114 protein-coding genes (1 of these 114 running past the window's edge) are annotated in these 112,619 nt (G+C 65.9%); 25 read left to right on the top strand and 89 right to left on the bottom strand.

What is annotated here, in order from left to right; all coding sequences use genetic code 11:
* The 19 genes from rpsE to E3T22_RS07810 all read right to left on the bottom strand — a co-directional run.
* Positions 1 to 173, bottom strand: partial view of a 30S ribosomal protein S5 gene (rpsE, locus tag E3T22_RS07900; protein WP_088457170.1) — the 5' portion only. Its footprint begins 541 nt before the window's first position; only the first 173 of its 714 coding nucleotides appear in the window; the start codon lies at positions 171 to 173; its stop codon lies off the left edge, out of view.
* A complete protein-coding gene (gene rplR, locus E3T22_RS07895) occupies positions 170 to 541 on the bottom strand; it encodes a 50S ribosomal protein L18 (protein ID WP_088457171.1) in 372 nt (123 codons plus the stop codon). Before rplR ends, rpsE begins: the two co-directional genes overlap by 4 nt.
* A gap of 2 nt (positions 542 to 543) precedes the next feature.
* Positions 544 to 1,080, bottom strand: a complete 537-nt coding sequence (rplF, locus tag E3T22_RS07890) for a 50S ribosomal protein L6 (RefSeq protein WP_088457172.1) — start codon at positions 1,078 to 1,080, stop codon at positions 544 to 546.
* A gap of 6 nt (positions 1,081 to 1,086) precedes the next feature.
* Positions 1,087 to 1,485 (bottom strand): 30S ribosomal protein S8, encoded by a 399-nt coding sequence (gene rpsH / locus E3T22_RS07885; RefSeq protein WP_066597609.1) that lies wholly within the window; start codon positions 1,483 to 1,485, stop codon positions 1,087 to 1,089.
* 104 nt (positions 1,486 to 1,589) lie between these two features.
* Positions 1,590 to 2,180 (bottom strand): 50S ribosomal protein L5, encoded by a 591-nt coding sequence (gene rplE / locus E3T22_RS07880; protein WP_088457173.1) that lies wholly within the window; start codon positions 2,178 to 2,180, stop codon positions 1,590 to 1,592.
* Positions 2,180 to 2,539 carry a 50S ribosomal protein L24 gene (gene rplX, locus E3T22_RS07875; protein ID WP_088457174.1) on the bottom strand — a complete coding sequence of 120 codons (360 nt, stop codon included), beginning with the start codon at positions 2,537 to 2,539 and terminating at the stop codon, positions 2,180 to 2,182. Before rplX ends, rplE begins: the two co-directional genes overlap by 1 nt.
* A 3-nt stretch (positions 2,540 to 2,542) precedes the next feature.
* Positions 2,543 to 2,911 carry a 50S ribosomal protein L14 gene (gene rplN / locus E3T22_RS07870; RefSeq protein WP_066597616.1) on the bottom strand — a complete coding sequence of 123 codons (369 nt, stop codon included), beginning with the start codon at positions 2,909 to 2,911 and terminating at the stop codon, positions 2,543 to 2,545.
* 33 nt (positions 2,912 to 2,944) lie between these two features.
* Positions 2,945 to 3,238: a 30S ribosomal protein S17 gene (gene rpsQ / locus E3T22_RS07865; protein ID WP_088457175.1), complete on the bottom strand. Its 294-nt coding sequence runs from the start codon at positions 3,236 to 3,238 to the stop codon at positions 2,945 to 2,947.
* 2 nt (positions 3,239 to 3,240) lie between these two features.
* Complete coding sequence (rpmC, locus tag E3T22_RS19540) at positions 3,241 to 3,579, bottom strand: 50S ribosomal protein L29 (protein WP_066597620.1); 339 nt, start codon at positions 3,577 to 3,579, stop codon at positions 3,241 to 3,243.
* Positions 3,579 to 3,998 carry a 50S ribosomal protein L16 gene (gene rplP, locus E3T22_RS07855; RefSeq protein WP_066597622.1) on the bottom strand — a complete coding sequence of 140 codons (420 nt, stop codon included), beginning with the start codon at positions 3,996 to 3,998 and terminating at the stop codon, positions 3,579 to 3,581. Before rplP ends, rpmC begins: the two co-directional genes overlap by 1 nt.
* A complete protein-coding gene (gene rpsC / locus E3T22_RS07850; protein WP_066597624.1) occupies positions 3,998 to 4,762 on the bottom strand; it encodes a 30S ribosomal protein S3 in 765 nt (254 codons plus the stop codon). The genes rplP and rpsC overlap by 1 nt, the downstream gene beginning before the upstream one ends.
* On the bottom strand, positions 4,762 to 5,127 hold the full coding sequence (gene rplV, locus E3T22_RS07845) for a 50S ribosomal protein L22 (protein WP_066597626.1): 366 nt from the start codon (positions 5,125 to 5,127) through the stop codon (positions 4,762 to 4,764). Before rplV ends, rpsC begins: the two co-directional genes overlap by 1 nt.
* A 23-nt stretch (positions 5,128 to 5,150) precedes the next feature.
* Positions 5,151 to 5,432, bottom strand: a complete 282-nt coding sequence (gene rpsS / locus E3T22_RS07840; protein WP_066597628.1) for a 30S ribosomal protein S19 — start codon at positions 5,430 to 5,432, stop codon at positions 5,151 to 5,153.
* Between the two features lie 9 nt (positions 5,433 to 5,441).
* A complete protein-coding gene (gene rplB / locus E3T22_RS07835; protein ID WP_066597631.1) occupies positions 5,442 to 6,281 on the bottom strand; it encodes a 50S ribosomal protein L2 in 840 nt (279 codons plus the stop codon).
* 25 nt (positions 6,282 to 6,306) lie between these two features.
* Positions 6,307 to 6,609, bottom strand: coding sequence for a 50S ribosomal protein L23 (gene rplW / locus E3T22_RS07830; RefSeq protein ID WP_088457176.1), 303 nt, complete (start codon positions 6,607 to 6,609; stop codon positions 6,307 to 6,309).
* Positions 6,609 to 7,259 carry a 50S ribosomal protein L4 gene (gene rplD, locus E3T22_RS07825; protein WP_088457177.1) on the bottom strand — a complete coding sequence of 217 codons (651 nt, stop codon included), beginning with the start codon at positions 7,257 to 7,259 and terminating at the stop codon, positions 6,609 to 6,611. The genes rplW and rplD overlap by 1 nt, the downstream gene beginning before the upstream one ends.
* Positions 7,260 to 7,263: 4 nt before the next feature.
* On the bottom strand, positions 7,264 to 7,923 hold the full coding sequence (rplC, locus tag E3T22_RS07820; protein WP_088457178.1) for a 50S ribosomal protein L3: 660 nt from the start codon (positions 7,921 to 7,923) through the stop codon (positions 7,264 to 7,266).
* 8 nt (positions 7,924 to 7,931) lie between these two features.
* Complete coding sequence (gene rpsJ, locus E3T22_RS07815) at positions 7,932 to 8,240, bottom strand: 30S ribosomal protein S10 (protein ID WP_035834607.1); 309 nt, start codon at positions 8,238 to 8,240, stop codon at positions 7,932 to 7,934.
* A 516-nt stretch (positions 8,241 to 8,756) separates the two neighbouring features.
* The gene (locus E3T22_RS07810; RefSeq protein ID WP_134481033.1) at positions 8,757 to 10,223 is read right to left on the bottom strand and encodes a sugar transferase; all 1,467 of its coding nucleotides are present in this window, start codon (positions 10,221 to 10,223) and stop codon (positions 8,757 to 8,759) included.
* A 285-nt stretch (positions 10,224 to 10,508) separates the two neighbouring features.
* Here E3T22_RS07810 and E3T22_RS07805 point away from each other — a divergent pair, with 285 nt between their 5' ends.
* On the top strand, positions 10,509 to 12,257 hold the full coding sequence (locus E3T22_RS07805) for a DUF4012 domain-containing protein (protein ID WP_134481032.1): 1,749 nt from the start codon (positions 10,509 to 10,511) through the stop codon (positions 12,255 to 12,257).
* 49 nt (positions 12,258 to 12,306) lie between these two features.
* On the opposite strand, the gene E3T22_RS07800 is transcribed toward E3T22_RS07805, so the two are convergent.
* Positions 12,307 to 12,798 carry a VanZ family protein gene (locus E3T22_RS07800; RefSeq protein ID WP_134481031.1) on the bottom strand — a complete coding sequence of 164 codons (492 nt, stop codon included), beginning with the start codon at positions 12,796 to 12,798 and terminating at the stop codon, positions 12,307 to 12,309.
* A 167-nt stretch (positions 12,799 to 12,965) separates the two neighbouring features.
* Here E3T22_RS07800 and E3T22_RS07795 point away from each other — a divergent pair, with 167 nt between their 5' ends.
* Positions 12,966 to 14,096, top strand: coding sequence for a hypothetical protein (locus tag E3T22_RS07795; protein ID WP_134481030.1), 1,131 nt, complete (start codon positions 12,966 to 12,968; stop codon positions 14,094 to 14,096).
* Positions 14,093 to 15,358, top strand: coding sequence for a hypothetical protein (locus tag E3T22_RS07790; protein WP_134481029.1), 1,266 nt, complete (start codon positions 14,093 to 14,095; stop codon positions 15,356 to 15,358). The genes E3T22_RS07795 and E3T22_RS07790 overlap by 4 nt, the downstream gene beginning before the upstream one ends.
* Here the strand turns inward: E3T22_RS07790 and E3T22_RS07785 are convergent.
* The 42 genes from E3T22_RS07785 to rpoB form a co-directional block, all read right to left on the bottom strand.
* Positions 15,326 to 16,345, bottom strand: a complete 1,020-nt coding sequence (locus E3T22_RS07785; RefSeq protein WP_134481028.1) for a glycosyltransferase family 2 protein — start codon at positions 16,343 to 16,345, stop codon at positions 15,326 to 15,328. The two genes, E3T22_RS07790 and E3T22_RS07785, sit on opposite strands and share 33 nt — an antisense overlap.
* On the bottom strand, positions 16,342 to 17,679 hold the full coding sequence (locus E3T22_RS07780; RefSeq protein WP_134481027.1) for a hypothetical protein: 1,338 nt from the start codon (positions 17,677 to 17,679) through the stop codon (positions 16,342 to 16,344). Before E3T22_RS07780 ends, E3T22_RS07785 begins: the two co-directional genes overlap by 4 nt.
* Positions 17,676 to 18,593, bottom strand: coding sequence for a glycosyltransferase (locus E3T22_RS07775; RefSeq protein WP_166789287.1), 918 nt, complete (start codon positions 18,591 to 18,593; stop codon positions 17,676 to 17,678). The genes E3T22_RS07780 and E3T22_RS07775 overlap by 4 nt, the downstream gene beginning before the upstream one ends.
* Positions 18,590 to 19,579, bottom strand: coding sequence for a glycosyltransferase (locus E3T22_RS07770; protein ID WP_255453138.1), 990 nt, complete (start codon positions 19,577 to 19,579; stop codon positions 18,590 to 18,592). Before E3T22_RS07770 ends, E3T22_RS07775 begins: the two co-directional genes overlap by 4 nt.
* Positions 19,576 to 20,391 carry a glycosyltransferase gene (locus E3T22_RS07765; protein WP_134481024.1) on the bottom strand — a complete coding sequence of 272 codons (816 nt, stop codon included), beginning with the start codon at positions 20,389 to 20,391 and terminating at the stop codon, positions 19,576 to 19,578. Before E3T22_RS07765 ends, E3T22_RS07770 begins: the two co-directional genes overlap by 4 nt.
* Before the next feature lie 212 nt (positions 20,392 to 20,603).
* A complete protein-coding gene (locus tag E3T22_RS07760; protein WP_166789285.1) occupies positions 20,604 to 22,574 on the bottom strand; it encodes a glycosyl hydrolase in 1,971 nt (656 codons plus the stop codon).
* Positions 22,575 to 23,126: 552 nt separating this feature from the next.
* Positions 23,127 to 23,327: an Rv0909 family putative TA system antitoxin gene (locus tag E3T22_RS07755; RefSeq protein WP_134481022.1), complete on the bottom strand. Its 201-nt coding sequence runs from the start codon at positions 23,325 to 23,327 to the stop codon at positions 23,127 to 23,129.
* 284 nt (positions 23,328 to 23,611) lie between these two features.
* Entirely contained in the window at positions 23,612 to 24,805 is a 1,194-nt protein-coding gene (tuf, locus tag E3T22_RS07750) for an elongation factor Tu (RefSeq protein ID WP_088457194.1), read from the bottom strand.
* A gap of 126 nt (positions 24,806 to 24,931) precedes the next feature.
* Positions 24,932 to 27,046 (bottom strand): elongation factor G, encoded by a 2,115-nt coding sequence (fusA, locus tag E3T22_RS07745; RefSeq protein ID WP_088457195.1) that lies wholly within the window; start codon positions 27,044 to 27,046, stop codon positions 24,932 to 24,934.
* Between the two features lie 102 nt (positions 27,047 to 27,148).
* Positions 27,149 to 27,619 carry a 30S ribosomal protein S7 gene (gene rpsG, locus E3T22_RS07740; protein WP_066597688.1) on the bottom strand — a complete coding sequence of 157 codons (471 nt, stop codon included), beginning with the start codon at positions 27,617 to 27,619 and terminating at the stop codon, positions 27,149 to 27,151.
* Positions 27,619 to 27,993: a 30S ribosomal protein S12 gene (gene rpsL, locus E3T22_RS07735; protein WP_055811472.1), complete on the bottom strand. Its 375-nt coding sequence runs from the start codon at positions 27,991 to 27,993 to the stop codon at positions 27,619 to 27,621. Before rpsL ends, rpsG begins: the two co-directional genes overlap by 1 nt.
* 336 nt (positions 27,994 to 28,329) lie before the next feature.
* A complete protein-coding gene (locus tag E3T22_RS07725; protein WP_134408180.1) occupies positions 28,330 to 28,971 on the bottom strand; it encodes a spermidine/putrescine ABC transporter substrate-binding protein in 642 nt (213 codons plus the stop codon).
* Between the two features lie 82 nt (positions 28,972 to 29,053).
* Entirely contained in the window at positions 29,054 to 29,695 is a 642-nt protein-coding gene (locus E3T22_RS07720; RefSeq protein ID WP_241983634.1) for a YitT family protein, read from the bottom strand.
* A 60-nt stretch (positions 29,696 to 29,755) separates the two neighbouring features.
* Entirely contained in the window at positions 29,756 to 30,253 is a 498-nt protein-coding gene (locus E3T22_RS07715; protein WP_134481021.1) for a hypothetical protein, read from the bottom strand.
* Between the two features lie 32 nt (positions 30,254 to 30,285).
* On the bottom strand, positions 30,286 to 32,007 hold the full coding sequence (locus E3T22_RS07710) for a hypothetical protein (protein ID WP_134481020.1): 1,722 nt from the start codon (positions 32,005 to 32,007) through the stop codon (positions 30,286 to 30,288).
* The gene (locus E3T22_RS19475; RefSeq protein WP_134408177.1) at positions 32,000 to 32,953 is read right to left on the bottom strand and encodes a hypothetical protein; all 954 of its coding nucleotides are present in this window, start codon (positions 32,951 to 32,953) and stop codon (positions 32,000 to 32,002) included. Before E3T22_RS19475 ends, E3T22_RS07710 begins: the two co-directional genes overlap by 8 nt.
* Positions 32,954 to 32,955: 2 nt before the next feature.
* Entirely contained in the window at positions 32,956 to 33,444 is a 489-nt protein-coding gene (locus E3T22_RS07700; RefSeq protein WP_134481019.1) for a hypothetical protein, read from the bottom strand.
* Between the two features lie 111 nt (positions 33,445 to 33,555).
* On the bottom strand, positions 33,556 to 33,852 hold the full coding sequence (locus E3T22_RS07695) for a WXG100 family type VII secretion target (protein WP_088457201.1): 297 nt from the start codon (positions 33,850 to 33,852) through the stop codon (positions 33,556 to 33,558).
* Positions 33,853 to 34,101: 249 nt separating this feature from the next.
* Positions 34,102 to 34,968 carry a hypothetical protein gene (locus tag E3T22_RS07690; protein ID WP_134408175.1) on the bottom strand — a complete coding sequence of 289 codons (867 nt, stop codon included), beginning with the start codon at positions 34,966 to 34,968 and terminating at the stop codon, positions 34,102 to 34,104.
* Entirely contained in the window at positions 34,965 to 35,555 is a 591-nt protein-coding gene (locus E3T22_RS07685; protein WP_134408174.1) for a hypothetical protein, read from the bottom strand. Before E3T22_RS07685 ends, E3T22_RS07690 begins: the two co-directional genes overlap by 4 nt.
* Positions 35,552 to 36,190: a hypothetical protein gene (locus E3T22_RS07680; RefSeq protein ID WP_088457204.1), complete on the bottom strand. Its 639-nt coding sequence runs from the start codon at positions 36,188 to 36,190 to the stop codon at positions 35,552 to 35,554. The genes E3T22_RS07685 and E3T22_RS07680 overlap by 4 nt, the downstream gene beginning before the upstream one ends.
* Positions 36,191 to 36,194: 4 nt before the next feature.
* Positions 36,195 to 37,526 (bottom strand): hypothetical protein, encoded by a 1,332-nt coding sequence (locus tag E3T22_RS07675; protein ID WP_088457205.1) that lies wholly within the window; start codon positions 37,524 to 37,526, stop codon positions 36,195 to 36,197.
* Positions 37,527 to 37,593: 67 nt separating this feature from the next.
* The gene (locus E3T22_RS07670; RefSeq protein WP_088457206.1) at positions 37,594 to 37,908 is read right to left on the bottom strand and encodes a hypothetical protein; all 315 of its coding nucleotides are present in this window, start codon (positions 37,906 to 37,908) and stop codon (positions 37,594 to 37,596) included.
* Positions 37,909 to 38,102: 194 nt separating this feature from the next.
* Positions 38,103 to 42,578: an FtsK/SpoIIIE domain-containing protein gene (locus tag E3T22_RS07665; protein WP_134408173.1), complete on the bottom strand. Its 4,476-nt coding sequence runs from the start codon at positions 42,576 to 42,578 to the stop codon at positions 38,103 to 38,105.
* A 42-nt stretch (positions 42,579 to 42,620) separates the two neighbouring features.
* Complete coding sequence (locus tag E3T22_RS07660; RefSeq protein WP_088457208.1) at positions 42,621 to 43,109, bottom strand: hypothetical protein; 489 nt, start codon at positions 43,107 to 43,109, stop codon at positions 42,621 to 42,623.
* A 27-nt stretch (positions 43,110 to 43,136) separates the two neighbouring features.
* A complete protein-coding gene (locus tag E3T22_RS07655) occupies positions 43,137 to 44,132 on the bottom strand; it encodes a hypothetical protein (protein WP_088457209.1) in 996 nt (331 codons plus the stop codon).
* A gap of 94 nt (positions 44,133 to 44,226) precedes the next feature.
* Complete coding sequence (locus tag E3T22_RS07650) at positions 44,227 to 44,988, bottom strand: hypothetical protein (RefSeq protein WP_134481018.1); 762 nt, start codon at positions 44,986 to 44,988, stop codon at positions 44,227 to 44,229.
* Between the two features lie 2 nt (positions 44,989 to 44,990).
* Complete coding sequence (locus tag E3T22_RS07645; RefSeq protein ID WP_134481017.1) at positions 44,991 to 45,659, bottom strand: hypothetical protein; 669 nt, start codon at positions 45,657 to 45,659, stop codon at positions 44,991 to 44,993.
* Complete coding sequence (pilM, locus tag E3T22_RS07640) at positions 45,656 to 46,708, bottom strand: type IV pilus assembly protein PilM (protein ID WP_134481016.1); 1,053 nt, start codon at positions 46,706 to 46,708, stop codon at positions 45,656 to 45,658. The genes E3T22_RS07645 and pilM overlap by 4 nt, the downstream gene beginning before the upstream one ends.
* 57 nt (positions 46,709 to 46,765) lie before the next feature.
* On the bottom strand, positions 46,766 to 47,608 hold the full coding sequence (locus E3T22_RS07635; RefSeq protein WP_134481015.1) for an A24 family peptidase: 843 nt from the start codon (positions 47,606 to 47,608) through the stop codon (positions 46,766 to 46,768).
* Positions 47,601 to 49,160 carry a hypothetical protein gene (locus tag E3T22_RS07630; protein WP_134481014.1) on the bottom strand — a complete coding sequence of 520 codons (1,560 nt, stop codon included), beginning with the start codon at positions 49,158 to 49,160 and terminating at the stop codon, positions 47,601 to 47,603. Before E3T22_RS07630 ends, E3T22_RS07635 begins: the two co-directional genes overlap by 8 nt.
* Before the next feature lie 71 nt (positions 49,161 to 49,231).
* Entirely contained in the window at positions 49,232 to 49,822 is a 591-nt protein-coding gene (locus E3T22_RS07625; RefSeq protein WP_166789284.1) for a type II secretion system protein J, read from the bottom strand.
* Positions 49,822 to 50,256, bottom strand: coding sequence for a prepilin-type N-terminal cleavage/methylation domain-containing protein (locus E3T22_RS07620; RefSeq protein WP_134481012.1), 435 nt, complete (start codon positions 50,254 to 50,256; stop codon positions 49,822 to 49,824). The genes E3T22_RS07625 and E3T22_RS07620 overlap by 1 nt, the downstream gene beginning before the upstream one ends.
* Positions 50,257 to 50,327: 71 nt before the next feature.
* The gene (locus E3T22_RS19535; protein ID WP_198414962.1) at positions 50,328 to 50,768 is read right to left on the bottom strand and encodes a type II secretion system protein; all 441 of its coding nucleotides are present in this window, start codon (positions 50,766 to 50,768) and stop codon (positions 50,328 to 50,330) included.
* 166 nt (positions 50,769 to 50,934) lie between these two features.
* Entirely contained in the window at positions 50,935 to 52,164 is a 1,230-nt protein-coding gene (locus E3T22_RS07610) for a type II secretion system F family protein (protein WP_134481011.1), read from the bottom strand.
* On the bottom strand, positions 52,164 to 53,684 hold the full coding sequence (locus E3T22_RS07605; protein ID WP_134481010.1) for a type IV pilus twitching motility protein PilT: 1,521 nt from the start codon (positions 53,682 to 53,684) through the stop codon (positions 52,164 to 52,166). The genes E3T22_RS07610 and E3T22_RS07605 overlap by 1 nt, the downstream gene beginning before the upstream one ends.
* A gap of 41 nt (positions 53,685 to 53,725) precedes the next feature.
* Positions 53,726 to 55,393 carry a GspE/PulE family protein gene (locus tag E3T22_RS07600; RefSeq protein ID WP_134481009.1) on the bottom strand — a complete coding sequence of 556 codons (1,668 nt, stop codon included), beginning with the start codon at positions 55,391 to 55,393 and terminating at the stop codon, positions 53,726 to 53,728.
* A gap of 159 nt (positions 55,394 to 55,552) precedes the next feature.
* On the bottom strand, positions 55,553 to 56,233 hold the full coding sequence (locus E3T22_RS07595; RefSeq protein ID WP_134481008.1) for a hypothetical protein: 681 nt from the start codon (positions 56,231 to 56,233) through the stop codon (positions 55,553 to 55,555).
* Positions 56,234 to 56,307: 74 nt separating this feature from the next.
* Positions 56,308 to 57,006 carry a hypothetical protein gene (locus tag E3T22_RS07590; protein WP_134408159.1) on the bottom strand — a complete coding sequence of 233 codons (699 nt, stop codon included), beginning with the start codon at positions 57,004 to 57,006 and terminating at the stop codon, positions 56,308 to 56,310.
* Positions 57,007 to 57,203: 197 nt separating this feature from the next.
* Positions 57,204 to 60,092: an EAL domain-containing protein gene (locus E3T22_RS07585; RefSeq protein ID WP_166789283.1), complete on the bottom strand. Its 2,889-nt coding sequence runs from the start codon at positions 60,090 to 60,092 to the stop codon at positions 57,204 to 57,206.
* Between the two features lie 392 nt (positions 60,093 to 60,484).
* Positions 60,485 to 64,381, bottom strand: coding sequence for a DNA-directed RNA polymerase subunit beta' (locus tag E3T22_RS07580; RefSeq protein ID WP_088457226.1), 3,897 nt, complete (start codon positions 64,379 to 64,381; stop codon positions 60,485 to 60,487).
* A gap of 44 nt (positions 64,382 to 64,425) precedes the next feature.
* Entirely contained in the window at positions 64,426 to 67,917 is a 3,492-nt protein-coding gene (gene rpoB / locus E3T22_RS07575) for a DNA-directed RNA polymerase subunit beta (protein ID WP_103429995.1), read from the bottom strand.
* 714 nt (positions 67,918 to 68,631) lie between these two features.
* Here rpoB and E3T22_RS07570 point away from each other — a divergent pair.
* The gene (locus E3T22_RS07570; RefSeq protein ID WP_088457228.1) at positions 68,632 to 69,501 is read left to right on the top strand and encodes a spermidine synthase; all 870 of its coding nucleotides are present in this window, start codon (positions 68,632 to 68,634) and stop codon (positions 69,499 to 69,501) included.
* A gap of 38 nt (positions 69,502 to 69,539) precedes the next feature.
* On the opposite strand, the gene E3T22_RS07565 is transcribed toward E3T22_RS07570, so the two are convergent.
* From E3T22_RS07565 to E3T22_RS19360, 3 genes are all read right to left on the bottom strand, one after another.
* A complete protein-coding gene (locus E3T22_RS07565) occupies positions 69,540 to 70,451 on the bottom strand; it encodes a metallophosphoesterase (protein WP_166789282.1) in 912 nt (303 codons plus the stop codon).
* Between the two features lie 100 nt (positions 70,452 to 70,551).
* Positions 70,552 to 72,333, bottom strand: a complete 1,782-nt coding sequence (locus tag E3T22_RS07560; RefSeq protein ID WP_166789281.1) for a CotH kinase family protein — start codon at positions 72,331 to 72,333, stop codon at positions 70,552 to 70,554.
* Between the two features lie 167 nt (positions 72,334 to 72,500).
* Complete coding sequence (locus tag E3T22_RS19360) at positions 72,501 to 72,674, bottom strand: hypothetical protein (protein ID WP_166791182.1); 174 nt, start codon at positions 72,672 to 72,674, stop codon at positions 72,501 to 72,503.
* A 45-nt stretch (positions 72,675 to 72,719) separates the two neighbouring features.
* Between E3T22_RS19360 and E3T22_RS07555 the strand changes: the two genes are divergently transcribed.
* Complete coding sequence (locus E3T22_RS07555) at positions 72,720 to 73,112, top strand: hypothetical protein (RefSeq protein WP_241983633.1); 393 nt, start codon at positions 72,720 to 72,722, stop codon at positions 73,110 to 73,112.
* A gap of 84 nt (positions 73,113 to 73,196) precedes the next feature.
* Here E3T22_RS07555 and E3T22_RS19355 read toward each other — a convergent pair whose 3' ends face one another.
* Positions 73,197 to 73,457, bottom strand: coding sequence for a hypothetical protein (locus E3T22_RS19355; protein ID WP_241983632.1), 261 nt, complete (start codon positions 73,455 to 73,457; stop codon positions 73,197 to 73,199).
* Between E3T22_RS19355 and E3T22_RS07550 the strand changes: the two genes are divergently transcribed.
* A complete protein-coding gene (locus tag E3T22_RS07550; RefSeq protein ID WP_241983631.1) occupies positions 73,420 to 74,352 on the top strand; it encodes a sorbosone dehydrogenase family protein in 933 nt (310 codons plus the stop codon). The two genes, E3T22_RS19355 and E3T22_RS07550, sit on opposite strands and share 38 nt — an antisense overlap.
* The gene (locus E3T22_RS07545; RefSeq protein ID WP_088457232.1) at positions 74,352 to 74,843 is read left to right on the top strand and encodes a SprT-like domain-containing protein; all 492 of its coding nucleotides are present in this window, start codon (positions 74,352 to 74,354) and stop codon (positions 74,841 to 74,843) included. Before E3T22_RS07550 ends, E3T22_RS07545 begins: the two co-directional genes overlap by 1 nt.
* A 93-nt stretch (positions 74,844 to 74,936) precedes the next feature.
* Here the strand turns inward: E3T22_RS07545 and E3T22_RS07540 are convergent, their stop codons facing one another.
* Entirely contained in the window at positions 74,937 to 76,514 is a 1,578-nt protein-coding gene (locus tag E3T22_RS07540) for a glycoside hydrolase family 68 protein (protein WP_134481047.1), read from the bottom strand.
* A gap of 389 nt (positions 76,515 to 76,903) precedes the next feature.
* On the opposite strand from E3T22_RS07540, the gene E3T22_RS07535 reads away from it, so the two are divergent.
* Positions 76,904 to 77,761 (top strand): choice-of-anchor L domain-containing protein, encoded by an 858-nt coding sequence (locus E3T22_RS07535; RefSeq protein WP_134481003.1) that lies wholly within the window; start codon positions 76,904 to 76,906, stop codon positions 77,759 to 77,761.
* Positions 77,762 to 77,765: 4 nt separating this feature from the next.
* Positions 77,766 to 79,451 (top strand): glycoside hydrolase family 32 protein, encoded by a 1,686-nt coding sequence (locus E3T22_RS07530; protein WP_134481002.1) that lies wholly within the window; start codon positions 77,766 to 77,768, stop codon positions 79,449 to 79,451.
* Positions 79,452 to 79,457: 6 nt separating this feature from the next.
* On the opposite strand, the gene E3T22_RS07525 is transcribed toward E3T22_RS07530, so the two are convergent.
* From E3T22_RS07525 to E3T22_RS07515, 3 genes are all read right to left on the bottom strand, one after another.
* On the bottom strand, positions 79,458 to 80,012 hold the full coding sequence (locus tag E3T22_RS07525; protein WP_088457235.1) for a 2-phosphosulfolactate phosphatase: 555 nt from the start codon (positions 80,010 to 80,012) through the stop codon (positions 79,458 to 79,460).
* Positions 80,013 to 80,114: 102 nt separating this feature from the next.
* Positions 80,115 to 81,380: a hypothetical protein gene (locus tag E3T22_RS07520; protein WP_134481001.1), complete on the bottom strand. Its 1,266-nt coding sequence runs from the start codon at positions 81,378 to 81,380 to the stop codon at positions 80,115 to 80,117.
* A gap of 225 nt (positions 81,381 to 81,605) precedes the next feature.
* Positions 81,606 to 82,052 carry an EVE domain-containing protein gene (locus E3T22_RS07515; RefSeq protein ID WP_241979989.1) on the bottom strand — a complete coding sequence of 149 codons (447 nt, stop codon included), beginning with the start codon at positions 82,050 to 82,052 and terminating at the stop codon, positions 81,606 to 81,608.
* Between the two features lie 43 nt (positions 82,053 to 82,095).
* Between E3T22_RS07515 and E3T22_RS07510 the strand changes: the two genes are divergently transcribed.
* The 5 genes from E3T22_RS07510 to E3T22_RS07490 all read left to right on the top strand — a co-directional run bounded on the left by E3T22_RS07510 (position 82,096) and on the right by E3T22_RS07490 (position 86,955).
* Positions 82,096 to 82,647: a hypothetical protein gene (locus E3T22_RS07510; protein WP_134481000.1), complete on the top strand. Its 552-nt coding sequence runs from the start codon at positions 82,096 to 82,098 to the stop codon at positions 82,645 to 82,647.
* 4 nt (positions 82,648 to 82,651) lie between these two features.
* Positions 82,652 to 83,287: a DUF1684 domain-containing protein gene (locus E3T22_RS07505; RefSeq protein WP_088457238.1), complete on the top strand. Its 636-nt coding sequence runs from the start codon at positions 82,652 to 82,654 to the stop codon at positions 83,285 to 83,287.
* 311 nt (positions 83,288 to 83,598) lie between these two features.
* Positions 83,599 to 85,143, top strand: a complete 1,545-nt coding sequence (locus E3T22_RS07500) for a DEAD/DEAH box helicase (protein ID WP_134408150.1) — start codon at positions 83,599 to 83,601, stop codon at positions 85,141 to 85,143.
* A 253-nt stretch (positions 85,144 to 85,396) separates the two neighbouring features.
* The gene (locus E3T22_RS07495; protein WP_088457240.1) at positions 85,397 to 85,888 is read left to right on the top strand and encodes a GNAT family N-acetyltransferase; all 492 of its coding nucleotides are present in this window, start codon (positions 85,397 to 85,399) and stop codon (positions 85,886 to 85,888) included.
* A gap of 98 nt (positions 85,889 to 85,986) precedes the next feature.
* Positions 85,987 to 86,955: a nucleoside hydrolase gene (locus tag E3T22_RS07490; protein ID WP_134480999.1), complete on the top strand. Its 969-nt coding sequence runs from the start codon at positions 85,987 to 85,989 to the stop codon at positions 86,953 to 86,955.
* Between the two features lie 60 nt (positions 86,956 to 87,015).
* Here E3T22_RS07490 and E3T22_RS07485 read toward each other — a convergent pair whose 3' ends face one another.
* Complete coding sequence (locus tag E3T22_RS07485) at positions 87,016 to 87,603, bottom strand: NUDIX hydrolase family protein (RefSeq protein ID WP_134480998.1); 588 nt, start codon at positions 87,601 to 87,603, stop codon at positions 87,016 to 87,018.
* A gap of 202 nt (positions 87,604 to 87,805) precedes the next feature.
* Here E3T22_RS07485 and E3T22_RS07480 point away from each other — a divergent pair, with 202 nt between their 5' ends.
* Positions 87,806 to 88,483 carry an alpha/beta hydrolase gene (locus E3T22_RS07480; protein ID WP_134480997.1) on the top strand — a complete coding sequence of 226 codons (678 nt, stop codon included), beginning with the start codon at positions 87,806 to 87,808 and terminating at the stop codon, positions 88,481 to 88,483.
* Between the two features lie 107 nt (positions 88,484 to 88,590).
* Here E3T22_RS07480 and E3T22_RS07475 read toward each other — a convergent pair whose 3' ends face one another.
* Positions 88,591 to 89,031 carry a DUF5997 family protein gene (locus tag E3T22_RS07475; protein WP_088457244.1) on the bottom strand — a complete coding sequence of 147 codons (441 nt, stop codon included), beginning with the start codon at positions 89,029 to 89,031 and terminating at the stop codon, positions 88,591 to 88,593.
* Between the two features lie 131 nt (positions 89,032 to 89,162).
* Here E3T22_RS07475 and E3T22_RS07470 point away from each other — a divergent pair, with 131 nt between their 5' ends.
* Positions 89,163 to 89,960, top strand: coding sequence for a LysR family substrate-binding domain-containing protein (locus tag E3T22_RS07470; protein WP_103430495.1), 798 nt, complete (start codon positions 89,163 to 89,165; stop codon positions 89,958 to 89,960).
* A gap of 123 nt (positions 89,961 to 90,083) precedes the next feature.
* Here the strand turns inward: E3T22_RS07470 and E3T22_RS07465 are convergent, their stop codons facing one another.
* Genes E3T22_RS07465 through E3T22_RS07450 form a run of 4 tightly spaced genes read right to left on the bottom strand, consistent with a single transcriptional unit; the run spans position 90,084 to position 92,980 of the window.
* Entirely contained in the window at positions 90,084 to 90,719 is a 636-nt protein-coding gene (locus E3T22_RS07465; protein WP_134480996.1) for a GyrI-like domain-containing protein, read from the bottom strand.
* A 5-nt stretch (positions 90,720 to 90,724) separates the two neighbouring features.
* Complete coding sequence (locus E3T22_RS07460; RefSeq protein WP_088457246.1) at positions 90,725 to 91,111, bottom strand: VOC family protein; 387 nt, start codon at positions 91,109 to 91,111, stop codon at positions 90,725 to 90,727.
* 34 nt (positions 91,112 to 91,145) lie between these two features.
* Positions 91,146 to 91,988, bottom strand: coding sequence for an ABC transporter permease (locus E3T22_RS07455; protein ID WP_088457247.1), 843 nt, complete (start codon positions 91,986 to 91,988; stop codon positions 91,146 to 91,148).
* Entirely contained in the window at positions 91,985 to 92,980 is a 996-nt protein-coding gene (locus E3T22_RS07450; protein ID WP_088457248.1) for an ATP-binding cassette domain-containing protein, read from the bottom strand. Before E3T22_RS07450 ends, E3T22_RS07455 begins: the two co-directional genes overlap by 4 nt.
* An 84-nt stretch (positions 92,981 to 93,064) precedes the next feature.
* On the opposite strand from E3T22_RS07450, the gene E3T22_RS07445 reads away from it, so the two are divergent.
* A complete protein-coding gene (locus E3T22_RS07445) occupies positions 93,065 to 93,706 on the top strand; it encodes a TetR/AcrR family transcriptional regulator (RefSeq protein WP_088457249.1) in 642 nt (213 codons plus the stop codon).
* A 5-nt stretch (positions 93,707 to 93,711) separates the two neighbouring features.
* On the opposite strand, the gene E3T22_RS07440 is transcribed toward E3T22_RS07445, so the two are convergent.
* From E3T22_RS07440 to E3T22_RS07430, 3 genes are all read right to left on the bottom strand, one after another.
* On the bottom strand, positions 93,712 to 94,668 hold the full coding sequence (locus tag E3T22_RS07440) for a hypothetical protein (RefSeq protein WP_088457250.1): 957 nt from the start codon (positions 94,666 to 94,668) through the stop codon (positions 93,712 to 93,714).
* 67 nt (positions 94,669 to 94,735) lie between these two features.
* The gene (locus tag E3T22_RS07435) at positions 94,736 to 95,743 is read right to left on the bottom strand and encodes a hypothetical protein (protein ID WP_134480995.1); all 1,008 of its coding nucleotides are present in this window, start codon (positions 95,741 to 95,743) and stop codon (positions 94,736 to 94,738) included.
* A gap of 50 nt (positions 95,744 to 95,793) precedes the next feature.
* Complete coding sequence (locus tag E3T22_RS07430; RefSeq protein ID WP_134480994.1) at positions 95,794 to 96,882, bottom strand: hypothetical protein; 1,089 nt, start codon at positions 96,880 to 96,882, stop codon at positions 95,794 to 95,796.
* A 180-nt stretch (positions 96,883 to 97,062) separates the two neighbouring features.
* Here E3T22_RS07430 and E3T22_RS07425 point away from each other — a divergent pair, with 180 nt between their 5' ends.
* From E3T22_RS07425 to E3T22_RS07410, 4 genes are all read left to right on the top strand, one after another.
* Positions 97,063 to 97,734, top strand: coding sequence for a potassium channel family protein (locus tag E3T22_RS07425; RefSeq protein WP_088457253.1), 672 nt, complete (start codon positions 97,063 to 97,065; stop codon positions 97,732 to 97,734).
* Positions 97,735 to 97,963: 229 nt separating this feature from the next.
* Entirely contained in the window at positions 97,964 to 98,464 is a 501-nt protein-coding gene (locus E3T22_RS07420; protein ID WP_066597804.1) for a CarD family transcriptional regulator, read from the top strand.
* 40 nt (positions 98,465 to 98,504) lie between these two features.
* Positions 98,505 to 99,332 (top strand): endo alpha-1,4 polygalactosaminidase, encoded by an 828-nt coding sequence (locus tag E3T22_RS07415; RefSeq protein ID WP_134480993.1) that lies wholly within the window; start codon positions 98,505 to 98,507, stop codon positions 99,330 to 99,332.
* A 110-nt stretch (positions 99,333 to 99,442) separates the two neighbouring features.
* The gene (locus E3T22_RS07410) at positions 99,443 to 99,844 is read left to right on the top strand and encodes an SPW repeat protein (protein WP_088457255.1); all 402 of its coding nucleotides are present in this window, start codon (positions 99,443 to 99,445) and stop codon (positions 99,842 to 99,844) included.
* Between the two features lie 246 nt (positions 99,845 to 100,090).
* Here E3T22_RS07410 and E3T22_RS07405 read toward each other — a convergent pair whose 3' ends face one another.
* From E3T22_RS07405 to E3T22_RS07395, 3 genes are all read right to left on the bottom strand, one after another.
* Entirely contained in the window at positions 100,091 to 100,879 is a 789-nt protein-coding gene (locus tag E3T22_RS07405; RefSeq protein WP_134480992.1) for a membrane protein insertase YidC, read from the bottom strand.
* A gap of 92 nt (positions 100,880 to 100,971) precedes the next feature.
* The gene (locus E3T22_RS07400; RefSeq protein WP_103478879.1) at positions 100,972 to 101,319 is read right to left on the bottom strand and encodes a DUF6412 domain-containing protein; all 348 of its coding nucleotides are present in this window, start codon (positions 101,317 to 101,319) and stop codon (positions 100,972 to 100,974) included.
* A 74-nt stretch (positions 101,320 to 101,393) separates the two neighbouring features.
* The gene (locus E3T22_RS07395) at positions 101,394 to 101,783 is read right to left on the bottom strand and encodes a DUF6855 family protein (RefSeq protein WP_103478963.1); all 390 of its coding nucleotides are present in this window, start codon (positions 101,781 to 101,783) and stop codon (positions 101,394 to 101,396) included.
* Between the two features lie 139 nt (positions 101,784 to 101,922).
* Here E3T22_RS07395 and ppk2 point away from each other — a divergent pair, with 139 nt between their 5' ends.
* Positions 101,923 to 102,780 (top strand): polyphosphate kinase 2, encoded by an 858-nt coding sequence (ppk2, locus tag E3T22_RS07390; protein WP_241983630.1) that lies wholly within the window; start codon positions 101,923 to 101,925, stop codon positions 102,778 to 102,780.
* Positions 102,781 to 102,787: 7 nt separating this feature from the next.
* On the opposite strand, the gene E3T22_RS07385 is transcribed toward ppk2, so the two are convergent.
* Both E3T22_RS07385 and E3T22_RS07380 read right to left on the bottom strand, forming a co-directional pair.
* Entirely contained in the window at positions 102,788 to 103,015 is a 228-nt protein-coding gene (locus E3T22_RS07385) for a three-helix bundle dimerization domain-containing protein (protein WP_088457260.1), read from the bottom strand.
* Positions 103,016 to 103,111: 96 nt separating this feature from the next.
* Complete coding sequence (locus E3T22_RS07380; protein ID WP_088457261.1) at positions 103,112 to 103,675, bottom strand: TetR/AcrR family transcriptional regulator; 564 nt, start codon at positions 103,673 to 103,675, stop codon at positions 103,112 to 103,114.
* A gap of 92 nt (positions 103,676 to 103,767) precedes the next feature.
* Here E3T22_RS07380 and E3T22_RS07375 point away from each other — a divergent pair, with 92 nt between their 5' ends.
* Positions 103,768 to 104,604, top strand: a complete 837-nt coding sequence (locus E3T22_RS07375; protein ID WP_088457262.1) for an alpha/beta fold hydrolase — start codon at positions 103,768 to 103,770, stop codon at positions 104,602 to 104,604.
* A gap of 104 nt (positions 104,605 to 104,708) precedes the next feature.
* Here the strand turns inward: E3T22_RS07375 and E3T22_RS07370 are convergent, their stop codons facing one another.
* The 4 genes from E3T22_RS07370 to E3T22_RS07355 all read right to left on the bottom strand — a co-directional run bounded on the left by E3T22_RS07370 (position 104,709) and on the right by E3T22_RS07355 (position 110,145).
* The gene (locus tag E3T22_RS07370; RefSeq protein WP_134480991.1) at positions 104,709 to 106,163 is read right to left on the bottom strand and encodes an NAD(P)/FAD-dependent oxidoreductase; all 1,455 of its coding nucleotides are present in this window, start codon (positions 106,161 to 106,163) and stop codon (positions 104,709 to 104,711) included.
* Positions 106,164 to 106,234: 71 nt separating this feature from the next.
* Entirely contained in the window at positions 106,235 to 107,407 is a 1,173-nt protein-coding gene (locus tag E3T22_RS07365; protein ID WP_241979986.1) for an AI-2E family transporter, read from the bottom strand.
* 157 nt (positions 107,408 to 107,564) lie between these two features.
* Positions 107,565 to 109,319 carry a pyruvate dehydrogenase gene (locus tag E3T22_RS07360; RefSeq protein ID WP_134480990.1) on the bottom strand — a complete coding sequence of 585 codons (1,755 nt, stop codon included), beginning with the start codon at positions 109,317 to 109,319 and terminating at the stop codon, positions 107,565 to 107,567.
* Positions 109,320 to 109,443: 124 nt separating this feature from the next.
* Positions 109,444 to 110,145, bottom strand: coding sequence for a hypothetical protein (locus E3T22_RS07355; protein ID WP_134480989.1), 702 nt, complete (start codon positions 110,143 to 110,145; stop codon positions 109,444 to 109,446).
* Positions 110,146 to 110,228: 83 nt separating this feature from the next.
* Here E3T22_RS07355 and E3T22_RS07350 point away from each other — a divergent pair, with 83 nt between their 5' ends.
* Entirely contained in the window at positions 110,229 to 110,984 is a 756-nt protein-coding gene (locus E3T22_RS07350) for a phosphotransferase (RefSeq protein ID WP_134480988.1), read from the top strand.
* A gap of 49 nt (positions 110,985 to 111,033) precedes the next feature.
* Here E3T22_RS07350 and E3T22_RS07345 read toward each other — a convergent pair whose 3' ends face one another.
* Positions 111,034 to 112,089, bottom strand: a complete 1,056-nt coding sequence (locus E3T22_RS07345) for a substrate-binding domain-containing protein (protein ID WP_341866756.1) — start codon at positions 112,087 to 112,089, stop codon at positions 111,034 to 111,036.
* A gap of 240 nt (positions 112,090 to 112,329) precedes the next feature.
* On the opposite strand from E3T22_RS07345, the gene E3T22_RS07340 reads away from it, so the two are divergent.
* A partial coding sequence (locus E3T22_RS07340; protein ID WP_174776859.1) for a class II aldolase/adducin family protein occupies positions 112,330 to 112,619 on the top strand: 290 nt, incomplete at its 3' end.

The following is a 112,619-nucleotide window of genomic DNA, read 5'->3' as shown; positions in this document are numbered from 1 at the left end:
TTCTCGGCGTCACGGCTTCCGCGCTCACGGTTCGGGCTGCGCTCACGGCCACCACGGCGAGCCTCACGAGGCTCGTTCTGCGGCGGCGTGGTCGAAGCTGCGGTTTCCACCGGAACTTCAGTGACGACGTCAGCTTCCTTCGCTGCTGCGGTGCTACTGGATTCAGTGCTCACAGGTCCAACCCTCCCTTTCGGGCTCCTTCGGCGATGGCTGCGACGCGTCCTGCGTACTTGCTGCCACCACGGTCAAATACGACGGCTTCGATACCGGCGGCTTTGGCGCGCTCGGCGACGAGCTCGCCGACCTTGTGCGCCTTGGCGGTCTTGTCACCATCGAAGGTGCGCAGACCGGTTTCGAGAGTCGACGCCGACGCGAGGGTGAAACCCTTGCTGTCGTCAACGACCTGCACGAATACGTGGCGAGCCGAGCGGGTGACGACGAGACGCGGACGAAGCGCGGTCCCCTCGATCTTCTTGCGAAGACGTGCGTGCCTGCGTCCGCGGGCAGCCGACTTGCTTTTTCCTCTAGTTCCGAGACCCATGGTTACTTACCACTCTTTCCGGCCTTGCGGCGAACAATCTCGCCGGCGTAACGCACACCCTTACCCTTGTAGGGCTCAGGCTTGCGAATCTTACGGATGTTTGCGGCAACCTCACCGACGGCCTGCTTGTCGATACCGCTGACCGTGAGCTTGTTAACGCCCTCGACGGTCAGGGAGATACCAACGGGCGGCTCAATGAGGACCGGGTGCGAGAAGCCAAGGGCGAACTCAACGGAGGTGCCCTTCTGCGCAACGCGGTAACCGGTACCGACGATCTCGAGTCCCTTGGTGTAACCCACGGTGACGCCGATGATCTGGTTGGCGATCAGGGTACGGGTCAGTCCGTGCAGCGAACGCGAAGCGCGCTCGTCGTCGGGACGCGTGACCAGAACCTGGCCATCGGTGACCTGAACCTCGATGGGGTTGGCGACGGTGAGCGCGAGCTCACCCTTCGGACCCTTGACGCTAACGGCCTGGCCGTTAGCTTCGACCGTGACACCCGCGGGGATCTCGATCGGAAGTCTTCCAATACGTGACATTGTCGGCTACCACACGTAGGCGAGAACTTCTCCGCCTACGCCCTTCTTCTCAGCCTGGCGGTCGGTGAGCAGACCGCTGGAGGTGGACAGGATGGCAACGCCGAGGCCGCCGAGAACCGTGGGGATCTCAGTCGACTTTGCGTACACGCGCAGGCCGGGCTTGGAAACCCGCTTGATGCCGACGATGGAACGCTCGCGGTTGGGGCCGAACTTGAGGTTCAGCGTGAGGGTCTTTCCGACCTCTGCATCCTTGACGTCCCAGGCAGAGATGTAACCCTGTGCCTTGAGGATGTCTGCGATGTGCGCCTTGAGCTTGCTGTGCGGCATCGACACTGTGTCGTGGTACGCCGAGTTAGCGTTGCGCAGTCTGGTCAGCATATCTGCGACCGGATCTGTCATTGTCATTTGTGGTGCCTTTCTCGCCTGGTTTCGTGCACCCGTTACACGGATGACGACCTGTGGTGGTGGAGGGGGCCGAACGGTTGTCCGGCCCCCGGGGTAAAGCTAGTTTAGGAGTTCTCGGCCGTCTTGAACGGGAAGCCGAGCGCCTTGAGCAGCGCGCGACCCTCGTCGTTGTTCTTGGCGGTCGTCACAACAGTGATGTCCATACCGCGAACACGGTCGATCCGGTCCTGGTCGATCTCGTGGAACATGACCTGCTCCGTGAGACCGAACGTGTAGTTGCCGGCGCCGTCGAACTGCTTGTCCGAGAGGCCGCGGAAGTCGCGGATACGGGGCAGGGCGAGGCTGAGCAGCCGGTCGAGGAACTCCCACATGCGGTCGCCACGAAGTGTGACGTGCGTGCCAATGGGCTGTCCTTCACGCAGTTTGAACTGCGCGATGGACTTGCGTGCCTTGGTGACCTGCGGCTTCTGGCCGGTGATCTTGGTGAGGTCGGCGACGGCGCCATCCATGATCTTGCCGTCGCGTGCTGCCTCGCCGACACCCATGTTGACGATGATCTTCGTCAGGTTGGGTACCTGGTGGACGTTGGTGAAACCCAGGTCCTTGGCGAGCTGCAGGGAGATCTCTTCGCGATACTTCTGCTTGAGACGCGGCAGAACGACGGGCTTTGCGCCCTCGGTTGCGATGTCAGTCATTAGAGGTCCTTACCTGACTTCTTGGCGTAACGAACGCGGACCGTCTTGGTGACGCCGTCCTTCGTTACCTCTTCGAGACGGAACCCGACCTTGGTCGGCTTCTTGGTCTCCGGGTCGACGAGCGCGACGTTGGAAGCGTGAATCGATGCTTCCACAGTCTCGATGCCGCCGGTCTTGGAGCCGCGCTGGGTCTGGCCGACGCGAACGTGCTTCTTGACGAAGTTGATTCCTTCGATCAGGACGCGGTTCTTCTCGACCTGTACCTCGAGCACACGACCCTGCTTGCCACGGTCTCCGCCGCGAGCCTGGGTGCGGCCGGTGATGACCTCTACGAGGTCACCCTTCTTGATTCTGGCCATGATTTAGATAACCTCCGGTGCCAACGAAATGATCTTCATGAACTTCTTGTCGCGGAGTTCGCGACCGACCGGTCCGAAGATACGGGTACCACGGGGGTCTCCGTCAGCCTTCAAGATCACTGCGGCGTTCTCATCGAACTTGATGTACGAGCCGTCTGGACGACGGGTCTGCTTTTTGACGCGAACGATGACGGCTTTGACGACGTCACCCTTCTTGACGTTGCCGCCCGGGATGGCGTCCTTGACGGTGGCGACGATAACGTCACCCAGTCCGGCGTAACGACGGCCGGAGCCACCGAGAACGCGGATCGTCAACAGGACCTTGGCACCGGTGTTGTCGGCAACTTTGAGTCGTGATTCTTGCTGAAGCACTTTCTAACTCCTTCTATCAAGTAAGCGCGAGGCTTACTTGGCCTTCTCGAGAATCTCGACCAGGCGGAAGCGCTTGGTAGCGCTCAGCGGGCGAGTTTCGCTGATCAGGACCAGGTCGCCGACGCCGGCGGTGTTCGCCTCGTCGTGAACCTTCAGCTTGGACGTACGGCGGATGACCTTGCCGTATAGGGGGTGCTTCACGCGGTCTTCGACCTCGACAACGATGGTCTTATCCATCTTGTCGCTGGTCACGTAACCACGCATCGTCTTGCGGTAGCCGCGCACGAGAGCCTCGGCGGGGACGACCGTTTCGTCAGTCTTCGCCATGATTAGGCCTCCTTCGTCTCGACGGCGTCAGCCTCGGGAGCATCCGTGGATGCGTCCTTGGCCTTGGCCTTCTTGGTCGTCTTCTTCTCAGCCTTGGCCGGAGCCTCGACTGCGACGGGAGTGGCACGAATGCCCAGCTCGCGCTCACGGAGAACCGTGTAGATGCGTGCAATGTCCCGCTTGACCGCGCGAAGGCGGCCGTGGCTTTCGAGCTGGCCGGTGGCCGACTGGAAGCGCAGGTTGAACAGCTCTTCCTTGGCCTTCTTCAGCTCGTCGAACAGTCGTTCGTTTTCAAAGGTGTCGAGCTCGACTGAGGCGAGCTCCTTGGATCCGATCGCCATTATGCGTCGCCCTCCTCGCGCTTGATGATGCGTGCCTTGAGGGGCAGCTTGTGAATTGCACGGGTGAGCGCTTCGCGAGCAACGGTGTCAGAGACACCGGAAAGCTCGAAGAGCACGCGGCCCGGCTTGACGTTCGCGACCCACCACTCGACCGAACCCTTACCGGAACCCATGCGGGTTTCGGCAGGCTTCTTGGTGAGCGGGCGGTCCGGGTAGATGTTGATCCAGACCTTGCCGCCACGCTTGATGTGACGCGTCATGGCGATACGAGCGGACTCGATCTGACGGTTGGTCACGTACGCGGGGGTGAGGGCCTGAATGCCATACTCGCCGAACGAAACAGTGGTACCACCGGTTGCGTGGCCGGTACGGCCGGGGTGGTGCTGCTTGCGGTGCTTAACTCTGCGGGGAATCAACATTATTTAGCCTCAACTCCTGCTGCAACCGGAGCCGCGCCCTCTGCGCGAGGCGCACGGCGGGGACGGTCGTCACGACGCTCGGGGCGGGACGACTTAGCGTTGGCCTGCTCACGAGCGAGTTCCTTGTTGGTGATGTCGCCCTTGTAGATCCAGACCTTCACGCCGATGCGGCCGAAGGTGGTCTTGGCTTCGTAGAAGCCGTAGTCGATGTTCGCGCGCAGGGTGTGCAGCGGCACACGACCTTCGCGGTAGAACTCCGAACGGCTCATCTCAGCGCCACCGAGACGACCGGACACCTGGATGCGAACACCCTTGGCGCCGGCGCGCTGGGCGCCCTGCAGGCCCTTACGCATCGCGCGGCGGAAAGCCACACGAGCGGAGAGCTGCTCTGCAATGCCCTGCGCGACGAGCTGTGCATCCTGCTCGGGGTTCTTGACCTCGAGGATGTTCAGCTGGATCTGCTTGGCGGTGAGCTTTTCAAGGTCGGACCGGATGCGCTCTGCTTCCGCGCCGCGACGACCGATCACGATGCCCGGACGGGCGGTGTGAATGTCGACACGGACACGATCGCGGGTGCGCTCGATCTCGATGCGGGACACGCCGGCGCGGTCGAGGCTGGTGCTCAACAGGCGGCGGATCTTGACGTCTTCAGCGACGAAGTCGCTGTAACGCTGGCCCGGCTTCGTGCTGTCAGAGAACCAACGCGACACGTGGTCGGTCGTGATTCCCAGACGGAAGCCATACGGGTTTACTTTCTGACCCATTACTTCGTACCCTCCTCAGGAGTGGCGAGCACAACAGTGATGTGGCTCGTACGCTTCTTGATCTGGAATGCGCGACCCTGTGCGCGGGCCTGGAAACGCTTGAGCGTCGTGCCCTCGTCGACGAATGCCTGGGAGATGAACAGATCCTGTTCGTCCAGGAACTCGTTCGCAGCATCGGCCTTGACCCGTGCGTTCGCGATGGCCGATTCGACCAGCTTGTACACGGGGTCGGACGCGCCCTGCGGCGCGAACTTGAGAATTCCCAGCGCTTCGTGCGCCTGCTTGCCACGAATCAGGTTGACAACGCGACGGGCCTTCTGGGCGGTAACGCGGATATGACGCACGCGTGCGATCGACTCCACCATTTCTCCTCCTTCACGTCACCGCGTTAGCGGCGACGACCCTTCTTGTCATCCTTCACGTGACCACGGAAGGTGCGGGTGGGAGCAAACTCGCCGAGTTTGTGCCCAACCATGCTCTCGGTGACGAACACCGGGATGTGCTTGCGACCGTCGTGAACCGCGATGGTGTGCCCGAGCATGTCGGGGATGATCATCGAACGGCGCGACCAGGTCTTGATTACGTTCTTGCTTGAGGCTTCATTCGCCTTGACAACCTTGCGAAGCAGGTGGTCGTCAACGAAGGGGCCCTTCTTAAGACTTCTTGGCATCGTCTACTCCTACTTACGCTTCTTGCCGACGGTACGGCGACGAACAATGAGCTTGTCGCTTTCCTTGTTCGGGTGGCGGGTGCGCCCTTCCTTCTGGCCCCAGGGGCTGACGGGGTGACGTCCACCGGACGTCTTACCCTCACCACCACCGTGCGGGTGGTCGACCGGGTTCATGGCAACACCACGAACGGTCGGGCGAACGCCTTTCCAGCGCATCCGGCCGGCCTTGCCCCAGTTGATGTTCGACTGCTCGGCGTTGCCGACCTCACCGATCGTGGCGCGGCAGCGAGCGTCGACGTTACGGATTTCTCCGGACGGCAGGCGCAGCTGGGCGTAGATGCCATCCTTCGCGACCAGGCGAACCGACACTCCGGCGGAGCGGGCCAGCTTGGCGCCACCACCCGGACGGATCTCGATGGCGTGAATGATGGTACCGGTGGGGATGTTCTTCAGCGGCAGGTTGTTGCCGGGCTTGATGTCAGCACCGGCACCCGACTCGACGATGTCGCCCTGGTTCAGCTTGTTCGGCGCAATGATGTAGCGCTTGGAGCCGTCCATGAAGTGCAGCAACGCGATGCGCGCCGTGCGGTTGGGGTCGTACTCAATGTGAGCGACCTTGGCGTTGACACCGTCTTTGTCGTTACGACGGAAGTCGATCACGCGGTACTGGCGCTTGTGGCCACCACCGATGTGACGCGTCGTGATGCGACCCTGGTTGTTACGACCACCGGTCTTGGACAGCGGACGAAGCAGCGACTTCTCGGGCGTCGAACGGGTGATCTCTGCGAAGTCCGCAACAGATGAACCGCGACGACCGGGGGTCGTGGGCTTGTACTTACGAATAGCCATTTCTTATTCCTCTAGTCCTGGCCGCTTAGCCGACGGCCGTGAAGATGTCGATGGAACCGGACTTGAGCGTGACGATGGCACGCTTGGTGTCCTTGCGCTTACCCATGCCGAACTTGGTACGGCGAGTCTTGCCGATGCGGTTCATGGTGTTGATCGACGCAACCTCAACCTTGAAGATCTTCTCGATCGCCAGCTTGATTTCGGTCTTGTTCGAACGCGGGTCCACGATGAAGGTGTACTTGCCCTCGTCGATCAGGCCGTAGCTCTTTTCAGAGACGACCGGAGCGATGATGACGTCGCGGGGGTCCTTTTGAATCGGGGTAGCCATTATGCGGACACCTCTTCCTTCTTGGTCTTGTGCGCCACGAACGCGTCAAACGCGCCCTTGGTGAAGACGATGTCGTCAGAGACGAGAACGTCGTAGGCATTCAGCTGGTCCCACGACAGCACGTGCACCGTCGGGAGGTTGCGGATGCTGCGGAGAGTCATCTCGTCGGTGCGCTCGAGGACGACCAGCACGTGCTTGCTGCTGGCGATCTGGGTGAGCAGCGTGATGGCGCCCTTGGTGCTGGGCGTCTCGGACGAGAACAGCGCGGTCACCACGTGCAGACGGTCACCACGGGCGCGGTCAGAGAGTGAACCCTTGAGCGCGGCGGCAATCATCTTCTTCGGGGTGCGCTGGTCGTAGCTGCGCGGGGTCGGTCCGTGGACGATGCCACCACCGGTCATCTGAGGGGCGCGGATCGAGCCCTGACGAGCGCGACCGGTTCCCTTCTGCTTGAACGGCTTGCGGCCGGCACCGGAAACTTCTCCGCGGCTCTTTACCTTGTGCGTTCCCTGGCGTGCGGCAGCGAGCTGCGCGACAACAACCTGGTGAATCAGCGGGATGTTGGTCTGGACGTCGAAGATTTCGGCGGGCAGCTCAACGGAGCCGGCCTTCTTGCCGTTGGCATCGATGAGGTCGAGTGCGGTAGCCATAGGACTACGCTCCCTTCACTGCGGTGCGGACGAATACGAGGCGGCCCTTGGCGCCGGGAACGGCACCCTTGACCAGAATGAGGCCCTTGTCGGCGTCGATCGCGTGAACCTTGAGGTTCAGCACGGTCACGCGCTCGCCACCCATACGACCGGCCATGCGCATGCCCTTGAAGACACGGCTGGGGGTCGAGGAGGCACCGATGGAACCGGGCTTGCGGTGGTTGCGGTGCGAACCGTGCGAAGCGGAAACACCCTTGAAGTTGTGACGCTTCATAACACCGGCGAAGCCCTTGCCCTTGGAAGTGCCCATGACGTCAACCTTGGTGCCGGCGACGAACACACCGTCAACGGTGAGCTCCTGGCCCAGGGTGTAGTCAGCGGCATCCGCGGTGCGGAGCTCGGTAACGTGACGGCGCGGCGTGACGCCGGCCTTCTCGAAGTGTCCTGCGGACGGCTTGTTCACCTTGCGGGGGTCGATGGCGCCAGAGGCAATCTGGACGCCGGCGTAGCCGTCGATGTCCTTCGTGCGGATCTGGGTGACGACGTTCGGCGAGATCTCGATGACGGTAACGGGAACAAGCTTGTTGTTCTCGTCCCACACCTGAGTCATGCCGAGCTTCTTGCCGAGGAGGCCCTTGGTGGTCTTGGTATCTGCGTACGACATCGCGGGCCCTAGAGCTTGATCTCGATGTTGACGTCTGCCGGGAGGTCGAGACGCATGAGCGAGTCGACGGCCTTCGGCGTCGGGTCAATGATGTCGATCAGACGCTTGTGGGTGCGCATTTCAAAGTGCTCCCGGCTGTCCTTGTACTTGTGAGGGGAACGGATGACACACACCACGTTCTTCTCGGTCGGAAGCGGCACGGGGCCGACAACGGTTGCACCCGCACGGGTGACGGTGTCGACGATCTTGCGCGCCGAGATGTCGATGACCTCGTGGTCATACGACTTAAGTCGAATGCGGATTTTCTGTCCCGCCATGTCGAACTCTCTTTCTTGTCAAGGCTTCTTACATCCCGAGGGCTGCATTGGACGCCGTAGTAGCACTGCTGCTATCGCACCACTGTTCATCTGTCAATTTCGATCCGGCCGGGAATCCGACCTTCTCGAGCCAACTCCCCCAGACCGGGGCCTGGCGGATGACATGGTTTTACCCGGGCATCCAAGGAGTTGATTTAAGCTTCGTTCTGCTACCCGCGGCCTAACTCCGACCCTCAAGGGGCGAGCTATGCACTGCCTGGTAGTGATTCCGGTCTCGCGTGCAGCGCGATCCGAAAGTGTTGAACTAGAAGAGTCTGCCACAAGAATAGGTCATTGTGCAACCCGGGCGTGTCGCGTTGGGCGTGTCGCGCGATCCGCGTCGTTCCGCGGGAGTTCAGCTACGCCCCTCCGCTGCTCAAGCTGCTCGAGACCCCGGAATTCATCCGCTGGTCGAGCTTGTCGAGACCCCGTGTTTCTTTCGCTGGTCGAGCCTGTCAAGACCCCTCAGCCATCCGCCTAAACGGCACCCTCGGGAGTAACCACGGCACGCACGGTGCGCCACAGAATCAGGATGTCGGCCGTGAGCGACCAGTTCTCCACGTAGTAGAGGTCCAGGCGAATACTGTCTTCCCAGCTGAGGTTCGACCGGCCGCTGACCTGCCAGAGCCCACTCATGCCCGGCTTCATGATCAGCCGGCGGTGCGCGGCATCGTCGTAGAGGGCCACTTCGGCGGCGCGCTGCGGCCGCGGACCCACCAGGCTCATCTCACCGAAGAGCACGTTGAACAGCTGCGGCAGCTCATCGATGGAGTATTTGCGCAGGATCTGGCCGATCGGGGTGATGCGTGGGTCGTTGGTGACCTTGAAGAGCGGAGTGTCCGAGGTGCCCTGTGCGTCGAGCAGGCTCTCCAGCTGGTCGTCGGCATCCTGCACCATGGAGCGGAACTTGTACATGCCGAACGTGGCGCCGTGCCGGCCGATGCGTTCCTGCCGGTAGACGATGTTGCCGGGGCTGGACCGCTTGACCGCGATGGCCACCCAGATGAGGCCAGGCGAGCTGAGCAGAATGAGCAACGCCGAACCGACGATGTCGAAGGTGCGCTTGGTCACCCGTTTCGCGCCCTCGAACTGCGGGTAGCTCACATGGATAAGCGGCATACCGGCCACGGGTCGTGAATGGATGCGCGGTCCGGCAATGTCGGTGAGTGCCGGCGCCACGATCAGCTCCACGTCGCGGGCCTCGAGCTCCCAGCCCACCCGGCGCATGTCCTCGGGGGCGATGTCGTCGGCACCGGTGAGGATCACGGTGTCGGCGTGGGTCTCGTCCACGGCGGTGAGTAGATCCGCGTAGTCCCCCGAGATTGGAACCCCGTTGATCGGTCCCTCGCTGAGGCTACCTTCCCGCGTGAGAGCGCCCACGAGCAGCAGCCCGGAGCCGGGCGTGCGGGCGATGGTGGTCGCCACATGGGCGGACTTCCGCCGCTCGCCCATAAGCAACGCCCGGGAGAGATAGAAACCTCTGGCCTGGCGCCTACGCAGCCACTGGCGCCAACGCCACCGCGTGCCGATCAACAGCGCCAGGCCCAGAGGCAGCGCCAAGAGGAAGTAGCCCCGTGCAACTTCGATCTTCAAGAGGTAGGCGATAATCGCGAAGAGGCCGAAGAGACGGATGGTCGCATCGGCGACCCGCTTGTATTCGAGCGTGCCGCTGCCGATCACCTTGTGGTCCCGAGTGGCAAACACGTCGAGCATAATCATCCAGGCAACGACGAGAACGAGGGAGACGGCCGTGTAGCTGGCGCCGACGCTGAACGGCTGCGGAGCCGACACCTGCACAGTTTCGAGTCCGAACCAGATGAACTGAGACCCAAACACCGCCGCCAGAACCACCGCGATGTCGGTGCTGAACAGCCGCACCGCAAAAGCCCGCTGCCAAGAGCGACGCCGCAACACCCCCGCGGTACGTGTATCGCCGATTGCCATTCATTTCCCCCATCAGAATGCACGCCTGACCCAAAGAAACGGTGATATCGGACGAGCCTGTTTTCATCGTTCCACAGTTTTTGGCCTCCCAGCCCTTTCTCAGGCCCCTTGTGCGCACCCCATTGTGGGGCCATTGATTCCTGAAGCGCACCCGGTTCCCGACCCCCACATCGCTCCTCCCCTAAGGTGAGACCTGTGAATTCCCGAGTATCCGAGCGCACGTCGTCCCGCCCTCCGCGCGCGGACGTCCGTCACCGTCGTCGTAAGTCCGTCGCGAAGCGACGGGTGAAGGTCGGCCTCGTGATTGCAGGAGTACTCGTGCTTGCGTCGGTCACGTGGCTTGCCACGCGCGTGCTCGTGGTCAAGACGGATTTGGAAGCGTCCCAAGCGCTCGTCGACCAGTTACAAGCAGAGATCGGTAGCGGGGATTTCACCACTCTGACCGCAACGAGTACCGAACTGCAGGAAAAGTCCGCGAGCGCTGCGGCTGGAACCCGCGACCTGACCTGGCGCGCCGCCGAGGTAGTTCCGTTCGTCGGCGAGAATCTCCGGGCCGTCCGTGCCGTATCCGAGAGCATTGACGCGATTGTCCAAGAAGTGGCCGCGCCCGCGGTCGAACTCGTTGCGAGCTATGACATCACCGCCAGAGACCCAGTCACGGGTGGATTCGACATTACGCCCTTCGAGGACGTGAAAGTCATCGCTGCAACCGCTCAGACGGTATTCGAGGAGTCGTTGGTAAGAATGGCTACAGTCGACGCATCCGCGACCGTTGGACCCGTTTCAGCCGCGGTGACGAAGGTAGAAGACCTCCTGGGCAAGGCCAACTCTGCCATCACAAGTGCCGCACCATTGTTGCAATTAGCGGGTCCTGCCCTTGGGTCAGAAGGGCCTCGAATGTACTTGCTGGCCTTCCAGAACAATGCAGAGAGCACAGCCCTCGGAGGCAGCGCTGCCTCATACACCCTCATCAACGTTGACAAGGGCGCAATTTCGATAGCCGCGCAGGGTGCCGGCAGCCAGGATTTGGTTGAGGGGACGAGACTGGATGTGCCCGTCGATCAAAGCGCGATCGACCTGTTTACTGATTACCTCGTTCGTTACCCAAACACATCGACAAGTCGCCCCGACTTTCCGACAGCGGCCGAGTTGATGCGTGCCTACTGGATCCGGGACAAGGGACTCACGGCGAATGGCGTGATCTCAATTGATCCTCTCGCGTTGGCGCGCATTCTCACCGCCACTGGGCCAATCGACCTCCCCAGCGGCGATGTCCTGTCCAGCGAAAACGCTGTCAGCTTGCTCGTCCACGACGTGTACTACCGCTTCGATTCCTACCAAGAGCCGGAAAAGATCGACGCCTTCTTCCAGTCCGCGGCATCCGCCATCCTCAACAAGGTGATCAGCGGCGAGTTCGACATGAATGCGATGATCTCGGCCGTCGCTGACGGAGTAAACCAAGGAAGCATTCTGGCCTGGAGCGCTGACCCAACGGAACAGCAGGCCTTGGACGGTACTCGGATCCAGGGGGTGCTGCCCAAAGACAACGCCGCGAACACTGCCATTGGCGTTTACTACCAAGACACCTCCGCGTCGAAGATGGACTACTTCCTGCATACAGCCACCACCACGACGAGTGACATCTGCGCCGCCGGCCCGCACCCGAGTTTCAGCACCTCCGTGACTGTGCATTCCAACTTGACGGCCGACGAGGCGGAAGCGCTCCCTGAATACGTCTCGAGCGGCAATTACGGTCCACAGCTCACGAGCACCAAGGTCTTCGTGTACGGGCCGGTGGGAGCGACGTTGGCGGACGCCCGGGTTGACGCTGCGGGTGAAGACACGACGGTGAACGCCTCCGGGAACGACCTCGGAAGACCCGTAGCGTCATTCACTGCATATCTCGCGCCTGGCGAGACGAGCACGGTCACCGCCTCATTCGTGGGTGCCCCAGGTCAGTATGGACCGCTGGAGGTGCGAGGCACCCCGATGATCAATGCCACTACCCAGACCGTGGAGCCCGCCTGCGGGTAACGACGAGCGAACCCGCGAACATGAGTGCGCACCGGCCCGAGCGAAGGATTCAGCTGGCAATACCTCTTTGCCAAAACGCTCTAGCTATCACCTTTTGGTCGCGTTCGTATACCGCGGAGCGCAGCACTACGGCAACCAGAATGCCAATCACGGCCCCGATCGAATTCGATACGACGTCGGTAGCGGTTGCGAAACGTGCGGCTAGGAATGTCGCCTGTGACACCTCGATTGCGATTGAGAGGGCGGGACACAGGACCAAGGCCAGCCACCAGACCCGTGCTGGCAGAAGAAGCGCCGCCAAAAATCCGAGGGGCACGAACATCGCCACATTCGCCGAAAACTCCAGCTTGTTATAACCGAACCATTCAGGCACGCCGTTGCGATGCACGACGTCGAGAACCTTCTGGATCGCCGCACTGTATCCCTGATCCAGGGGGGTGGGCCACAGAGTCGCGAGGAGGATGACTAGAACGTACGACGCCAGCAGGACGCCGCCGATTGTCGTGCGTGCTCTGCTCTTAGGTGGTGCATTAGTTGTCAAGTGGAGTCCTCTCGTGCCACTGCGGTCGCCTAGCCACGATTTCGCTGATCATGCAGCCGAAGTGATCTCTAACTCTGCCAGACAAGACCGACCGCGCGCTCCCCCGCGGGAGAGTGCGTCGCGGTCGTCGCCGAATGACGAAATGGCAAGTCCAGTAGAATTAACCGTTGCACTACTTTGGGGGAACCTCGATGCAGAAACCGTTTGCCACTACCACAGGTGTCTTCGATACCATCTACGTGTTCTACCCACGAGGGCTTCGCACCGGGGGGCCCGAGGCACTACACCAGCTCGTTGACGCACTGCGTAAGAGCGGCCAACAGGCGTTCCTTGTTCCGTTTATGGGAACGGAAGACGCTGCTCGCGTGCGAGACTACGAGATTTACGACGCGCCTGAAGCGCCGAGAGCCATCGACCAAGCGGGAAACGCAGTCATCGTGCCAGAGGTCTGGATAGACCTGTTGCGCGAATTCACGCAAGCGCAGCGAATGTGCTGGTGGCTGAGCATCGACTACTCTCCTGTTTTCCGAATTCTCCGGTCCCGCTCCGACGACAAGGCGGGTCTCGGCAACGAGCACAAGGTGAAGCCGCGCCAATATTTGAAGGACTACGCAATCTCGGTGCGACCGCGGCGCGAACTCGTTCAGAGCACCCTTCACCTGGCGCAGTCCCACTATGCGTGGGCATACCTGTATGCCCAGTTGAACGTCGTCCCAACCCTTCTCGGCGACTACACGCCGCTCTTCAGGATCGAAGGCTTTCGTTCGGATGTCGCCAATGACCGCGGCCGCACCGTGGCTTATAACCCAAAAAAGGGTTCGGAGCTGACCGAAAGAGTCATCGCCAAAACCAGCGACATCGAATGGCGACCCCTGATTGGTATGTCAGCGGATGACGTATGCAGGTCGCTCGCTTCGACCGCGATCTATCTGGACCTCGGGCAACACCCCGGGAAGGATCGCATGCCTCGCGAGGCGGCCTACCTCGGCGCGGTGACCATTGTGGCTCGCCGCGGCGCCGGCGCGTTCACGCAGGACGTCCCTCTTCCATGGCAACACAAAGTTCAGCCCACCGACCCGCATTTTCTTGAGCGGACCGTTGCGCTGCTCGACCAGGTCCTGGCCGAGCCGCAAGCGCACCGCGACAGCCAGAATGAATACCGCTCCGCCCTCCTGAGAGAAAAGGAGGTGTTCTTCGCTGAGGTGCAGAGGGCCTTCGTGGAGGGCCACTTCTATTCCGACAGCTCCGCGGACCTGCTGCCTCACGGTGAGGCCACACAGCTCGAAACTAACTCGTGACGTCCGCTCGAAACGGGATCTTCAAGAGAATCTCCGGTTTTACCGTAGTTCCTCTGCTCTCGATCCTTTCCTCTTTCATGCTGCTCCCGCTCTTGGCGCGGTATGGGGGCGCAGAGGGCTGGGTCAGCCTTGCAATCGGTCAATCGGTCGGCGGGTTCGCCGCCATCCTCATTGTCTTCGGTTGGACGCTTATCGGTCCGAAACGTGTTGCGGGCAAAGCGGCGCTGGAGGCCACTGGCCAGTACTGGATCAGTCTCGTTCAGAGGTCGGCTGTCGCCGTAGTCGCGATTCCTCTCGCTGTGATCGTCAGTGCGGCGCTTTCTCCGTCCGGTCACGTTGAATTGAGCGTGGGCATGGCCTTGGCTGCGAGCCTGGCAGGCTTCTCTCCCGCCTGGTTCTGGGTCGGTTCCGGCACCCCGCGTTCGATGGTTGTGTTCGAAGCCCTTCCACGGCTGTTGGCCACCTTGTCCGCGTTCCTCGTACTTCTGCTGACTCAGGACCTCAGGTGGTACCCGATCCTGTTGATCTTCTCGACCCTCTTGGGGTACGTCTGGTTCAGTAAGCGAGTCTTAACTCGGGAAGTCTTGAACCGCTTTCCCCTCCGCTTCATCTTCGGCCAGTTCAAGTCAAACCTCCTCCCTGCTCTGACTGTTTTGACCTCGGGGGCCTACACGAGCATTACGGTCAGTCTGGTGACGGCCGTCACGCCGCTCCGAGGCTCGACGGAGTTCGTCTCGGGTGACAAGCTCTATCGTTTGGGAACACAGGCAATCGCGATCAGCGGAAACGCCTTCCAAGGGTGGGTCTCTGAACACGAAGACGCCAGCGTGGCTAAGAGGCGGATGCGCTCCGCTCTGTACCTGAATGTCGCACTCGGCCTGGCCGGTGGAACTGCACTGGCACTAATCGGGCCATGGTTCAGCGGCCTCTTGTTCAGTCCCGAACTCGCTGTCGGCGCACCCGTCATGGCCTTCTTCGGTTTGGCCTACTTTTGGCTCTCAGTCAACTCCGCTCTCGGCCGGCTTGTCCTGACACCGCTCGACCTGAACAAGGCCGTTCTCGTAAGCACGGTGGCGGGCGCGCTCGTCGGCGTCCCTGGCATCCTGTACGGCGCCAGCCAGCACGGAGCGCTGGGTGCTGCGGTGGCTGTGGCCGGCGCAGAATTCGTCGTCACTACGATCCAGCTGGGTGCCCTAGGCATCTACCGCAGCCAGCGCACTCGGGTGAACCTACCGGCGTCGTCGAGCGAGACGGTCGCGTAGGTTTCTCAGCCGGCCGGCTGTTGGCGGAATGTCCCACAACATCAGCCCTCTGATGTGTGTCGCTGACACGACGCTAGTTCGCTGAATCTTGGAACGCTCGCGAATTTTCTTGGGCAACAAGGCAAGCGATTTCCAGACGGCTCTTACAGCGCCGCGGCTGTCACCCCGACTGACTGCGCCGAAAACCATGGAGGCGTACGTCACACAAAACCTGGGGAAGACAGCGGGGAAAAGCTCGATTGGCAAGTTCTTCCACAATACCCACGGAAGATTCTTGATGGTCTGCTGAATCGCAAATCCCTTGACCCGTCCGCTGGTGGCACTGATCCGGTGGAAGGCAATCGAACGAGGTACGTATTCCACACTCCACCCAGCGAGCTGAGCGCGAAAGCTCAGGTCTACGTCCTCGAAATAGGCGAAGAAGTCCTCATCGAATAGGCCAATCTGCCTAAGCATCGAGATGCGATATAGGCTCGCTCCTCCGGATGCGCTGAACACAGCTGTGTCGTCGTCATATTTCGAAGACGCGACCTCCCCCCGACCGCGCGCGAACGGGATCCCCCAGGAACTGTAGAAATCGCCGGTGCTATCCAAATGGCGCCCATCGATGCTGAGGAACTTGGCCGTGAACATTCCCACGGTTGAGTTCGCATCGGCAGCTCTGACCAGTTCGGCGAGCCAGTCCTCAGAGGCAACAGCGTCATTGTTGAACAGGCCCACGAGCTCAAAGCCATCTGCTATCGCGAGGCGTATCCCCGAATTCACTCCGCCAGCAAAGCCGAGGTTGGTCGAGTGCGGGATAACGGTGACTTGGGGATATGTCTCGGTCAGATATTCCAAGGACTCGTCTTTTGACCCGTTCTCCACAACGATGACGGTGAGGGGATGGGATTGGGTTAGCAACGAGTCCAAGCATTCGCCCAGCATCTCCCGGCCGTTCCAATTGGGAACGACGACGGCAACTCGATTTTTAGCCGCAGCGGTCATTTTGTTCCTCTCGACCAACGCTTTGGGTTCGCAATGGTGACGCCGTCCAGGATCTGGCCGGAAAGGTGCGTGCTGCCCGCGCCCTGGCCGGGGATCGATGTTCCGTGCCGGTGTAGGTGTTGTGGCGGTCGAGCACGACGCGCTAAGTGCTGTCGGTGCAGCAGGTAGGCGCAGGCTCCGATGAGGAGGTACCACAGGTTGCTCATCCCGTCCCAGCCATGGAGGGCGAGACTGAAACCCATGACAGCGATCGAACTCGCCGCGGCCCCAACGGCAAAACTCTCTTGCAGCGTTCTCAAGCTTCCCAACAGAACAATCAGGTACACAAGGACCCCCACCCACCCGAGGGTGAATGCTGCGTACAAGAGCTCAGAGTCAGCTGACATCCCGAGATCCACCTGGCCCCGAGATTCGGACCCGACAACCCACGCTCCCGCGGGGGCCCCGACGAGGAGATAGCCGAGTGGCAGCGTAAGAAGTATCTGTGGCAGTACCGCATAGCTCGCGAAGCGGTAGTTGGCGCTGAAGTCGAGCCCTGACTCGCCGCCGATGTAGGGGCTCCACACGAATGTCGCACAGATGGCAAGGGCCGCAGTTGCGACCGCTGCCAGCAGGACGAGATAGCGGGTGTTTCGCACGATGAAGCGCTTCACGACAGGTACCGACTGAACGAGGAAGACGAGTGTTGCGATAGCGGCGGGGACGCGACTGCCAGAAGCCCACGTGCCTAGCAGGATGACCGCACCGGCGGTGAGCCGCAGGGGCGCACGTTGAATCACGGATGTCAGGGGGACGAACGCTGCCAATGTCGCACCGAGCACCAATACATGCTCCGAGCCGACCAGTGCCCGGGTTGGCCCTTCTCGCTGACTTGTCAGAAACGTATATTCCCTGCCGAGAACCGAGAAGTCGCCCGCGAACTCAACCAAAGCGAGCAGTGCGACGAGAGTGGCTGCGCTGATTCCCACGGTCAGGTAGGTCTTCCCCATCCCGCTTCTCATGATCTGGACTCCCGTCGCTGCGAAGAGCGGGAGCAGGATGAGCAGGTGTTCCCCGTTTACCGCGAACGCTCGGGCGTCCAGGCGGACGGCTATGAGTTCGATCACCGCCAAAAATGTGCCGGTTGCAACAGCGGCACCAATCACCGTGAGAACCCGAGCGCGAACACTGCGTTTGGTCAAGACCACCTCAATGGCGAAGGCCACCAAGCCGATGCCGATCGCCCACAGTCGAACGCTCGCAATCTCACCCAGGACAGACGGGAAGAAGATGAGCGCCGAGATCAGGACCGCGGACCCTATCCGAAGTGTCTTGGCGGTCGTCCCCGCGTTCAACGGGCTCTACTTGCTGGTGCTGACGCCTCGCTGTAGGCGCCCGTGCGAATGGTTCTCTCGCCTTCCAACCAGCCGCTGACGATGCTGGCTGCGTCCCCCCACCGGCCGCGCCTGGTGAGTAGCTTCCTGACGAGTGACCGGCCTACTTCGAAGGAGACCGCCAACCTCCCGCGCCAGGGCGAGAACAGCTTCACCTGAAACAGAAAAAGGTTACGTCCTAGGAGTCGTGGTGGAATGCCGTTCGAGCTCTGAGACGCATGCGCTCCAGGGACAATAACGACCCGGCGGCCCAACCGCGCGAGACGAACGTGCAAATCGGTCTCCTCGAAGTAGAGGAAATACGATTCGTCGAGTCTCTGCTGCTCCAGGACGGCGGTTTCATACAGGGTGAATGCACCATCTAGCCAGGCACGGTCGACGGGTTCACCCTTATCGTTGAGCCTCCCCGTGTGGTGACGAGGCCTTTTGAGCACCGACGACAAACGACCGCCGCCAGACCAGATCTTCGAATCTACGGTCTCGCTGTTGAAGAGCAGCGGACCCGCGACTGCGATGGCCGGATCGCTCCGGAAAGCCTCGACCAGTTTTTCGACGGCGTCGGGCTCGGGTAGCGACTCGTGGGTCGACAGCAGAACCAGCTCCGTGCGCAGACCCCGTGACGTCAGAAAATGCAATCCGGAGTTCGCCGCGGCTGCGTATCCGCGATTGTCGACACGAAGAAAGAGGCAGCCAGCGCGTTCTGCAATTGTTCGTGCGGACTCGCTCGCTTCATCAGACACGCTGTTGTCCACTACTACGGTGCTGGTGCCCAGCACGCTGGCGGCGTGAAGCGCAGCCAGTGTGGCCGAGAGCGTGGCAGGGCTCTGGAAGTGCACAACTATGCAGCACAGTGCCTTATCGATTGAGGTGCTCACGCGGCGACCTGCCACAGCTGCTGGTTTCGCGAACGCCACGACAAACCGGCCGGGTAACCAACCATTTTGGCGATGTCTCCCGTCACAACGATTAGGGGCGCCAGCAAGAAGACTCTGGCGGTTTCGGCGCCCAGCGAGTGTCGAGCCCGCACAACCCGTCGAAGGAACTTGGCAAGGTAAGCCGCAACCCCGCCGAGCAGGACCGCAAGGAACCATGGGTTAAGCCAGGCGGCGGCCACCAGCGCCAGGCCCAGGGTGTACGCGCCATAGCGCGCCACATGCCGTCGCCGCCAAAGTCCGGATTTCCCGTCACCGCGAGCGTAGCGAAAATACTGCTTCGCGAATGCTCTCAGACTTGGTCTAGCGTTCCACGATGCGATCGCGTCGGGCACGAAGACGAAAACGGCGCCGTCCTTTTTGAGTTGAAGATCAAACAGAAGGTCTTCGCAGTAATCCAGCCATTCCGGGTATCCCCCGGCTGCATCCCAGACAGACTTGCGAAAGGCAACCGAGCGGCTCGATGGCAGAAAGGACTCGCCGTCCACTTCAGACAGCGAGGGTGTGATCACGGCACCGATGGCGCGCTCCCAAAAACTCGCACCAGACGATACGAAGAATCCGCTTGCGACGTCGGCAGTGCCGCTGAACGGTCGCACAAGTCGCTCCAACCAGCGTTGGTCTAGTGTCGCTCCCGCGTCGGAAACCGCGATGATGGGGTTGGAGGCCATCTCGATGGCCTGGTTCCGTCCGGCAGAGATATTCGCCCCCGGCGTCACGACGACTCGAACACGCACGCCCTCAGGCGGTATCCACCCTCGAATTATCTCCATGGTGGCGTCGGTTGAACCGCCGTCCACAATCACGATCTCCTGTGGTTTCTCGGACAGAGCATGAATGCTCTGCAGGAACTCGGCCATTGCGAGTTCCTCGTTGAGCACCGTGAATATGAGGCTAGTCGGCGTTGGCACGAATCGAACAGCAGTCATGATGCGTCCGCCAGAACCCGACCGACCATTTGATGAGCGCTGCCGTGTCGGGACGCGATCTTGCCCTTTCTCCAGAGGAACTCCGGGAAGAGACCATAGAAGCGAGTCATTGACGCGATTTCGCGCATCCACGGCCGCAACCGGAAGGTCTTTGTTTCCCGAGCCCAGCCGTGCACCCAGCGGAAGGCCCCGTCGAGAACTACGGTGTAGCCCTCGCGCCATGCACGAACTCCGATCTCGCTGTCCTCGTAATAGAGGAAGAATTTCTCATTCCACCCCTTGAGGGCCTGGATCGTCTGTGCGCTGCCGGCTACCACTGCACCCATCACCCATACGACGTAACGTGCTTCGCCGGATGACGCATAAATATTGTAGGAATCCTCGACACCAGGGGTATTGCGAGTGCGATTCCTAATCTTGTTGGAGAGAGTCGGCATTCCCCGCCCATTGGCTTGAAGACTTCCATCCGGATTAACAAGTTGGGGGGAGACCAGACCACCGCGAACGTCAATCATTCGCGCGAGTCCATCAAGGTCGTCGTACTCAACCGACACGTCGGGATTCACGAAAGCGATGTAGTCCCCTGTGGCCATGGCGAGCGCGCGGTTGTTGGCCGCGCCAAATCCGATGTTCTTGTCCAACGCTATGACGGAGGCGGCTCCCAGCGACTCTGCCGTTGCGACGCTTGTGTCTGTGGACGCGTTATCGACGACAATCCACTGCACGTTCTCCGGTGGTCGAGTGCCCCAGAACTTGCGCAGGGTCTCCGCGCTGTTCCAGGTGACGGTGATCAGGGTCCAGCGGGTATTCACGGAATTCGAACTCCAAGTATCGGGAAACTACGGGCGGCCGCAGTCGAGGATCGCAGCGAGGGTCGTGCGCGCGCACCATAACTGCCCCACAGATCTGGAGACTCCCCATTTTGTATCGTAGCGGATGGTCAGAATCCCCCTCGCTCGCGGCACAGGGCCTGATCCGAAGCCAAATTTCACCGGGCAGAGGTCAGGTATGGTCGCTCTCTGGTCTAACCCGCAGCAGCCGCCAAGTTGATGGACCCCGCTACGTAGACGGGAGTCCCCGTGAGTTCGAGAGTCACCATGCCCTTGACCGGGTCAATGACTGTGCTCCCGCCGTCCAAGGAAGTCACTGTGACCGGCTTCTTACTCGCCAATGTGACGGTCGAGCTTTCGGCCGTCGTCCAGATCACACGCGTGGCATCCTTCTCTTCGCCGAACACGTAAGAGCTGACGTTCTCTCCGGCGTCCTCCTGGACGGTGAACTTCTTGTGCTGTAGCTGCTGGGCGATCTGCGCCTGCCCCACTGCTGCCAGCTTAGGCACGAAGGCACTCGGTACGAACGATGTGGACGCCTCGAACAGTCCGAAGTTCGACTCAATGTCGCCGTCCATCAGGCTCGAGTCGGCAGCTTCGTACGAGTAGAAGCGTTCAACACCGTGACCAAATGACAGGGCCATAACTCGAACGAGATAATCCGCCTGGCTCTGGTCGCTTACCCAGCCTTCCTTGGTAGCCCATCCCATCTCTGTCAACCAGATCGGCTTGGACTCACCATTGTTGGCGGTCAAGATCATCTGCTGAATCGTGTCGAGGTCCGCGGCCAGTTTCTCAGGGGCCCCCGGCTGGACGTACGGGTGTGCGCTCACTGCGTCGACGTAGTTCAGACCGCCCAGGTCGAAAAATCTCTGCAGCCATTCGAGCTTGAAGCCCATTCCGGCGTTCCCCGGGCCCACCACGGTGGTCTGTGGATCCACGGATTTCACGTAGTCGGAAGTGACCGACAGCATGTCCATGTAGCACTCGGGGGTGGGGCCGCAGACTCCGTTATTGAAGGTGTGGTCGAACTCGTTGTAAACCTCTACATCTTTGCCGACGTTTGGAAACTTGTTCAGAAGGTCATTTGTAAAGTTCGCGTAGCCCTGAAGGCCCTCCGGAGTGCTCGGTGTGAGACCGTCGTCATAGAGCGGGTTGGAGTACACCGGCAGCTGTAGTGCGTCAATGCCGGCGTTCGCGTACTCCTCCATCGCATTTTCGATCACGGCCTCGTAGTCGTAGACACCTGGTGCGCTTTCGGTCGCCCACCAGCCGACGTCCGCGCGAACGTGCCCGACCCCGATGTCCGCGAGAGTTCCAATGAGGTTGTCGATGCGTGCCTCACCGCCGTGGAAATGAAGGTGGGTTCCAAATGCAGAGGTTGAGGCGACGCCCTCATAGGGTTCAATCACTCCGAACGTCGTGGACCGATCTTGCGGTCCGCTCTCGAGAGCCGCGTTCAGATTGAGTCTGTAGAACCCGAGCGGCAGCTCAGTCAAGTCAATGGAGGTGTAGTGGTCCTTCAAATTCTGGGTGCCGTCGGCCACGGCCGCACCGAGCTCATCAACAACCGACCAAGTGATGTCACCGGTAGGAAACTGCCGCGAGCCAACGCTCAATCGGGCTTCTCCTTGCGCAAGCATGAGCGACTTGTTAGCGAGGGCAACCTGACCTGAATGAGACTCCAGATCTGAGTTCATGATCTGCGCAACCGCACTGCCGTTCCCGGTCGCCACGAACGAATCAACAAGGGCGGAGCCCGCCTGGCCAACCGCAGTGACCATGATGTTCATTTTCGCGCTGTCCGATGGGGAGACGTAGTCAAGCGACAACTGGGTCCAGTCGTACGTGCCTGCGGGGAGTGACACGAAGGTCGTGTGCCCCGCCGAGGGGCCGAGACGCACCTGAATGGCGTTCTCACCGACGTCCGTGCCCTTAGCCCAAAACGTGAGAGTGTAATTACCGCCGCGTTCGACGCTGATCGCTTGCTGCAGCCGAGGAGGGTCTGACTCAGACTGAGGGCCCGCGCTACGAATCTCCAAAGCTGACTGGCCGCCTTGGGCCGTGGAAGAGCCAAGAAATTCAGCGCTATCCGACGGCGTGAGCGGGGTCCACCAGTCAAAGTCATCGGAAGCGGGAAGTTTCTCGATGACGGGCGCTGCCACGGGAGCGGGCATCGGCTTTGCGGGGCCATCCACACTCGCTGGCTCTCCTGAAGACCAAGGTTGCGCAATCACAACTACGCCAAGCGACAGGACCAGGGCTGCGGCGATGCCGACGATCCACCACGTGCGACCCTTTAGCGTTGGAGTTCTTGAAGGTCGACGTTTGGCTGAATGCTCGGACACCATTGGCGAAGGCTCCCCTAAGACGGACGGACGTGCGGTGGCGGCCGGGATACCGGCAACCAGCTGATCGCTCCCCCATGTGAGCCTCTGCCGCTCTAGCTTAGGCCACACTCACTAAGGCTCCGTGGCCGCGCTAGCATCGTCGGTCCACACTCCTACCTGGGCAATGACACCCACTTGAGCGCGTCTGGCTCGTTGGAATTCGGTCACGCCGTCCTAGTTTTTCCGCAGGAGCACTGGCTTTGACGCCCGTCTGCCTCGGTCACCAGACAATGTTTGGTGTCGTGCCACACATTTCCACACGTGCGCAGTAGTTGGTGATGACACCCGTTTTGGGGTGACCCGTCGCGAACGCCGAACCTCTCGCCTCTAGCCTTTGCTGTCGCCGTCGTCGCGACCGATGTGCTTGTCAGCCGCGTCGCGGGCACCCTGGATCTTGTCAGCGTGCTTGTCACCGGTGACCTTGTTGGCCGCCGCGGCCGCGCCGTCGATGACCTTGTCGGAGATCTGCTCTCCCTTTTCGCTCTTGAGGAAGTCTTGGGCCTTGCGGGTGAGGTCGTTGAGGTTCATTTGGGTCTCCGATCTTGGGGTGTGGTTTCGAGCGTAATGCGGGTTGCGGGGTCTCGACAAGCTCGACCAGCGGACGCGCTCGACCGGCGGAGCGCGCTAGAACGGCGGACGGGGAGCGACGAGGGGGTTGGGTTGCGGGGTCTCGACAAGCTCGACCAGCGGAACGCGCTGGACCTGCGGGCACGGAGCGACGAGTGGGCGTCGCGGGGACGACAAAAGGGCCGGTCCCGAAGGACCGACCCTGTTGTTGTTGACTAGCTCAGCGAGTGAGCAGGTCTACTGAATTACTTGAGAACCTTGATGACGGTTCCGGCGCCGACGGTGCGGCCACCTTCACGGATAGCGAAGCCGAGGCCCTCTTCCATGGCGATCGGCTGGATCAGCGCGACAGTCATTTCCACGGTGTCGCCAGGCATGACCATCTCGGTGCCCTCGGGCAGCGTGATGACGCCGGTGACGTCCGTGGTGCGGAAGTAGAACTGCGGGCGGTAGTTCGCGTAGAACGGGTTGTGACGCCCACCCTCATCCTTTGACAGGATGTACGCGGTGCCCTCGAAGTCGGTGTGCGGCGTAACCGAACCCGGCTTGACGACAACCTGACCGCGCTCAACGTCTTCGCGCTTGGTGCCACGAAGAAGAAGACCACAGTTCTCGCCGGCCCATGCCTCGTCGAGCTGCTTGTGGAACATCTCGATACCAGTGACCGTGGTCTTGATGGTCGGGCGGATGCCGACAACCTCGACCTCGGAGTTGATCTTGAGGGTTCCACGCTCGGCGCGGCCGGTGACAACAGTTCCACGACCGGTGATCGTGAAGACGTCCTCGATCGGCATCAGGAAGGGCTTGTCCTTGTCGCGGACGGGCTCCGGGAAGTAGTCATCCACTGCCTGCATGAGCTCGAGGATCTTTGCAACCCACTTGGGGTCACCCTCGAGCGCCTTGAGGGCGGAAACCTGAACGACGGGGGCGTTGTCGCCATCGAAGCCCTGGCTGGAGAGCAGTTCACGAACCTCGAGCTCAACGAGCTCAAGGATCTCTTCGTCGTCGACCGCGTCGGACTTGTTCAGCGCGACGAGCAGGGACGGCACGCCGACCTGCTTGGCGAGAAGAACGTGCTCACGGGTCTGAGCCATCGGGCCGTCAGTAGCGGCAACCACGAGGATCGCGCCGTCCATCTGAGCAGCACCGGTGATCATGTTCTTGATGTAGTCAGCGTGGCCCGGAGCGTCAACGTGTGCGTAGTGACGCTTCTCGGTCTCGTACTCAACATGCGAGATGTTGATCGTGATGCCGCGCTGGCGCTCTTCGGGAGCGGAGTCGATCGACGCGAAGTCGCGCTGAACGTTGGTCTTGGAAGGGAACGTGTCGGCAAGGACCTTCGAGATAGCTGCCGTCAGCGTGGTCTTTCCGTGGTCAACGTGACCGATCGTTCCGATGTTTACGTGCGGCTTGGTCCGCTCGAACTTGGCCTTGGCCACTGTGGGTCCTCCTCAGGACTCTCGGCTCCACCGGACGTTGGTTTACGCCCGGTGGAACTGCTGGATTTGTGTACTTATGTTACTCGGGCCAGGAGGCCTAAGCGATTCGGCCCGAAGGCCGGTGGGTTATTCGCCCTTGTTCTTCTGGATGATCTCGTCGGCAACAGCCTTCGGGACCTCCTGGTAGCTCTCGAAAGTCATCGAGTACACCGCGCGGCCCGAGGTCTTGGACCTCAGGTCGCCGATGTAACCGAACATCTCCGACAGCGGAACGTGTGCGCGGATAACCTTCACGCCCTGTGCGTCCTCCATGGTCTGGATCTGGCCACGGCGAGAGTTGAGGTCTCCGATGACGTCACCCATGTATTCCTCAGGGGTGCGCACCTCGACGGCCATCAACGGCTCGAGAAGAACCGGGTTTGCCTTACGAACGGCTTCCTTGAAGCCCATCGATCCGGCAATCTTGAACGCCATCTCCGAGGAGTCGACGTCGTGAGCGGCACCGTCGAGCAGGCTCGCCTTGACGCCGACCATCGGGTAGCCGGCGAGCACACCCACGTTGAGGGCATCCTGGATTCCGGCGTCAACCGAAGGGATGTACTCACGCGGAATACGGCCACCGGTGACCTTGTTCACGAACTCGTACGACTTGTCGGCAGTGATTTCAAGCGGCTCGATCGCGAACTGAATCTTCGCGAACTGGCCGGATCCACCGGTCTGCTTCTTGTGCGTGTAGTCGTGACGCTCGACGGCCTTCTTGATCGTCTCGCGGTAAGCAACCTGGGGCTTGCCGACGTTCGCCTCAACGTTGAATTCACGCTTCATGCGGTCGACGAGGATGTCCAGGTGAAGCTCGCCCATTCCCTTGATGACCGTCTGACCAGTTTCCTGGTTCTGCTCGGTACGGAAAGTGGGGTCTTCTTCGGCCAGCTTCTGGATCGCGAGACCCAGCTTTTCCTGGTCCTGCTTGGTCTTCGGCTCGATGGCAACTTCGATAACCGGGTCAGGGAAGGTCATCGACTCGAGTACGACCTGCTGGGCAGGGTCGCACAGGGTGTCGCCGGTGGTCGTGTCCTTGAGGCCGATGACCGCGTAGATGTGACCAGCGGTAACGAAACCGACCGGGTTCTCCTTGTTGGCGTGCATCTGGAAGATCTTCCCGATGCGCTCCTTCTTGCCCTTGGTGGAGTTGATGATCTGGGCGCCGGATTCGATGCGACCGGAGTAGACGCGCACGTAGGTGAGGCGACCGAAGAACGGGTGCACCGCAACCTTGAACGCCAGAGCCGCGAAGGGCTCGTCCGCGTTCGGGTGCAGCATGACAACCTTCTCTTCGTCGCGTGCGTCGTGCGCCTCAATGGCGGGAACGTCGAGCGGCGTCGGCAGGTAGTCGACAACGGCATCCAGCATCGGCTGCACACCACGGTTCTTGAACGCGGAACCGCAGAGGACCGGGTAGATCTCGCTGGCGACCGTGAGCTTGCGGATCGCGTGCTTGATCTCGGACACGGTGAGCTCTTCGCCGGAGAAGTACTTCTCCATGAGCTCGTCGTCGGTCTCGGCGACGGTCTCGAGGAGCAGCTTGCGGTATTCCGCAGCCTTCTCGACGAGGTCGGCGGGGATCTCTTCGATGGCGTACTTGGAGCCCATCTCGACGTCACCCTTGGAGTCGCCGCGCCAGGTCAGCGCGCGCATCTCGACGAGGTCAACGACCCCTTCGAAGTTCGACTCTTCACCGATCGGCAGCTGGATGACCAGCGGCTTGGCGCCGAGGCGCTTGATGATGGTGTCGACGGTGTAGTAGAAGTCGGCGCCGAGCTTGTCCATCTTGTTGACGAAGCAAATGCGGGGCACGTCGTACTTGTCGGCCTGGCGCCAGACGGTTTCGGACTGGGGCTCAACGCCCTCCTTGCCGTCGAACACGGCGACAGCGCCATCGAGGACGCGGAGCGAACGCTCCACCTCGACGGTGAAGTCCACGTGGCCGGGGGTGTCGATGATGTTGATCTGGTTGCCGGCCCAGAAGCACGTCGTAGCAGCGGACGTGATCGTGATGCCACGTTCCTGCTCCTGTGCCATCCAGTCCATCGTGGAGGCGCCATCGTGCGTCTCACCGATCTTGTGGTTCACACCCGTGTAAAACAGGATGCGCTCGGTCGTGGTGGTCTTGCCGGCATCAATGTGGGCCATGATGCCGATGTTGCGGACCTTGCTCAGGTCGGTGAGCACGTCAAGTGCCACGGGTGTCCTCCGGAAGTTTTGTGATAGATGAGGTTGAACAGGCCTTGCGCCGGTCGAGCTTGCCGAGACCGTGGTCCCGGCAGGCTCGACCGGCGTGGACGACTACCAGCGGTAGTGAGCGAAAGCCTTGTTCGCTTCAGCCATCTTGTGAGTGTCCTCACGACGCTTCACAGCGGCGCCGAGGCCGTTGGACGCGTCGAGGATCTCGTTGGTGAGACGCTCGGTCATGGTCTTCTCGCGACGCGCCTTGGCGTAGCTGGTCAACCAACGCAGCGCGAGAGTGTTCGCACGGTGCGGCTTGACTTCGACGGGCACCTGGTAGGTGGAACCACCGACGCGGCGCGAACGCACCTCGAGGGTCGGGCGCACGTTGTCGAGTGCCTTCTTCAGCGTGACAACAGCATCCGCACCGTTCTTGGCAACGACGCCTTCGAGTGCATCGTAAACGATGCGCTCGGCGAGGCCCTTTTTGCCGTCGAGGAGGATCTTGTTGACCAGCTGGCTAACAATGGGGGCGCCGTATACCGGGTCAGCGATAACGGGACGCTTGGGCGCTGGGCCTTTACGAGGCATTACTTCTTCTCCATCTTGGCGCCGTAGCGGCTACGAGCCTGCTTGCGGTTCTTGACTGCCTGGGTGTCCAGGGCGCCACGAACGATCTTGTAACGAACACCGGGGAGGTCCTTAACACGACCACCGCGAACGAGCACCATCGAGTGCTCCTGCAGGTTGTGGCCTTCACCGGGGATGTAGGCGGTGACCTCGGTACCGTTGGACAGCTTGACGCGAGCAACCTTGCGGAGAGCCGAGTTCGGCTTCTTCGGGGTGGTCGTGTACACACGCGTGCAAACGCCGCGCTGCTGGGGGTTGGACTTCAGGGCGGGAGCCTTGGTCTTGGTGACCTTGGGGCTACGTCCCTTTCGCACCAACTGCTGAATGGTGGGCACTAATAACTCCTTGTTTTTGCTGCACGGTGACAGCTGACTGATGTCAAAGCATTCGAATCGCACTTCTCAGTGCTCATCGAGTTCATCTGGACCCTCCGGACATCACGGAATTGCTTCCGGTCGTTCTGGTGGGTATGCCGTGGGGGCCGCTCGGAGAGCAAACCCTGTTTGCGTGGAGTGTCGGGGCGTCTGAAGTGCAACCCGATGTCAGACAACGAAGCGGCATAACTGAAGCGCACGACAAAGCGCACACCGGATAATTCTAAACCCCGCCGGGGTGGCGGGTCAAGCGAGCCCCGTCGGTCGAGCCTGTCGAGACCCCGCAAGCCGATCCACTCACGTACTGTGCGGGTCCAGCGTGCTGCCCAGATCGGCCAGCAGCGCCTGCACCTGCGGTTCCACGAACGCGGCGATGGCCTGCTGAAGCTCGGCGCGGTGCCCGCGCAGGTCGGCGCAGACCCGCTTGCCCACCAGGGTGGCGTAGTCATCCGCCAGCCGCATCTCCACCCGCAGGCCCGCCTTTTCCTCGATGCTCAGCGGCGGCGGCACGAGCTCGGGATCGTCGGCGGTGAGGGGCTGTACGAACTCTTCGAAGGTGAACAGGTACGGAGAGCCCGGCTCGGCGGGCGGGTCGAGGTCGATGCCGTCGAACTCCGGCTCGAGGCCCTCGAGTGGCCGGTACGCCTGCGCGGACCGGCGCAGTTCGATGAGGCCCAGCTCGCGGTTGAGGAGCGGCAGGCTCTGCGCGGTGTACGTCTCCACCTCGTCGTCGACGAGCGTTTTCATGCGCATTGAGAGCGGATGCTGCACCGCGTGCGGCACATCGGTGTCGAGTCCGGCGGCGCGCAGCACCGGGGAGCCGAAGCAGTGTTGGCAGAGTCTGGAGCGTGCCCGGTGCGTGCCGGGCCGCCACCGCGGAACCCAACGCAACCAGGCCTCGACCTCGCGGTCGACCCGCGACTCGATGGATGCATCCATGGCTGTCAAGTTTAGTCGCTGCCGGCCCCGGAGTCACCAGGTTTCGACAAGCTCAACCAGCGGACCGGGCCGAGCGGGCTGATTAGCCGAAGTAGCGGTCGGGGCGGTGGTTCATGGCGATGATCATGTTGAGGATGACCGCACCCACCACCGAGAGCAGCACCATCGGCAACGGCAGCGTCGCGAAAGCGGCGAGCACGATGAGCACGTCCACGACGAGCTGCACGTAGCCGGCGCGCCATCCGCGGCTCTTCTGCAGGAACAACGCGAGGATGTTGACCCCGCCCAGGCTGGCCTGGTGTCTGAACAACACGATGAGACCGATGCCGGCCAACAGGCTGCCCAGCAGCGTGGCGTAGATCGGGTCGATGTGCCGAATCTCCAGCAGCAGCGGGTGCACCTCGGAGAAGACCGAGACCAGCACCACGGCGATGAGGGTTTTAACGGTGAAGCGCCAGCCCATCCGCCAGATCGCCAGCGCGAAGAACGGCAGGTTGACCAGCACGAACCACACACCGAACGACCAGCTGGTGACGTAGCTGGCCAGCAGCGCGATACCGGCGGTGCCGCCGGTGGCCACGCCGACCTCTTTGAGCAGGTACAGCCCGAACGAGACGGCGAAGGTGCCGATGAACAGCGCCACCACGTTCTCGAACCGGGAGTGCGGCACCCGCTGCGGGCGCTCGGACGGGTCGACGATGGGTACAGAACCGGTGCGCGTCACGCGCGCGGCTCGGGGGTGAAAATGGCACAAGTCATTACGCCATGGTATCGAGCCGTGGGGTCAGCCCAGCGCGGCCGGCTTCTCCGGCACCGGGCCGGGCCAGGGACCGTACCGGTCGGCCATCTCGTCCATGGAAACGGCGAGGGTGGGGCCGGTCATGCCCGTCCAGCCGAGGGCAGCTGCGGCCGGAGCCAGGTCCAGTGCCGAATCCCCGTCCCGGAACGCCACGGCCGCCGTGGTGGTGGGTTGCTCAACGGTTGCGGACCAGGCCATGGCGAGCGTGTAGTCCAGCAGGGCGGGCACGTCCCCCGGGTAACCGGCCTCGAGGTTGAGCCCGACGGTCAGTTCCAGTTGGTTGGGCAGCCCCACCGGCCCGGTCGACACGAACGCGGCGCTCACTCCGGGCAGCTGGCCCAGCTCGTCGGTGACCTGCGCCGTCGTCCGGCTGTCGGATGCCGGGTCGTTCGGTGACGTGGACGCGGGCTGGCCGGACCGGCCGATGGCGACGCATCCGCCCAGCGTTACAGCAGTCAGGGTTGCGACGACGAGCAGAGCCATTCGGCGGGTCGTCAACGATCGGTGTTGGCCGTTCATGGTTGGCGTTGCGCTCCGTAGTCGGTGGTTTCGGATACGACCGCGCCGGTTTCGGTGTTGGTTGTGGTGGTCGTGGTGATGTGGGTTTCGGGGTCGGTGATCATTGTCACTTCGAGCTTGTCGCCCGCGTCCGGGAAGTACCCCGCCGCGGAGTCGGTCCACGCGGCGATGCTGGGATCGGAGGAGCCCTCGACCTCGCCGGCCGTGATCGCGTACCGTTCGGCGTTGTGGGCGCCCTGTTCGCCGGCGATACCGACCGGAACGCCGTTGTCGCCCGGCAGCGACGGGGCAGGCGCCTGCACGGTGGTCCAGTTCGCGGCGTCGGGGTTGTTGTGGCCGTCGAGCTTGGCCACCGGGTCTTCGTCGAACTCGAGCGAGAGCACCTGCACGTCGCTGGGGATGTCGAAGTTGGCGACGGGTGATCCCCCGGTGACAACGTGGGTGAAGTTGTAGTTCAGGCTCGGGTCGGCCGCCATCTGCCCGGCGACGATGCCGCCCAGGCTGAAGCCCTGGATCATCACGGGATTCTCGTTGGTGATGCCGGCCTCCCGCATCGCCGCATCCACGGCGCTGGAGAGCGCCGTCTGCTGGGCCAGCATGGCGTGGGTGTCTGCGGTGACGTCGTTCGGGGTGCTGCCGGCGGCCGGGTCCCACACCTGGGTGCTAGGCACCTGCACGATGAAACTCGGCGGGTTGCCGGGCACCTCGGTGATTCGGATGCGCGCCAGCGCGTCCTCGTCGCCCGTGGCGGAGGTGTCGTACTTGTCTATCTGCGCCGACCCGGTGAAGAGTCCCTCGAGGCTGGTGGGGGTGGCGACATCCGGACCGATGATTTCCGGCGGGTTCATCAGGTCGTCGCGGGTGAGCAGCGGACCGTCGTCGAAGAGGCCGGCCTTGTTGCCGCCGCCGATGATGGCCTGCAGGGCCTGTTCGTAGCTGGTGGGCGGCCACGGCACCCCGGTGAGTGCCGTCAATGCCAGCCGGGTGCGAGCCGGACCCAGGACCAGTGCGAGCGGCAGGGTGAGACCGGCGAGGAGCCCCGGGGCGCCCTGTGCGATCAGGTCGACGGCCCAGGCGTTCTCCCCCGCCAGCTCGTTGAGCTGGGCCAGCTGGTCGGCGAGAGTGCCGGCCACGGTCTCCTGTGCCTCGTCGGAGTCATAAGCGTCGGCGGTGTTGGCTGCCAGGCTGCCCAGGAAGACGCCGGGCAGGGCGAGTTTCCACGGGTCGGCCAGGGTCTCGTTTAGGCCCTCACCGAGCGACTCGAGCGCTTCGCCGCCGTAACCGGCAACGTAGACCAGGGCCACATCGGCGGCGGCCACGGCGGCGAGGCCCACGGCCAGCGGTACGGCCATCACCCCGATGAAGAAGGTGGTGGTGTTCGCGGCCGCGTCGGCCAGGATCGACAGGCTGCGGTCAACGGCTTCGTATGCATCCACGGCGCCGGCCAGGAACACCGCGGTGACGCCCGCCTCGGTGGCGAAGAGCAGCATCTGGCCGGTGGCGAACACGATCTGCTGCTCGGCGGCCGCCGCGGTGATCGGCGAGAGGATGGCGGAGGCCAGCAGGTCGCCGTCCACGGCGATGCCGGCCGCGGTGAGAGCCTGGTCCACGAGCTGCTGGGCCATCGCGGCGAGGTGCCCGGATTCGGTGCGCATGTCGTCGAGGTTCGCGCCGATGCCGCCAGCTCCCCCGGACACGGTGAATGTGGGCTCAGCCACGGAGCACCCCGAGCAGCGAGCCGATGGCAGTGGTGACCTGGCCGGTGATCGCGGCCGGGCCGGTGGTCTCGATGCGCACCCGGCTGGAGTCGACGAAGTCGACGGTGGACTCGATGCGACCCACCAGTGGGGTGTCGGCGCTCATCTGGAACCAGCCGGCCGCGCTGCGGAACCAGTGCACGGCGAGGCTGTCGCCGGTGAGGGAGGTCGCCGCGACGCTGTAGCCGGCGTCGATGCCGAACGCGGGTCCTTCGAGGACGTGTTCGGCCTGCGGCAGCCCCACCGTGAGCGCGGCGGCGTGGATGATCTCGGGGTTGCCGGTGCGGATGGCGCCGATCATGCCCTGCGCCAGGGTGAGCGGCAGCACGACGGCAGCGGCGGGCCTGCCGTGCGGGGGCCGTGGGTGGTATTTCGGTTCGAGGCGCACGAGCGAGCGCAGCGTTTCGCCGATCAGGGCCGAAACGGGGAACGCGGAGAGTTCCACGGCATCCTCGTTGGCGGGATGGCTGCCGTGGTCGTCCAGTCGTTGGCCGCGCACCAGGGATGCGGCGAAGCCGGCGCGCACGGCGATGGTTTGCACGATGGTGCGGCCGCCGCCCCAGGAGTGCACGGCCAGGAGCAGGGCGGGTTCGGTGAACAGGCCGAGGAAGCCGAGCACGGCCGGGTGCACCCGGGCGGCGAAGTCGTCGGTGGGTGTGTCGGTGGGTGCTGCGGTGAGGGTGTCGGTGGGCGCCGCGCGCAGCAGGCCCTGGTCGATGAGACCGAGTTCGGCGACGAGCATCCGTTCGGTGCGTTCGATCTCGGGTGCCTCGGCGGCCCAGGCGGAGTAGAACTCGGCCGGCAGGGTGAGGTCGGGGCAGCGATTCTGCAGCAGGTGCAGCTGGTCGGCGGTGAGGCCGAACCGGGCCGGCGTGGTTGGGGAGGTGGGTGCGGTGGAGAAAGCCATGGTTACCAGCCCCGTCGGTGGAAGGTGTCGGCCAGGTCGAGCCAGCCGGGCGAGCCCGGGGTCGGCAGTTCCCGCACCGTGCGGATGAGTTCGTCGGTTTCGCTCACGAGCGCGCGGGGCACCTCGGTGCCGAAGAATTCGAAGACGTTCTCGGCGCCCTCGGTGATCACCTCGACGGTGTTTCCCACCAGCCGGGCGGCGTCGTTCCAGCGCTCGGAAATCCACTGTTCCGCTTCGACGATGGCCTGTTTCACGGCTTCGACCGAGCGGATGTGGGCGTCGATCGCGTCGGCCGCCTCGTCGAGCGAGGTGGCGGAGGCGTCGAGGTTGTTGGCCCGCTGGCCGAGCTGTTCGATGAAGGTCGCCGCGGCGGACGATACCCAGGTGGTTCCCACGGCCGAGCGCAGCGTGGTGGCGCGGGTGCGGGTGTCCTCCGCCAGGGTGCGCAGCTCGGTGGACTGCCGGCCGAGTGCCGCCATATCGCCGTACATGCGGTCTCCCTGGGGTTGGCTGCTCGGGGTGGGGCTTGTGGCTTGGGGTGGTGCGGATTGACCAAAGGCGTGACCGGAATCCGGTCACGCCTTTGCTCTGAAGAAGCGGAATTAGCCGCCGATGCCGCGGGCGAGTTCGCTGTCGACGTTCTCCAGGGCGGTGGCCGCCCGGGTGAGGAACTCCGACATGCCCTGGAGGCCGTTGACGGCCTCGGTGGTGCCCTTGGTGAACTGCTCGTACGAGGTGTGGAAGGCGCCCGACGCGGCGTCGGTGACGAAGCCACCGGCGACGAGGTTGTTGACCAGGCTCTGCAGCTGGGACAGCTTGGCGGTGAGGTCGTCCTTGCCAGCGATCAGGCTGCGCGACGCGTCGTTCATTTCGCCGTAAGTTACGTTCATATTCGCCATGAGTTACTGCTCCTCTTATTAGTAGTTCGGGGCCAACCCCCAAAGGCCGACCGACTACGTACAACCTAACGAACCCAGGTCGCAATACGGAATGGGCAGCACTCCCCATGCTCTCCCCCGCCGCTGGCCGACCGGGTCGAACGAGGTGAGACGCATCCGTCGGTAAAGACGGAGTTTTTCGGGAAGCGCCGGGCTGCGCGCCACGACACGCCGACCCCGGCCGGACTGCGCGCCGGACGAAGACCCGGGTTAGGAGTAGGACTCGCCCGCGCCCAGGGGCTCGCCGGCACGCCAGTAGTTCACCGCGAGCAGCAGGCCGGCCGCCAGCAGGGCCAGGCCGATAGCCAGGGTGGTGACGAAGAACGGGGTGTCGTCGAAGCCGAGGGCGATCCAGCACAGCCCCACGAAGGCCCCGCCGAGTCCGGCCAGCCACAGGTCGAAGCGCCAGCGGAAGGTGACCCAGCGCCAGAGACCCTTACCGGCGCTGCCATCAACGGCCTCCGGGTGCCGGGCAACACGCGCGGTGTAGACGACCTTCTTGATCAGCGACACCACGATCGCCGCGAACAGCGCCGCGGCCAGACCGCCGTACGCGGCCAACAGCATCCATACCGCCGAAGAGTTCTCGTCCTTCAGACCCGCCGGCCAGGCGGTACCGCCGATGAGGTTGCGCAGCGGAATCACGACGAGCAGCACCCATGCGGCCAACGGCAGCAGTGCCCACGCCGCGTGCAGGCCCAGCGGCAGGGGCTTGTACTTGGCGGTGTGGGAGCCGCCGCGCCAGAAGGTGGTGTCGCGTTCGGCGATCACGCCGCGTCGGCGCAGGTAACCCGGAATGAGGAAGCACACGGCGACGATCAGCAGCATGGCCGGGACCGCGGTCATGGCGGAGAGCACCGAGAGCTCCCGCTCGACGAAACCGAACTCGGCCCGGTACGACAGGTTCTGCTCGTTGATTCGGGCTAACGCGTCGGACTGCAAGGTGGAGATACCGACCACGGTGATGAAGAGCATCACCACCGCCGCGATGGCGAACACCACCCCGGTCGAGAGCAGGAACAGTCCGCGGGTGTTGCGACCGGTCGTGGCTTCGGGCGTGGTGGTGCTCTGGGTCATAGGGTCTCGGCCTTCCAGGCGATCGAATCAACGATCGCGTCGAACAGTTCGGTGAAGAGGTCGGCATCGTCGACCATGGGCGCGGAGATCGTGATGCGCAGCAAATCGTCGGTCTGTGGCCTCGGCAGCCAATAGGTGGCCCGCAGCGACGGCACCGTTTCCTGGCCCACCCGCTGCCGGGCGCTTTCGGCCTGCCGGGCCACCAGGCCGCTGCGCTGCTCGAGCACCACGGCATCGGGCACCATGGCCCGCAGCCGGTCGGCCGGGTCCAGCTCTGCGGATGCCGATACCGGCCAGGTCTCCACAGTGGTGATCATCGCGGCGGGAAACGGCACGCCGGGCAAAAGTTCCATCGACAGAGCGAACGAAATGGCGCCGGCATCCCGGGCCTGCTGGGCCGTCTTCACGAACTCGTCGCGGGTCTGCCGGCGCAGGCGGGCCGCACGGTCACCGCCGCCGACCTGTTTCTTCACCAGGGCCACGATGCGCTTGGTCATGGCCACTTCGTCTTGCAACGGGATGACCGCCCAGGTCCCGGGCAGGATGATCGAAAAGGTCTGGTCAGGGCTGACTACCTTGCGGGTCACGCGGTCGCCTCCAGTTCGATGCGCAGGGCCGCGACAACCTCTTCGGTCTGTCGGGGCATGTTGACGAACGCGCCGACACTCTCGGCGGAGAAGACCAGCTGCACCATCTGCGCGGCGCCGGGCGGGAAGACGGCGAAGACCGTGCGTTCCTCAATGACGGCTTCATCGTCGCCCGGGTTGCGCAGGGCGATGAGGTTGTGCGCGGCGACGAACGGACCGGCCGCGACCTCACCCTCCCAGGTGGTGACGCTCAGGTATTCGATGCCGGGTGTACGGCGGCCCTCGTCGGCGCGAAGCTCGGCGAGGTAGCTGTCAGCGGCCGCTTCGGAGGTGCCGGCGGGCAGGTCGTTGAGCTGGAAGGCCAGCGCGCTGGACGCCCGGCCCGTTTCGGGGTACGGGATCCAGACGGCACAGCTCATCCGCGGGTTGCCGATGCCGATGAGCCGGATCTGCAGCGCTTCGAGCTGACTGCCGAGCGTGCGCCGGCTGCTTCCGGCCCCGGTCACCTCGGCGGCCAGGGTCTCACCCCAGAGCAGCTGTTCAGACCGGTCGAGCGGAACTGGATACCAGGTGGCGTCGGCGTCAACGCTGAGGTCGACAATGTCCCTGGTGGAAGGCGAATTGCGAAATGTCATCGGTCTAGTCTCTCCCGAAGGTCTTCTCGACCTGGTGCACCAGAGGCGCGTACTCGCCGAGGAACGGGTCGATCGGGTTTTCCATCAGGCTCTGCACGGCCGTGACCGAGGTGTGCATCTGCACCACCGTGAGGGAGACACCCTGCACGACGAGCGGCGTATCGAGGATCTGCGGCGCCTTGCCGGCCATCCGGTAGAAGTCCATCAGGTCGTCGTTCAGGCTCAGCAGACTGGAGGGCGTGAAATCGTCGAGGGTCGGCAGGGCTTTCTTCGCCGCCTCCTTGAACATCTCCATCGCTTTGACGGGCGCACCATCGGGAACCAGGTCCTTCTTGAAGGCCCCGAGCACCGAATCCTTGAACGGCTTGCTGACCACCTTCGCGGCGTCGTCGATGCTCATGAACGCCTTGCTGTGCCGGCCGACCCCGCTGAGCTGGCGGGTCAATGCCGGGGCGCCGTCGAGCCTGGCGGCGGCCTTGGTGATCATCGAGGCACGCACGTACTTCGCGCCCACGGAGAAGATCTTGCCACCGAAGATCGACATCACCGCACCGACCGCGGCGCCGGCGACTGCCCACCAGCTGCCGTCGCCGTTGACGGCCGCGATGGTGGCCTCGATGAGGGTGAGCACCGCGCCGACGGCTGCGAGCACCATCAGCACCTGGCCGAGGATGGGCACCCAGGCCAGGAAGACGGCGAACACGCCGGCCCAGTCGCAGATGGTCTTGAGGATGTCGAGCGCCTTGGCGCCCCAGTCGTCCCACCAGGTGTCGTTGAGGTCCTGGCTCTTCTTGCCCTCGACGACCTCGAGGATGGCCGTGATCGCCGACTCGGCCGCCTGGTTCTTGATCGCGAGGGCCGAGTGCCATTCCGCCTGGGCCGCCTGCAGCGCCTGGCCGGCCGCTTCGGCGGCATCCTCGGCCTTGTCGGCGGCGGCGGTGTCGGTGGCGCTGGACTCCGGGGTGGCGCTCTCGGCCGTGGCGGCGGTGCGGGTGGCTGTGCGACCGGCGGTGTCGGCGGCGGTTTCCTTGTCGCCGATGTGCGCAATGGCGGTGGTCGCGGCATCCTGCGCCAGGCGCAGCTGCGCCGAGTAGGTGATCAGGGCCTGAGCGGTGCCGGCGTACCGGTCCTTGGCCTTGCCGATGTCGTCGGCGACGTTACCCGCCTCTTCGCGGATCGCGTCGATGGCTTTGGACGTCATGCCCTCCACCGACTTGATCGAGTTGAGGGTGGTCACCGACCGGGCGATGGCGTTGGCGATCTCGGCGTAGTGCTGCGCCTTGGTGCGCACCAGGTCGGGGTCACCCTCGAGGGCACGGAATTCGGTGTCGGTCATGATGATTCCTTCGGCAGGCTGCGGGAAGATCTCGGGGTGGCCGGGCGGGCGGACGGCATGGGGTGGGTCACAGGGGGGTGGCGGTCTGCAGCGGCGGAGTGGCGTCGGTCAGGGCTTTCGCGAGGCCGTCATCCACCTGGGTGAACCCGTCGGTGATGCCCTCGATCTTCTTGCGCAGACCCTCGACCGCCTCGGTCATGGCTTTGCGCTTGTCGTTCCACTTGTGTGCGAAATCGCTGACGTGGTCACCGAGGTTCTCGTGACCGGTGGCAATGGCCACGTCGTCGCTGAAGTCGTCGGCGTTGGTGAATTCCTTCACGACGGCGTCCAGGTCGTCCCGCAGCTGATGAAGCAGCTCCAGGTTGATGATGAGATCACTCATGATCGGTTCCCCCTAAGTGTTCGGCTTGACCGGCCTCGTTGCGACGGATGCGCGTGGGCCGGCTGCCTGTTAGAACAGTACCGAACCCGGTGAACGGGTTCGATGGGCAGCGGTCCCCATGACGCGAACTGTTGCCCATGCGGACATTTGCGGCCGGCGTGCCGGACGCAAATGTCCGCTTCGGGAACAGAAGGTCACGAGAGCAGCGGCAGCTGCACCCGCACGAAGTTGCCCTTAGCAATCAGCACGCCACGGCCGGGCGGGAACTCCGCCCGGTTCATCCGCGGCAGAGCGGTCTTCAGCAGGATGTCCCCCTCGACCGATTCGGGCTGCAGCAGCAGTCCGCGTCGGGCGTTCTTGATCTCGCCGAACAGCGGCCAGGACGAGTTCCAGGCGCTGGTCTCGGCCTCGGCGAGCAAGAAGTGATCGCTGCGCTTGACCGCCCGGGTGAGTTCGAGGATGCCGCCGTCGGCGGGCGTCTGCAGGAAGTCACCCAGACTCTCGACGAACACCGCGATGCGGCCCTCGGTGTCGGGGTCGGCGACCGCCGCCGCAAGGTCCTTGGCCAACGCCGCGATGGCGTCCACCGTGGTCGCGGCCTCGGTCCACAAACCCAGCCGGGAGATCGGCGAGCGGGCGTTGCCGAAGTAGTACAGGCGCGCATCCGGTTCGAACCGTTTGAACGCCAGCGCGATCGATTCGATGGCGGTGCTGCGGCCGCTGGCCGGCGGGCCCGCCAGCAGCAGGGTACCGCTGGGCTCGAAGCCGGCCGGGCCCAGGTCGATGTCGCCAAGGCCGAGCACCACCCGGTCGCCGATCCGGGCGGGCAGCTGCGCCTGCGGGAACTCCTTGGGCAGCGCCCCGATCGACGGCGCCTCGGCCACGCCGGCACGGCGCATGGCGTCGGCGAGCCGCTTGGTGGCGGCCGACTGCGCGGACTGCGCCGACAAGCCGCCGAGGATGGCGATCTGGGTTTCGAAGCCGTCCACAATGGCGCGGCCGGCCGGCGACTTGATGCTCAGGATGTCGCCGGGCACGTCGAGCATGCCGTAACCGTCGTCGGCCAGGCGCAATACCACCTTGCGCTGGATCGCCGAAGAGATCGACGCGGGCACCGCGCCGGCCCGGTCGGCGGTGATCGCCACGTGCATGCCCAGCTGGCGGCCGTCGGAGAGGATGTCCTTGAACACGTCGAACCACTGCGCGCGGCCGGCCGCGATCTCGAAGTCGTTGCGGAAGTTGGGGAACCCGTCGATGAGCAGCAGGATGCGCGGCTCGGCCGGCTGGTTGGCCAGCTGACGGTACTCGGTGATGTTCGACGCGTTCGCCTCGGCGTACAGCGCCTTGCGGCGGTCGATTTCACCCTGCAGAGTGCGGAACAACCGCACGACCCGTTCGACGTCCTCACCCATGATGATCGAACCGACGTGCGGCAGCTGCTCGAGCATGCGCAGGCTGCCGGCACCGAAGTCGAGCCCGTACACGTGCACCGGGCCACCGCGCGGGGTGATCGCGGCCGCGCAGGCGAGGGTGCGCAGCACCGCGGACTTGCCGGAGCCGCCGGTGCCGAAGATGGAGATGTGACCGTCGATGTCGGGCCGGAAGTACGCGGAGACCTGCTGCTGCTGCTCGGCGATGTCGGAGACGCCGAGAAGGAGTTCGGCATCCGTGCGCTGCCTCAGCAGGCTGAGGTCGTAGGCGCCGGCGAGTTCGTCGAGCCACGGCCGGCGGGGCGCGGGGATGCCGGTGGCGGCGTTGGCGCCGATGATGGTGGTGACCAGGCGTTGCTGGTCGGTGGGGCCGAGGTCGCGGTCCTCGTCGACGTAGTCGACCGCTCGCGGCTCCTCCCAACGGCTTTCCGCGCCGAACCGCAGCTCGTGCACGTCGATGCCGGCCCGCTCGGGTTCGCGGCTGGTCCAGCCGCCGGCGTAGGCGGACTGGAACTGGGCAAGCCGGCCGGGGCCGGTCTTGGCGACGCCGCGGCCGGGGATGGCCGGGTCGAAGTGGGCGGATTCCTTGGTGCCGATCACGTCGGTGCTGTCGGACTCGTCGGCCATCCGCAGGGCGATGCGCAGCGGGGTGTTGGCGCGCAGGTTGTCCTTGATCACACCGGCGGGACGCTGGGTGGCCATGATCAGATGGATGCCGAGCGACCGGCCGCGCTGGGCGATGTCGACGACACCGTCGACGAACTCGGGCACCTCGGTGGCCAGGGCGGCGAACTCGTCGATCACCAGCACCAGGGCGGGCGGGCTGTCGGGGTCGCCGCGCTTCTCCAGCTCGAGCAGGTCCTTGGCCTTCTTGCGGTTGAGCAGGTGCTCGCGGTGGTGCAGTTCGGCGCGCAGGCTGGTGAGCGCGCGGCGCACCAGGTGCGGGCTGAGGTCGGTGACCAGTCCCACGCAGTGCGGCAGGGTGACGCAGTCGGCGAAGGCCGAGCCGCCCTTGTAGTCCACGAACAGGAAGGTGACCCGGTCGGGGCTGTACTCGGCGGCCATGCCGAGCACCCAGGCCTGCAGGAACTCGCTCTTGCCGGCGCCGGTGGTGCCGCCCACGAGGGCGTGCGGGCCCTGGGTGCGGAGGTCCAGGTGCATGGCGTCGACGCCGGCGGAGCCGATGATGGCGCGCAACTTGCCGGCCCGGCGCGGTTTGGGGGTGCCGCCGCTTCGGTCGTGGATGGAGGTGTTCTGCTGCCACCGGTCGATGACCGCGGCGCTGGTCTCGACCATGTCATGGCCGAGCAGGGTGACCAGCGACACGGTGCGGGGCAGGTCGCTGGCGTCGGCGACGAGGGCGCCGGCGTCGATGACCGGGGCCATCCGCTTGGCGAATTCGAGGGCGGCAGCGGAGTCGACCTGTTCGGTGACGACGTTGTCGATGGTCTCGCCCAGGCGCACGAAACCGACGGTGGCGATGCCGGGTTCGTCGCCCAGGTGCAGGTAGGTGCGGCAGACGGCGGGCAGTGCCGCCACGGTCGGGCCGATCCAGATGGGGTACACGCCGGCGTCGGCGGCGATTTCGGCGAGCTGCACGAGCCGGGCCCGGTCGATGGCCACGTCGTCGGAGATCAGCAGCACAATCGCGGGGATGGCCGACTTGGTGCCCTCCTTGGTGCCGGATGCGCCGACCTCGCCGCCGCGCTCGAGCGCGGCATCCGTTTGCACCATGGCGCCGCGGCGGCTGGCCTTGGCCTGGGCGAGGCGCTGCTCCACAACACCCTCGATGCCGGAAAGCACCGCGCTGGCACTGGCGGCGCTGTCGGCGAGGTGGCTCCCTTCAATGGGGCTGTGCGGGGAGGAAGTGTGGGGCATCCACTTGAGCCATTCCAGCTCACGGGACCAGCGGGGCGTGACCAGGGAGGCGACGACAAGTTCGGCCGGTGAGTGCAGTGCGGTGAGCTGCACCAGGATCGAGTTGATCGAGCCCATCGCCTGGGCGGGTGAGCCGGCGATTCCGAGTGCGCCGGAGTCGTAGAGGTTGTCGATCAGCGGCACGCCGTCGAGGGTGCGATTGGCGTTGATGACTTCGGTGAGCTTCTCCTCGAACTCCGGCAGCATGTCGCCGCGGCTGGAGTCGGAGATGGTGTTGCGGGAGTTCATGGTGCCGCAGCCGAGCCGCACGTTCAGGAACGACCAGTGTTCGGGACGGCGGGTCCAGAGCATCGGCCCCCGGTTCATGGCGTGTTCGTGTGCTTCCAGAGTGGAGGGCGACTCCTTGAGCCGTAGCTCGTGCTCGATGACCCGTTCGGTGGCCAGCCGATTGGTGAGTACCTCGAGCCTGGCGCTGAACTTGGCCACGGCCTTGGCCATCCGGCGTTTGTCACGGCCCTTGGTGGTGAAGAAGTTGCCGATCAGCATGACCGGGGAGAGCAGACAGAACAGCAGGGTGGTGGGGCTCTTGGTGAGCGCGAACATCGCCCCGCCCAGCAGCAGCGGGGTGATCATCGCCAGCAGCGGGAACGGTGCGTCCTCCTTCTCGGTGGGCACCTCCGGGGAGACGAACTCCTGGCCGATGTAGCGTTTCTCCACCTTGGGCGACCGGTTGAAGAAGATCGGGCCGGGTTTGGGCGCGCTTTCGGGCGCGGCGCCGGCGACCAGACTGATCTCCACCTCGGAGTCGCCGAGCAGCATCCGTTCGGTCTTGGCAATGCGCAGCCGGCCCACGATGCCGCCGTCCACGACGACCCCGTTGGCGCTGCCGAGGTCGATGACCTCCACGGCCTCGCCGATCTCCAGCCGCACGTGCTTCTTCGATACCAGGCTGTCGTGCAGCACGATGTCGCAGGCGGCGTCGCGGCCCACCAGCAGGCTGCCGGGCGCCAGCGGGAACTCGCGGCCTTCATCCGGCCCGGAGAGCACCTTGAGTTGGGCTACCGGCTGCGCCGTCAGCGTTGACGGGGCCTGGTAGAGCACACCGGCGTCGGCGAGGCTCACGGATGCGCCGGAGCCGATCCAGGCCTCCCCCACCGGTCCGTCCGGCGGCAGGGTGAGTGGCACGCTCTGGCCGGGCAGCGTTGCCCGCAGGGTGAGGAACCGGTCCGGTGAGTGCGTGGTCTGCGCGTCGACCCGGCTGATGGTGCCGGCGATTTCGGAGATCGTGGCTGCCGCATCCGCGGTGACGATGATGTCGCTGGCGGCGCCGTTGGGGCGAACCAGGGTGAGCTTGAGGCGCATTCAGTTCCTATGTCAGTAGAGCTGGCGGTGCGGGGTGACGTGCTATTCGCCGCGGCGCTCCCACGGCCAGAGCGGCCGGCCGTGCTCGCCGTAGTGCGAGGCCAGCAGGATCGAGTAGACGAGCGCGACGAGAAAGGCCAGCGCACCCACGGTGAGGGCGAACGGGCTGGCGAGCATGCTGCCGGCGAACAGCAGCACGCCCAAGGGTTGGCCGTTGCCGGCGGCCACGAGGATGGCTCCGGTGACGATGAACAGGCCGTACGCGGCGATGCCGGTGGCAACAGCAAACCCCACCACGACGCGTTGCTTGTCGGGTGGGGTGTTGACGCCGAGAACGATCAGCATGAGCAGCACCAGCAGCACGGCGACGGCCGTCATGGTGGGGCCCACCAGGGTGCCGGCCGACCTGTCGGCGATGACCTCGAGGTTGGTGGCCAGGCTGATCAGGCCGAACGCGGCCACGAGCAGTGCGGCGTAGAGCACGGTCGCGAAAACCGCGACGACGGTCGCATATTTCTGGTAATCGCGCATTCTGTGCTCCCCCCGCACTGCCAGCGGTTAGACCGGACGGGCGAGCTGCGGTCCTTCGGCGAGCTGACGCTCGTATTCGGCCTTGGCGGCGATGTTCTTCGCGGTGATGCTGCGGCCGCGGCGGGCGATCCAGGCGCCGAACCAGATGGGCACCTCGCGGGCCACGACGGCCGCGGCGATGGCGCCGGGGTTCAACCACTGAGTGCTCACGAAGCGGGCCGCTTCGGCGGGGGTCAGGTTCCACGCCTGCACGGCGAGCAGGGCGCCGCCGATGTAGGAGAAGTACACGACCACGGCGACAAGGAAGCCGCCGAGCACATAGGCCCACCAGCCGGCACGGTTGAGCACCGCGACCAGCAGCGCGAAGGCGAGGAAGAAGAAGATCACCGGCACGTAGAAGACCGGCAGCACCAGGAAGTCGGTGAACCGGGTGGTGGCGTCGGCGACGGTGGCGGCGTTGGCGGCGGAGATGAAGAACGCGATGACCGCATAGACGCCGGCGAAGACCGCGGTGGCAATCAGGCCGATGAGGATGCCGGCGGCCCGGTTGCCCAGGGTCTTGGGCGGGGTGGGCGCGGTGACGTACACCGGGCTTTGCGAGAACTGCTGGGTCTGCTGCTGCACCGGCGGCTGCACGGTGGGCTGCGCGGCTGCGGCGGGGACCGTCGCGGCTGCCGGGGTGGGCACGTAGGTGGGCGTGTAGTTCTTCTGCTCCGCAGCTGCTTCATCCCGGGCGACCTCGGCCGGGGTGGGCTCGGCGGTGAGGCGTTCGACCTTTTCGGTCTGCGCCTCCGACGCGTTGACCGTCACCGGGGTGGCCGGCTCGTAGTCGATCGGCTCGCCGGGAACGTAGGCAGGCTCCGGCGTCGAGGTCTCGGCCACCGGTTCGCGCACAGGCTGGTCGACGGTCTTGCTCGGGTCGGCCACGGTGGTGGGCTCCGGGTTCGCATCGTCGTAGATGTGCTCGGTGGGCGCATCCGGGTTGTGGTTCTTGTTGCCCTCGGGGGGCGTGGTGTCGGTCATGCTGCACTCCTCGTGAGCCTCGCGGCCGTAGCTCTGTGCTGCCACTGTAGCAATCCGGGGCGACAAGTCGACGGAAGCTCGGGGCGCGCGGCGGTTAACCTGCGTCGACCTCCGCGGTGGGATCGAGCAGCACATAGATCAGCAGGGACATTGTTCCCGAGACCTCGTCGGTGGCTGCCGGTGCAGCCGCCGGGGCGTCGGCGTCGACGGATGCGGCCGGCGCCTCGGCGGCTTCCTTGGTCGTGCTGAAGGCCGTGACCGCGGTGAGCCGGGTTCCCTTCTGCAGGCCCTCGATGAAAGCGAGCACGTTGTCATAGCCGCCGTCGAACGCAAGCGTGATGGGGATGGCGATGAAGTTCTCCGCGCTCACGAGCGGGCTGGTCACCGGCACGCCGGCCCCCTCCGCCGGTGCGGCGGCAACGGCCTCGGTTGCCGGCACGGCAGCGTCGGCAGCCGGGGCCTCGGCGTCGGCAGCGGGCGTTTCCACGACAGGGACCTCGGCCGCGGTCGGTGCATACGCCACCGCATCCGCCGTGGTGATGCTCGTGAGGGTGACAGAATGCTGCTGTGCCTCGGTGGACAACTGATTGACGTAGGCCGGAAGCGCCGCGCCCGAGGGAAGCTCAGCCCGCAGGTCGCCGAGCTGGTCTTCGAGCTGGTCGATACCCTCGAACTGGTCCTTGAGGATCACCAGCTCCTGGCTGTAGACCGCGTTCTGCGCCTCGGCCGCCTCCCGTGCCTCGTCGGCGACCTTGGCTACCGACAGCAAGGGAGAGGCACCCAGCACCCATCCCAGCGCGATAGAAACCGTCATGACCAGGGCACAGCCGATGGCCCAGATGCGTCGTGTTGACATGGTCAGTTACCTCCGGTGGCGTCGGTGAAGCGTCCGGAGAACGCGTCGGAATCGATGTGCATTGTCACAACAACGGTGTACCCGCCAGTGTCCCCCGCGGTGATGGACCCCGGAACGGCATCGGCCACACCGGGCAGCGTGTGCAGGGCGTCCAGCCACTGCGGCACCGTCGGCAAACCGGGGCTCACCATCGTGACCGTCAGTGTCGCCACGCGAGGTTCCTGCAGGGGACCGGTGGGCTGTGGATAAACGGTCAACGGCGAGGTCGAGTCGACGGTTACCGCGTCGATTCCAACATCAGCGGGCAGTACCGCGCGCATCCCCTGGAGGTAGGCCTTCCAGTCCACTTCGGACCATCCGCCGACGGCCCGTGCAGCGAGCGCGGTTTCTACCTGAGCCTCTACCTGGCGTACCGCCACATACTTACTCTGTTCGGAGAGCAGGTCTGTGGTGTCTGCTTGCGTGGCCACCAGGCGGAGAGCACTCGAGGTTGCGTGCAGAAAAGCCCCGCCGACCCCGATCAAGACGAGCACGAGCACGCCGGCCGTCACCAAAATCAGCTTGCGGCGCAGTGAGCGGTCCGCGGCCTGCGCCGAGACTTCTGGTGGCAACAGGTTGATCCGTGGTTCGCCGCCGAGAATCAGACCATCGTCGCGCACTGCCGCCTTCATGCTGCGCTCCCCAAGGCCAGGCCCAGCGCCACGTAGAACTCTCCGCCGGTGCTTTGGAACTCATCCACGCTAACGCCCTTGGCGAACGTGACCGCACCCAACGGCTCGGGAGGCACCACGTTCAGGCGGGTCAGCTCACCCAGCGCCTGCCCGAATCCGATCAGGGAGCTGCCGCCTCCAGCCAGCACGATTCGGTCGATCGACAGCGACGGCCGGGTGTTGGCGAAGTAGGTGATGGTGTTGCGCAGGCTGCTGAGCAGTTCAGTGGTCACCTCACGGATGATGCCCACGGCGTCTTCATCGCCGACAGCAACGCCGCCAGGCGCGAGCCCGACCGCGCGCTTCACCGCGTTTGCGGTTTGAGGGTCGGTAGGCAGCCGGTCCACGAGCGCCTGGGTGAGGTCGTCTCCCCCTGTGGGAATGATGCGCACGAACAGGGGGCTGCCTTGCGCGGTGACAATCACGCTGGTGGTGCGAGCGCCCACATCGATCTGCACCACTACGCCAGGGTCCGGCTGACCACGATAGACCACGCGGCTCAGCGCGAACGGAATGAGGTCGACCTCCACCGGGATGAGGCCCGCCAGCTGCACGGCCTTCACGTTCGCCTCCACTGACTCCTTGATGGCGGCCACCAGGAGACCCTGCACCTGGGGTCCGGCGGCGCCGCCATCCGTCTCGGAAATGGGGTAGAAGTCGAGCAGCGCGTCGGCCACCGGCACCGGCAACATGTCTTGCACATGGAACGGCAAGGACTCGCGAATGCGTGCCAACGAGCCCTTGGGCACGGTCAGATCCCGCACGAGCACCCGGTGATTACCCATTCCGATCACCACGTCTTTGCTTCCGAAGCCACCCGCGGACCACAACCGCTTGAGGGCCTCGGCCACCGTGTTGATCTCCTGCACCTCGCCGCGCAACACCGACCCCTCGGGCAGCGGCACGGCGTAGTACCTCATCACGGTGGGCAACGCCTTGCCGGCACCGCTCAGTTCCACCGCGCGCACGGCCGTGCTGCCGATGTCTATTCCTACGACGCTAGCGACCATGGGCCACGTCCTTCCTTGCTGCTGTTGCTGAGAGGTGGTGCGGTTGAGAGGTCCGGGCTAGGCCAATCCGAACAGGGCCAGATACGAATGCCAGATCGTGTCGCCGGCGAAGATCCCCACCCAGGCGCCGGCGAGCATCCAAGGCCCGAACGGAATGCTGCCCTTGCGACTGACCCGTCGGCTAACCAGAAGGATGAGAGCGAAGATGCCGCCGAGCAGGAAGGCCGAGAAAGCGCCCACCACCAGCTGCCCCCAACCCAACCAGCCGAGGAACAGCCCGAGCACCCCGGCGAGCTTGACGTCGCCGAAACCCATCCCGCCCGGATACAACACCGCCATCAGGAAGTAGAGCAGCCACAGTGCGGCCAGACCGATGCCGGCACTGAGCAAACGCCCAAGGTCACCCGTAACTAGCGCCGCCCAACCGAGCAGCACCGCGCCAACCGCATAGGCAGGAAGTACGATCTTGTCGGGCAGTCTGTGCGTCTCGAGGTCGATCAACGCGAGCGCCACGCTGACGGCCGCGAGATAGAGAAACGCGACGAGGCGGAGCGCGACAGCGGCCAAAGCAGCGCCGTTTATGTCCACAACCGACTGACCGGCGAGACTCGATGTCGTCCATGCACCGACGAGACCAAAGAAGAGGGCGGTTCCCAGCTCCACCACCGGATAGCGAATAGCGATGGGCGCGCGGCAATCCCGGCATTTGCCCCGCAACACCAGCCACGACAGCACGGGGATGTTGTCTGCACCACGGATTCGATGGCCGCAGGTCGTGCACGCACTCGGCGGTGACACGACTGACTCTCCCCGTGGTAGGCGATAGATCACCACGTTCAGGAACGAACCGATTAAGGCTCCAAAACCAGTGGCGACGATGACGAGCAGCCAGCTACCCATTCGCGCCTAGGTCCCGAATTGACGTGCGATCGCCGAGCCCACCCGAGCTGCCCGGCGTCGTGACCGTTCCGTCGCTGAGATTGACACCGGGAAGTCCCACCGGCACGTAATTCAGCTTGGCATCGCCGTCGATCGTGGTGCTTCCGGAGTAGACCTGTCCGAACCAGACGATGCCCGAGGAGATGTTGACCTTGCAAGGGCTGTAGATCATCACGTGCACCTTGCTCGCCAGCGTGAAGCCACCGTCGACGGTGAAGGGGCTGACGGCGGGGGTTGCCCCCGGGCAGGTGGGTTGGGCGTCTGCGACAGTGTCGGGTGTGATGAGCCACAGGTCACGATCGACAGCGGCAGTGAAACCGCCGCCACCACCCAGGTTGAAACCCTTGGCCACGATGGCCAAGTCGTTGCCCAGCGTGAGTATGTCGCTTCCCCCGATCGAAAGGGGGTTCGTGCACCCTAGCGCGTTGATGATGCCGGGACCACTTCCTAACGTCGCGGCAGCATTCTTGAGTGCCGTGAAGTCGCAGGTGCCGGTGATTGCCGCCTCGTTGAAACCTACCCATTTGGTCTTGTCATATTTGAAGTCGACCCAATTCGGGACTGATGGTGTCGGCCCAGCCGCTGGCCCCGCTCCCGGGCCGGCCGCCACGATGGTGGCACCGCCCTTAGCGCTGCTCGAACTGTTGGTCGACTTCGCAGTGAGGTGTCCCGCGATTTCGGCACCGCCGGCAAAGGTCGCCGCTCCCGCGGCCCACGCCCCGCCCAAGATGTTGCCTCCGGCGAGACTAAGAGAAGGCGCGGTGGCGTCCCCTTCGACGACCGTTCCCCAAGTGACTTTCAGCGGCCCCGCTGCCCAAGCGTCACCCTTAACACGCACACCACTAAGAAATACCGAATCCCCAGTGCCGGCCCACCGCGAGGTGACGTCGCCTCCGACTGTGATGCTGCCACCGTCAATGCTCACCGCTTTAGACGCCCACACACTCCCCGAGACGCTACACGACCCGCTAATTGTGACCTTCCCATCGGCTGCGACCAGGTCGCCTGTGACGAAGCCGCCGCCGCCGCACTCGACATCGCCGTGGCGAATGAGGACGCTCGGTTTCGAGCCGTTGACGGAAAGAAGCGTGCCAGACCCGCCGAAGCCGGTCGCGCTGTACGCGTAGACGGCAGGACCGGACTCAGATATCGCGCTAGAGACGGCGGGGACGTAAATCGCCTCAACGACTCGCGTGTCACCCGTTTGGTTTCCACTAACGCCGGTCGCTATCGCGGTACCGGTCGATCTGAGTTTGATACTCGTTGTCGCTGCCGACGGGCATCGCAGCACCCAGGTCGCGCTGCCGTTGTCCTGCGTGAAAACCTCTACTGTGAATTTGGGTTCGACTACAGACTTGTAGCTGGCCGGATTGCAGGTGGACTTGGTCAATTTGGCTTCAGTATCGTCGATTCCGGCTTCTGCGGCGGATTGAGCCTGCACACCTGCGCGCGTCGAACCAGTGAAGCCAAGCGAGGACAGGGTTGCGCTAGCCACCGCGACACTCACGATCATGGCCACAGCCATGACACCGAATACCGCCATCAAAGCGCTGCCCTCGTCGTTGTGCAGGGACCGCGACCTACCTACGAGAAACATGGCGCACTAACCGGCGGTTTGACTCGGGTGTAGGTCTTGGTTTCTACTCGCACTGGCGATCTGGTGCCTGCTGCGACTTCGAAACTCAGAGTGGCAGAGTCCGCTGTGGAGCTGAAAACACTTACGCCTGACTGGCTCGGGCCGATCCCGGAACCCAGCAGTGTCCAGGTCCCAGCTGGAGCAGAAGCGGGCAGGGCGATCGCTACGGCGGGAGTCGCAGAAGTCTTGGTGTAGATGGCCTTATTGGATGCGCTGTAGTACCACGCCTGACAAACCCAGCTCAGGGTGCTCCCCCGAGTCGTTGTTCGAGTGATCAGCATCTGGCTTCCATCGGAGCCTGCGTTCACCAGGCCCACAGCGGAACCGTTGCGCACCGCCGACTGCACGGACGTGGAAATCAGTTGTGCCGTGGTCGTTGCTTCGGCGGCCTGGGAGACGTCACGCTCGACTTTGAGTGAATCGATCAGAAAACCTCCCACGATAAAGAGGACGATGGTGGCGAGGCTCATGTACACGAGGAGCTCGATGAGGGTGAATCCGTTATCCGCGGGTTCACCTGGCTTTGAGTAGCGCGACATTAGGGCACCCATTTCACAAGGATTAGCGTCGACGCGCTGGCGAGAACCGCGCTAGAGCCGGACTCGGTGACTTTAACCTGAAACGGAACGGTCTTTGGGTAGTCCGCGATAGTGCCCGTGCATGTGATGGGGTCTCGGGTCGGCTGGAAAGAGACGCCTCTCTTGTCGACGACCGGACTTATGGCCTCAGCCGCGAACGTTCTCAGATCTGCGCAATTCGTGCCCCGAGCCCTGGCTTGCTCCATGTTCTGGCTGACCAGCTGGGTAGCTGTGGCAACGCTCGTGTTCACGACTGACAGGCGCATGCCCTGGACAAGCACCGGGATGAAAGCCATGGCGATCAGAGCGATAAGGAACATCGATACGACGATTTCGATCATGCCGAACCCGCGATCGTCCGCCTTCGGGCGGTTTGCAGGGGTGGGCAGAATCATCGATTTCTCTCATTCGGTTGCGCTGCAACCTGGGCGAGGAACCCCCTGACTCCCCGCCCAGACGGTTGGACTTACGGCGTCGCGGCTGTGGCTACGAACGCTGTTGAACAGGTGCCCTTGAGCGCTGCACCCTTGTCATCGATCGCGAAGGTGTTGGCGCCGTCAACGTGCTTACCTGACACGCAGAAAGCCGCCTTGGAGCCTACAACCGTGACCGGAATGTCGGTGCTGTTGGTGAAGCCGGTGATGTTAGAGCCGCTCGTGGGGAACGCCGTCGGTGAAGGGGTCGCCACGAGCATGGCAACGATAGCCGTCTTGGCGGTGGTGACCTGGGCCTTTGTTGCGCTGTCACGGGCCGAGGCCTGCTGGTTGAGGAAAATCGGGATGGCAACGGCGGCCAGGATCCCGATGATCAAGACGACAACGAGCAGCTCGATGAGCGTGAAGCCCTTCTGCTTCTCGTCGAGCGACGCGCGCTTCTGGTGGAGTGCGACCAATGCGGTGCGGATCATGGTGTGTCCTGTTCATGTAGGGATGAAAGCGGAAAGCAGATGGCGCCATCCACCTCCAGATTAGAGATGGAAAGCACCGCGACACCGAAATTCTGAAAATCAGCTGAGAATATCAGTTCCCCCAGTGTAGGGGGCGGAACGAACTAATCTGCACGTGCCAAAGGACCTATTTGACGTAGTCGAAAATACTGAACATCGGCATGTAGAGCGCGACGATCATGCCGCCGACGACCACGCCGATAAAGGCGATCATGAGCGGCTCGATCAGGGCCGTCAGTTGCTCTGTCGTGGACTGAACTTCCTCGTCGTAGAAGTCGGCCACTTTGTTGAGCATCTGCTCCAACGCGCCGGAGTCCTCGCCGACGGCGATCATCTGGGTCACCATATTGGGGAAGATCGGCTCCTTCATGAGCGGCCCGGCAATCGACTCACCCTTGCGCACGGAGTCCTGCACGTTGCGCAACGCCTTTTCGATCACCCAGTTGCCGGAGGTCTCCCCCACAATCGCCAGGGACTGCATGATGGGCACACCGGCGCCGATCATGGTCGAGAAGTTGCGGCTGAACCGGGCAATGGCCAACTTGGTCATCAGCGACCCGAAGACTGGCAATTTCAGTTTGATCGGGTCGATGCGTTTGCGCACGGCTTCGGTGTTCTTGTTCTGCCGCCACCAGAAGGAGAATGCCACCCCAAGCACGACGAGCAGGGGTCCAAGCCACACCATTATTCGGGACAGCACCACGAGAATCTGAGTGGGGATGGGCAGGTCCCCACCGAGCCCCTTGAACATGCCCTCGAACACCGGAACGATGAAGATCAGCATGCCGATCACGGCCACAACGGCCATGATCAGCACAATGACCGGATAGGCCAGGGCCGACTTGATGGTGCTGCGCAGCTTCACCTCGGACTCGAAGTTGGCGGCCACCGAGTTCAGTGCCTTCTCGAGGAAGCCGCCGGTCTCACCCGCCCGAACCAGGTTGATCATGATGGGCGGCAGCACAGTGGGGTGTTTGGCCATCGCAGAGGACAACGAAATGCCGGTCTCAACATCCGTGCGGATGGCGCCGAGGATCTCGGCGAGCTGCTTGTTGTCGGTCTGCTCGGTGAGGATATTCAGGGTGCGCAACAGGGTGAGCCCCGACGACGTCATGGTGGCCATCTGCCGGCTCATCACCGCAAGGTCCTTCAGTGAGATGGCCTTCTTCATCCCCGGCAGCTGGATGTCGCGCTGCAGGCCGGTGCCGGCATTCGCCTCGGTGATCGACACGGGAGTCAGTCCCATGGTGCGAAGTCGTGAGGTGACGGCGACCTCTGAGGGCGCATCTACCTTGCCCTTGACGACCTTTCCGCTGGTGTCGCGGGCCTTGTAGGCGTAGGTCTGTGCGGTGGGCATCAGTTGCCCGGCGCGTAGGCGTCGTAGTCGGGCCCGTCAGTGGCCAGGCTGATCGGTTCTTCGAATTCGCTGCGCCGGATGAGCTGGCCGAGGCTGGTCACGTCTTGCGCCTTTTCTTCGGCGGACTTGCGGGTGATCAGGCCCGTGTTGACCAGGTCGGCGAGGTGCTGGTCCATCGAGTGCATGCCCTGCTCGCGGCCGGCCTGCATCGCGGAGGAGATCTGGTAGGTCTTGCCTTCACGAATGAGGTTGGCGATCGCGGAGGTGGCGAACAGCACCTCGGTGGCCACCACTCGGCCGCCGTCGACCCGCTTCACCAGGGTCTGGCAGACCACGCCCTGCAGCGTCGCCGCGAGCTGGGAGCGCACCTGGGACTGTTGGTGCGGCGGGAACACGTCGATGATGCGGTCAATGGTCTGGGCGGCGCTCTGAGTGTGCAAAGTCGCGAATACGAGGTGGCCGGTCTCGGCGGCGGTCAACGCCACCGAGATCGTTTCAAGGTCACGCAGCTCACCGATCAGAATCACGTCGGGGTCCTGTCGCAGCACGTGCTTGAGGGCGGCCGCGAAGCTGTGCGTGTCGCTGCCCACCTCGCGCTGGTTCACCAGCGACTTCTGGTGCCGGTGCAAGAACTCGATCGGGTCTTCGACGGTGACGATGTGGTCAGCGCGGGTGCGATTCACCTGGTCGACGAGCGCGGCGAGGGTGGTGGACTTTCCCGAGCCCGTGGGCCCGGTGACGAGGACCAGACCCCGGGCCATGGCGGCAAAGCGACCCACCGATTCCGGCACGCCGAGGTCCTTGAGCTGCTTGATCTCCCGCGGAATAAGCCGGAAAGCCCCGCCGATGGAGTTGCGTTGCTGGTAGTAGTTCACCCGAAACCGGGCGCCGTTGGTGGTGTAGGCGAAGTCCAGTTCGAGCTCCCGCTCGAATTCCTCCCGCTGCGCGGGGCTGAGAAGGCTGTACAGGGCGGACTGCACCTTTTCGCGCATCCACCGGTTGGTGTTGTCGAGAGGGCGGAGCGAGCCGTTCACCCGGATGCTCGGCGGTGCACCGACAGTCACGTGCAGATCGGAGCCATCCAAATCGAGCACCTCCTGCAGGGCGTTCAGAATATCCTGGTCGGCCTCGACAACGTCCTCGAAGCGCTGCGCCCGACGTGGCCGGGCCGTTGCAGTTCCTGCTGGCGCGTCCGTGCGAGGCCGGAGCACTTCGTTGCTGGCCGGGTCGAGCGCTGAGCGGGTGAGGTCGGGCCTCGCCTGCTCGGGAATGACCTGGATGTCGGCCTCCGTGCGCGCGGGTTCCGCGTGGGTGGGATACGCCGTCACGGTATCGGTGGGCTGGTCATAGATGGACTTGAACACCACCGGCTCGGTGGGCGGTGAATCCGCCGGGTCCTGCAGATACCACGGCAGCGGCGCCTCGGGGAGAGCGGTCGCCGCCGGATCGGCGTCGGGGTCGTCACCGCTCTGCGGCCGTTGCGGTGGCGTCACCGGAATCTCGTAGATTGGCTGGCTCATACTGATGTCCCCTTCGGCACTACGCGTCCACTCGTTCGGCACTAGGCGACCACTCGCAGAACTTCTTCGATGGAGGTCAAACCCATCCGAACCTTGGTCCAGCCGTCTTCACGCAAGGTGATCATGCCCTGGTCACGGGCGGCCTGAGCGATGTCGGCACTGGAGGCGTGCGCCACCGTGAGTCTCTCGATCTCCTCGGACACCGTCATGACCTCATGCACGGCGATCCGGCCGCGGTAGCCGGTATTGGAGCAACTCGGGCAGCCGACCGGCTTGAACAGCACCGGCGGCTCGGTGTCCTGCGGGGTGCTGAAGCGCAGGTGCATCAACTCGCCGGAGTCCCGCTCGTCCGGGGCCTTACAGCGATCGCAAAGACGCCGGGCCAGCCGCTGGGCGACCACACAGTCCAGGGCGGAGCCCACAAGGAACGGTTCGATCCCCATCTCGGTGAGCCGGGTGACCGCGCTGGGGGCGTCGTTAGTGTGCAGGGTGGAGAGCACGAGGTGACCGGTGAGCGAAGCTTCGATGGCGATCTGGGCGGTCTCGTGGTCGCGGATCTCACCGATCAGCACCACATCCGGGTCGGAACGCAGGATCGAGCGCAGCGCGCTGGCGAAGGTGAGCCCGGCCTTGGGGTTCACCTGCACCTGGTTGATTCCCGCCATCCGGTATTCCACCGGATCTTCAACAGTGATCACATTGATCTCGGGCCGGGCCACCGTATGCAAGGTCGTGTACAGGGTAGTGCTCTTGCCCGAGCCGGTGGGGCCGGTGACCAGGATCATGCCGTACGGCTTGGAGTATGACCGCCGGTAGGCCTCAAAGTTGTCCGGCAGCAGGTTGAGGTCTTGCAGGCTCATCGACGTGCTCGAGTTGTCGAGGATTCGCATGACAACCTTCTCGCCCCACACCGTGGGCAGCGTGGCCACCCGCAGGTCGATGTGCCGGCCACCGTGACTGACCGACATGCGGCCGTCCTGCGGTTTGCGCCGCTCGGCGATGTCGATGTCGGCCATGATCTTCAGCCGGGAGATGACCCCATTCTGAATGCTCTTGGGTGCCCGCTGCATATCGTGCAGCACCCCGTCGATGCGGTACCGCACGCCCAGGCTGTGTTCGGCCGGTTCGATGTGAATATCGGAGGCCTTGTCCTGGATGGCCTGGCTGACCAAGAGATTCACGAACCGAACGATGGGGGCGTCGTCGTCGAGCGAGTCCGAGACCCCGAAGGAACTTTCTTCCGGGGATTGCTCCTCTTCCAGGGTGGTGGTGAGGTTGCTCAGCTCGTCGTCGGCGCGGTGGTAGCGCTCAATGGCGGCCAAGAGGTCGGCGCGTTCCACGACCACCGGGTTGATCTTCATCCGGGACGCCTGCATGACATCGTCGAGGGCAACGACATTGCCGGGGTTGACCATCGCCAGCACGAGACGATTCATGCTCACCGCAATCGGCAACACCTCGTGACGCTTGCACACGGCGGCGGAGACTGTGGCGACGGCGACCCGGTCGACCGGGTAGTCGAGCAGGTCCACGAACGGCAGATTGGTCTGCACCGCCCGGGCCCTGGCGAGTTGCATTGAGGTGATCACGCCACTCTCAACCAAAGCGCGGGCGCCGCCCTCATCGGCCGGATCGTTGCTCATCACCGTGTCGAGGTATTCGATCGGCAACGAGCCGTGAAGAATCAGAACTTCAGTCAGCGTAGGCATTCGACCCTCCCCGGATCGTGGCTGTGCGGTGGAACTCGGGGAGAACAAATCCTGCGCGAAAGACGGCGCCCGAGGCGTCCTGTGTGACAGATTACGGTATCTCCGGGGGTTTCGGCGTCACCAGTCCCTTAATCAAGGGTGGGCGCGTCGGCGCCGTGATCAGGCACCGGCCCAGATCGTCTTGACCATGTCGTGGGTGTAGCCATCCGGGCCGGCATTCACCCAGAGGGTGGCCAGCCAGATGCCGCCGCGCAGGAAGTGCGACTGGCCGTAGCGGCCGACGTCGGTGGTGGTTTCGGTGACGCAGCGCAGCCCGTCCAATTCCTCGTAACACTCCATGCCCAGCGCACGGAGGCGGGCCTCGACGGCGGCGGTCTGGTCGGCGGCGACCCACACCACACTGGTGGACACGCCGCTGTCGGACGCCCCGGCGGGGCTGACCCACCGGCAGCTGAGGTGCTCGCTTCCGTTGATGATCGCGCGCAGCTCGGGGTCGTCGGCGCCGTCGCGCACATCGGCGCCGGGCTGGGTGGTCCAGGCCGGGTTGAGTACCAGGTCGCCGAACGCACCGACCATCGTGGGGCTGTAGATCTGCTCGCAGGCGGCCGGCTTGGGGGTGCCAGGTTCGAGCACGGCGGTGGGGGCGCTGACCGCGGCAGCCGCCGCCGGCGCTGCTGGCACGGGCCGGGCGTCGGGGTCCACTGCGGGGGTGGGCACGGGCCGGGGTGAGAAGACCACCCACACCGCGGCCAGCACGACGAAGACGGTCACGATACCGCCCAGGATCAGCAGCACCCACTGTGCTCCGGCCGTGATCGTCGGTGCTCCATGAACGGACATTCGGCCTCCCTGAGCGCAATCCTTCCGGAGGATTTTGCGCACAGCATAGCCCGACGGGGCCAGGGAGGTGCTGGTTAGGCGCCGGCCCAGACGGTGGCGACCATGTCGTGGGTGTAGCCTTCCGGGCCCGCGTTCACGTAGCGGGTGGCCAGCCAGATGCCGTCGCGCAGAAAGTGCGACTGGCCCGCGATGCCCTCGGCACCCTCGGTCGATTCGGCGATGCAGCGGATGCCGCCGAGCTCTTCGTAGCAGTTCAGGCCGTCGCCGAGCAGCCGCTGGTGCACCGCTTCGGACTGCTCGGCCGTGACGAAGACCACGTTGGAGGTGAGGCCGCTACCCGAGCCGCCGTCGGGGTTGCCCCATACGCAAGTGAGGTGCTCTGCGCCCTCGATGACGACGATGAGTTGTTCGTCGTCGGTACCGAACAGCACGCCGGAATTGACGTCTTTCTCGGCCCACTCGGGGTTAAGGGTGCCGGTCTCGTTGAGGGTGGCCAACATGGCCGGGCTGTAGATCGCCTCGCAGCTGGTGGGGCGCGGCCCGGCGGCCACCGCGGGCGCGGCGCTGGCGACGGCCTGCGGCTCGGCGGTTGCGGTGGGCGTGGGGCGGGTGCCCGGCAGGGAGTCGTCGGAGCCGGAAGGAGTGCCCGCTCCCCCGCGCCAGACCACGAGCACCACGATCAGCGCCACGACCAGCAGCACGCCCACCGCGCCGAGGGCGAACCACAGCGGGCGCCGGGACGGTGAACCAGTCGGCAACGTTGCAGCACCCATGGCGGTGACCCCCTTCGAGATTTTCCCCCAGCCTAGCTGGCCGTTTGCCTCCGGGCCGGATGCGGGGCATCATGGGTCGCGAGCCACCGTGTGTTCATGACTCCTTGTTGCGCGACCTAGTCCGCACTGTCTGTCACACGGTGGCTCCTCGCATCCGCTGGTCGCGCTTGTCGGCGACGAGCCTAAGAACGAGCGCGTCAGGTGGCGAAGACGACCGCGGGGGAAGCGCTAGGAGTCGGCTTCGAGAAGAGGTAACCCTGGCCGTAGCGGCAGCCCATCGCCTGCAGCAGGTCTCGCTGGTTGGTGGTCTCGATGCCCTCGGCCACCACATCCAGATTGAGGGAGTCCGCCAAACGGAGGATTCCTTCCACTATCGCTCGATCGTGTTCGGACCGTTCAAGGTCGCGGATGAACGACAGGTCGATCTTCAACAGGTCCACGGTGAACTCGCGCAAATGTGTGAACGACGAGTAGCCGGTGCCGAAGTCGTCGATGGCGAGCCGCACTCCGATGGCGCGCAGCTCCTGGAAGGTTCGGGCGGCGGAGTCGATCGCCTCGAGCACGGCGCTCTCGGTGAGCTCCAGCCAGAGCTGGTCAGGGGCCAGACCCGAGTCCCTGAGCGCGCGCTTGACGACAGCGCCGAAGTCGTCCTGCACGAACTGCCGGGCCGAGACGTTCACGCTGACGGCCACGTTGCGCTCCAGGGCGGTCGCCGCGTGGCAGGCCTGGCCCAGCACCGTGGCGCCGATGCCCTTGATCAAGCCGACCTCTTCGGCAATAGCGATGAACTCCCCCGGGGAGATCAGCCCGCGCTCGGGCCGCCGCCAGCGCGCGAGGGCCTCGGTCGCCACGACTCGGTTTTCCTGCAGGTCCACGATGGGCTGGTACCACGTCTCGATCTCGCCCTGAGCGACGGCGTCGCGCAGAGCCAGCTCGGTGTCGAGCCGCTGGTGAATGCGGTAGCGCAGGTCGTCGTCGAAGACCTCGTATCGGGCGCGGCCCCGTCCCTTGGCCAGGTACATCGCCTGATCAGCGTTGCGCAGCAATGACTCGGCGTCGTCATGACCGAGCCCGAATGCTATGCCGATGCTGGCATCCACGGATGCGATCTGGTCACCGAACTGGATCGGCTCTGAGATGGCCTTCTGGAACGCCTCGGCGATCTTGTTGACGTCCCCGCTGCGGCCGACATCCGGGCAGATGACCACGAATTCGTCCCCGCCGATGCGGGACACCGTGTCGGTCGCCCTGGCATGCTGGCGCAGCCGGAGCCCAACCTGCATTAGGACGGCGTCGCCGGCGTGATGGCCGAGGCTGTCGTTGACGAATTTGAATCGGTCGAGGTCGATGAACAACACGGCGACGCCGGTACCGCGACGCGACGCCTGGAGGAGAGCCTGGTTGAGCCGGTCGAGTAGCAGCAGGCGATTGGGCAGGTTTGTCAGCGGATCGTGGAAAGCCAGATGCTCGACCCGGGCTTCGGCCAGGCGCCGGGCGGTGATGTCCTCGAGTTGGTACAGGAACCCGCCGGCCTGCTCACCCTCGTTGATCTCGGCGATGCTGACCTTGACCCAGGTTTCCTCACCGTCGTCGCGTCGCATCCGACGGTCCATGCGGCGGCCCGTCGGGCCGTCGAGTCCGACCGTCGCGGATGCCGCGCCATCACCGGCATTCGCCGGGCTGAACATCGACTCGATGGGCTGATTCACCACCGGGATCAATGACCCGGCCAGGTCGAAGAGCCGCTTGTTCGCCTCGACGACTATTCCGTCCAGGGACACGATGGCTGTTCCGAGCGGCGACGAGGCGAAGGCGGCCTCGAAGCGGGCACTGGCCGCCGATGCCGCGTGTTCGGCAGCGCGCAGCGCGGTCACGTCGGTCACGCTGGCAAGGTGCCCCAACACAACCCTCGCGTCTGTAATCGGGGCGGTGCTCACCTGCACCCAGTTGACCTGGCCGGAGGGAGTGCGGAATCGCATGGTCGTCTCGTAGGCCTCCCCGGCGGCGGCGTACTGGTGCCATTCCTGACGCACTCGGTCGGCGTCGTCGGGGTGCATGGCCGCGACCCAGCCGTCGCGCCGCGACTGGCGCTTCGTGAGCCCGCTCAGCTCGAGCCACTGGTCGTTAGCCGAAATGATTCCGCCCGCAGCATCCAGTTGCACGATGCCAACCGGTGCGATCTTGATCAGCGTGTGGAGCGTGTCCGCCGTCTCCGCCAGTTGCCGGGTGCGAGCGTCAACCGTCTCCTCAAGGGTGTGGTTGGCCTCGGCGAGGGCCTGCATGGCCGCGTCCCGCTGGCGATCGAGGGTGCGCAGCCGGCGCGCCGCGATCCAGGCGAGCCCCGTGCCGAGAACTGTCATGACCGCGATCAGGATGGCGACGCCGAACACCGTGTCGTACCAGCCCAGGCGGCGGCCCGCAAGGTCGGCCAGCCCCAGGACGAACGGGCCGAGGAACAAGACAGGAATGACCGGGCGGAGCAGATGCCCCGCGCTGCCCGGGTCGCCCAACAGCGCGATCAGACCGTTGGCGGGACGCTGCAGCAGGATCGACAACGACAAAATGGCCAGCCCGAGCGCCGAGGGCAAGGCCATGCTCGCGAACCCGCCGACACTGTAGAGCGAGGAGACCCCGTAGGCGTAGCCGAGAATCGCGATCAGGCTGATTATGAGCGTCCCGAAGGCCAGTCCGAGCATCACGCTGGCGCGGGCGAGCCGGCTGGCGACGACGGATGCCCCGAGCAGCAGCAGCGACACCGCCGTGGCCGGCGCCATGCGCGCGGTCTGCCCGTCGAAGTCGATACCCGCAAGCTCGTCAATGCCGAGTGATATCCCGAAGATGTACTCGGCCAGGGTGAGCACACCGATCATGGCAACAGCGAGACCCAGACCCAGGCTGACTCGGCGCCGGTCCAGCATTGCCACGGCAGCAGAGACGAGAATGAAGCCCACTGCGGTCATCGGTTTGATCGTCCACAGGCCGGCGATGGCCCCGGGGATCGCGCCCAGCCCGACGTACCATCCGATCAGGAGGATCACACCGACCGCTCCGGCGACGGCCGCTCCGGTGAGACTGGCCAACCGCATGATGTGCCTCTGCTCCCGATGGGCAGGAGCGCCACTCGTCATGACGATTCTACCGGGCCGACGCTCGTCGCAGGTTCTTAACGCAGAATGGGCCCCTGCCGAAGCGGCGGGCATCCGAAATCACGTTGACGGCGTCCGGGGAAGACCGGTGCCGGCCGGGATCAACTCACGGATGATCACGTTCTCTTTCAGGCCCGTTGGCTGAGGTTGTCCAAACCTGGTGACGTGCATTCAGAGGTCCACTCACGGGGTCTCGACAAGCTCGACCGACGAGATGGGGACGCGCCGGAGGATGGCTCACGGGATCTCGACAAGCTCGATCAACGAGGGGGCTCGATTAACGGGGAATGGCCCCCTGCCTAAGCAGGGGGCCATCCGGGAATCACACTCGGTTAGTTGTACGTACCGGGGGTGAAGTCGTCCGACGAGAAGCTGTCGAAGTCGACGAAGCTCAGGTCACCCTCGGTGAACGCTGCATCATCAGTGAAGATGCGGTTCGGGTAACGCTCAGCCTTGGCTTCATCCGTTGCCTCGACGTTGACGTCGCGGTAACGGGGAAGACCGGTGCCGGCCGGGATCAACTTACCGATGATCACGTTCTCCTTCAGGCCCATCAGCGGGTCGCTCTTGCCTTCCATGGCCGCCTGGGTCAGAACCCGGGTGGTCTCCTGGAAGGAAGCGGCCGACAGCCACGACTCGGTAGCCAGCGAAGCCTTGGTGATACCCATGACTTCCTGACGTGCCGAAGCCGTCTTCTTGCCCTCGGTGAGCGCGGTGCGGTTGAGTTCGTTGTACTTCAACCGGTCAACGAGCTCGCCCGGCAGCAGGCCGGTGTCGCCGTGCTCCACCACAGTCACCTTGCGAAGCATCTGACGAACGATGACCTCGATGTGCTTGTCGTGAATCGGCACGCCCTGCGAACGGTAGACATCCTGCACGCCACCAACGAGGTGCTTCTGCACCGCGCGGACACCCTTGACGCGAAGAACTTCCTTCGGGTCGACGGCGCCGATGATGATCTGCGTGCCGAGCTCTACGTGCTGGCCATCCTCAACGAGGAGGGTCGCGCGCTTGAGCACCGGGTAGGCGATTGCTTCGTCACCGTTGTCGGGGGTCAGGATCACCTTGCGGCTACGATCCGTGTCCTCGATGGTGATGCGGCCAGCAACGTCGACGATCGGCGATGCACCCTTGGGGGTACGCGCCTCGAAGAGCTCCTGCACCCGGGGCAGACCCTGGGTGATGTCGTCTGCGGATGCGGAACCACCGGTGTGGAAGGTACGCATGGTCAGCTGCGTGCCGGGCTCACCGATCGACTGTGCGGCGATGATGCCGACGGCCTCTCCGATGTCCACGAGCAGGCCGGTAGCGAGCGAACGGCCGTAGCAGACCGCACACACACCGACAGCAGACTCGCAGGTCAGCACCGAGCGCACCTTGATGTTCTCGACGCCGGCGGCAACCAGCTTCTCGATCATCACGTCACCGACGTCGTCTCCGGCGTCAGCAACGACCTCACCCTTGGCGTTGACCGCGGGGGCGGCCAGGCTGCGGGCGTAGACCGCGTTCTCCACGTTGGGGTGACGTGAGAGAGCGCCGGCGGCGTCGACCGTGGCGATCGGCAGTTCCAGACCCTTGGTCGTACCGCAGTCGTCTTCGCGGATGATGACATCCTGCGAGACGTCGACGAGACGACGGGTGAGGTACCCGGAGTCTGCGGTACGCAGAGCGGTGTCGGCCAGACCCTTACGAGCACCGTGAGTAGCAATGAAGTACTCGGCGACGGACAGGCCTTCGCGGTAGCTCGAGATAATCGGGCGAGGGATGATCTCACCCTTCGGGTTGTTAACCAGACCACGCATACCGGCGATGTTTCGCACCTGCAGCCAGTTACCACGAGCACCAGAGGTAACCATCCGGTTGATCGTGTTGTCGGCCGGGAAGTTCGCCTGCATGGCCGCGGCGACGTCTTCGGTCGCCTTGGTCCAGATCTGGATGAGCTCCTGACGACGCTCGAGGTCGGTCGTGAGACCCTTCTCGAACTGCGACTGAACCTTCGCGGCCATCTTCTCGTAGGTACCGACGATCTCCTTCTTGTTCGGAGGCGTCAGGATGTCGCTGAGCGCGACGGTCACACCGGAGCGGGTGGCCCAGTAGAAGCCGGCGTCCTTGATGCGGTCCAGCGTTGCCGCTACTTCCACCTTCGGGTACCGCTCTGCGAGGTCGTTCACGATGGCCGAGAGGGTGCCCTTGTCGGCAACCTTCTCGAAGTACGGGTAGTCAGCCGGCAGCGCCTCGTTGAAGATTGCGCGGCCCAGCGTGGTGTTCACCAGTACGGTTCCGACGGCCTGACCATCGACCAGCTCAACACCATCGGGCTGAGTGCCCTCGGTGAAGTACAGGTCGCTGATGCGGATGCGCACCTTGGCGTTCAGGTCGAGCGACTTCTGGTCGTGGGCCAGGATGGCCTCCGAGACAGAGGTGAACGCGCGGCCTTCGCCGGTGACGCCGTCCTTGAGCGTGGTCAGGTGGTGCAGACCGATGATCATGTCCTGGGTGGGCAGGGTCACCGGGCGACCGTCAGACGGCTTCAGGATGTTGTTCGAGGCGAGCATCAGGATGCGCGCTTCGGCCTGGGCCTCCATGGACAGCGGCAGGTGCACAGCCATCTGGTCACCGTCGAAGTCGGCGTTGAACGCCGCACAGACGAGGGGGTGCAGCTGGATGGCCTTACCCTCCACGAGCTGAGGTTCGAAGGCCTGGATACCGAGGCGGTGCAGCGTGGGTGCACGGTTCAGCAGAACCGGGCGCTCACGGATGATCTCCTCGAGCACGTCCCACACCTGGGGGCGGCTGCGCTCGACCATGCGCTTGGCGGCCTTGATGTTCTGAGCGTGGCTCAGGTCGATCAGGCGCTTGATCACGAACGGCTTGAAGAGCTCCAGGGCCATCTGCTTGGGCAGACCACACTGGTGCAGCTTCAGCTGCGGGCCGACAATGATGACCGAACGGCCGGAGTAGTCAACGCGCTTACCGAGCAGGTTCTGACGGAACCGACCCTGCTTACCCTTGAGCATGTCGCTAAGGGACTTGAGGGCGCGGTTACCGGTACCCGTGACGGGACGGCCACGACGACCGTTGTCGAAGAGCGCGTCAACGGCCTCCTGCAGCATCCGCTTCTCGTTGTTCACGATGATCTCGGGGGCACCGAGGTCAAGCAGACGACGCAGACGGTTGTTGCGGTTGATCACACGACGGTAGAGGTCGTTGAGGTCGGAGGTCGCGAAACGGCCACCGTCGAGCTGCACCATCGGGCGCAGTTCCGGCGGGATGACCGGCACGACGTCGAGCACCATCGCGGCCGGCGAGTTGCCGGTCATGATGAAGGCGTTGACGACGCGCAGACGCTTGATGGCGCGGATCTTCTTCTGACCCTTGCCCTCGGCGATCTGCAGGTGCAGGTTTTCGCTCTCGGTGACCAGGTCGAAGGCCTCGAGGCGCTTCTTGATGGCCTCGGCGCCCATGAAGGCCTCGAAGTACATGCCGAAGCGGTCCTGGAGCTCGTGGAAGACGGAGTCTTCCGGCTTCAGGTCGCCGACCTTGAGGGTGCGGAAGTCTTCCCAGACACGCTCGAGGTGAGCAATCTGCTCGTCGAGGGCCTTGCGGACCTGCGACATCTCCTTCTCGGCGGCGTCCTTGGTGCGCTTCTTCTGGTCGCTCTTGGCGCCTTCGGCCTCCAGTGCTGCGAGGTCGGTTTCGAGGCGCTGCAGGCGGTCGGCGATGCGGGAGTCGCGGCTGCCTTCGAGGGTCTTGATCTCGAGACGCAGTTCGTTCTCCAGCCCAGGCATGTCCTGGTGGCGACCGTCTTCGTCAACCTCGATGACCATGTAGGCAGCGAAGTAGATGACCTTTTCGAGGTCCTTCGGAGCCATGTCCAGCAGGTAACCGAGACGCGAGGGCACACCCTTGAAGTACCAGATGTGGGTGACCGGGGCGGCGAGTTCGATGTGGCCCATGCGCTCACGGCGCACCGACGACTTCGTGACCTCTACGCCACAGCGCTCACAGACGATGCCTTTGAAGCGCACTCGCTTGTACTTGCCGCACGAGCACTCCCAGTCGCGGGACGGTCCGAAGATCTGCTCTCCGAAGAGACCGTCCTTTTCCGGCTTGAGTGTGCGGTAGTTGATGGTTTCGGGCTTCTTGACCTCACCGTGCGACCAACGACGGATGTCGTCAGCGGTGGCCAGGCCAATGCGAAGCTCGTCAAATGTTGTTACGTCGAGCAATTTCTCTCCTTGGAAAGTTTTCGAGTATTCGTCAGTGGCCTGGTTTAGATGTCGTCGATTGACGACGACTCAAACCGGGTGGAAATGTTGATGCCCAGTTCCTCCGCTGCGCGGAAGACCTCGTCATCCGTGTCGCGCAGGCTGACTGCGGTTCCATCGGCCGAGAGCACCTCGACGTTCAGGCACAGCGACTGCATTTCCTTGATCAGAACCTTGAAGCTCTCGGGGATACCGGGTTCCTGGATGTTCTCGCCCTTGACGATGGCTTCGTACACCTTGACGCGGCCGAGGATGTCGTCCGACTTGATGGTCAGGAGTTCCTGCAGGGCGTAAGCGGCTCCATATGCTTCGAGCGCCCACACCTCCATCTCACCGAAACGCTGTCCACCGAACTGCGCCTTACCACCCAGCGGCTGCTGCGTGATCATGGAGTACGGGCCCGTCGAACGTGCGTGGATCTTGTCGTCGACGAGGTGGTGCAGCTTCAGGATGTACATGTATCCGACCGCGATGGGCATCGGGTACGGCTCGCCGGAGCGACCATCGAACAGCTGCGTCTTTCCAGTCGAGTCGATCAGGCGGTCGCCGTCACGAGTCAGAGTCGTCGAGTCGAGCAGACCGGCGATTTCTTCCTCGAGCGCGCCGTCGAACACCGGGGTCGCGACCTTGGTGTTCGGGGCGGCGCTGTGCGCGGCTTCGGGAAGACGGCCGGCCCACTTGGGCTTACCCTCGACCTGCCAGCCCTGCTTGGCGATCCACCCGAGGTGGGTCTCCAGCACCTGACCGAAGTTCATGCGGCCCGGGATACCCAGCGGGTTCAGGATGATGTCAACCGGGGTTCCGTCGGCGAGGAACGGCATGTCCTCGACCGGCAGGATCTTCGAGATGACACCCTTGTTGCCGTGACGACCGGCGAGCTTGTCACCCTCGGTGATCTTGCGCTTCTGGGCGATGAAGACGACAACACGCTGGTTGACGCCCGAGCCGAGCTCGTCGTCGCCATCCTGCGAGTCGAAAACCTTGACACCGATGATGGTGCCACGCTCACCGTGGGGAACCTTCAGGGAAGTGTCGCGAACTTCGCGGCTCTTCTCGTTGAAGATCGCGCGCAGCAGGCGCTCCTCGGCGGACAGCTCGGTCTCGCCCTTCGGCGTGACCTTGCCCACGAGGATGTCGCCGGGGCGAACCTCGGCGCCGATGCGGATGATGCCACGCTCGTCCAGGTCTGCAAGCAGGTCCGGGGAGACGTTGGGCAGGTCGCGAGTGATCTCTTCCTTGCCCAGCTTGGTGTCGCGCGCATCCACTTCGTACTCTTCGATGTGAATCGAGGAGAGAACGTCGTCCTTCACCAGGTTCTGGCTCAGGATGATGGCGTCCTCGAAGTTGTGACCCTCCCATGACATGAATGCCACGAGGAGGTTCTTTCCGAGTGCGAGCTCACCGTTGTCGGTAGCGGGACCATCGGCGATGACCTCGCCGGCCTCGATACGCTCGCCGGCGTTGACGATGACGCGGTGGTTGTAGCTGGTGCCCTGGTTGGAGCGGCTGAACTTGCGCAGGTAGTAGTCCTGCGTTCCGCCCTCGTCGAGCTGGATGGTGACGACGTCAGCCGACACCTCCATGACCACACCGGACTTCTGTGCGGTGAGCACGTCGCCGGCGTCGATGGCCGCGAAGCCCTCCATACCGGTCCCGACCAGCGGGCTGTCGCTGAGCAGCAGCGGCACAGCCTGACGCTGCATGTTGGCACCCATGAGTGCGCGGTTAGCATCGTCGTGCTCGAGGAAGGGGATGAGCGAGGTCGCGACGGAAACCATCTGGCGCGGCGAGACATCCATGTAGCCGATGTCTTCTGCCGGGAAGAGGTCAACCTCTCCACCCTTCTTACGCGCGAGAACACGGGTCTCGGCGAAGCGGGCGGCCTTGGTCAGCGGGGCGTTGGCCTGCGCGACGATGTACTCGTCTTCCTCACTTGCGGTGAGGTAGTCGATCGTCGTGGAGACGACACCATCGATGACACGACGGTACGGGGTCTCGATGAAACCGAAGGCGTTGATCCGCGCGAACGAGGCGAGCGAACCGATCAGGCCGATGTTCGGGCCTTCCGGGGTTTCAATCGGGCACATGCGGCCGTAGTGCGACGGGTGAACGTCTCGCACCTCGACACCTGCGCGGTCACGGGACAGACCACCCGGGCCCAGCGCGGACAGGCGACGCTTGTGCGTCAGTCCGGCGAGCGGGTTGTTCTGGTCCATGAACTGCGACAGCTGCGACGTACCGAAGAACTCCTTGATCGCGGCGACGACGGGGCGCACGTTGATCAGGGTCTGCGGGGTGATCGCTTCGATGTCCTGCGTGGTCATGCGCTCGCGAACGACGCGCTCCATGCGGGACAGGCCGGTGCGGACCTGGTTCTGGATGAGCTCGCCGACGGCGCGGATACGACGGTTGCCGAAGTGGTCGATGTCGTCGATGTCGATGCGGATGTCGGTCTCGACGCCGTCGCGGGTGCCGCGGATCGTGGTCTGGTTGTCGTGCAGCGCAACCAGGTACTTGATCGTGGCCAGGATGTCCTGGAGCGTGAGAACGGAGTCGGTGAGCGGCGCCTCGAGGCCCAGCTTGCGGTTGATCTTGTAACGACCAACCTTGGCCAGGTCGTAGCGCTTGGAGTTGAAGAAGAAGTTGTCCAGCAGCGCACGCGCGGCCTCGGCGGCGACCTGTTCTCCCGGGCGCAGCTTGCGGTAGATGTCCTTGAGGGCTTCTTCCTTGGTGAGGATGTTGTCCTTCTCGAGGGTGAGCTCGATGGACGCAAAGCCCTTGAACTCCTCGAGGATCTCTTCGGAGGTGAGTCCGAGGGCCTTGAGGAACACCGTGACGGACTGCTTGCGCTTGCGGTCGATGCGAACGCCGACCTGGTCGCGCTTGTCGATCTCGAATTCGAGCCAGGCACCACGGCTCGGGATGACGCGGGCGGAGTAGATGTCCTTGTCGGAGGTCTTCTCCTGTTCGCGGTTGAAGTACACACCGGGCGAACGCACCAGCTGCGACACGACGACACGCTCGGTGCCGTTGATCACGAAGGTGCCCTTGGGGGTCATCAGCGGGAAGTCGCCCATGAACACGGTCTGGGTCTTGATCTCACCGGTGAGGTGGTTCATGAACTCAGCGTTCACATACAGCGGTGCGGAATAGGTCTTGCCCTTTTCCTTGCACTCGTCGATGGTGTACTTCTCCGGCTCGAGCTCCGGGTTGGTGAAGGACAGCTGCATCGTCTCGCTGAGGTCCTCGATCGGAGAGATCTCCTCGAAGATCTCGTCGAGTCCGGTGCGAGCGTTCAGGTCGTGACGACCGGCAGCCTGGGCCTCGGCGAGGCGAGCTTTCCAGATGTCGTTTCCGACGAGCCAGTCAAAGCTCTCGGTCTGCAAAGCGAGCAGATCGGGAACCGTGAGGTTGTCAGAAATCTTTGCGAACGAAAGACGGCCAGCAGCTCGTCCGTTCTTGGGTGAATTGGTGGTTGCGTTGCGCGCAGCAGCCAAGGAAGTAACCTCCGTGGACCCCGTCAGGTCTAATCACTGTTAGTAATTTGGTATGGACTCCGCAGATCCTGAGCAGGGATGTCCATCCTTGGATATGAGGACATCCGGCTCAGAAATGTGCTGCAAGGTGGCTTGAGCACGCAAAGCCGACCGCAATATGAAGGCAGAGTTAAATCTGGGAGCGCAAAGGTCAACTATATGCCGTTGTTGCGCCCGTGTCTACTGGAATGTTGACCTTCGCCAAATTCTCAGGTATAACCCGGTTTCACCGGCCGGCTGGAGCGGCGGGCGGGGTGTTGAGTTGCTCCATTGTGCCTCATCCGGCAGCGTCCTGCTGCGGCCATCGAGCGCGTGTCGTCTGTATCGCGCAGCCATCCGCTCCGGTGTGGCCGCCGACTTGCCAGTTGGCGCCGTGTGGCGGGCCCTGAAGGGGCGTCAAGTGGCACCTCACCGCAGGGGCCGGTGGTGAATTGCCAGTTGGCGCCCGCCGCTGGCCCCTGTGGGGGCGTCAACTGGCAACTCAGCTCAGCGACGGCCGCATCGTGGCTCCCGATTTGCCGCAAAGTACCCCTTCAGCGCCCGCTAAGGGTGCATGCGGCGCAAGTCGGGGGGCGGGTTCTGCGCGATTTGCCGCAAAGTGCCCCTTCCGGGCCAGCTAAGGCTGCATTTGGCACAAGTCGGCGCACGGATGCGCGGGGCTGTCAGACTGGGGGGATGAGCAGGGGCGAGCACGAACATCCGACGATCACACTGAAACTGAGCGGGCACCAGGCCGTCATCGAGCCGGACCGGTTCACGCCGGGCAGCTACCAGCTGGTGGTGGACGGCACCCCGCAGTCGCACGTGAACATCGACAACCCCGACGAGTTGTTCTTCGAGTACATCCAGCGCATCGGGCACGTCATCGACCTGATCGGCGACCCTGGCGAGGCCATCACGGCCGTGCACCTCGGCGCCGGCGCGCTCACCCTGCCCCGCTATGTGGAGGCGACCCGGCCCGGCTCCCGCCAGCAGGTGGTGGAGATCGAGAGCGACCTCATCGACTTCGTACGCGCCGAACTGCCCTGGGACAAGCGCGCCAACCTGCGGGTGCGGCACGGTGACGCCCGCGAGGTGCTGGGCAAGTTGCCCGCTGGGCTGCACGGCTCGGTGGACCTCGTGGTCGTCGACATCTTCTCGGGCGCCCGCACCCCGGCGCACGTGACCAGCCGGGAGTTCTACGAGCTGGCCGCTCCGCTGCTGTCGCCGCGCGGTGTGCTCGCGGTGAACGTGGCGGATGGGCCGGGCCTCGCGTTCGCCCGCAGCCAGGCCGCCACGCTGTCGGCCGTGTTCGGGCACGTCATCGGCCTCGCCGAGACGCAGGTGCTCAAGGGGCGCCGGTTCGGCAACATCGTCTTCGTGGCCGCGCACACTCCGCTCGACCTGCACTGGGTGCCGCGGCTGCTGGCCGGCGGCCCGCATCCGGCCAAGGTCGTCGAGGGCGCCGAGCTGGCCCAGTTCATGTCGGCCGCGTCGGTGTCCACGGATGCTACCGCCACGCCGTCGCCGCTGCCCGGCCGCACCGTGTTCCAGATCGGCAACTGAGCGCCCTCGCTCACGGTTCTCAGGACCAGGCCAGCGCGCTAGCGGCTGAGCCGGATCGTGTCCCCCCGCGTTGCCGTGCCCTCCGCATCGGGCCGGTAGTACTGGAGCACGAACTCATCGGCCGTCGCCTCGATCACGCTCGCCCCGGTCCCCTCCAGGCAGAGCCGACTTCCCTCTCGCAGTTCGACGGGACACACGCGGGTGTTGGCCGTACCCCCGATGCCGGCTGTGAGGTAGTGCAGACCATCGACCACGACGTCCTCATAGATGTGCTGATGGCCCGCGATGACAATATCGGCCCCCCACCCGGCGTAGTCCCAGCCAGCGGTGGGCCGCATCTCCCGGTTGTCTTCGTGGACGCCGGAGGTGTAGGCGGGGCGGTGGAACAGCACCACGTTCCAGGCATCCGGTCGCTCGGCACGCTGGTCAGTGAGCGTTTCCTTCAACCAGCCCCGCTGGATCTCCAACTCCTCTGGGGTGGTCTCGCTGTCCAGCACGATCAGGGTGACGTCGCCGACATCCTGTGTGTACCAGCGCTGCTGCTCGTCGGCGGCCGTGCTGAGGTACGGGAAGGCCGCACGATAGGCGTCGAGGCCGGCACCCACATCGGAGTAGTCGTGGTTGCCGAGCGTGGGCCACAGAGGTGGCGCGCCCCGCCCGTCCTCGCCTTGCTCGAAGTAGCCCCAGACCGATTCGGCATACGGAGTGCAGTCGACTTCGTTCTGGGTGTTGTCTCCGGCGGTCACGATGGCGTCCACGCCCCAGGAGGCGACCTGATCCGCCGTCCATTGTTCTCCGGCGTCGCACGTCCCGAAGTCGGAGATCAGCGCCAACCGGGTCGGCGGTGGCGGAGACGGTTCGATGCTTTCGGAGGGTCTCGGGTCGGAATTGGCCGGGGGAACGAATACGCATCCGGCCAGGACGAGAACAGCAGCCGCGGAGGCGACCACGCCCGCCACTGTGCGGCGGGCGCTTCGGCCATCCACTGCTCTCGTCTTCCGAGTCCTCACCTGTGACAGACCCCAATTCGGCTCAACACTTCGTCGCTCCCTAGGGCAGCGCCGGAAGGGTGGGCGTTGCCTTGGCCAGCAGGCGCACCTGGATCGCCTCGATTTGCTTGGACTGACCGGTCGTGCCCGCAGAGGCACCATTGCTCACCCACGGCTGCCAGCCGATGTCCTGCACGTGGGTGCGGTACGAGATGTCGTACTGGGAGGCCAGCTCCCCGGTCAGGCGGAACTGGATTCCCTCCATCTGCAGGGCTCGCCCGGTCGTCCCGATGCTGGAGGTAGGACGCCAACCCATCCAGCCGATGTTCTGAACGTGGGCGTTGGCCTCGATGTTCGCGACCGCAGGGGATCCCGGCGTCTCGACGACGAGCGATTCCATCTGCCTGAACTGGCCAAGGGTGCCCCCTACCTGGCCGGTGTTCACTTTGCGCTGCCAGCCGACGTCCTGCAGGTGGGCCTTGTACCGGAGCATCGGTGTGGCGCCCTGTTCCTTGATCAGCATCGTGGCGCGCGTGGCCAGCCAGTCGCGGAGGTAGCCGACCTCGCCGGCGTAGGTGCTGTGGTAGTTCTTGCCGAAACCGGCGATCAGTAGCGTCGGCGTGCCCAAAATGGGCCACACGGCGAAGTTCGCAGCGGCGGAGGCCGCGATTTCGCTCTCCCAGCGGGTGATCTTGGCCGGCATCAGACCGACCTCGTGGGAGATACCCGCTTGCCACAGCTCGTTGGCGCGCTGGACGAACTCCTTGGAACGGAACAGGTCGAAGTAGAAGCCGTTGCCCTGCTGCCGCAGAATCTGCGCATTCTTCGCGTAGTCGGCCTGCGGATCCGAGCCGAGATGCAGCGCGCGGTCGTAGTTGCCCAACGCGCTATCGAAGTCCCACACCGGTCCGGCGAACAGCTTGCTGGCAGGTCCGTTTTTGTAGAAGTAGACGCTTGACTGCGTGATCTCAGGATTGGCTGTCTGTTCGAACACGTAATAGAACTTGACGAACGAGTCAACGTCGATCAGGGCGCTCAGCGCCACCCAGTCGACCTGCGGCGCCGCCAGGATCGCGTCCACCCTGTTCAGGGTGTTCTGGATGTCGTTCCAGCCGGCCTGGGTCTCGGCTGGAAGCGGACCCCCGTCCGGAACGCCGGCCTTCGAGTCCTTCAGGACGAACAGTGACCTACTGGTCGCGGTTCGGAAGTTGTAGGGCTCGGCCAGGCCATAGTTGTTGTCCAACTCGACCATCACGCCCGTCGGGTCAGTGAGGTCCACGCGGTTCGTCTTGACCTCGGTCTTCTCGCTGATCAGATAGTTGCCGAGGTAGGCGCCGTTGACCCGGAGGTCGACCCATCTGGACTCGGGCGAGTAGGCCAGCCCGATTGACGTGGCCAGCTCGAAGGCGGCCTTGTTGCGCATCAGCGACGCATCGGCGGCGTTCGCGAGAAGAATCCACGTCTTCGACGGGGCCATGCCCAGAACAGCGGTGTTCTGCTCGAACTTGATCTGGTACGGCTTTTTGGCCAGGTTCCAGGTGTAGTTGCCACGGCCCTTGATCTCGCCGAGAGCCGGCACCGAGATGCTGTTCACCCCGGCAGGGTCCTCGACAGTCATCGTTGTCGCGACCTTGTTGTCTTTGGATGCGTGCACGTAGCTCAGCGTGTTGCGCGAGGCGTCTGGGTCGCTGAGGGTGATGTTCAGGGTAGGCAGGTTCGGTGTCTGTGGTGCTGCGGTGGCGTGTGTCGGGTCACCGACGTTGACGAGGGTGATGGTGAGGGCGGCGGTCATGATGACGACCAACGCTCGCAGGGCTAGGCCCTCGCGAGACTGTATCTGCATTGGAGAGGCCTTTCGTGTGGTCCCCTCAACACGGGGACATAAGCCGGATAGCGAGTCGGCGTCGGCGTTGACGACGATGCCCGTCTGGTGGCACACCATACGCCTAACCTGAGGATCTCTCATGCCTCTTGCGCAGATGAAGCTCGGGACATACCCCCGATCGGGCGTCAGCGCCTCGCCACCGGGGTTACTCTGGAGGGGAACCCGACCTCCCCGCGGCACCCCACGGCCGCCCTGTCAAGGACATCATCCTGACCATCATCACTGGCTACGACGCCGTCACCCTCCGGGAAAAAGTCGACCTTCCTGCCGCCGCAGAACGTCTCGACGACCTCGGCCAACTCCGCAGCCTCTCGGCGCTGAACGAGAAGGTCACCCTGCTGCGCTTGCTCGACCGCCTCGACGAGGCGTTCGAGATCGCCAACCAGGCATTGCGCCAGGCCCGGTTCACCGGTGACCGGCAGGACTTCGTACTGTGCCGCATCCGCCGCGCCCAGGTGATGCAGTTTCAGGCCAAGCTCGAGGAGGCCGCGTCCGAACTGACCCAGTGCGTGCTCGAGTCGGAGACGCACGAGTGGAACCTCACCGCCGCGTTCGCCCGGGAGACTCGCGGCAAGGTGCACTTCGAACAGGACGACCTCGACGGCGCCCTGGCCGACTTCACCGCCGCGGTATTCCTGCGCGACAAGTCCGGGGCCTCGCCCGATGAGCTGGAGAGCGCCCTGATCGCCGTGGCCGTTGTGGAGTCCTTCATCGGCGAGCGCCGCGCCCTGCGCTGACGCCCCACCGCGCACCGCTCCCGGTGCCGGGGCACGGATCTGACCAATTCCAAGAGTTTCGTGGCATTCTGCAGGAGATATGCATCACAGACGGGTTTGGGCCGGCGTGGTCGCCGCGGGCATGGTGACATTGCTGTGCGCCTGCACGGCGAGCACTCCCCGGCCCAGCGCCAGCACCAGCACGCCGGCGCGGCCCACTCCGGCGGCGACCGCCCCGGCGGCGGACGCGACGCCCGTGCCGGTGCGTCCGCTGGGTGAGCCCGTCGTGATCGCGGAGGGGTTGGACGCTCCGTGGTCGATTCTGCGGTTGCCCAGCGGCGCCACCCTGATCAGCGAACGTGACACGGCCCTCCTGCGCGAGCTGCTGCCGGACGGTGGCCTGCGGGACGCCGGGACCGTCGCCGGGGTCGAACCGGTGGGCGAGGGCGGGCTGCTCGGGCTGGCGTTCCTGGCCGCGGGCGACGGCGCGGCCGACCCGGCCACCCCTGATGCCGGCTGGGTCTACGCGTACTTCACCGCCGCATCCGACAACCGCATCGTGCGGATGCCGCTGACCGGCACCGCGGGCGGCCTCGGTCTCGGCGAGCCGGAGTCGGTGCTCAGCGGCATCCCCGCGGCAAGCAACCACAACGGCGGGCGCATCGGGTTCGGCCCGGACGGCCTGCTCTACGCCACCGTCGGCGACGCCGGCGAGTCCGGCAACGCGCAGGACCTCGGGTCGCTGGGCGGCAAGATCCTGCGCATGACCCCGACCGGGCAGGCCCCGGCCGACAACCCGTTCGGCAGCCTGGTCTACTCGTACGGCCACCGTAACCCGCAGGGCCTCGCCTGGGACTCGTCCGGGCAGCTCTGGGCCAGCGAATTCGGTCAGAACACCTGGGACGAGCTCAACCTGATCACCGCCGGCGGCAACTACGGTTGGCCCGAGGCGGAGGGTGCAGGCGGCGGTGGCGCCTTCATCGACCCCGTGCAGCAGTGGTCCACCGATGAGGCGAGCCCGAGCGGCCTGGCCGTGGTGAACGACACCCTGTTTCTGGCCGCGCTCCGCGGCGAGCGGCTGTGGCGCGTCGATCCCTCCACAGGCACCGTCGATGGGTGGTTTGTCAACAGCTTCGGGCGCCTGCGCGATGTGGTGTCCGGGCCGGATGGCACACTGTGGTTCGTGAGCAACAATACGGATGGCCGGGGCGCCCCCTCCCCCGGCGACGACCGTCTTTACCAGGTGCAGGTGGGGCACTGATGGCCGACCTGGTTCGGGTGCGCCACTGGGCGGACGCGCTGATAACCCTGCACCTTGACCCCAGCTGGTCCTTCGACTTCGACAACGCCAAGAAGCGCGCGGGGCTGTGCAACTTCACCGCCAAGAAGATCACCGTGTCCCGGTACCTGGCCGCCCGGTACGGCGACGACGAGATCCACCAGATCCTGCTGCACGAGGTGGCGCACGCCCTGGCCGGCGCCCGGGCCGGGCACGGCCCCGTCTGGCGGAGCGTGGCCCTCGGGCTCGGCTACGACGGCAAGCGCACCCACGACGGCGAGATCGCCGACGACTTGGCGCCGTGGGTGGGCACCTGCTCCGCCGGCCACACTCACTACCGGTACCGCCAACCCACTCGTCCGCTGGCCTGCGGGCTGTGCGGCCGCGGCTTCACGGCCGCGCACGTGATCACCTGGACCCGGCGCGAGATCACTCCGGCCGCCCGACGACGGGCCGCCGCCGCCGCCCGCTGACGCCCACAGGCGGGACACACCTCGATCCCCGCCGCAGCAGCCGCGGTGGGGATCGAGGAATCAGCCGACGCCCGGGATGGGCGCCTTCTGGTGCTACCCGATGGGACGGGGATCGGGCGTGTCCGGGACATCCGCGATTTCGTTCGCGGGGATGTCGGCGTATGCGCCCAGCCCGTCGGTTCCGTAGCTGCGGTCGACGAGCACCTCAGCTCCATTGATGTCCACCTTCACCGTCGGCGCCAGCGTTCCGCCTCGACGGAAGTCATCCGACGTTCCGATGGTGTCGATGAAGGACTGAACCAGGCCGTCGGGCATGACGTAGTGCGAGTACGCCTGGAACTGCCCCGGGTGCTGGTTGAAGTCGGGCGCGAAGGGGAACCCGGCCGCGTAGTTGAGGTTGGACGGGCTGCCCAGGGCAAGACCCGAACCCCGGTTGACCGGCTCGAAGTCACTGCGCACGCCGTTACCGACGAAGCCGTACACACCTTCGGGACCGTCGATGCCCGGCGCGAACGTCGAACGGTGACTGATCGTGAAGATGTAGTACTTGCCGTCCTTCATGTAGATCTGAGGACGTTCCGTCTGGTCGGTCACGCAATTCGCTGACAGGATCGGTGGCAGGAAGTGCCACTGGGTCAGCGCCTTGTTGTCCGCGACCGCCAGGCCGACGTTACCCATCCGCAGGTTCGCGTCAGACGCGATCTCCGGCGGACCGCCCGGAACCCCCTGTCCGACCGGCACCTCACGTTGCGGATCGGCGGGATCGTAACCGAGGTCCTCTGCCGTGCACTCGACCGCCTCGCGGTCTCCTGCCGTGTTGCCCTCGAAGACCATGAAGGTCTTGCCGGGGTGAGCGGGATCCTCGAAGGTGAACGGGTCACGGAAGTTCACGGACGAGTTCTGGTCCTTGGTTTGGTACAGGGTGCCGTCTGGAACCAGCAGCTGGTGCTGGTCGCGGAAACCGGTGAGCCACACGCCGGTGTCATCGGCGAAGATCCGACCCTCGGTCTGCACGATACGCGGATCGGCCGGCTTCACGTCCTGACCGGCCGCGTCGCGGTAGAAGGCGACCGCCGTGTAGAACGTACGCAGCTTGTTGCCGGCGAAGATCCGGGTGGAACCGGACCATTCCGTCTGATGGCTGAACGACTGGTCCTCGTAGATCGCCCCGGAGGCGCCGTCAGGGAAAACCAGACCGCCGTAGGTCCAACCGCCGTTCTCCGGCCTCTGCTCGATCGGAACATCCGCCTTGCGGAAGAAGAAGCCGAGCTTGGCGTAGGTGTGTCGCTCATCAAAACCCAGATTGCGATCAGCGACCAGCGAGAAAATCACCTCCCACCCCTTGAAGCTGAGCTGATCGGCTTGACCGTTGGTCAGGGTCCAGGTGTCCCAGACCCACACCTGCCCGCCGCTCATGTCGGGAAAGCTCTGCGGGATGGTCGGCATGGTGTATTCCTCGGGCATCGAGTTCTCCCGCGGTGGTGCGCTGGGGTCACTCATCGCCTTCAGCTGCCGCGCGTCAGCGCGCGTCCAGCGTGAGGTGAAATCCGCCTCAGGCTCATAGGCCTGTTGGCTGTGCGGTGTGGGATTGGGAAAGCCCGGGTTGACGGGAACGAAGTCCGCCGCCTGGGCAGGAAGTGTGCCTAGGGCCAATGTGCCCGCGATGAGCATGGTGGCGGAGAGCAGGCCAATGGCCGCCCGCCGCGCTGGCCGGTATTGAATTTTCACGATGTCCGCTTTCGATCAAAGTTGGATGATCGACCGCTCAATGACGCTTACCCCAGGGCCAACCATCTGCCTCCCATCGCGAAAGGTCAAGCGTTCTTGAGAAAAAGTCAAGACTCCAGTCCGGGTCCTCGGCAATGTTGAGGGAATATCAAAGCTTGAGATCCGCGTGATACTGCGGCAGGGGTGCCTCAGGGCACTCTCGCACCGAAATGGCGCTCTTGACGGTGGTTCTGGCACAGGCGTAACCTCCACGGAGATCTCTCAGGTGGCGTCTCTCCCCAGAAGCACCATCCATCGCGGTCGTCCCCCGACGACCCAACACCTGGAGAATCATGGATACCAAAACATCACGGCGCGCGGGCACCCTAGGACGGGGCCTTACCGCCGGCGTGGCCGCCGTTGCCGCCATACTGCTGACGGCCGCTCCCGCTCTCGCCGCCCCGTCCGTGTCAGTGTCGACACTGCGCGAGGTCTCTGCAGCGCAATTGGCCGATTCGCTCGCCGGCCGCGGGCTCAGAGTGCAGGACGCCACGTTCTCGGGCGTCGACGTGCAGGCCGGACTGTACAAGGCTCCGATGCTCGAAAAACGGAATTCGTCCGGCGTCGCGCTCTCGACAGGGAGCCTCATCAACGCGGATCCACAGTCGGATGCCGACGTCGACTTCACCAGATCCTCGCTGATCGGACCCAATACGAGCCTGACGACAACGGGCGACTTCGGTGGAGCCGGCGATGCTGACCTCACCGCGCAAGCGGGAGTCTCCAGCTACGACGCCGCCGTGCTGACACTCACCGTGAAGCCCAAGCACAAGCATCTTTACCTCGAATACGGATTCGGCAGCGAAGAGTATGCGAACTGGACCGCCCAGGGATACAACGATGCGCTCGGCATCTGGGTGAACGGCCAGCTGTGTTCCACCGTTCCCCGCACCTCGGAACCCGCCGGAGTCAGCACCATCAACCCGACCGCCAACCCAGAACACTACGTGCCCAACTTCACCGACCGCACGCCGGGCACCCTGCCCACGGAAATGAACGGATTCACCAAGCCGCTCCAGTGCCACGCGAGAGTCACGCCCGGCACACCGGTCACTGTGAAGATCGCCGTGGCCGACACCCTTGACGGCCAACTCGACACGACTCTGCTGCTCGCGGCAAAGTCGCTCTACTCCAGCCCTTCGCGTCGCTGACGACATGGAGAGCTCGCCGGCCACTGCCGGGACCCCGACGGGAAAGAACGATAGGAAGAAGCGGCGTGCCCGCCTCATCGTGATCGCCTCCGTCGTGGTCCTCGCGGTGGCCGGCGCCCTAACGTGGGCGCTGCTGGCGCGGCCTACCGCGCAGCCACCCGTCACGTCGTCGCAGACGCCCGCGCCTCAGCCCACCGACGCCCGGCAATTCGAGCGACCGACTGACTGGTCCGACTACCGCCCGGCGTTGCACCTCACGCCTGCGCACAACTGGATGAACGACCCGCAACGCCCGTTCCTCCTTGACGATGTGTGGCATTACTACTACCTCTACAACGCCGACTACCCCAACGGGAACGGCACCGAGTGGTACCACGTCACCTCCACTGACCTCGTGCACTGGAAGGACGAGGGGGTGGCGATCGAGAAATACGGCAACGGCCTCGGTGACATCGAGACCGGAAGCACGGTCATCGACGTCGACAACACCGCCGGTTTCGGCGCCGGAGCGGTCATCGCGATCATGACCCAACAGGCCGACGGCATCCAGCGCCAGTCCCTGTTCTATTCGACGGACGACGGGTACACCTTCACCTCGTACGAGGCGAACCCCGTGATGGAGAACCCTGGGACGACGGATTTTCGCGACCCGAAGGTGATCTGGGATGCCGCCGGTCAGGTCTGGGTCATGGTGCTCGCCGAGGGAGCCAAGGTCGGCTTCTACACCTCGCCGGATCTCACCGAGTGGACCTACGTATCGAGTTTCGAGCGGGACGACCTGGGCACACTGGAGTGCCCCGACCTGTTCCAGATGTCCGTGGACGGGGACCCAGCGAACACCCGCTGGGTGCTGGCCGCCAGCGCCCACGGCTCGAAGTACGACAAAACCACCGGTTTGGCCTACTGGACGGGAGACTGGAACGGCACATCGTTCACGCCCGACAGCGAGGCTCCGGGCTGGCTGGATGACGGGGCGGACTTCTATGCCGCGGTGACCTGGGACGACCCCCGCGAAAGCGCCGAGGAGAGACTGGCCAGCCGTTACGCGATCGGCTGGCTGAACAACTGGGGGTACGCCGGCGACCTGCCCACGACGGACTGGCAGGGCGGGATGTTCTCGATTGTGCGCAGCATCCGGCTGGTGGACCTCGACGGTGCCGCGACCCTCGTTTCGCAACCGGTGGATGCTCTTTCCGAACTCGGCGGGGAGGCGATAACCGCCGAAACGACTGTGCTGCCGCCCGGCGACTCGGATACTCTGCCGCAGCCCGGGACCGGTTCCTATCGGCTGCAGGTGACCCTGTCGCCCGACGAGGCCGGCCCGGCGCGGGAAGTGCGGTTGAAGATCAAGGACGGCGGCGGCCATTTTGTCACCGTCGGCTATGACTTCGCGCTGCAGAACGTGTTCATCGCCCGGGATGCCGATGCGGCCGCAGCCACCATGCCGGAGCTGTACCGGGCGGTCCGCGGGGTGTCCAGCCCACTGCGAGATGGCGCCGTGGACCTCGACATCTTCGTCGACTATTCCTCCGTGGAAGTGTTCGCCGACGGCGGCCGGCAGACCCTCAGCTCGCTGGCTTTCGGGGAGCCGGGCGCCAACGGCCTTCGCGTGGAATCCGTTGACGGCAGCACGGTGGTCAGGTCACTGACCCTGACTCCGCTGGCCGTCGCGGCTCCGGAGCGCCAGTAGCTGCTCTCAGGCGGGGAAGGTGAAGTCGGTGACGACAGCGACCGCGGCATCCGTGGCCGGGGCCAGTGCGGCGGCGACAACTGCGGTCCGGCCGGTTTCGGCGAGGGCCTGACCGGTTTCGGAGGCCTTCACGAGGTGCTTCACGGCACGCCTGAGGCCCACGAAGCTCGCGGCAGCGGCGGCGGCTTCGGGTGAGCAGTGGTCGATGCCCCGTTCGGCGAGGGCGTCGATCACGGCGCCGGCCACGAGCAGGTCCTCCATGGCGAAGCGGATGGTGCCGTCGGCACGGCGCTCCCCCACCGCGACGACCGCCACCGAGAAACGGTCACCCTTCTCGGTCTGGCGGGCCAGCGCCCAGTCGGCCACGAGGGTGCTCGTGGCGAGGTCGGCCGCGATCACGGTGTGTGCGCCGAGCGGCGTGGGGAAGCCGCGCGCGACATCCACGGCCGGCAGGGCATCGGCGAGCACGACCACGTCGGCCTCGGCGGCGAGGGCCTGGAAGCCGGCGACGCCCCAGTCGAATCGGACCTGGTACTTGATCTGGGGCTCGGCGTCGCTCACCGGTTCAGAGTACCGGGCGCGGTGCTCTCCCGGCCGGGATTCTCGTCACCGGACGACACTGTCGGCGGGCAGAACCACTCCGAAGGCGGGCAACTCGGCGAGCTAGCGGGCGTCGTAGTGCGCGAGGGCGTCGGCGTCGGTGGCGTGGGTCATGGCCCGGCGGGCGGCGTCGAGCGCGGTCACCGGGTCGGCCTCGGCCTCGGCGAGGGCGAGCTGGCGTTCGGCCTCGGCCAGACGGGTGCGGGCGCCGGCGCCGACCCGGGCGCGGTTGGCGGTGATGAAGTCGCGGGTGATGCCGATTTGACTGCGAGCGGCCAGCCGGGCGCCCACGTAGGCCTCGCGGGCGTTGTCGCGGCGCAGCTGCCGGTTGCGGGCCTCGGAGCGGGTGACGTCGAGGCCGTCGAGGGCCTCGCGCAGCCGGGCGAGGTCGGCGGACGGGTCGCTCACCCGGCCGGGACGGCGCAGCTCAGCCACGACCGCATCCGCGGCGGCGATCACCCGGTTGAGGTCGGCGCTGGCGTCGGACTCCTCGTGCCGGTCGCGCAGCGCGCGCGCCTCGGCGAGTTCGGTCTCGGCCACGGCGAGGGCCGTGCCCAGGCTGGCGAAACCCACGTGCAGCTCGTCCTCACCGGTTTCAATGGCGTCCAGCAGCGCCGAGGCGGTGAACAGGGCGTGCTCGGCGGCGCTGACCTGCTCGCCGACCGGTTCCGTGGCCCCGGCCGCCAGGCGCGCGTCGGCGGCATCCGCGGCCCTGAGGCCCACATCAATGGCGGCACGGGCGCGCTCGACATTGCCGCTGATCGAGGCGAGCGCCGACGCGGAGTAGCTGGTGGCGAGCCGGTTGAGGGTGGCGGCGCCGCCGGCCAGCCGGTCGTTCGCGCGGTCGAGGCGGCGTCGCAGCCGCTCGAGTTGCAGCGGAGCGTTCTGCTCGACGACCCGTTTGGTATCAAAATCGCGCGTCTGCGCGTCGAGGCGGGCGGTGGCTTCGTCGGCGAGACGGGTGATCTTCTCGGTCCACTGGCGGACCTGCGCGTCGGTGTCCGGGTCGCTGTCGTCGAGCTGGTGTTTCAGCGCGAAGGCCTCGCGCAGCTGGCGCCTGGACACGGTGAGGGCGTCGGCGAAGTCGGCTGTGGCTCGTTCACCGAACTGGGCGATCGCGAAACCGAGCTCATCGGTGGCGGCCTCGATGAGGTCATCCGCCCGCACCAGGCTGATCGCCGCGGCGCGCTCTCGTTCGGCGATCTCGGCGATCTCGGCCGCACGGATGCCGCGGGCCTTGCGCCGGGACGCCGACACGAACAGCCAGATGACGCCCACGACCACGCCGAGGACGATGACGGACGGGAGCCACCACAAAGCATCAGTCATGCGGCCATCCTATTGAGCGAAGCTGGTGGAATGGCTGGTGGCAGGCCGGTCCCGGGCGCGTTTCGGACGGCGCCCGGAGGGAGCGGGACCACCCCGAGACCACCCCGAGCTGCTCACTGCACCTCCTGCGGCCCAGCGCGCCCGCTATAGCGGGCGCGGCCAGCCATACGAGGTGCAACGAAGCCTCACGGGCGCGAGGCACGGGCGGGCGGCGAGGCCGCGCGGCTAGCGGCGGCGGTCGTCGGCGCTGGGCCGGCGCATCTGCGCCCGGATCAGCTCGAAGTCGTGCCGGCTGATCTCCAGCAGCCCTCGGCGCAACTGCCGGCCCCAGTCGGGGTCGTCGCGGGTGAGGTCGAGCACCTTCAGCAGCGGCCGGATCGACGCGGGCTCGGCGGCCGGGTCGTACTGCACCCGTCGCCGCCAGGGCCGGTACTCGCTGCCGGAGTCACCCACCTGCACCACCACGTTGTCGCTGACATAGCCGATCGCCGTGAACTGCCGCAGTCGCTCCCCCTCGAATTCGGTCTTGGGCGAGTAGTAGACCAGCCCATCGGATTCGTTCATGCTTTCGAGGATCTCGCGGGCGGCAAAGTTCATCTGGGCCAGGCCCATGGCGACGCTCCGCAGCACATACTCCTGCTGCACCACCCCGAGCCAGTACCGAATCGCCACGTACCAGTTGTACTGCATCGCTCTGACAGCACAGACTGAGAGCATGCGCGTACTGCTGAAAGAGATCCTCGACTGCACCCCGGATGCCGCCTGGCGGGCCCTGGCGAGCCCCACGGTGTTCCGCGAGGTCAGCGGCCCGCTGATGAGCATCGCCTCCCTCGAAACGGAAGGCTTCCCCACCCGCTGGACGCCGGGAGAGCACCCGGTGACCATGAGCGGTCTGGGCCTGGTGCCGCTGGGCGAGCAGATGATCCGGCTGGAGACGCGCACCACCCCGGACGGCGTGCGCATCGTGCACGACACCGGCAACGGCGTCTCCGGCGCGATGAAGACGCTCACGCACTGGGACCACCGCATGGCCATCTCCCCCGACCCGGCCGGCACCGGCAAGACCCTCTACCGCGACCAGCTGATCTTCTCCGCCGGTCCGGCCACTCTGGCGGTGTGGCCCGGCCTCTGGGCGTTCTGGCAGTTGCGGATGCGTCGACTCAAGGCCCTGGCGCCCACCTGGCAGTACGACCTGGGCGCCGACGATCCCGCATTCGTGGCCGCGGGCGCGGCCGAGGGCCCTGACGGGAACGACGGGTTAGCCTGACGGTATGAGCACAAGCATCGGAGCCCTGCAGATCGCCGACTGGCGCCGCCGCGTGTTCGGGCTTTACGGCGGGGTGCGGCAGCTAAGCGCGCGCAAGCCGGCCGCCGGCCACGAACTCTGGCGCTCCGGGCGCGATGAACTCTTCGCCGGGCATCCGGCGTCGCCGCTGCTGCCGGACGACAGGGCCGCGTTCACCGGGCTCACCGTCGCAGCTTACGACCCGGACTGGCGCTTCGAGGTGGAGGTGCACCGGGCAGCGGAGCCGCTGCGCATCACGGTGGAGACCGGCACCGACGGTGTCGTGCCGTTCGACCTGGTCGGCTCCGTGCGGCTGCCCTACATCGGCTCCCTCGACCTCTGGCGGCTCGCCAGCTACGGCGGCGGCCTGTTCTTGCCGCTCAAGGACGCCCTCGCGGGTAAGTCCGGCGGCACCTACGGCGGCGGCCGCTACCTGCTGGACACCATCAAGGGCGCCGACCTCGGCCCGGGCACCGGCGACGACAGCCTGATCCTGGACTTCAACTTCGCGTACAACCCGTCCTGCGCGTACGACCCGATGTGGGCCTGCCCGTTGCCGCAGGCCGGCAACATCGTCACCGCCGAGGTGCCGGTCGGCGAACTGTACCTGCCCAGAGACTAGAGTCGAAAGTCCCGGCCAGCCCCTGATACGGCTGGATTCTGGCTGCGCGCTTGACAGCATCCGCTAGAGTAGGGGTACTTGTGAGTGCGTAGTTGCGCTCACTGCGTCGTAGAACGCCCTCTTCTTATCGACGGCCGCCTCGCCCGAGTATGACTCGTTGCTGGCGGCCCTCTCGATTTCCGAATGAAACTTTCTTACGGCGAACGGATGTGCCCATCGGCACCTTCGCCATGTGAATCCTCCTGGCTCCGGCCGTCGCTCTGTGCGTCACCGGTTCGAGCGAGGAGACTGATGCCCCGAAAGGCACCACTTTGTCTGAAACTTCCTTTGGCGCGCTTGGCGTGCCCGCTCCCCTCGTTGCCGTGCTCACCTCGCAGGGCATCGACAGCCCGTTCCCGATCCAGGTCGACACCCTGCCCGACACCCTCAAGGGCCGCGACGTCCTCGGCCGCGGTAAGACCGGCTCCGGCAAGACCCTGGCCTTCTCCATCCCGATGGTGTCCCGCCTCGGCGGCAAGCTCGCCGGCGGCAAGCGCCGCCCGGGCCGCCCGCTCGGCCTGATCCTCGCGCCGACCCGCGAGCTGGCCACCCAGATCACCGCGGCGCTCACCCCCCTCGCCGAGGCCTACGGCCTGAACACCACCACCATCTTCGGCGGCGTCTCGCAGAACCGTCAGGTCGCCGCGCTCAAGGCCGGCGTCGACATCGTCGTGGCCTGCCCCGGCCGCCTCGAGGACCTCATGAAGCAGGGCTTCGTGAACCTCGACTCCGTTGAGATCACCGTGCTCGACGAGGCCGACCACATGGCCGACCTGGGCTTCCTGCCCGTCGTCACGCGCATCCTGGACAAGACCCCGTCCAGCGGCCAGCGCCTGCTGTTCTCGGCCACGCTCGACAACGGCGTGGACAAGATCGTGCGCCGGTTCCTGCACAACGAGGTTCTGCACTCCGTCGACGAGGCCACCAGCCACGTCTCCGCGATGACCCACCACGTGTTCGAGGTCGATGGCGCCGACAGCAAGAAGGAGCTCATCGAGAAGCTCGCTTCGGGCAGCGGTCGCCGCATCCTCTTCATGCGCACCAAGCACCACGCCAAGAAGCTGGCCAAGGCGCTGACGGATGCGGGCATCCCCTCCGTCGACCTGCACGGCAACCTGTCGCAGGTGGCCCGTGACCGCAACCTCGCCGCGTTCAGCGCCGGCGACGTGAAGGTTCTCGTCGCCACCGACGTGGCCGCCCGAGGCGTGCACGTTGACGACATCGAACTCGTCATCCACGTCGACCCGCCCGCAGAGCACAAGGCGTACCTGCACCGCTCGGGCCGTACCGCCCGCGCCGGCAGCGCCGGTGACGTCGTCACCATCGTGCTGCCCGCGCAGAAGCGCGACACCGACCAGCTGCTGCGCAAGGCCGCCATCACGGTGACCCCGCAGCGCGTGAACGCGTCGTCGCCCGCCGTTGTCGCCCTCACCGGTGACGTGGCCGCGTACGTCAAGCCGGTGCCGCGTGTCGAGCAGCCGCACGGCCAGTCGCAGGGCGGCCGCTCGCAGGGCGCCAACGCCCAGCGCAAGCGCGTCAACCGTGACGAGCGCGACAACGGCGGCCGCGGTTCACGCGACGCCGGTGGCCGCAGCGGCCGCAGCGGCGATGCCGTCGCCGCCGGTGGCGCCCGTCGCGACCGCACCGAGCGTCCGGCCTCCTCCGGCCGCAGCCACGCTCCCCGCACGGGTGGTTCAGGTTCGGGCACCGGCGGCTCCGGCCGCTCCGGTGGCCTTCAGGTCGGCGGACTGGTGCGCGGCTCCGGTTCCACCGGCGGCGGCGCCCGTCGCTCGGCTCCGCGCCGCGCGCAGGGCTAGTCAGCCCGTACTGCTTGTACGACCCGAACGGGCCGGCTCCTCACGGGGCCGGCCCGTTCGTCGTTCCCCGGCCCTGGCTGCATAACTCCTGCAGAGCTCTGCCCGGCCGGGGTTCCGCCGCGTGATTCTGGGGTGCCACCGGCGCATCCCTTGAAAGTGCAGGAGTAGTGCTCGGGCCGGGCCGGCGAGGGGCAGGGCGGGGCCGGCGGCTGGATGGTTCGGCGGGGTCGGTGGCCGGGGTTAGGGTCGAAGTATGAACACCACCGTTGTTGTTCGGCCCGTCACCGAGACGGATGCCGACAGCCTGGGCCGCGTCCACGCGGCTTGCTGGCACGAATCCTATGACCACATCCTCAGCCAGGCTGCACTGTCGCAGCTGCACCCGGAACGCCTTGCCCAAATGTGGCGCCGCTTCTCGGTGCAGGGCCCCGGCTACCGCCACGTCGTGGCTGAACTCGACGGCGAGATCGTCGGTTTCGCCGGCAGCGGCCCCGGCCGCGACGCCGGCAAGCCCACCGAGCACGAGCTCTACTTCGTCTACCTGCTGCAGGCCCACCAGGGCACCGGCATCGGCCAGGCCCTCTTCGACGCCGTCGTCGATCCCGGCCCCACCTACCTCTGGGTCGCCGCGGACAACCCCCGCGCGCACCGCTTCTACGCCCGTAACGGCTACCTGCCCGACGGCCAGGAGCGCACCGAAGAGGTGCTGGGCGAACCATTCCGCGAGGTGCGCCTCGAGCGTTAGCAGCCGGCCACCCAGGCCCTGAGCCGAGCCCGATCCCGCCCAGCGGGGTCGGGCTTTCGCGCGCCCACCAGCCACGCCCGGCACCGTAAAATCAGGGGATGCCTACGATTCCTGTGATCCTCGACGTCGACACCGGCGTCGATGATGCCCTCGCCATCCTCTTCGCCGTCGCCCACCCCGACATCGAGGTGCTCGGCATCAGCTGTGTCGCCGGCAACGCCTCACTCGAGCGGGTCGTGGAGAACACCCTGCGGATCCTCGATGTCGCCGGAGCTCCCGACATCCCGGTCGCGGCCGGCGCCCGCCGTCCGTTGATCTCGCCGGCCCGCAGCGCGTCGCACGTGCACGGCGAGGGCGGTCTGGGCACCGTGCACCTGCCGCCGGGCGAGCGCACGCCGGCGCCGGTCAACGCCGTCGAGCTGATGCGCCGGCTCATCACCGACAGCCCCCGCCCGGTGACCGTGGTGGCACTGGCCCCGCAGACCAACCTCGCGCTGCTGCTGCGCCAGTACCCCGACCTGGCCGAGAACATCGAACGGATCGTGTTCATGGGCGGCTCGGCCAGCGTGGGCAACGCCACTGCCGTGGCCGAGTTCAACGTGTGGCACGACCCCGAGGCGGCGGCGATCGTACTCGACGCGGGCATCCCCACCTTCATGTACGGGCTGGACGTCTTCAACCAGGTGAGCGTTGACCGCGACCTGGCCACCGCGCTGGAGAGCGGCGACTCCGGCTACGGGCGGGTGGTCGGAGCGCTGCTGGCGAACCGGGTCGCCCGCAGCGAGAACAGCGCGGCCGAGTACACCGGGCTGATCGGTGACGCCGGGGCGCTTTGCGCGCTCGTCGACCCGGATGCGCTGACCACCCGACTGTTGCCCGTGCGGGTGGAGCTCACCGGGTACGGTCGCGGCCAGACCATCGTGGACCAGCGTCGCCGGGTGGGCGAAGACATCCTGCACGGCACCGCGGGCACCTGGGAGGTCGTGGAGGTCGCCCTGGACGTGGACGCCCCACGCTTTGCCCGCCTGTTCCTGGGCACCCTGGGCCTCTCCCCCCTCGCGAACTGAGAGAAAAGCCCAAAAACTCGCCCGCGAAGGTGCTTAGGTCACAGTTCGCGGATGCGGGGGTCAGCGCAGGGCGCCGACCGAGGCCAGGGCCATGCGCAGGAGGCCACCGCGGCCGCCTTCCATCTCGGCCGAGACGGCGTCGGTGGCCGCCTCCTCCGGGGTCATCCAGGTGAGCTCGAGGGCATCCTGGCGGGGGTCGCAGGTGCCGGTGACGGGCACGACGTAGGCCAGCGACACGGCGTGCTGGCGGTCATCCGTGAACGCGGTGATGCCGGGCATCGGGAAGTACTCGGCAACCGAGTACGGCACCGGGCTCGGCGGCAGCTGCGGGAACGCCATCGGGCCGAGGTCCTTCTCGAGGTGCCGGAACAGGGCGTCGCGCAGGGTCTCGCCGTAGAGCACCCGGCCGGAGACCAGGGTGCGGGTCATTTTGCCCTCGGGGGTGGCGCGCAGCAGCACACCGACCTCGACGACCTGGCCCAGACCGTCGACGCGCACGGGCACGGCCTCGACGTACAGCAGCGGCAGCCGCTGGCGGATCTCGGCGAGCTCGACATCGCTCAGCCAACCCGGGTTCGAGTTGGGCGGCGGTGCGTCATCCCCGCCAGGCGTCCAGTCCGGATCGGGGTCAGGGGTGCGCACGGTCATAGTTCATTCTCACTCACGAGAGCCGCGGATGCACCACCGGGGTCCGCGAGTCCGCCCGCCCCGACCCCGCGAGCTGTGAGAAAAGGCACTTTCGTGGGCCTTGGGTCTTAGTTCGCGAGACCCCGCGGGTCTCGGGCGGGCGTGGAAGGATTGAGGGAGTCGGCGCTGTACCTGCGTCGACACCGACGTGAGGAACCGACACATGGCCACCAGCATCCGCCCCGAGCCGATCGATCCGGCCGCCGTGCTGTGGTCGGCCGCCGCACCCGACCGGGTGGGGCGCCCGCTGCTGCTGGTGCTGCACGGCTATGGGTCGACCGAGGGCGATCTGTTCGCGCTGGCCCCGCACCTGCCGCTGCAGCCGACGATCGCGGCGCTGCGGGCGCCACTGCCGGCCGGTCAGGGTTGGTCGTGGTTTCCCATCGGGGTGCCCGGCGATCCCGTCGGTGACGCTCTCGACGCGGCAGCGCTCGGCATCATCGAGTGGCTCGACGCCCTCCCCGTGCAGCCCACGTCCATCGGCCTGCTCGGCTTCTCGCAGGGCGGCGCCATGACGCTGCAGCTGATGCGGCACGCGCCGGAACGGTTCGCGTTCGCGGTGCAGTTGTCCGGGTTCATCGGCAGCGGCACGCATCCGGGCGACGCACGGCTCAAAGAGCTCGCGCCGCCGGTGTTCTGGGGCCGCGGCACTCTGGACCCGGTGATCCCCGAGGGCGCTGTCGCCCGCACCCAAGCCTGGCTGCCGGCGCACTCCACACTCACCGAGGGCATCTACGAGGGAATGGGCCATTCCATCTCGCAGGCCGAACTCGGCGAGATCGTCGCGTTCCTGCGCGAGCAGTACGCGGCTCCGGCGACGCCGGCGGTGCCGACCGCCTGACCGGCGCACCCCGGCACGGATGCCCCGACGTGCCCCCGAACGGACGAATTGCCCCGTCCCAATGGAGCAACTCGTCCGGGGCGGGGCAACTCGGTGAAACCAGAGAGCTAGGAGTTCTTGCGGGCGGCCTTCTCGTTCTGTGCGGCGAAACGCTCGGCGTGCGCCTTCTTGCGGGCCTTCTCAGCATCGCGGTCCTTCACGCGGATCTGCTCCTCGCGCACCTCGAACTGGGTGGCGCGCTCTGTGACGAGCCAGGCCGGCGGCTGCTGCAGCAGTGCCTGGATCTCGGCGCTGGTCAGCGGCTCGGTGACCTCACCGCGCACCAGGCCTGAGATCGACACGCCGAGCTTGGCGGCGACGACCTGCTTGGGGTGCGGGCCGTTGGCGCGCAGCTGGGTGAGCCACTCCGGCGGGTTCGCCTCGAGGGCGGCCAGCTCGGTGCGGGACACCGGCGTGGACTGGAACTCCTCGGGTGCTGCTTCGAGCAGAATCCCGAGCTTCTGGGCAGCCGTGGCCGGCTTCATGGTCTGGGGCTTCTTCTCGCTCATGGTTCCAGCGTATAGCCTGAGAGCACTATGGTTTCGGTGTCCTGCGCCCGGACACCACCAAAACGGCCCGCCGCCGGCACGTCGCACGCGCCCGCGGAGCCACCACCCACACTGATTTTGCACACGAGAGGATGCCGGTGACCTTTTCCATTGCCTTCGTCGCCGGGGTCACCCCCACCAAATGGACCCGCATCTGGGCCGAGCGGCGCCCGGAGGTCGAGCTCTCGGTCTTCCGCACCAGCATCGCCGATCAGGAGCTCGTTCTGCGCGACGGCCGCGCCGACGTGAGCCTGGTGCGCCTGCCCATCGATGAAGACGGCCTGAGCCTGATCAACCTGTACAACGAGATCCCCGTGCTGGTGATGGCGAAGGATCACTTCCTGGCCGACGCCGACAGCGTGGTCGTGGCCGACCTGGTCGACGAGCACTTGCTGCAGGATCCCGACGACGTCCCCGAGTGGCGCGACGCGGCCGTTGAGGTGCGCGACGGCAGCCGCCGCCCGCTGCCGCCGATGCGCGACATGGACGAGACCATGGAACTGGTCGCCGCCGGCGTGGGCATCGTCATCCTGCCGCACTCGGTGGCCCGCCTGCACAGCCGCAAGGATGTCGTCTCCAAGCCGGTGGAGGACACCGCCGAGAGCCGCATCGCACTGGCCTGGCGCACGGTTGACACCACGCCCGACGTGGAGGAGTTCATCGGCATCGTGCGCGGCCGCACCCCGGACAGCTCACGCACCAACGCGGTCGCGGCCGGTGACGAGCCCGTGAAGAAGGAAAAGAAGACCGCCAAGGCCAAGGCCGCCGCCAAAGCAGTGCGCGCCGCGGCTGCGGCGGCCAAACCGGCCACCGCGCGCAAGACGCAGAGCGCCGGCCGCACCCGCAACTCCCCCAGCCCGCAGGCCGGCAAGCGCCGCGGCGGTCGCTGACCCGCCTCCCGCACGTCCCCGCGGGGAACACCACCCCCGAGATGCCCCGCTGCGGACGAGTTGCCCCGGCGCACCGGGGCAACTCGTCCGCAGGTGGGCAACTCGCGGAAGTGGGTCGCGCAATTACGCGAGCGACACCGGCTGCCGCACCACCGTGCGCAGCTTCTCCGGCGCGACGCGGCGCGGGTCGCCCAGGTAGACCTCGTGGTGCCGGCCGCGCTCGCGGAGGCCCGCCTGCGGGAGAACCTCGCCGTGCAGCCGGGCCAGCGCCGGCGCCTCGTCGTCGTAGGAGCCCACGTGCAGCAGCTGCGCGCAGAGTCCCTCGTCGAGCCGCTCTATGCGCACCCGGTCGAGGGCGGGCAGCGTCTTCTTCTTGCCGCGGGCCGCCGTGATGGCCTCCTCGATCGCCCCGTCGCTCACCCAGTCCGGTTGGCTGATCAGCATGGTCCAGCTCCACGCGGCCTTGTCGCGGGCACTGAACACGGATGCGTCGTCGGCGTACCAGAGCCCCTCCAGCGGGCCCACCACCAGGTCGCGGCCGCCACCTCGCTTGCTGGTGAACTTCACCGTGTACGACACCGCGTAGAGCGCCTCGACGGCCTCGACGTAGGCCGGCGCCGTGTTCGGATTCCCCGACCCGTCCACGGCGAGGAAGCGTTGCGGCGGCACCACCAGCGTCTCCCAGTCCCGGTTCTTCGGGGCGTACACTGCGCGCAGTTCTCGCTTCACGTCGTACGGCGCGGTCGCGACCTCGGTCACCAAAATCAGGCTTCCATCACTGCGATGACGTTGCCGGCCGGGTCGGCGAACCAGCCGCCGGTTGGCATCCCGCCGCCGCGTACGATTCCCCGCTCGTCCTGCTCGAAGCCGTCGTAGCGCAGCATTTCCACACCACGTTCCACCAGGGCATCCACCGACAGCTCGATGTCGGCCACTGCGAGGTTGAGGATGGTGAACACCGCGGGTTCGTGGTCCTCTTTGGGGTAGACGATCACCATCGCGCCGCCCGGCAGGGTGATTTCCAGCAGGCCCATCGGGTTGTCCACGACGTCGAGTCCGAGCACATCCCGGTAGAAGCCGCGGGCTGCCTCCAGGTCCGGCACGGCGAACCCGCTGAAGCCACGCAGGTAGGTCAGTTCTGATGTTGTCATGATCAGCTCCCTCTGGTTGAGTTTCCGAACCCGGTCAGCGGGAGCTGATCGAGGCGAACTTACGGATGCACAATGGCACAAACACCACGAGCAGCACAACAACCCCGATGAGCACGGTCAGCACTGGATTCTGCAGCGTCCAGACATCAGGCACCGGAGCGCTGCCCTCGTTGCCGAACAGTTCGCGGGCGGCCTGCACGAGCGCTGACACCGGGTTGAGTTCCGCGAAGACCCGCAACGGGTCGGGCAGGGTCTCGATCGGCACGAACGCGTTGGAGATGAAGGTGATCGGGAACAGGATGATGAACGAGGCGTTGTTGATCACCTCGGGTGAGCGCACGCTCATGCCCAGCAGCGCCATGACCCAGCTGAACGCATAGCTGAACAGCAGCAATAGCCCGAGCCCGGCGAAGAACTCGCCCATCGACGAGTTCACCCGCCAGCCGACCAGGAAGCCGGTGGCCATCATGATGATCATCGAGATGGTGTTGAGCACCAGGTCACCGTTGGTGCGGCCGACCAGCACCGCCGACGAGCTCATCGGCAGGCTGCGGAACCTGTCGATGATGCCGTCCTTGAGGTCCTGGGCCATGGCCGACCCGGAGAAGGTGGAGCCGAACACCACCGTCTGGGCGAAAATGCCGGCCATCAGGAACTGCACGTAGTCGGTGCCCTGCACCGCGATGGCGCCGGCGTACACCTGGCTGAACAGCAGCACGAACATGATCGGCTGGATGACGGCGAACACCAGCATGTCCGGGGTGCGCTTGATCTTGATGAGGTTGCGCTTGGTGGTCGTCCAGCCGTCCGAGTACCACAGCGACAGCGGGTTCCAGGTGGGCGGCGCCGGGGCGGGCCGGGTGGCGGTGGCGGTCATTTCACCTTCTCCATCTTGTCGTCTTCGTTTTCGCCCGCCGCCATGTCGGCCTTGTGCCCGGTGAGCTTGAGGAACACGTCATCGAGAGTGGGCCGGCGCATGCCGGCGTCGTGCAGTTGGATGCCGGCGGTACGCAGGTCGGCGAGCACCTGTTGCAGCGCCGGCGGGCCGTCGGTCACGGCCACGTCGAGGCCGCGTCTGTCGCTGGAAACCTGCGGTTCACCCGCTCCGTACCGGGCAAGCACCTCGCGGGCGGCGGGGGCGTCGGCCGCGTCGACCAGGGCGATCACCACCCGGTGGCCGCCGATCTGCGCCTTGAGCTCGTCGGAGGTGCCCTCGGCGATGACCTTGCCATAGTCGATGACCGCGATACTGTCGGCCAGCTGGTCGGCCTCCTCGAGGTACTGGGTGGTGAGCAGCACCGTGGTGCCGTTGTCGACGAGCTTGTTGATCACGCCCCACAGCGCAATCCGGCTGCGCGGGTCGAGCCCGGTGGTCGGTTCGTCGAGGAAGAGGATCTTGGGGTTGAACACCAGGGCGCCGGCCAGGTCGATGCGTCGCCGCATGCCGCCGGAGAAGCCCTTCACCGGCCGGTTACCGGCCGCGGTGAGCTCGAACAGGTCGATCAGCTCCTGCGCCCGCCGACGAGAGGCCGCGCCGCCGAGGTGGTAGAGCCGGCCCACCATTTCGAGGTTCTCGAAGCCGGTGAGGTTCTCGTCGACGGCCGCGTACTGGCCGGAAACCCCGATGATGCTGCGCACCGCCTTCGGGTCCTCGAGCACGTTGATGCCGTCCACGACAGCGGTGCCGGTGTCGGGCCGGATGAGGGTGGTCAGGATTTTGACCACCGTGGTCTTGCCGGCACCGTTGGGCCCGAGGATCGCCTTGACGGTGCCGCGCGGCACGGTCAGGTCGAGTCCGGCGAGCGCGTGCACCGGTCCGGACTTGGATTTGTAGGTCTTGGTAAGCCCGAAGGCTTCGATGATTGTCATGCCATACCCCTGCCGTCGGATGGCTACACTGATATGTGTACGTTGTGCACATGTGAGCTTTTATCGTAACGAAACGGATGCGCGTTGACAACGGGTCTCGGCAATTCTCCGGCGCGAACTTCGTACCGGCATGGCGACCTGCGCCGCGCCCTCATCGAGGCCGGCGTCGACCTGGCCGGCGAGGGCGGGCCGTCCGCTGTGGTGCTGCGGGAGGCCACCCGGCGGGTCGGGGTCACCCCCAGCGCGGCGTACCGGCATTTCGCTGACCGGCAAGCGCTGTTGGATGCCGTGTGCTCGAGCTGCCAGGCGCTGGTGGCGGGGGCCATCGAGGCCGATCAGGCGCGCATCCCCGCGACGGACGCGACAGAGTCGGCCCGGCTGCGCTTTCGCGCCGTGGGCACCGGGTACCTGCGTTTCGCCCTCGAGGAGCCCGGCCGATTCCAGACCGCGTTCTCGGCGTCGTCGGACCTGGAGAGCGCCACCAGCTCCGCGCGCGCCGGCGAGCGCGGCCTCACCCCGTTCCAGCTGCTCACCGTCGCGCTCGATGATCTGGTGACCGAGGGTCTACTGCCGGCCGAGCGCCGGCCGGCAGCGGAGTTCCTGGCCTGGTCTGCCGTGCACGGGCTGGCGGAACTGTTCATCGACGGGCCGCTGCGGGCCCTGCCGGACCCTGTGAAGCAGACCCTGATCACCCGGGTGATCGACATGGTGGAGCAGGGGCTGTAGCCGCCTCAGCCGACCGCTGCCTCTGAGCCCAACTCCACGCTCCCGTCGGGTCGCCAGGTGAGGTAGGTATTCAGCGGGCCCGTCAGGGAGCCGTCGACCGGCGACGAGAAGATTCCCTCCGCCCGCCAGTACAGCCGCAACCCCGTCGCCGGGAACTCCTGCTCCAGGGTGCACGTCGACAAATAGTCCAGGGTCTGGGGCACCACGATCAGGCAGACCATGTTCGAGGTCGTGCGGGCGACGTAGTAGACCAGCTGCGGCACGGATCCCGCCTCGACCGAGCCCATCGAACCCAGTTGCCGCAGGGTCGGCGGGTCAAACACCTCGGGGAGCGGGATCGCGGGCAGGTCCTCCGGCGTCTGCTCCCGCTGGAAGGCCGACAGCGCGAGGGGTGGTGAAGTGCTGGCAGCGGTGGTCGAGGGCGCGGGCGCGCCGCCCGGCACGGTGCCGGCGGAAAACTGTCCGCCGACGATCACGCCCACCAGCACCGCGGCGGTGAGTCCGCCGATGAGCAACAACCGCCGTCGCCCCGCGGCGGGACGAGGCGCATCCGCCGCCGGCCAGTCATCCGCTTCGCCGACCGCGTCGGGTTCGGCGGTGTCTCCGGGGCCACCCAGGTTGTCGGCTCCGGCGAGCGCCGCGCCGACACCCGTCTGCGCAGCGATCACGGCCGCATCGATGGCGCCGGTCTCCCGAATGATCTCGGCCTCGAGCCTGCGCAGGTCCTCGTGCACCCGATGATCGCCCGCGGCGTCGGCGTCCGCCGCGAACACCCGGTGTTGCAGAGCACGCACTCGGGCCAGCGGCGCGAGCAAGCCGCCCGGCGACGTGTCGAGCGGATGCGATGCCCACCACAGCGCGTCGAGAACGTCCCAACTCCCGGCGTGGTGAGAGCGCACCGCCTCGAGGAATTCGGGGTCGTTCAGCGCCAGGTCGTACAGGTCGTCGTGGTGCTGTGCCACTGGGTCCCCCTCATCGCTGGGCACAGCCTGACACACGGGCCGGCGGTGCGCTCACCCCGGTGGGGGGCTACGGGCCGGTGGGCGAGCGGAGCGTCATTTCCGAGGTGACCTCACCCGTGCGGCCCCAGATCACGGTGACATCACCGATCATGTCGCCCATCTCGTCCTCCACGTAGAAGTCCGGCGGCAACTGCGCGAGGTAGTCAGCGCTCTCCCAGGACAGGCGCAACCCGATCGACGGATATTCCGACTCGAGAGCGCAGGTCGACAGGTAGCCGCTGCCCTCCGGAATCGCAACGAGGCAGATCAGGCTGCCGCTCGCCCGCACCGCGTAGAACGGTGACCGCCCCACCAGGTTCGGGCCCTCTGCCCACCCCGCCGAGCCCAGATATCTGAAGGAGTCCGGCTCGAAGGTGGCGGACATCGCCCGCGCGGGGATGTCCTCCGGACGCTGCGCCTGCGCGAACAGCGCCGCCGGGTTGCCGGGTGTCTCGGCGGTGGCGCTCGCGGACGGCGCCGGCGACGAGGCCGCCTCGGTGAGCCGGCTGCCCAACACCGCGCCGATCACGGCTGCCGCGACCAGGGCCACGGCCACGATCGCGGAGGGCAGCAACCGTCGGCGCGCGGTGCGCCCGGTCGGGACCTCGGCGGGTGTCGCCGGTGCGGGTGAGTCGCCGGTGGCCTCGGTCGGGTTGAGGTGCGGCGGGCCGTCGGCTGTCGGGGCGGTCGGCTCCGGGTCGGCCGTGCGGCGCCTGAGGTCAGCGTGGGCGGCGGTGATCGCGTCCGTCGCGGCCGAGCGTTCGGCCACGATCTCGGCCTCGAGCTCCCGCACGACCTGGGCCACAGCGTGGTCGCCGGCAGCGTCGCCATCCGCCGCGAAGACCCGGCGTTGCAGCTCCCGCAGCCGGTGGATGGGCGACGGGCTCCCGCTCGGGGCGGGGTCTTCAGGGTGCCACTCCCACCAGAGCGCATCGAGCAGGTTCCACCGACCGGTATGGGCCGCGGTCGCCGCCGCCAGGAAGCGCTGATCAGCCAGCGCCTGGTCATACGGGTCGTCGTAGACGTTCTCAACCAATGAAACCCCCATCATTGTTGCACCCAGCCTGTCACACCCCGCGGCCGGCTTCAGGGGACCAGCGCCCGGCCGGTGCCCCGCGTCTCGATCGTCGAGTCCCGCATCCAAGTCACCGTGATGTCCATCACCATCGCTGTCCGGCCGTTCTCTTCCACCGGAAGAACGTCGCTGCTCTGCCAGGACAGGCGGAGGCCGCCCCGGGGAAAGTCCGCCTCGAGGGTACAGGTGGTGAGATAGCCGGCGCCCTCGGGCATCGCCACGAGGCAGATCGTGTTCGACGCACCGCGCGCGGCGTAGTAGGGCGAATCCGTCACGCCGTTGGCATCGACGTCCCGCCACCCCGACGAGCCGAGATATCTGAACGAGGCGGGGTCGTAGGCCCCCGGCAGCGGCACCCGCGGGATGTCTTGGCCGGTCTGGACCCGGGCGAAGACCTGGGCCGCCAGCACCGGCACGGTCGGGGTGCGGGTGCTGGTTGCGGTGGGGGTGGGTTCCGGGGCGCCGGACCGACTGGCGCTGGTCACCTGGCTGCCCACGAGGGCTCCGAGCAGCAACGCTCCGACCAGGCCGGCGCCCAGCAGCAGGCGGCGGCGCGGAGGCACCCACCGGGGCGTGCTGCCGACGATACTGCTGCCGACGACGACGTGAGGAGCGAACGGCGTCCCGGTGGCCGGCAACTCGGTGGCCGGCTGCTCGGTGCCGGACGACTCGGTGCCCGGCCGCTCGATGGCCGGCGACTCGGTGTCCGGCGGCTCGCGACCCGCGTGCGCTGCAGCGAGCGCCGCGCCGATGTTCGCCCGTTCTTCCCCGATCTCCGCTTCCAGCTCACGCACGGCATCGGCCACGGCACCGTCGCCGGCCGCGTCGCCATCCGCCGCGAACAACCGGCGTTGCAGGCTGCTCAGCCGGGCGACGGGTGAGGGGCTGCCGCTCGGGGCCGCCTCGGCAGGATGCCTGCACCACCAGAGCGCGTCGAGCACCGGCCAGTGGCCCCGGTGGGCCGCGGTCACGGCGCGCAGAAAGTCCGGATCGGTCAGGGCGCGCTCGTACGGGTCATCGTCACGCCGCGCCTGTGCCACGAGACTCCCGTCATTGATGCGCACATCCTGCCACCATCCGGCCGATCCGGCCCCGGGCATCCGCCGGCCTTGCCCGGTCAGCGCGAGAAGGACACGGTGCTGTTTCCGCTGAAACGCCCGGTGCCCTACGCGCTGGTCGAGCGGCTCGCCCGCGCCCTCATCGCCGCGCGGGCGACGTAGAACCGTCGGCGCGGCCCCGCCGCCATTGGCCGGGTCCCCGGCCGGTGGCAGGATGCCCGTATGATGGCGACCGGCATCCGTACCAACCCGTGGGGCGGGCAGCGCCAGACACGCTGGCAACAGGCGGTGGACTGGCCGCTCACGATCGCAGCCATCCTCTTCCTGGTCGCCTATTCGATCACGGTGATCGGCGATGTGGATGTCGCCACCGCCGACCTCCTGCGGCTGCTGATCCTGGTCAGCTGGGCGCTGTTCCCGGTGAGCTACCTCGTGGAGATCGCCCTCGCCGACCACCCCTGGCAGTGGGTGCTGCACCATCCGGTCAACCTGCTCTTCGTGTTGCTGCCGCTGCTGCGGCCACTGCGGCTGCTGCGGGTCGTCGCGCACAGCAACGTCTTCCAGCAGTCTGCGGGCACGGCCTTTCGCGCCAGGGTGCTGGTCTACCTCGCCGGCGCCGCGACCCTGGTCACCTACATCGCCGCCCTCGCCGTACTCGAGGCCGAACGGGCGACCCCGGACGCCAACATCACCTCGTTCGGTGACTCCTTCTGGTGGGCCGCCGTGACCATCACCACCGTCGGCTACGGCGATTTCACTCCGGTCACCCTGCGCGGGCGCACCATCGCCACCGCGCTGATGCTCGGCGGCGTGGCCGTGCTGGGTGTCCTCACGGCCACCCTCTCGTCCTGGATCGTGCAGCGGGTGTCCGAGCTCGAGGACCGCCACAAGTAGCCGAAAACCGGCCGCGGACACGAATAGGGCCAGCGAGGCGGGAATGATACACTCTCCGAATACCCTTAACGAACCGCTGTGCCATTTTCAGTCGCGCGTTGTATCCAGTGAGTTGCCCTGGGTGCGTCGAATCGGCTGTGGCAGCACCGCGGCGGAGCACGGCCGGCGCCCCGCGCCGCCGTCCGGGTGATACGTCAACCACGCTCAACGAATTATGAGGCTGCATCAGATGATTTTCGAAGTCGGCGAGACCGTCGTCTATCCCCACCACGGCGCGGCAACCATCACCGCGGTCGAGACCCGCACGATCAAGGGTGTCGAGAAGCGTTACATCACGCTCACCGTCCACCAGAGTGATCTGGCAATCAACCTGCCCATCGACAACGCCGAGCTCGTCGGCGTGCGCGACGTCATCGACGCCGCCGGTGTCGAGGCCGTCTTCGACGTGCTCCGCAGCGATGTCGAAGAAGAGCCCAGCAACTGGTCGCGTCGCTACAAGGCCAACACCGAGAAGATGGGCAGCGGCAGCGTCTATCGCGTCAGCGAGGTCGTTCGCGACCTGTGGCGCCGCGACCGCATCTCCGGCGTTTCCGCCGGCGAGAAGCGGATGCTCATCAAGGCTCGCCAGGTTCTCGTCTCCGAGCTCGCGCTCGCGCAGAAGTCCACCGAAGAAGAGGCCTTCGTCACCCTTGACGACGTGCTGAACGCCAGCGTCGCCGAAGTCGCCTAGTTCACCACCTCTGTAGTTCATCACCTTGACGCGTCGCCGGATGCGCAGCCTGTCTGCTGCCGCCCGGCGGCGCGTTTGTGTTGTCGGGGTGCTGGTGGGCCTGGCGCTGTCCGGCTGCGCGTCCGGCCCGTCGCCCGCATCCGGCACGGTGCCGCCGCCGGTGGGCGGTGGCCTCGACTATCAGCTCGGCGGCGCCTACGACCCACCAGCCGGAGTGGACATCGTCGTGCGTGACAGCACCGATGAGCCCGCGGCCGGCCTCTACTCGGTGTGTTACCTGAACGGTTTCCAGACCCAGCCGGCAGAGTCCCAGCGGATACTCGAGGATTCGCCCGAGCTGATCCTTACAGCCGGCGGCGGGCCGGTGCGCGACGAGAATTGGCCGGACGAGCTTCTGTTCGACACCGGCAGCGCCGGGAAGCGCACCGCACTCGCCGCGCTGCTGCTCCCCCTACTGACGAACTGTGCGACGTCCGGCTTCGACGCCGTGGAGATCGACAACCTCGACTCGTACACCCGGTCGGCCGGTCTGCTCACCGCCGAGGACAATGTCGCGTTCGCGCGCATCCTGGTCGCCGCCGCGCACGACGAGGGCCTGGCGATCGGCCAGAAGAACGCCGCCGACCTGGCGGAGCCCCTCGCCGAGCTGTTCGACTTCGCCGTCGCCGAGGAATGCGACCGATGGCAGGAGTGCGGGCTCTACCGGGCGGCCTACGGCGATCGGGTGCTGGCCATCGAATACACCGACGACCTGCGCGTTGACTTCGCCGCAGTCTGCGCGGTGCCTGACCGGCCGCGGTCGATGATCCTGCGCGACCGCGATCTCGTCGTGACCGGTGCACCGGGGTACGTATACGAACGCTGCTGAGGCGGCTCCGCCGACCGGGTTCGGTGGGGCGACCAAACCATCCGGCCGACGGCGGCGAATCAGTGTCGTGAGGCAACGGGCCTTGCGGTTCACACTTCAGGAGCTCCCCCATGCGATTCATTCCCACCAAGGTCCACGCGGTCCTCGACTACGTCGTTGCGATCGCCCTGATCCTCGCCCCCACCATCTTCATGTTCGAAGAGGTCGGCGGCGCCGCGGTCATCGTCCCCCGCGTCCTCGGCGTCGGCCTGATCCTCTACAGCCTGTTCACCCGCTACGAACTGGGCCTGATCAAGGTCATCGGCATGCCGATCCACCTCGTCTTCGACGTGCTGGCATCGATCGTCCTGATCGCGTCGCCGTTCCTGTTCGGCTTCGCTGACGAGGCGCCGAACGCCTGGCTGCCGCACATCGTGGTCGGCGTCGCCGTGATCCTCGTCGTGCTCTGCTCGAAGAGCCAGCCCGGCGTCAGCGTCTCCGGCACCAGGGCGCACGCCAACAGCGTCGCCTGACCCGCACGGCCCTCGACTGCGGCAGGCGCCCCCGGCACTGGGAGCGCCTGCCGCTTTTTCGCGCCCGGACATGCCGAGTTGCCGCAAGATGCCCCTCCGACCGTCCCTAGCGGGATCTTGCGGCATGTGGATGAATAACCCGCGCTCGACTTGCCGGAAAGTGCCCCCTCGGGCGCGCGCATGGGGCGTTTTGCGGCAAGTCGGCGGCGCGCCACTGTCCCTACCGCGGCGGGCTAGTCCGGCGGACTAGCGCGCCGGACGCAGCATCCGCCACAGCAGCGCTCGCTCGGTTACGCCCCAGAGCGCGCTCACCGTGAGGTAGATCGCCGCGGCCAGCGGCACGAAGGCCGCGAAGACCACGCTGATCAGCGGCAGCCAGCTGAGCACACCGGTCATGGTCGCCTGGGCGGCGGGCGAGAGCGCACCCGGGGCGGCCGGCGACGCCGCGCCAGGGGCGGGCGCGGCGGCGGATACGGCTCCCTGGGCCAGCATCAGCCGTCGGCTGAGCAGCTGGGCCACCAGCAGCACGCCGAGCAGCACGCCGCCGACCAGAAGCACCGTGGGGGTGGGTCCGGCACCCCAACCGGTGAGGATGCTGGTGCCCAGCGGACTGCCGAACAGGCCACCGGCGAGAAGGGCGTTGTCGTGCCCGTTGATGGTGCCCAACACAAACAGGCCGTAGACGATCGAGAGGATCGGCGCCTGCACCAGCAGGGGCAGGCACCCGGCCAGCGGCGAGGCGTTCTCGGCGGCGTAGAGGGCGGCCGTCTCGCGTTGCAGCCGCTCCGGGTTGGTGCCGTGCAGCCGCCGCAGCTCGGTCAGCCGCGGGGCGAGGCGTTGGCGCAGCTGCTGCGCGCGCGCTTGGGACACCCCCACCGGGATGAGCAGCAGGCGCAGGGCGAGGGTGAGCACGATGACGGCGAGGGCCGCCGCGTTCGCGGTGGCGAACGGTGTGAGGAACAGGGTGAGGTTGTGCAGAACGGCGTAGGCCGCGTCGAGCACGGCCGCGATGGGGCCGAAGGCATAGATGTCCATGGAAAACTCCCGGTCGGAATACGGAAAACGAGGAACCGTATGGTCGCGACAGGGCGGCGGGGCACCCGGCGGGTGCGGCGCGAGAGAGCTCCCTAGGCGACCGGGAGGGCGCGGCCCGGGGCGCGCGGCTGAGGCTTGCCTGGCGCATCCGGAACGCTTTGGCCGACCTGGGAGGCCAGCTCGGGGTAGGGCCGGGCGACGGGGGTGGGGGCGCCGGTGAGCACCATGACCAGCATCGCGAGCACCTGCTGGGCCGCGCCGGTGACGGCCACGGCCGAGGCGGCCAGGGTGAACAGCGCCGCGAGGGCGAGCAGCTCGCCGAAGCCGCGGCCGCCGAGGGAGAGCGCACCGAGGCCGAACCCGGAGCCCAGGCTCAGGCCGAGCAGCACCGACAAGCGGGCGGTCGGCGACGCCGGCGGCATCAACGTGCGTGCGCGCATCCGGGGCCCCTTTCTTGCGGTCGACCCGGCCAGCCTAGCCGGATGCAGCGCGCCTGCGCTCAGCGCGGCCGGACTCAGAGCGCCCGCATCGAATTGTTGCGCTTCTCGTGGGTGAGCTCGGCCAGGCCCAGGTGCTCGAGCAGCGGGGGCAGGTACATGCCGAAGCGACCGCGGTAGCCCTTGCGCAGGCCGTACCAGCCGCCGACCGGATTGTCCGGGGACCGGCCCCACGCTTCGACGCTGCCCTCCGGGGCGGTCTTCTGTTCGTCGCTGGCGCCGAGCGGCACCCAGTCGCCCTGCTCGACCAGCCAGGCGTGCAGGTCGTCGATGGCCCTGGCCTGATACTTCAGGGTCGTGGCGCCCACCTGGCAGACGAGGTCGTCGCCCTCGCGGTACATCGAGTACGTCGAGGTACCGGGGGCTGTCGTGAGCTGCCAGGGCTCGGCAGGCGTTCCGTCGGTCATCAGGGTCTCCATTCGTCAGCGAATGCGGGGAACCCACCGGCTCCCTTCGGCCCCAGCCTAGGCCGGGCGCCGCGAAACGCCACGGCGCCGTCACGCCACCGAGTACGCTGAGCGCACGTGAATCAGGGAGGACCCGCGCATGGCGAAGAAGGATGCATCCGCCACACCCCGCATGGACAAGAAGCTCTACGAGGGCGAGCTGCGTCGGCTGCAGTCCGACCTCGTGACCATGCAGGAGTGGGTCCGCGAGTCCGGCGCCCGGATCGTGGTGATCTTCGAGGGTCGTGATGCCGCCGGCAAGGGGTCGGCCATCAAGCGGGTCACCGAGTACCTCAATCCGCGCATTGCGCGCATCGTGGCGCTGCCGGTGCCCACCGACCGCCAGCGCGGCCAGTGGTATTTCCAGCGCTACATCGAGCATCTGCCCACCGCGGGCGAGATCGTACTGATGGACCGGTCCTGGTACAACCGTGCGGGCGTCGAGAAGGTGATGGGCTACTGCACGCCAGACGAATACCGCCGGTTCCTGCACCAGGCTCCCCTGTTCGAACGGATGCTCGTCGAAGACGGCATCATCCTGCTCAAGTACTGGTTCTCGGTGTCCGACCGGGAGCAGGAACTGCGCTTCCGGTCACGGCTGAACGACCCGATGCGGCGCTGGAAGCTCTCGGACACCGATGTGCTCTCGATCACCAAGTGGGTGGACTATTCGAAGGCCAAGGACGAGATGTTCGTGCACACCGACATCGCCGAGGCGCCCTGGTGGGTGGTCGAAAGCGAAGACAAGCGCGCCGCCCGCCTGAACATGATCAGCCATTTCCTGTCGATGGTGCCCTACGAGCAGATGGAGCCGCCGCCCGTGCACATCCCGCACCGGCCGCCGTCGTCGGACTACGAGCGGCCACCGCGCGAGCTCACGCGCCCGGTGCCCGATCACGCGGCGCGCATCACCGAGCTGGCCGCGGTGGCCAAGGCCAAGAAAAAGAAGAAGAGCTGACCCGGGGTCAGCCGATGGTGCGGGGTCGGGCGGGTTCGCGCAAGCGTGCCTTGGCCCCGTGCTCGATCAGCACCGGGACGTAGTCGCGGATCGGCTTGCCGTCGAGCAGGTGGCGTTCCTCGGTGACGACGCCTTCGATGACCGACCGCGGCCGATCGGGAAACTTCTCGGCCAGCCTGTCGATGACTTGGGAGACGGCCTGGTCTTCGTGCTGCTGACGTTCTTGAGTGTCCACGGGATCAGTTTGCGCCGACGCCCGCACCCGGGTCAACTTCGGAGATACTGAACGCCCCACCCTGCACGGACGTGCGCGCCCGCGTCGCGACGATGGTCAGGCCGCGCGGGGCCCGTCGAGCAGGGCCTCGGCGGCGGCGCGGGCCGATCTGGCGGCATCCGGGGTGCCACAGATGGCCGCGGTGGTCTGAGCGCCCTCGGCCAGCAACACCAGCATGGGTGCCAGCTCGGCCGGGGCGCCGGCCGCCGCGACCAGCTTCCCGACGTAGCCCTGGAAACCGACCTTCTGGGCCCGGGCGGCCTCGGCCACGGCCGGCACCGTCGCACCGAGTTCACCGAAGGCGTTCACGAATCCGCAGCCCCGGTAGTCGTCGCTGACGAAGCACTCGAGCAGATAGTCGTAAATCGACAGCACCCGCTCGCGCGGGGTCGTCGCGGTCGCGGCAGCGCGTTCCAGGCCGGCGGACCACTGCTCGTGCCTGCTGTGCAGCACGGCGAGCACGATCGCCTCCTTCGACGGGAAGAGGGCATAGAGCTTCTTCAGTGACAGCCCGGTCTCGGCGCGCAGTTCGTCCATCGATACGGCCTGGATGCCCCGGCTGTAGTACAACCGGTCGGCGGCGGCGGTCGCGACTTCACGCGGGCTACTTACAGTGTTCACACAAACCTCACTTGCATTGAGAACGTTCGTTCTCTAGGCTAGCAAACAGATCGGAGAACGCACGTTCTCTGGCAGACGAAGGGGACCATGACATGTCGTTCATCACGGTTGGCACAGAGAACAGCACCAACATCGACCTCTACTACGAAGATCACGGAACCGGCCAGCCGGTGGTGCTGATCCACGGCTTCCCGCTCGACGGGCACTCCTGGGAGAAGCAGTCTGCGGCCCTCCTCGACGCGGGCTACCGCGTGATCACCTACGACCGCCGCGGCTTCGGCCAGTCCAGCCAGCCCACGGTCGGGTTCGACTACGACACCTTCGCCGCCGACCTCAACGTCGTACTCGAGACCCTCGACCTGCGGGACGTCGTCCTGGTCGGCTTCTCGATGGGCACCGGAGAGGTCGGTCGGTACCTGGGCAGCTACGGGTCCGACCGGGTGGCGAAGGCCGTCTTCCTCGCCTCCCTCGAGCCGTTCCTGCTCAAGACCGACGAGAACCCGGGCGGCGCCGCGCCGCTGGAGTTCTTCGAGGGCATCGTCGACGCCGTCAAGGCCGACCGCTACGCCTACTTCACCGAGTTCTACACGAACTTCTACAACACGGCCGAGAACCTCGGCAGCCGGCTGAGCGTCGAGGCCCTGCAGAACAGCTGGAATGTGGCCGCCGGCTCCGGATCGTTCGCGGCGGCCGCGGCCCCGCTGACCTGGATCACCGACTTCCGCGCCGACGTGGCGAAGATCACGGTTCCCTCTCTGATCGTGCACGGCACGAGCGACAACATCCTGCCGATCGACTCCACCGGCCGACTCTTCGCGAAGGCCCTGCCGGCGGCCGAGTACGTCGAGATCGACGGCGCCCCGCACGGGATGCTGTGGACCCACGCGGCCGAGATCAACGAGGTTCTGCTGGCCTTCCTGGCCAAGTAGGCGGCACCCCTCGACCACCGCAACTGTTGCCCGTGCGGACAACTGTGCCCGGCGTACCGGGCGCACCTGTCCGCATGGGCAACGGTTGGGCCTAGGGGCATGCCTCAGGGGCGCTGGGCGGGCGGAGCCTCAGCCAGGAGGGTGCGGGCGGCGAGGCCGATGATGGCGCTGTAGGTGGGGTAGGCGAACCGCACGTGGGCGAGGGTCGCCACATCCACGCCGGCGGCGATGGCCGTGGTCACCGACTGCACCACCTCGATGGCGTTCTCGCCCACGGCGTGTGCACCGAGGATCAGCTCCCGGCGCCGGTCGGAGATCAGCATCAGGAACCCGCGTTCCCTGTCGTCGATCACCGCTCGGTCCAGGCTCGCATACGGCACCGTGGCCACCACGCAGAGCGGGTCACGGGCACGTGCCTGCTCCTCGGTGAGCCCCACCCCGGCATAGTCGGGATCGGTGAACCCGCCCGCGGGCAGCAGGTGGTGCGGGGTGCGACGGTTGGTGCCCAGCACCGCGTTCTCGGCCGCGGCCTCACCCTCGAACTGGGCGGCCTGCACGAGCATGTCGCGGCCGTTCGCGTCGCCGACGGCGAAGATGTGCGACACCTCGCTGCGGAAGTACTGGTCGACGGGAATCGCGGACCGCTCCGTGGCCACGCCCGCGTTCGCGAGGCCCAGGTCGTCGACATCCGCCGGCCAGCCGGTCGCCATGATCACGGCATCGAACTGCCCTGACACCGGTTCACCGGCCGCACGCCAGGTCAGGAGGATCGAGCCATCCGGCTGCTTCACCAGCGACTCGACGGTCTCGATGCCGGTCTCCACCCGAGTGCCCTGCTCGCGGAACGCCGTGGTCACCCCGGCGGAGACGGCGGCGTCGGAGGCCATCAGGATCCGCGGTGCCACATCGAGCAGCGTCACCCTCGAGCCGAACGAACTGAAAATGGTCACCAGCTGGGCGCCGGTGTTGCCGCCGCCGATCACCGCGAGGCGTTCGGGCAGGGCGGGCAGGGTGAGTACGTGTTCGGGCACCGTCGCCAGGTCGGCGCCGGGGATCGGCAGCCGGCGTGAGTGACCGCCCACGCAGATCAGGATGTTATCGGCGCTGATGCGGCGGCCGCTGTCGAGCTCCACGGTGTGCGGGTCGACGAACCGGGCCCGTCCCTCGAGGACGAGGTCGATGCCGGCGGCGCTGAACCGCTCGGCCTCGCGTTTGATCGACCGTACTCTGTCGACGGATTCGGTGACTCTGGCGGCCGTGGTCCGCCAGTCGAATCGCTGGATGACGGCCTCGATGCCGTAGGTCTCGGCGGTGCGCACCTCGCGCATCAGCCTGGCCGCCTTCGCGAGCGCCCGGGTGGGCACGCAGCCGGTGTTCACACAGGTGCCCCCGGTGCGATCGGCCTCGACGACCACGACCCCGGCCCCCAGCTCGGCCGCGCGGAGGGCAGCGGCCGTGCCGGCGGGGCCGGCGCCGATCACCAGCACGTCGTAGTGCGGGCGGGGTGCGGTGGCCGCGGCGGGGCCGGCCGGGGAGGAGACAGTGGGATCAGCGGGCATGGGAACCTCCTGGCAACAGAACGGAGCACCGACTCTGCCAGCGGGTCCTGAGAAAAGCCCCTGACCGGCAGCTAGGCGGGGCCTGGCACACCCTTGGTCGGCTTGCCCTGGCTGGACTTGGCCGCCCGGCCGGCCTTGCGCAGGGCGCGCTGGCGGGCATCCTCGACCTTCATCAGGGTGCGGGTTTCATCGAGGTCGCCGATCAGGGGGCGCCACCAGGCGGCCGCGGGGTCGGCATCCACCAGGATCGTTCGGATCAGCAGGGTGAGCGGAATCGCCAGGATCGCGCCGATGGCACCGAGCACGATCGCCCAGAACAGCACCGAGGCGAAGGTGAGGGATTGGCTGAGGGCGACGGCGTTGCCGACCACCCGGGGCTGCACGATCGACTGCACCACCCCGTTGACGATCGCGTAGATCACGATCACGGGCAGCGCGAGCTCCCAGCCGCCGGTGAGGAACGCGAACACCGTGGGCGGGATGATGGCGATGAAGTAGCCCACATTGGGGATGAAGCTGCACAGGAATGACAGCAGCCCCCAGAGGAACGCGCCCGGCACCCCGAGCAGCACGAGCGCCACGGCGTTCAAGACACCTTGGACGATGCCGAGGAGGGTGGTGGCCACCATGTAGCGGCGCACGCTGGAGGCGAAGTTCGTCAGGGCCTCCACCAGTGTGGGTCGGGTCGGCCGCAGTTGAGTGAGCAGGGTGGGCAGGTAGCCGGCGTCCGCCGCCATCAGGATCAGCATGGTCAACACGATCACGAGGGCGACCGTGATGTTGGTGATGCTGCCGAAGAGTCCGGAGACGACCGAAGCCAGATTGCTCGGGTCAAGGCTGTCCTCGACGGCCTGCACCTGCGCCGAGCCGAATCCGAGGCTCGCGAGCCAGTCGGTGATGGTGGTGGCGATGTCGCTGATCTGGCTGGAGAACTGGGGCAGCAGGGTGGCGAATTGGCCCAGGGCCAGGCCCAGCGCCGCCACGAAGGCCGCCAGCACGATGAACACCGTCGCGACAACGGATCCCGTGGCCAGACCCCGCGGCACGCCGCGCCGTTCCAGGCCCCGGCGCACCGGGTGCGCGCAGATGGTGAGCACCAGCGCCAGGAGGATCGGCGCCGCGATGCCGGCAATGGCGGCCAGGCCGAAGACCGCCACCGTGGCACCGCCCAGACCGACGAGGATCGAGGTGCTGCGGTGCGACGAGACCGGCGGACCGACGATCACCGGCTCGTCGCTGGCCACGCCTCGGGGGTGCGCCTCGTCCCTCTGGGGTTGTTTCCTTGATCGGCGTCGCCACATGGGGTCCCTTCCGCATCGGTTCGCGTCAGGCACAGTGTCCTCCCCCGCAGCCCGCCGCGGCGTCACCCGTTTCGGGTGAGCCCGCGGGGTCAGGCGGGCGTCAGAGCCCGGGTAGGTGCCGGATATTGGACCGCGCCATCTGCACCGCCTCACCCACCCCACCGTTGAGCACGGTCTTCGACAGGGCCAGCGCGAAGCCCTTCACCTGCTTGGCGGTCACGTTCGGCGGCAGGGACAGCGCCAGCGGGTCGGTGACGATGTCGACCAGGGCGGGCCCCTCATGGGCGAAGGCGGCCGTGAGCGCGGACCGCAGCACCGCGGGGTCTTCCACCCGCACGGCATGGAAGCCGAGCGCGGTGGCCACGGCAGCGTAGTCGACGGCGGGCACGTCGACACCGAAGTCGGGGTACCCGTCGACGAACATCTCCAGTTTCACCAGGCCCAGAGTGGAGTTGTTGAACACCACGACCTTCACCGGAAGCTGCTGCGCGGCGATGGTGATGAGCTCGCCGAGCAACATCGCCAGTCCACCGTCGCCGCTGATGGTGACCACTTGTCGGTCGGGGTAGGCGCTCTGGGCGCCGATCGCCTGCGGCACCGCGTTGGCCATCGACCCGTGCAGGTACGAGCCGATCAGCCGGCGACGCCCATTGGGGGTGAGGTACCGGGCCTGCCAGACGTTGCCCATGCCGGTGTCGGCGGTGACGATGGCGTCGTCGGCGACGAGCTCATCGAGCATGGCGGCCGCGAACTCCGGGTGGATCGGGCGGCCGTGGTCGACATCCGTGTAGGTGCCGACGACCGAGCTGAGCAGTTTCTCGTGCTTCGTGAGGGTGCGTTCGAGGAAAGCCCGGTCGGTCTTCTTCGTCACCAGGTCGGTGAGGGCCGCGAGCGTGGCCGCCACGTCGCCGTGTACCGGATGGGTGACGCTGACCCGACGGCCCAAGTGGGACGGGTCGGTGTCGACCTGGGCGATGACCACCTTGTCGCCGTCGGGCAGGAACTGCTCATAGGGGAAGTCGGTGCCCAGAAGCAGCACCAGGTCGGCGTCGTGGATGCCGGCGTGCGCGGCCCCGTAGCCGAGCAGACCGGTCATGCCCACGTCGAACGGGTTGTCGTACTGGATCCATTCCTTGCCCCGCAGGCTGTGCCCGATGGGCGCGGCGACGAGGTCGGCGAAGGCGATCACCGCGTCGTGGGCACCGGCGACGCCGGCCCCGGCGAAGATCGCGACGGTCTTGGCCCGGTTGATCGCGTCGGCCAGGGCACGCACGTCATCCGCTGCGGGCACCACGGTCGGTCGCCCCGGCAACACGAAACGGGGCACGGCGCCCTCGGCATCGAGTTCGGCGACGTCACCGGGCAGGGTGACCACCGATACCCCGCTCAGGGCGACCGCGTGCCGCATGGCCGCGTTGACCACCTTGGGCGACTGCTCGGCGGAGGAGACCAGTTCCCGGTAGTGCGAGCACTCGGTGAAGAGCCGGTCCGGGTGGGTTTCCTGGAAGAAGCCGCTTCCGATCTGACCAGTCGGGATGTGGCTGGCGATGGCCAGCACCGGCGCTCCGCTGCGGTGTGCGTCGTAGAGTCCGTTGATCAGGTGCAGGTTTCCCGGACCGCAGCTGCCGGCGCACACGGCGAGGCGCCCGGTGAGCTGGGCCTCGGCGCCGGCCGCGAAGGCCGCGGCCTCCTCATTGCGCACGTGCACCCAGTCGATGCCGCCCTTGGCGGCTCCGCCGGTTCGACGCACGGCGTCGACGACGGGGTTGAGGCTGTCCCCGACGATGCCGTAGATGCGGCGCACCCCGGCGTCCACGAGTTGGGCGATGATCTGGTCTGCGACGGTCTGAGCCATCGGTCCAGTAAACCCCGCGCGCCCGGCACGGCGATATCCCTCGAGGGCACAGTCAGCGAACTCTCAGCGGCGCTGGACTTGGCTCACGGAGAAACTCCAGGGGCGTCACCGTACCGAGGTCGGTCTAATCGCCCGCGGATACCGCGACCGGCGTGACGTCCCAGACCACGGGTGCGGGGTAGAACGGATTGACGGCGGGATCAGGCGCCGAGAAAGCCATGCCACCCAGGTTGTGCCAGCCCAACCCGACCACCGTGGAACCTTTGGGTGCCGTGTACAGCACACAGGCGAGGTACTCGTCCGGTCCCCGGTCCTCGTCGAGGTCGAACCGCTCGAGCTCGAACGGGCAGATCGTGTTCGCCGTCAAGGAGCCCATGTATTCGCGCTCCACGATGCCGCCTTCGGTGCCGTCGTCGAGCACCGGACGCAGGAGCGGGGTCGCGTAGGCGGTCACGCTGCCGGTGACCCAGCGGTACTGAATCACGGCGAAGAACGGGGTTTCCCCCGCGAACCCCGCACCGTTGTCGAAAACGTCCCAATAGGAGGGTTCTCCCTCGACGACACCCAACACGGTTGTTTCGATCGCGTCCCCCGGCACACCCTTGTAGTTGGACTGCGGAAGCAGGGCGATCTCGCCGACCCCGAGGTGCTGTCCGGGCGTGGCCGTTGACGCCCTGTCGACCGGCATGGCGACGGTGTCGAACGGTATCGCGGGCAACTGGTCGTCGTCGGCATTCCCCGAGCAGCCGGCCAGCAGAACGCCGACGGCGAGTGCGCCGACGAGCGGCAACGCGGCCCCTCGACCCACCAGTTCACGAAGTCTCATGTGTATCCCCCTGTGGCAAACATCGCAGCGCGTCGGGACAAAAGCAATTCAAAGCAGGGGCATCGTCGTGGGAGGCTTACCGCGTGAACGGAAAACTGGCTGGCGGATTTGACGGCGGTGCCCATCTGGTCGACGGCGCGATTCGTCGAATTCCCGGCCCCTGGACACCGGCCGTGAACGCCCTTCTGCAGCATCTGGCATCCACCGGTTTCGTCGGAGCGCCGCGCTCGCTCGGCTCTGACGCGCAGGGCCGCGACGTGCTCAGCTATCTCGACGGTTCGACCGTCGGCAACCTCCGCCCGTGGCCGCGCTGGACCCACAGCGACGGAGCGCTCCTGGATGTGGGCGACTGGCTCAGGCGCTATCACTCCGCCGTCGCCGACTTCGTCCCGCCCGCAGGGTCGCGGTGGCGCGAGGGCCGGGCGTGGAAACCCGGCTTGATCATCGGCCACAACGATGCGGCGCCCTACAACGCGGTCTGGAATGCACACGGGCTCGTGGGTTTCGTGGACTGGGACATGGCCGGCCCGACCACGAGCGCCGAAGACCTCGCCTGGGTCGTCTTCTCCTGGGTGCCGCTCCACGCGCGTCAGCTCGTTGTTGACGAAGGATTCACCGCATTCGGGGAGCGCCGGGCTCGTTTGGAGTCGATTCTCCGGGTCTACGGGTGGGGCGGAACGACAGACGATGTGCTCGAGCTCATCCGTCGACGCGTGCAGACGCAACGGGACATCATCCGCTCAGTGGCCAGCAGCGGCGACGAGACCTATCGAAGGATGCTGGCTCACGGGGTCGATCTCACCCTTCAGTCCGCGTTGGGTGAGCTCGATACGGTCTGATGGCGTCGCTCGTGGGGGTCGACACCGCGAGCCCCTGCAGGACTCGGCGTCAGCCCCGGGTGCGGGGCGCCGTGGTGCTGTCGCGCACGATCAGCTCCGGGGCGATCGCGGGAATCGTCTCCGCGGCCTCGCCGCCCATCAGCTGCAGCAGACGGTCGACCGCGAGGCGGCCGACCTCGTCGAAGTCGAGCCTGATCGTGGTGAGTCCGGGCTGGAAATACCTGGCCTCACTCATGTCGTCGAAGCCCACGACGCTCACGTCGCCAGGCACCGACAGGCCACGTTCGGTCAGGGCCTTCATGATGCCCAGGGCCATGGAGTCATTCGCGGCGAGCACCGCCGTGATGGCCGGGTTCTCGGCGATCAACAGTCCGGCACGGTAGCCGGATTCAACGGTCCAGTCTGCCGTGGAGAACTCGGGGTTCACCGGGCGGTGGGCGACGGCCAGCTCGGCCAGCCAGCCGGCGCGGCGAGCGTCCGACGCCATCCAGCCCCGCGGTCCGGCCACATGCCACACGGTGTCATGCCCGAGGTCGAGCAGATGCCGGGTGGCCAGTCGCGCCCCGAGCCCGTCGTCCATGGTCACGGCGTGAGAGCTGGCCGGCGCGCCCTGTTCGAAGCGGACGATGGGCACGTCCAGGTCCAACCCGTTGAGTACCGGGGCCGCGGCGGACATCGGTGCCAGCACGACAATCCCGTCCACGGAGTCACCGAGCAGGGTGTCCACGGCCGCCCGGATGTCATTCGAATCGACATCGGAGATGCTCACGAGGCTGGTGGCGTAGCCGTTGCGGCGCGCCTCCTCTGCGACGCCGAAGAGCACCATTGTCGAGCCGTGCACCGGCAGGGAATAGCTGAGCACCCCGAGGTTCATCGAACGATTGGTCGCCAACGCGCGTGCAGCCGAATTCCGGTTGTACCGCAGCTGGGTGATCGCCCGTTCGACCCGTTCCCGCACCTCGGGCCCCACATTGCTGTGGCCGTTCACGACCCGCGACACGGTTTGTTGGGACACTCCGGCGAGCCTGGCCACGTCGATCATGCGCACACTGCGGTTCGCCGGGCGCTGGCTCTCGCCCACCGGGCCCACGGGAGAAGTCGACATCGGTCAAGAATACCCTCATGGGGTGCGGGAGCGCACTATCGCGAGGTATCTCTGGTGCTTCGCCCAGTGACGGATGTCAGTCGAAATTCACTTGTTCATCAAGGAGCGTGCCGCATCGACTGCGCGCTGGAAACCAGAAACCGTCGTGATAGTGCGCTAACATTCAGCGCTGATAGTGCGCTAACATACAACCGCGTGATAGTTGTCTCAAAGCGCAACACAACGAAGGTGGAATGCTAAATGAGTTCCTATGAACCCGAGATCGAGGTCGCGATCGCGCGTGTGCGGGCGGATATCGCTCGGCTGCATGGTGATTTGACGGCCAATGGCTTGGTGGTGTGGACCGGCGGTAACGTGTCGGGTCGGGTGCCGGGCGCGGACTTGTTTGTGATCAAGCCGTCCGGGGTGGATTATGCGGATCTGGCGCCGGAGAACATGATTCTTTGTGATCTGGATGGCAGTGTCGTTCCGGAGACTCCGGGTGCGGACCGGTCGCCGTCGTCGGACACGGCTGCGCATGCGTATGTGTA

This window comes from Cryobacterium sp. TMB3-10, assembly GCF_004402305.1.
Lineage (GTDB): Bacteria > Actinomycetota > Actinomycetes > Actinomycetales > Microbacteriaceae > Cryobacterium > Cryobacterium zongtaii.
This window is presented reverse-complemented; position numbering and strand designations above follow the sequence as displayed.

What these genes read in the sequence shown, in the direction of transcription:
- E3T22_RS07665 (WP_134408173.1), bottom strand. Translation starts at nt 42,578, where the DNA reads ATGCGCCTCAAGCTCACCCTGGTTCGCCCCAACGGCGCCGCCAGCGAC.
- E3T22_RS07420 (WP_066597804.1), top strand. Translation starts at nt 97,964, where the DNA reads ATGATTTTCGAAGTCGGCGAGACCGTCGTCTATCCCCACCACGGCGCG.
- E3T22_RS07520 (WP_134481001.1), bottom strand. Translation starts at nt 81,380, where the DNA reads ATGACTGATGCTTTGTGGTGGCTCCCGTCCGTCATCGTCCTCGGCGTG.
- E3T22_RS07695 (WP_088457201.1), bottom strand. Translation starts at nt 33,852, where the DNA reads ATGGCGAATATGAACGTAACTTACGGCGAAATGAACGACGCGTCGCGC.
- ppk2 (WP_241983630.1), top strand. Translation starts at nt 101,923, where the DNA reads ATGGCGAAGAAGGATGCATCCGCCACACCCCGCATGGACAAGAAGCTC.
- E3T22_RS07675 (WP_088457205.1), bottom strand. Translation starts at nt 37,526, where the DNA reads ATGACCGACACCGAATTCCGTGCCCTCGAGGGTGACCCCGACCTGGTG.
- E3T22_RS07455 (WP_088457247.1), bottom strand. Translation starts at nt 91,988, where the DNA reads ATGACCGCCACCGCCACCCGGCCCGCCCCGGCGCCGCCCACCTGGAAC.
- rplP (WP_066597622.1), bottom strand. Translation starts at nt 3,998, where the DNA reads ATGTTGATTCCCCGCAGAGTTAAGCACCGCAAGCAGCACCACCCCGGC.
- rpsG (WP_066597688.1), bottom strand. Translation starts at nt 27,619, where the DNA reads ATGCCTCGTAAAGGCCCAGCGCCCAAGCGTCCCGTTATCGCTGACCCG.
- E3T22_RS07415 (WP_134480993.1), top strand. Translation starts at nt 98,505, where the DNA reads ATGCGCAGCCTGTCTGCTGCCGCCCGGCGGCGCGTTTGTGTTGTCGGG.
- E3T22_RS07460 (WP_088457246.1), bottom strand. Translation starts at nt 91,111, where the DNA reads ATGACAACATCAGAACTGACCTACCTGCGTGGCTTCAGCGGGTTCGCC.
- E3T22_RS07370 (WP_134480991.1), bottom strand. Translation starts at nt 106,163, where the DNA reads ATGCCCGCTGATCCCACTGTCTCCTCCCCGGCCGGCCCCGCCGCGGCC.
- E3T22_RS07345 (WP_341866756.1), bottom strand. Translation starts at nt 112,089, where the DNA reads ATGTCGACTTCTCCCGTGGGCCCGGTGGGCGAGAGCCAGCGCCCGGCG.
- E3T22_RS07690 (WP_134408175.1), bottom strand. Translation starts at nt 34,968, where the DNA reads ATGACCCAGAGCACCACCACGCCCGAAGCCACGACCGGTCGCAACACC.
- E3T22_RS07495 (WP_088457240.1), top strand. Translation starts at nt 85,397, where the DNA reads ATGAACACCACCGTTGTTGTTCGGCCCGTCACCGAGACGGATGCCGAC.
- rpsJ (WP_035834607.1), bottom strand. Translation starts at nt 8,240, where the DNA reads ATGGCGGGACAGAAAATCCGCATTCGACTTAAGTCGTATGACCACGAG.
- E3T22_RS07530 (WP_134481002.1), top strand. Translation starts at nt 77,766, where the DNA reads ATGGAGAGCTCGCCGGCCACTGCCGGGACCCCGACGGGAAAGAACGAT.
- E3T22_RS07570 (WP_088457228.1), top strand. Translation starts at nt 68,632, where the DNA reads ATGAGCAGGGGCGAGCACGAACATCCGACGATCACACTGAAACTGAGC.
- E3T22_RS07410 (WP_088457255.1), top strand. Translation starts at nt 99,443, where the DNA reads ATGCGATTCATTCCCACCAAGGTCCACGCGGTCCTCGACTACGTCGTT.
- E3T22_RS07755 (WP_134481022.1), bottom strand. Translation starts at nt 23,327, where the DNA reads ATGAACCTCAACGACCTCACCCGCAAGGCCCAAGACTTCCTCAAGAGC.
- E3T22_RS07480 (WP_134480997.1), top strand. Translation starts at nt 87,806, where the DNA reads ATGGCCACCAGCATCCGCCCCGAGCCGATCGATCCGGCCGCCGTGCTG.
- pilM (WP_134481016.1), bottom strand. Translation starts at nt 46,708, where the DNA reads ATGGTCGCTAGCGTCGTAGGAATAGACATCGGCAGCACGGCCGTGCGC.
- E3T22_RS07540 (WP_134481047.1), bottom strand. Translation starts at nt 76,514, where the DNA reads ATGCTCATCGCGGGCACATTGGCCCTAGGCACACTTCCTGCCCAGGCG.
- E3T22_RS07715 (WP_134481021.1), bottom strand. Translation starts at nt 30,253, where the DNA reads ATGGCTCTGCTCGTCGTCGCAACCCTGACTGCTGTAACGCTGGGCGGA.
- E3T22_RS07660 (WP_088457208.1), bottom strand. Translation starts at nt 43,109, where the DNA reads ATGCGCGATTACCAGAAATATGCGACCGTCGTCGCGGTTTTCGCGACC.
- E3T22_RS07430 (WP_134480994.1), bottom strand. Translation starts at nt 96,882, where the DNA reads ATGCCCGGGGCCGGATCGGCCGGATGGTGGCAGGATGTGCGCATCAAT.
- E3T22_RS07700 (WP_134481019.1), bottom strand. Translation starts at nt 33,444, where the DNA reads ATGTACGGCGATATGGCGGCACTCGGCCGGCAGTCCACCGAGCTGCGC.
- E3T22_RS07670 (WP_088457206.1), bottom strand. Translation starts at nt 37,908, where the DNA reads ATGAGTGATCTCATCATCAACCTGGAGCTGCTTCATCAGCTGCGGGAC.
- rpsQ (WP_088457175.1), bottom strand. Translation starts at nt 3,238, where the DNA reads ATGGCGAAGACTGACGAAACGGTCGTCCCCGCCGAGGCTCTCGTGCGC.
- E3T22_RS07810 (WP_134481033.1), bottom strand. Translation starts at nt 10,223, where the DNA reads ATGGCAATCGGCGATACACGTACCGCGGGGGTGTTGCGGCGTCGCTCT.
- rplB (WP_066597631.1), bottom strand. Translation starts at nt 6,281, where the DNA reads ATGGCTATTCGTAAGTACAAGCCCACGACCCCCGGTCGTCGCGGTTCA.
- E3T22_RS07510 (WP_134481000.1), top strand. Translation starts at nt 82,096, where the DNA reads ATGCGCGTACTGCTGAAAGAGATCCTCGACTGCACCCCGGATGCCGCC.
- rplR (WP_088457171.1), bottom strand. Translation starts at nt 541, where the DNA reads ATGGGTCTCGGAACTAGAGGAAAAAGCAAGTCGGCTGCCCGCGGACGC.
- rplD (WP_088457177.1), bottom strand. Translation starts at nt 7,259, where the DNA reads ATGGCTACCGCACTCGACCTCATCGATGCCAACGGCAAGAAGGCCGGC.
- E3T22_RS07655 (WP_088457209.1), bottom strand. Translation starts at nt 44,132, where the DNA reads ATGACCGACACCACGCCCCCCGAGGGCAACAAGAACCACAACCCGGAT.
- E3T22_RS07625 (WP_166789284.1), bottom strand. Translation starts at nt 49,822, where the DNA reads ATGTCGCGCTACTCAAAGCCAGGTGAACCCGCGGATAACGGATTCACC.
- rpsH (WP_066597609.1), bottom strand. Translation starts at nt 1,485, where the DNA reads ATGACAATGACAGATCCGGTCGCAGATATGCTGACCAGACTGCGCAAC.
- rplF (WP_088457172.1), bottom strand. Translation starts at nt 1,080, where the DNA reads ATGTCACGTATTGGAAGACTTCCGATCGAGATCCCCGCGGGTGTCACG.
- E3T22_RS07785 (WP_134481028.1), bottom strand. Translation starts at nt 16,345, where the DNA reads ATGACCGCTGCGGCTAAAAATCGAGTTGCCGTCGTCGTTCCCAATTGG.
- E3T22_RS07635 (WP_134481015.1), bottom strand. Translation starts at nt 47,608, where the DNA reads ATGGGTAGCTGGCTGCTCGTCATCGTCGCCACTGGTTTTGGAGCCTTA.
- E3T22_RS07505 (WP_088457238.1), top strand. Translation starts at nt 82,652, where the DNA reads ATGAGCACAAGCATCGGAGCCCTGCAGATCGCCGACTGGCGCCGCCGC.
- rplV (WP_066597626.1), bottom strand. Translation starts at nt 5,127, where the DNA reads ATGGTGGAGTCGATCGCACGCGTGCGTCATATCCGCGTTACCGCCCAG.
- E3T22_RS07400 (WP_103478879.1), bottom strand. Translation starts at nt 101,319, where the DNA reads ATGCGCGCACGCACGTTGATGCCGCCGGCGTCGCCGACCGCCCGCTTG.
- E3T22_RS07610 (WP_134481011.1), bottom strand. Translation starts at nt 52,164, where the DNA reads ATGCCCACCGCACAGACCTACGCCTACAAGGCCCGCGACACCAGCGGA.
- E3T22_RS07560 (WP_166789281.1), bottom strand. Translation starts at nt 72,333, where the DNA reads ATGCAGATACAGTCTCGCGAGGGCCTAGCCCTGCGAGCGTTGGTCGTC.
- E3T22_RS07485 (WP_134480998.1), bottom strand. Translation starts at nt 87,603, where the DNA reads ATGACCGTGCGCACCCCTGACCCCGATCCGGACTGGACGCCTGGCGGG.
- E3T22_RS07605 (WP_134481010.1), bottom strand. Translation starts at nt 53,684, where the DNA reads ATGAGCCAGCCAATCTACGAGATTCCGGTGACGCCACCGCAACGGCCG.
- E3T22_RS07450 (WP_088457248.1), bottom strand. Translation starts at nt 92,980, where the DNA reads ATGACAATCATCGAAGCCTTCGGGCTTACCAAGACCTACAAATCCAAG.
- E3T22_RS07425 (WP_088457253.1), top strand. Translation starts at nt 97,063, where the DNA reads ATGATGGCGACCGGCATCCGTACCAACCCGTGGGGCGGGCAGCGCCAG.
- rplC (WP_088457178.1), bottom strand. Translation starts at nt 7,923, where the DNA reads ATGTCGTACGCAGATACCAAGACCACCAAGGGCCTCCTCGGCAAGAAG.
- E3T22_RS07355 (WP_134480989.1), bottom strand. Translation starts at nt 110,145, where the DNA reads ATGAGACTTCGTGAACTGGTGGGTCGAGGGGCCGCGTTGCCGCTCGTC.
- E3T22_RS07725 (WP_134408180.1), bottom strand. Translation starts at nt 28,971, where the DNA reads ATGGATGCATCCATCGAGTCGCGGGTCGACCGCGAGGTCGAGGCCTGG.
- E3T22_RS07600 (WP_134481009.1), bottom strand. Translation starts at nt 55,393, where the DNA reads ATGCCTACGCTGACTGAAGTTCTGATTCTTCACGGCTCGTTGCCGATC.
- E3T22_RS07645 (WP_134481017.1), bottom strand. Translation starts at nt 45,659, where the DNA reads ATGAAGGCGGCAGTGCGCGACGATGGTCTGATTCTCGGCGGCGAACCA.
- E3T22_RS07630 (WP_134481014.1), bottom strand. Translation starts at nt 49,160, where the DNA reads ATGATCGTGAGTGTCGCGGTGGCTAGCGCAACCCTGTCCTCGCTTGGC.
- E3T22_RS07405 (WP_134480992.1), bottom strand. Translation starts at nt 100,879, where the DNA reads ATGGACATCTATGCCTTCGGCCCCATCGCGGCCGTGCTCGACGCGGCC.
- E3T22_RS19475 (WP_134408177.1), bottom strand. Translation starts at nt 32,953, where the DNA reads ATGGCTTTCTCCACCGCACCCACCTCCCCAACCACGCCGGCCCGGTTC.
- E3T22_RS07650 (WP_134481018.1), bottom strand. Translation starts at nt 44,988, where the DNA reads ATGTCAACACGACGCATCTGGGCCATCGGCTGTGCCCTGGTCATGACG.
- E3T22_RS07395 (WP_103478963.1), bottom strand. Translation starts at nt 101,783, where the DNA reads ATGACCGACGGAACGCCTGCCGAGCCCTGGCAGCTCACGACAGCCCCC.
- E3T22_RS07620 (WP_134481012.1), bottom strand. Translation starts at nt 50,256, where the DNA reads ATGATTCTGCCCACCCCTGCAAACCGCCCGAAGGCGGACGATCGCGGG.
- E3T22_RS07535 (WP_134481003.1), top strand. Translation starts at nt 76,904, where the DNA reads ATGGATACCAAAACATCACGGCGCGCGGGCACCCTAGGACGGGGCCTT.
- E3T22_RS07680 (WP_088457204.1), bottom strand. Translation starts at nt 36,190, where the DNA reads ATGACATTTCGCAATTCGCCTTCCACCAGGGACATTGTCGACCTCAGC.
- E3T22_RS07595 (WP_134481008.1), bottom strand. Translation starts at nt 56,233, where the DNA reads ATGTCCGTTCATGGAGCACCGACGATCACGGCCGGAGCACAGTGGGTG.
- rplE (WP_088457173.1), bottom strand. Translation starts at nt 2,180, where the DNA reads ATGACTGACATCGCAACCGAGGGCGCAAAGCCCGTCGTTCTGCCGCGT.
- rpsC (WP_066597624.1), bottom strand. Translation starts at nt 4,762, where the DNA reads ATGGGTCAGAAAGTAAACCCGTATGGCTTCCGTCTGGGAATCACGACC.
- E3T22_RS07545 (WP_088457232.1), top strand. Translation starts at nt 74,352, where the DNA reads ATGGCCGACCTGGTTCGGGTGCGCCACTGGGCGGACGCGCTGATAACC.
- E3T22_RS07470 (WP_103430495.1), top strand. Translation starts at nt 89,163, where the DNA reads ATGCCGGTGACCTTTTCCATTGCCTTCGTCGCCGGGGTCACCCCCACC.
- E3T22_RS07585 (WP_166789283.1), bottom strand. Translation starts at nt 60,092, where the DNA reads ATGCGGTTGGCCAGTCTCACCGGAGCGGCCGTCGCCGGAGCGGTCGGT.
- rplW (WP_088457176.1), bottom strand. Translation starts at nt 6,609, where the DNA reads ATGGCTACCCCGATTCAAAAGGACCCCCGCGACGTCATCATCGCTCCG.
- E3T22_RS07375 (WP_088457262.1), top strand. Translation starts at nt 103,768, where the DNA reads ATGTCGTTCATCACGGTTGGCACAGAGAACAGCACCAACATCGACCTC.
- E3T22_RS07770 (WP_255453138.1), bottom strand. Translation starts at nt 19,579, where the DNA reads ATGACTGCTGTTCGATTCGTGCCAACGCCGACTAGCCTCATATTCACG.
- E3T22_RS07490 (WP_134480999.1), top strand. Translation starts at nt 85,987, where the DNA reads ATGCCTACGATTCCTGTGATCCTCGACGTCGACACCGGCGTCGATGAT.
- E3T22_RS07475 (WP_088457244.1), bottom strand. Translation starts at nt 89,031, where the DNA reads ATGAGCGAGAAGAAGCCCCAGACCATGAAGCCGGCCACGGCTGCCCAG.
- E3T22_RS07590 (WP_134408159.1), bottom strand. Translation starts at nt 57,006, where the DNA reads ATGGGTGCTGCAACGTTGCCGACTGGTTCACCGTCCCGGCGCCCGCTG.
- rpmC (WP_066597620.1), bottom strand. Translation starts at nt 3,579, where the DNA reads ATGGCGATCGGATCCAAGGAGCTCGCCTCAGTCGAGCTCGACACCTTT.
- rpsS (WP_066597628.1), bottom strand. Translation starts at nt 5,432, where the DNA reads ATGCCAAGAAGTCTTAAGAAGGGCCCCTTCGTTGACGACCACCTGCTT.
- E3T22_RS19535 (WP_198414962.1), bottom strand. Translation starts at nt 50,768, where the DNA reads ATGATCCGCACCGCATTGGTCGCACTCCACCAGAAGCGCGCGTCGCTC.
- rplX (WP_088457174.1), bottom strand. Translation starts at nt 2,539, where the DNA reads ATGGCCAGAATCAAGAAGGGTGACCTCGTAGAGGTCATCACCGGCCGC.
- E3T22_RS07360 (WP_134480990.1), bottom strand. Translation starts at nt 109,319, where the DNA reads ATGGCTCAGACCGTCGCAGACCAGATCATCGCCCAACTCGTGGACGCC.